The organism is Rhizorhabdus antheiae (assembly GCF_049889055.1).
In the GTDB taxonomy this organism is placed as follows: domain Bacteria; phylum Pseudomonadota; class Alphaproteobacteria; order Sphingomonadales; family Sphingomonadaceae; genus Rhizorhabdus.
In genome coordinates this window covers 1-84715 of the sequence record NZ_JBLTWO010000013.1, presented here as the reverse complement: position 1 = coordinate 84715, position 84715 = coordinate 1, and the positions used below count along the sequence as shown (strand labels likewise).

The 84715-nt window shown below is 65.2% G+C and carries 75 protein-coding genes and 1 tRNA gene; 31 read left to right on the top strand and 45 right to left on the bottom strand.

Annotated features, from left to right (window positions below):
• Positions 1 to 31: 31 nt before the first annotated feature.
• The 4 genes from ACNI3R_RS18920 to ACNI3R_RS18905 all read right to left on the bottom strand — a co-directional run bounded on the left by ACNI3R_RS18920 (position 32) and on the right by ACNI3R_RS18905 (position 4436).
• Positions 32 to 460, bottom strand: coding sequence for a nuclear transport factor 2 family protein (locus tag ACNI3R_RS18920; RefSeq protein WP_426186252.1), 429 nt, complete (start codon positions 458 to 460; stop codon positions 32 to 34).
• Positions 461 to 463: 3 nt separating this feature from the next.
• Positions 464 to 1783: an aromatic ring-hydroxylating oxygenase subunit alpha gene (locus tag ACNI3R_RS18915; protein ID WP_426186249.1), complete on the bottom strand. Its 1320-nt coding sequence runs from the start codon at positions 1781 to 1783 to the stop codon at positions 464 to 466.
• 161 nt (positions 1784 to 1944) lie between these two features.
• On the bottom strand, positions 1945 to 3147 hold the full coding sequence (locus ACNI3R_RS18910; RefSeq protein ID WP_426186246.1) for a cytochrome P450: 1203 nt from the start codon (positions 3145 to 3147) through the stop codon (positions 1945 to 1947).
• Between the two features lie 110 nt (positions 3148 to 3257).
• Positions 3258 to 4436 (bottom strand): aromatic ring-hydroxylating oxygenase subunit alpha, encoded by a 1179-nt coding sequence (locus tag ACNI3R_RS18905; RefSeq protein ID WP_426186243.1) that lies wholly within the window; start codon positions 4434 to 4436, stop codon positions 3258 to 3260.
• A gap of 146 nt (positions 4437 to 4582) precedes the next feature.
• Between ACNI3R_RS18905 and ACNI3R_RS18900 the strand changes: the two genes are divergently transcribed.
• Positions 4583 to 6199: an AMP-binding protein gene (locus tag ACNI3R_RS18900; protein WP_426186240.1), complete on the top strand. Its 1617-nt coding sequence runs from the start codon at positions 4583 to 4585 to the stop codon at positions 6197 to 6199.
• Between the two features lie 25 nt (positions 6200 to 6224).
• Here the strand turns inward: ACNI3R_RS18900 and ACNI3R_RS18895 are convergent, their stop codons facing one another.
• Complete coding sequence (locus tag ACNI3R_RS18895) at positions 6225 to 7031, bottom strand: SDR family NAD(P)-dependent oxidoreductase (RefSeq protein ID WP_426186237.1); 807 nt, start codon at positions 7029 to 7031, stop codon at positions 6225 to 6227.
• Between the two features lie 140 nt (positions 7032 to 7171).
• Between ACNI3R_RS18895 and ACNI3R_RS18890 the strand changes: the two genes are divergently transcribed.
• Positions 7172 to 7933, top strand: a complete 762-nt coding sequence (locus tag ACNI3R_RS18890) for an SDR family NAD(P)-dependent oxidoreductase (RefSeq protein WP_426186234.1) — start codon at positions 7172 to 7174, stop codon at positions 7931 to 7933.
• 36 nt (positions 7934 to 7969) lie between these two features.
• Here ACNI3R_RS18890 and ACNI3R_RS18885 read toward each other — a convergent pair whose 3' ends face one another.
• Both ACNI3R_RS18885 and ACNI3R_RS18880 read right to left on the bottom strand, forming a co-directional pair.
• Positions 7970 to 8686 carry an SDR family NAD(P)-dependent oxidoreductase gene (locus ACNI3R_RS18885; RefSeq protein WP_426186231.1) on the bottom strand — a complete coding sequence of 239 codons (717 nt, stop codon included), beginning with the start codon at positions 8684 to 8686 and terminating at the stop codon, positions 7970 to 7972.
• Positions 8683 to 9696 (bottom strand): NADP-dependent oxidoreductase, encoded by a 1014-nt coding sequence (locus ACNI3R_RS18880; protein WP_426186228.1) that lies wholly within the window; start codon positions 9694 to 9696, stop codon positions 8683 to 8685. Before ACNI3R_RS18880 ends, ACNI3R_RS18885 begins: the two co-directional genes overlap by 4 nt.
• Positions 9697 to 9864: 168 nt before the next feature.
• Here ACNI3R_RS18880 and ACNI3R_RS18875 point away from each other — a divergent pair, with 168 nt between their 5' ends.
• Together ACNI3R_RS18875 and ACNI3R_RS18870 are read left to right on the top strand one after the other, a co-directional pair.
• On the top strand, positions 9865 to 12120 hold the full coding sequence (locus tag ACNI3R_RS18875; protein ID WP_426186225.1) for a TonB-dependent receptor: 2256 nt from the start codon (positions 9865 to 9867) through the stop codon (positions 12118 to 12120).
• A gap of 84 nt (positions 12121 to 12204) precedes the next feature.
• Positions 12205 to 12969: an SDR family NAD(P)-dependent oxidoreductase gene (locus tag ACNI3R_RS18870; protein ID WP_426186258.1), complete on the top strand. Its 765-nt coding sequence runs from the start codon at positions 12205 to 12207 to the stop codon at positions 12967 to 12969.
• A gap of 24 nt (positions 12970 to 12993) precedes the next feature.
• Here the strand turns inward: ACNI3R_RS18870 and ACNI3R_RS18865 are convergent, their stop codons facing one another.
• The 6 genes from ACNI3R_RS18865 to ACNI3R_RS18840 all read right to left on the bottom strand — a co-directional run bounded on the left by ACNI3R_RS18865 (position 12994) and on the right by ACNI3R_RS18840 (position 17462).
• A complete protein-coding gene (locus tag ACNI3R_RS18865) occupies positions 12994 to 13800 on the bottom strand; it encodes a ThuA domain-containing protein (protein ID WP_426186222.1) in 807 nt (268 codons plus the stop codon).
• Complete coding sequence (locus ACNI3R_RS18860) at positions 13800 to 14813, bottom strand: NADP-dependent oxidoreductase (RefSeq protein ID WP_426186219.1); 1014 nt, start codon at positions 14811 to 14813, stop codon at positions 13800 to 13802. Before ACNI3R_RS18860 ends, ACNI3R_RS18865 begins: the two co-directional genes overlap by 1 nt.
• Positions 14814 to 14819: 6 nt before the next feature.
• Positions 14820 to 15248: a nuclear transport factor 2 family protein gene (locus tag ACNI3R_RS18855; protein WP_426186216.1), complete on the bottom strand. Its 429-nt coding sequence runs from the start codon at positions 15246 to 15248 to the stop codon at positions 14820 to 14822.
• A gap of 82 nt (positions 15249 to 15330) precedes the next feature.
• Positions 15331 to 15681, bottom strand: coding sequence for a Rieske (2Fe-2S) protein (locus ACNI3R_RS18850; RefSeq protein WP_426186213.1), 351 nt, complete (start codon positions 15679 to 15681; stop codon positions 15331 to 15333).
• 12 nt (positions 15682 to 15693) lie between these two features.
• Positions 15694 to 16440: an SDR family oxidoreductase gene (locus tag ACNI3R_RS18845; RefSeq protein WP_426186210.1), complete on the bottom strand. Its 747-nt coding sequence runs from the start codon at positions 16438 to 16440 to the stop codon at positions 15694 to 15696.
• Between the two features lie 14 nt (positions 16441 to 16454).
• Positions 16455 to 17462, bottom strand: a complete 1008-nt coding sequence (locus ACNI3R_RS18840; protein WP_426186207.1) for an NADP-dependent oxidoreductase — start codon at positions 17460 to 17462, stop codon at positions 16455 to 16457.
• Between the two features lie 115 nt (positions 17463 to 17577).
• Here ACNI3R_RS18840 and ACNI3R_RS18835 point away from each other — a divergent pair, with 115 nt between their 5' ends.
• Entirely contained in the window at positions 17578 to 17991 is a 414-nt protein-coding gene (locus ACNI3R_RS18835; RefSeq protein ID WP_426186204.1) for a nuclear transport factor 2 family protein, read from the top strand.
• 51 nt (positions 17992 to 18042) lie between these two features.
• Here the strand turns inward: ACNI3R_RS18835 and ACNI3R_RS18830 are convergent, their stop codons facing one another.
• From ACNI3R_RS18830 to ACNI3R_RS18800, 7 genes are read right to left on the bottom strand one after another with little or no spacing between them, the layout of a single operon-like run.
• Positions 18043 to 18579, bottom strand: a complete 537-nt coding sequence (locus ACNI3R_RS18830; RefSeq protein ID WP_426186201.1) for a VOC family protein — start codon at positions 18577 to 18579, stop codon at positions 18043 to 18045.
• Positions 18580 to 18595: 16 nt separating this feature from the next.
• Positions 18596 to 20035, bottom strand: a complete 1440-nt coding sequence (locus tag ACNI3R_RS18825) for a 2-oxo acid dehydrogenase subunit E2 (protein ID WP_426186199.1) — start codon at positions 20033 to 20035, stop codon at positions 18596 to 18598.
• 11 nt (positions 20036 to 20046) lie between these two features.
• Positions 20047 to 21060 carry an alpha-ketoacid dehydrogenase subunit beta gene (locus ACNI3R_RS18820; RefSeq protein ID WP_296624155.1) on the bottom strand — a complete coding sequence of 338 codons (1014 nt, stop codon included), beginning with the start codon at positions 21058 to 21060 and terminating at the stop codon, positions 20047 to 20049.
• Positions 21061 to 21075: 15 nt separating this feature from the next.
• Positions 21076 to 22047 carry a thiamine pyrophosphate-dependent dehydrogenase E1 component subunit alpha gene (locus tag ACNI3R_RS18815; RefSeq protein WP_426186197.1) on the bottom strand — a complete coding sequence of 324 codons (972 nt, stop codon included), beginning with the start codon at positions 22045 to 22047 and terminating at the stop codon, positions 21076 to 21078.
• Between the two features lie 34 nt (positions 22048 to 22081).
• Positions 22082 to 23290, bottom strand: coding sequence for an acyl-CoA dehydrogenase family protein (locus ACNI3R_RS18810; protein ID WP_426186195.1), 1209 nt, complete (start codon positions 23288 to 23290; stop codon positions 22082 to 22084).
• Positions 23290 to 24435: a thiolase family protein gene (locus ACNI3R_RS18805; protein WP_426186193.1), complete on the bottom strand. Its 1146-nt coding sequence runs from the start codon at positions 24433 to 24435 to the stop codon at positions 23290 to 23292. Before ACNI3R_RS18805 ends, ACNI3R_RS18810 begins: the two co-directional genes overlap by 1 nt.
• Entirely contained in the window at positions 24432 to 24827 is a 396-nt protein-coding gene (locus ACNI3R_RS18800) for a Zn-ribbon domain-containing OB-fold protein (RefSeq protein WP_426186191.1), read from the bottom strand. Before ACNI3R_RS18800 ends, ACNI3R_RS18805 begins: the two co-directional genes overlap by 4 nt.
• A gap of 129 nt (positions 24828 to 24956) precedes the next feature.
• Here ACNI3R_RS18800 and ACNI3R_RS18795 point away from each other — a divergent pair, with 129 nt between their 5' ends.
• Positions 24957 to 26576: a GMC family oxidoreductase gene (locus ACNI3R_RS18795; protein ID WP_426186189.1), complete on the top strand. Its 1620-nt coding sequence runs from the start codon at positions 24957 to 24959 to the stop codon at positions 26574 to 26576.
• A 21-nt stretch (positions 26577 to 26597) separates the two neighbouring features.
• Here ACNI3R_RS18795 and ACNI3R_RS18790 read toward each other — a convergent pair whose 3' ends face one another.
• Positions 26598 to 27263 (bottom strand): helix-turn-helix transcriptional regulator, encoded by a 666-nt coding sequence (locus ACNI3R_RS18790; RefSeq protein ID WP_426186187.1) that lies wholly within the window; start codon positions 27261 to 27263, stop codon positions 26598 to 26600.
• A gap of 256 nt (positions 27264 to 27519) precedes the next feature.
• Between ACNI3R_RS18790 and ACNI3R_RS18785 the strand changes: the two genes are divergently transcribed.
• A complete protein-coding gene (locus ACNI3R_RS18785) occupies positions 27520 to 28635 on the top strand; it encodes an acyl-CoA dehydrogenase family protein (RefSeq protein WP_426186185.1) in 1116 nt (371 codons plus the stop codon).
• A gap of 128 nt (positions 28636 to 28763) precedes the next feature.
• On the opposite strand, the gene ACNI3R_RS18780 is transcribed toward ACNI3R_RS18785, so the two are convergent.
• Both ACNI3R_RS18780 and ACNI3R_RS18775 read right to left on the bottom strand, forming a co-directional pair.
• On the bottom strand, positions 28764 to 29534 hold the full coding sequence (locus tag ACNI3R_RS18780; RefSeq protein WP_426186183.1) for a ThuA domain-containing protein: 771 nt from the start codon (positions 29532 to 29534) through the stop codon (positions 28764 to 28766).
• Positions 29531 to 30949 carry an aromatic ring-hydroxylating oxygenase subunit alpha gene (locus ACNI3R_RS18775; RefSeq protein WP_426186181.1) on the bottom strand — a complete coding sequence of 473 codons (1419 nt, stop codon included), beginning with the start codon at positions 30947 to 30949 and terminating at the stop codon, positions 29531 to 29533. Before ACNI3R_RS18775 ends, ACNI3R_RS18780 begins: the two co-directional genes overlap by 4 nt.
• Positions 30950 to 31103: 154 nt before the next feature.
• On the opposite strand from ACNI3R_RS18775, the gene ACNI3R_RS18770 reads away from it, so the two are divergent.
• The 3 genes from ACNI3R_RS18770 to ACNI3R_RS18760 are packed head-to-tail and all read left to right on the top strand — an operon-like array spanning position 31104 to position 33477.
• Complete coding sequence (locus ACNI3R_RS18770) at positions 31104 to 31886, top strand: SDR family NAD(P)-dependent oxidoreductase (protein ID WP_426186179.1); 783 nt, start codon at positions 31104 to 31106, stop codon at positions 31884 to 31886.
• Positions 31883 to 32701: an SDR family NAD(P)-dependent oxidoreductase gene (locus tag ACNI3R_RS18765; protein ID WP_426186177.1), complete on the top strand. Its 819-nt coding sequence runs from the start codon at positions 31883 to 31885 to the stop codon at positions 32699 to 32701. The genes ACNI3R_RS18770 and ACNI3R_RS18765 overlap by 4 nt, the downstream gene beginning before the upstream one ends.
• Positions 32698 to 33477: an SDR family NAD(P)-dependent oxidoreductase gene (locus tag ACNI3R_RS18760; RefSeq protein ID WP_426186175.1), complete on the top strand. Its 780-nt coding sequence runs from the start codon at positions 32698 to 32700 to the stop codon at positions 33475 to 33477. The genes ACNI3R_RS18765 and ACNI3R_RS18760 overlap by 4 nt, the downstream gene beginning before the upstream one ends.
• A gap of 60 nt (positions 33478 to 33537) precedes the next feature.
• On the opposite strand, the gene ACNI3R_RS18755 is transcribed toward ACNI3R_RS18760, so the two are convergent.
• The 6 genes from ACNI3R_RS18755 to ACNI3R_RS18730 all read right to left on the bottom strand — a co-directional run bounded on the left by ACNI3R_RS18755 (position 33538) and on the right by ACNI3R_RS18730 (position 42338).
• Positions 33538 to 35778, bottom strand: coding sequence for a TonB-dependent receptor (locus tag ACNI3R_RS18755; protein WP_426186173.1), 2241 nt, complete (start codon positions 35776 to 35778; stop codon positions 33538 to 33540).
• A 145-nt stretch (positions 35779 to 35923) separates the two neighbouring features.
• Entirely contained in the window at positions 35924 to 36712 is a 789-nt protein-coding gene (locus ACNI3R_RS18750) for an enoyl-CoA hydratase-related protein (protein ID WP_426186171.1), read from the bottom strand.
• A 221-nt stretch (positions 36713 to 36933) separates the two neighbouring features.
• Positions 36934 to 37866, bottom strand: a complete 933-nt coding sequence (locus tag ACNI3R_RS18745) for a LysR family transcriptional regulator (protein WP_426186169.1) — start codon at positions 37864 to 37866, stop codon at positions 36934 to 36936.
• A 62-nt stretch (positions 37867 to 37928) separates the two neighbouring features.
• Positions 37929 to 39443, bottom strand: a complete 1515-nt coding sequence (locus tag ACNI3R_RS18740; RefSeq protein WP_426186167.1) for an acetyl-CoA acetyltransferase — start codon at positions 39441 to 39443, stop codon at positions 37929 to 37931.
• Between the two features lie 56 nt (positions 39444 to 39499).
• Positions 39500 to 41884 carry a CaiB/BaiF CoA-transferase family protein gene (locus tag ACNI3R_RS18735; RefSeq protein WP_426186165.1) on the bottom strand — a complete coding sequence of 795 codons (2385 nt, stop codon included), beginning with the start codon at positions 41882 to 41884 and terminating at the stop codon, positions 39500 to 39502.
• 184 nt (positions 41885 to 42068) lie between these two features.
• Entirely contained in the window at positions 42069 to 42338 is a 270-nt protein-coding gene (locus tag ACNI3R_RS18730; RefSeq protein WP_426186163.1) for a hypothetical protein, read from the bottom strand.
• 256 nt (positions 42339 to 42594) lie between these two features.
• Between ACNI3R_RS18730 and ACNI3R_RS18725 the strand changes: the two genes are divergently transcribed.
• Positions 42595 to 42771, top strand: a complete 177-nt coding sequence (locus ACNI3R_RS18725; RefSeq protein WP_426186161.1) for a hypothetical protein — start codon at positions 42595 to 42597, stop codon at positions 42769 to 42771.
• Between the two features lie 32 nt (positions 42772 to 42803).
• Here ACNI3R_RS18725 and ACNI3R_RS18720 read toward each other — a convergent pair whose 3' ends face one another.
• Positions 42804 to 43544 carry an SIMPL domain-containing protein gene (locus ACNI3R_RS18720; protein WP_426186159.1) on the bottom strand — a complete coding sequence of 247 codons (741 nt, stop codon included), beginning with the start codon at positions 43542 to 43544 and terminating at the stop codon, positions 42804 to 42806.
• A 213-nt stretch (positions 43545 to 43757) separates the two neighbouring features.
• Between ACNI3R_RS18720 and ACNI3R_RS18715 the strand changes: the two genes are divergently transcribed.
• The 10 genes from ACNI3R_RS18715 (at position 43758) to ACNI3R_RS18670 (ending at position 57236) form a co-directional block, all read left to right on the top strand.
• Complete coding sequence (locus tag ACNI3R_RS18715; RefSeq protein WP_426186157.1) at positions 43758 to 44930, top strand: efflux RND transporter periplasmic adaptor subunit; 1173 nt, start codon at positions 43758 to 43760, stop codon at positions 44928 to 44930.
• A 14-nt stretch (positions 44931 to 44944) separates the two neighbouring features.
• Positions 44945 to 48031 carry an efflux RND transporter permease subunit gene (locus ACNI3R_RS18710; protein WP_426186155.1) on the top strand — a complete coding sequence of 1029 codons (3087 nt, stop codon included), beginning with the start codon at positions 44945 to 44947 and terminating at the stop codon, positions 48029 to 48031.
• Between the two features lie 94 nt (positions 48032 to 48125).
• Positions 48126 to 49397 carry a DUF445 domain-containing protein gene (locus tag ACNI3R_RS18705; RefSeq protein WP_426186153.1) on the top strand — a complete coding sequence of 424 codons (1272 nt, stop codon included), beginning with the start codon at positions 48126 to 48128 and terminating at the stop codon, positions 49395 to 49397.
• Positions 49398 to 49762: 365 nt separating this feature from the next.
• On the top strand, positions 49763 to 50500 hold the full coding sequence (locus ACNI3R_RS18700; RefSeq protein ID WP_426186151.1) for a response regulator transcription factor: 738 nt from the start codon (positions 49763 to 49765) through the stop codon (positions 50498 to 50500).
• Between the two features lie 10 nt (positions 50501 to 50510).
• Entirely contained in the window at positions 50511 to 51677 is a 1167-nt protein-coding gene (locus ACNI3R_RS18695) for a FecR family protein (protein ID WP_426186149.1), read from the top strand.
• A complete protein-coding gene (locus ACNI3R_RS18690; RefSeq protein ID WP_426186147.1) occupies positions 51628 to 53895 on the top strand; it encodes a CHASE2 domain-containing protein in 2268 nt (755 codons plus the stop codon). Before ACNI3R_RS18695 ends, ACNI3R_RS18690 begins: the two co-directional genes overlap by 50 nt.
• Positions 53896 to 53976: 81 nt before the next feature.
• Positions 53977 to 54462, top strand: a complete 486-nt coding sequence (locus ACNI3R_RS18685; protein WP_426186145.1) for a pyridoxamine 5'-phosphate oxidase family protein — start codon at positions 53977 to 53979, stop codon at positions 54460 to 54462.
• A gap of 57 nt (positions 54463 to 54519) precedes the next feature.
• A complete protein-coding gene (locus ACNI3R_RS18680; RefSeq protein WP_426186143.1) occupies positions 54520 to 56346 on the top strand; it encodes an AsmA family protein in 1827 nt (608 codons plus the stop codon).
• Positions 56347 to 56418: 72 nt separating this feature from the next.
• Entirely contained in the window at positions 56419 to 56724 is a 306-nt protein-coding gene (locus ACNI3R_RS18675; protein ID WP_426186141.1) for a type II toxin-antitoxin system TacA family antitoxin, read from the top strand.
• Positions 56725 to 56780: 56 nt separating this feature from the next.
• The gene (locus ACNI3R_RS18670; protein ID WP_426186139.1) at positions 56781 to 57236 is read left to right on the top strand and encodes a GNAT family N-acetyltransferase; all 456 of its coding nucleotides are present in this window, start codon (positions 56781 to 56783) and stop codon (positions 57234 to 57236) included.
• 67 nt (positions 57237 to 57303) lie between these two features.
• On the opposite strand, the gene ACNI3R_RS18665 is transcribed toward ACNI3R_RS18670, so the two are convergent.
• The 4 genes from ACNI3R_RS18665 to ACNI3R_RS18650 all read right to left on the bottom strand — a co-directional run bounded on the left by ACNI3R_RS18665 (position 57304) and on the right by ACNI3R_RS18650 (position 61678).
• Positions 57304 to 57379, bottom strand: a tRNA-Glu gene (locus tag ACNI3R_RS18665).
• 76 nt (positions 57380 to 57455) lie between these two features.
• Positions 57456 to 59222 (bottom strand): single-stranded-DNA-specific exonuclease RecJ, encoded by a 1767-nt coding sequence (recJ, locus tag ACNI3R_RS18660; protein ID WP_426186137.1) that lies wholly within the window; start codon positions 59220 to 59222, stop codon positions 57456 to 57458.
• 91 nt (positions 59223 to 59313) lie between these two features.
• A complete protein-coding gene (gene glpX / locus ACNI3R_RS18655) occupies positions 59314 to 60288 on the bottom strand; it encodes a class II fructose-bisphosphatase (RefSeq protein ID WP_426186135.1) in 975 nt (324 codons plus the stop codon).
• A 97-nt stretch (positions 60289 to 60385) separates the two neighbouring features.
• Entirely contained in the window at positions 60386 to 61678 is a 1293-nt protein-coding gene (locus ACNI3R_RS18650) for a homoserine dehydrogenase (RefSeq protein ID WP_426186133.1), read from the bottom strand.
• Positions 61679 to 61874: 196 nt separating this feature from the next.
• On the opposite strand from ACNI3R_RS18650, the gene ACNI3R_RS18645 reads away from it, so the two are divergent.
• Complete coding sequence (locus ACNI3R_RS18645; RefSeq protein ID WP_426186131.1) at positions 61875 to 62090, top strand: hypothetical protein; 216 nt, start codon at positions 61875 to 61877, stop codon at positions 62088 to 62090.
• A gap of 98 nt (positions 62091 to 62188) precedes the next feature.
• Here ACNI3R_RS18645 and ACNI3R_RS18640 read toward each other — a convergent pair whose 3' ends face one another.
• Entirely contained in the window at positions 62189 to 62614 is a 426-nt protein-coding gene (locus ACNI3R_RS18640; protein WP_426186129.1) for an OsmC family protein, read from the bottom strand.
• Between the two features lie 101 nt (positions 62615 to 62715).
• Between ACNI3R_RS18640 and ACNI3R_RS18635 the strand changes: the two genes are divergently transcribed.
• Complete coding sequence (locus ACNI3R_RS18635; RefSeq protein ID WP_426186127.1) at positions 62716 to 63582, top strand: alpha/beta hydrolase; 867 nt, start codon at positions 62716 to 62718, stop codon at positions 63580 to 63582.
• A gap of 93 nt (positions 63583 to 63675) precedes the next feature.
• Here ACNI3R_RS18635 and ACNI3R_RS18630 read toward each other — a convergent pair whose 3' ends face one another.
• Together ACNI3R_RS18630 and ACNI3R_RS18625 are read right to left on the bottom strand one after the other, a co-directional pair.
• Positions 63676 to 65502 (bottom strand): alpha/beta fold hydrolase, encoded by a 1827-nt coding sequence (locus ACNI3R_RS18630; protein WP_426186125.1) that lies wholly within the window; start codon positions 65500 to 65502, stop codon positions 63676 to 63678.
• Between the two features lie 222 nt (positions 65503 to 65724).
• Positions 65725 to 67287 (bottom strand): hypothetical protein, encoded by a 1563-nt coding sequence (locus tag ACNI3R_RS18625; protein WP_426186123.1) that lies wholly within the window; start codon positions 67285 to 67287, stop codon positions 65725 to 65727.
• A 155-nt stretch (positions 67288 to 67442) separates the two neighbouring features.
• Here ACNI3R_RS18625 and recN point away from each other — a divergent pair, with 155 nt between their 5' ends.
• The gene (gene recN / locus ACNI3R_RS18620; protein ID WP_426186121.1) at positions 67443 to 69104 is read left to right on the top strand and encodes a DNA repair protein RecN; all 1662 of its coding nucleotides are present in this window, start codon (positions 67443 to 67445) and stop codon (positions 69102 to 69104) included.
• A gap of 6 nt (positions 69105 to 69110) precedes the next feature.
• On the opposite strand, the gene ACNI3R_RS18615 is transcribed toward recN, so the two are convergent.
• Entirely contained in the window at positions 69111 to 69515 is a 405-nt protein-coding gene (locus tag ACNI3R_RS18615) for an FKBP-type peptidyl-prolyl cis-trans isomerase (RefSeq protein ID WP_426186119.1), read from the bottom strand.
• Between the two features lie 150 nt (positions 69516 to 69665).
• Here ACNI3R_RS18615 and ligA point away from each other — a divergent pair, with 150 nt between their 5' ends.
• Genes ligA through ACNI3R_RS18600 form a run of 3 tightly spaced genes read left to right on the top strand, consistent with a single transcriptional unit; the run spans position 69666 to position 74877 of the window.
• Entirely contained in the window at positions 69666 to 71777 is a 2112-nt protein-coding gene (gene ligA, locus ACNI3R_RS18610) for an NAD-dependent DNA ligase LigA (RefSeq protein WP_426186117.1), read from the top strand.
• Between the two features lie 50 nt (positions 71778 to 71827).
• Positions 71828 to 73708, top strand: a complete 1881-nt coding sequence (locus ACNI3R_RS18605; protein WP_426186115.1) for a CHASE3 domain-containing protein — start codon at positions 71828 to 71830, stop codon at positions 73706 to 73708.
• A 5-nt stretch (positions 73709 to 73713) separates the two neighbouring features.
• Positions 73714 to 74877: an aminotransferase gene (locus ACNI3R_RS18600; protein WP_426186113.1), complete on the top strand. Its 1164-nt coding sequence runs from the start codon at positions 73714 to 73716 to the stop codon at positions 74875 to 74877.
• Between the two features lie 44 nt (positions 74878 to 74921).
• On the opposite strand, the gene ACNI3R_RS18595 is transcribed toward ACNI3R_RS18600, so the two are convergent.
• On the bottom strand, positions 74922 to 76289 hold the full coding sequence (locus ACNI3R_RS18595) for a DEAD/DEAH box helicase (RefSeq protein ID WP_426186255.1): 1368 nt from the start codon (positions 76287 to 76289) through the stop codon (positions 74922 to 74924).
• Between the two features lie 194 nt (positions 76290 to 76483).
• Here ACNI3R_RS18595 and ACNI3R_RS18590 point away from each other — a divergent pair, with 194 nt between their 5' ends.
• Positions 76484 to 77809 carry a M20/M25/M40 family metallo-hydrolase gene (locus tag ACNI3R_RS18590; protein WP_426186111.1) on the top strand — a complete coding sequence of 442 codons (1326 nt, stop codon included), beginning with the start codon at positions 76484 to 76486 and terminating at the stop codon, positions 77807 to 77809.
• A 188-nt stretch (positions 77810 to 77997) separates the two neighbouring features.
• On the opposite strand, the gene ACNI3R_RS18585 is transcribed toward ACNI3R_RS18590, so the two are convergent.
• The 6 genes from ACNI3R_RS18585 to ACNI3R_RS18560 form a co-directional block, all read right to left on the bottom strand.
• On the bottom strand, positions 77998 to 78273 hold the full coding sequence (locus ACNI3R_RS18585; RefSeq protein WP_426186109.1) for a hypothetical protein: 276 nt from the start codon (positions 78271 to 78273) through the stop codon (positions 77998 to 78000).
• 250 nt (positions 78274 to 78523) lie between these two features.
• Positions 78524 to 78991: a hypothetical protein gene (locus tag ACNI3R_RS18580; protein ID WP_426186107.1), complete on the bottom strand. Its 468-nt coding sequence runs from the start codon at positions 78989 to 78991 to the stop codon at positions 78524 to 78526.
• Between the two features lie 93 nt (positions 78992 to 79084).
• A complete protein-coding gene (locus ACNI3R_RS18575) occupies positions 79085 to 79462 on the bottom strand; it encodes a hypothetical protein (RefSeq protein ID WP_426186105.1) in 378 nt (125 codons plus the stop codon).
• A gap of 116 nt (positions 79463 to 79578) precedes the next feature.
• Positions 79579 to 80250, bottom strand: a complete 672-nt coding sequence (locus tag ACNI3R_RS18570) for a glutathione S-transferase family protein (protein WP_165321881.1) — start codon at positions 80248 to 80250, stop codon at positions 79579 to 79581.
• Positions 80251 to 80360: 110 nt separating this feature from the next.
• Positions 80361 to 81191, bottom strand: a complete 831-nt coding sequence (locus tag ACNI3R_RS18565; protein ID WP_426186103.1) for a 23S rRNA (adenine(2030)-N(6))-methyltransferase RlmJ — start codon at positions 81189 to 81191, stop codon at positions 80361 to 80363.
• Positions 81192 to 81333: 142 nt separating this feature from the next.
• A complete protein-coding gene (locus tag ACNI3R_RS18560; protein WP_426186101.1) occupies positions 81334 to 81915 on the bottom strand; it encodes a pseudouridine synthase in 582 nt (193 codons plus the stop codon).
• Between the two features lie 116 nt (positions 81916 to 82031).
• On the opposite strand from ACNI3R_RS18560, the gene ACNI3R_RS18555 reads away from it, so the two are divergent.
• From ACNI3R_RS18555 to ACNI3R_RS18545, 3 genes are all read left to right on the top strand, one after another.
• Positions 82032 to 82352: a hypothetical protein gene (locus ACNI3R_RS18555; RefSeq protein ID WP_296623660.1), complete on the top strand. Its 321-nt coding sequence runs from the start codon at positions 82032 to 82034 to the stop codon at positions 82350 to 82352.
• Positions 82353 to 82728: 376 nt separating this feature from the next.
• The gene (locus ACNI3R_RS18550; RefSeq protein ID WP_426186099.1) at positions 82729 to 83145 is read left to right on the top strand and encodes a hypothetical protein; all 417 of its coding nucleotides are present in this window, start codon (positions 82729 to 82731) and stop codon (positions 83143 to 83145) included.
• Entirely contained in the window at positions 83135 to 84661 is a 1527-nt protein-coding gene (locus ACNI3R_RS18545) for an ImmA/IrrE family metallo-endopeptidase (protein WP_426186097.1), read from the top strand. Before ACNI3R_RS18550 ends, ACNI3R_RS18545 begins: the two co-directional genes overlap by 11 nt.
• The last annotated feature ends 54 nt before the right edge of the window (positions 84662 to 84715 follow it).

Here is an 84715-nt window from a genome sequence, read left to right as displayed (position 1 = left end):
CAGGTCATATGCGTCTGCCATGGAAATTGCCTCAGCTGGCTGGGGGAAGAAGAAGGCGGATGGAGAGCCCAGAAATCTTCCATCCGGCGTCGTCGAGCGCGAAGGCGAAGCGATAACAGGCCTTCACGTCGATCATCGACCCGTCGACATTGCGGGCGAAAGCATGGACATAGCCTTCGGCCTCCGCCGAGGACCCGTCGAAGGCGAGCACGGCGAAATTGCTCACATAATGCGCCGCGTGCGTCATGGTCGGGAAAGCGGCTTCGAAGAAGCCGCGAATTCCCTCATGACCGGCGAACTCGCCCATACCGATCCCGGACAGGTCATAGACCGCGTCCGAGGCGAAGAGGGCGAGAACGCCATCGATGTCGCCGATGCGGTCGACCGCCCTGCAATAGGCGATCGCGACCGCTTCGAGCGCGCCCCGCTGCTCGACCGAGCAGGGTGTCGAAACGGTCATCGTTCAGTCCTTCAGCACATAATCGTTGAGCAGCTCGTGGAAGCGCTGGACGCGCTTTTCCTGGTTCGGAAGCAGACAGCCCTTGAACCCGCGCGAGTTCAGCCCCTGCTGCTGTGTCGTGCCGATCGACAGGTCCTGATCGGCGACATAACCGACCGAGACGCCGTCGCCATAGACGCTGTGCCGCGCGATCGCATCATGCTGCAGCGGCGCGGTGCCGACCGGGGTTTCGACCTCCTTCATGCCGGGAACCGGCGGATAGAGGCACCAATGCTGGAACACGCATTTCTCCGGATCGGTCGGATGCGGCTCGGTGCGCAGGATCTGGCACTGCTCCGGCGACATGGTGATCGTCAGATTGGGGAACAGCGTGCAGTGGAAATAGTCGACCAGTTGCTGGTCCGACATGTCCGCATAATTGGTGTAGCCGCGCTCGGCGCCCAGCTTGCGCTTGGCCTCGATCACCGCCTGACGGATCTCCGAGGTGCGGCCTTTATAGTCGGCCGGATCGATACCCCAGGCCTGCGCCACCGCGTCGAGCGGCGTAGGCACCTCACCCGAGGCATAATCCTTGCGCGTCGTCGCCTGATGCCCCTTCATCCACATCGAATTGTGACCCGAGGGATACATCTCGAACAGCGTGTCGGGCAGGCCGTCGTTGATGAAGGTCGCCAGTTCCGGGTGGATGGTCGGGAGGTGATAGCTCTCGTTGAAATTGTCGCGGACGATCTTCCAGTTGAACTCGCACTCGGCCGAGACATTCAGGACACGAATCCAATTTTCCAGGCCATAGCCGGCGAGCCGCTCCGGAAAGGGCGCAAGCCATTCGTGCAGGGGGGCGACATCGTCGTCCATGCACCAGAAGACGAACGGGCCCCAGGTGTCGCAACGCAGTTCGGTCAGCTTGGTCTTGCCGCAGGGATTGCCCTGCGGGAAATCGTCGGGATCCTGCACGCTGACGAGCGTGCCGTCGGGATCGAACTGCCAGCCATGATAGCCGCAGGTGATGCGCGGCGCACTGGCGACATCGCCGAGGATGAGGCGGTTACCCCGGTGCGGACAGCTATTGTAGAACGCCTTGATCGACCCGTCTTCCTGACGGATCATGATCACCGATTCCTTGGCGAAATTGTGCCGGATGACATCGCCCGGCTCTTCCAGATCGGCCAGGACCCCGCCCAGATGCCAGACCTTGGGCCAGAGATTCTTCATCTCCCGGTCCATCCAGTCCTTGGAGATATAGCGGTCGGCGGTGATCGTGTCGCCACGCACCGGGGGATCGAACTCCTTCGAGTAGCGCGACATCATCTGTTCGGCGGTCATTCCAGCATCCTTCAAATCATGGAGCGAGAGCCGGTCGCCCGGTCTGCGCGTGATTCTCCTCCACGACCGGACCTGCATGGCGATGCGGTACGGCCTCTATCCACAGAGCAAGCTAGGGATGCCCCTCCGTCCCTGCCACTCGCCATTTGCACAGGCCCGCTTCACCATTCGAGGACGACACGGTTGATCTGGCCGACGATGCCAGCCGAACAGCGCGGATCGGCGTCCTCGGCCAGCCGGAAATCAGGAATGCGCCGCAGCCATTCGGCGATGGTGATCGCGACTTCGGCGCGGGCGAGTTCCTGCCCCGGACACATATGCGGCCCACTGCCGAACGCGGAATGGCGGCAACCCTTGCGGGCCACGTCGACCTTGAGCGAGTCGGCGTTGACCGTCTCGTCGAGCCCATGGACCTGGGTCGGGATGCAGATCAGGTCGCCCGCTCTCAGCGAAGCGCCGTGAAATTCCATGTCGTGGCGCACGGTGCGGGCGATGGTGACCAGGCCGAAGCGACGGAACAGCTCGTTGGTGGCGGCGAGTACCTGCGGGAAATCGAGCCCCGCCAGTTCCTTGCGCAATTCGGGATTGCGGGCGAGGTGCAGCATGGTGAAGCCGAGGAAGTTCACCACCGTGTCGACGCCTGCGATCAAAACCTGCGTCGCCAGCGCCAGCGATTCGTCGACGCTCAGCTGGCGACCGTCGATGTCGGCAGTCACGATATGGCTGAGCAGATCCTCGCCCGGATTGGCGCGGCGTGCGTCGAGGATCGGGCCGAGATAATCGAAGAAGCCCTGTTTCGCCTCCTCGAACGGGATCGGCGGATTGGGCCGGGTCATGCATTCGGCGAGGTAGCGGATGCGGCCCGACTCGGCCATCGGCACACCGACCAGCGCCATGAAGATGCTGATCGGAAAGACCTGCGCATAGCAGGTGGTGAAGTCGCAGCGCCCCTGCTCGACGAACGGCTCGATCAGTTCGACCGCCGTCGCGCGGATAGCCTCGTGCAGCCCGCGCACCTTGGCCAGCGACATGCCCGAGTTGAGCAGCTTGCGATAAGGCCGATGCTCGGGCGGATCGATCGTCGTCGGGATCAACTGGTGGAGTTTACCGACCGATTTCGGGATCACGATGATCTGGTTGGAAAAGCGCTCATGGTCCGACTGAACCTCGGCCAGCACCGGCCCCGACAGGGCGATCCAGTGCCCCTCATTCTGAGGCGTCCAGACAACCGGCGGCGACGCCTGCTGCAGCGTCTTCCAGGCCTGGTGGAAATCATCAACCTGGCCAGGGACATGATAGATGTCGACATCGACCACCAGGCTGGGATCGATATGGTCGGGAATGTCGAGTGCGAGCGTCGCCATGATCAGTTCCTCTTTCTGACGCCTCCGCCGATCCTGTGCCGGCGCTGACGCGGATGCCGGTTCGGCACCGAAAAAAGGGCGCCCGGACCATCGGCCCGGACGCCACAGGATTACATCGTCGGTTCGGGACGGGTGGGATCGTCCTCAAGATACCAGTTCAGCCATTCGTGGAAATATTGGTTGCCGCGCTCGTTGCGGCCGAAGACGAGATCGTCATGCGCCCCGGCTTCGAGCCCGCGCTGGATTTCCAAGCCGATCAGATAATCTTCCTTATAGGTCACGTCGCGGAAGAAATCGATCATGGTCTCGACCTGTGCCCGGTCCTCTTCGTCGCGGATCGGCTCGCGGCGCAGATAGTTGAGCACGGTCCGGTTCTGCTCCGGCGTCGGCCCGGGGAAGAGCTGGGCGACCTGCGTGATCTCAGGCGCGATGAAGGTCGACACGTTGGGGAACATGATCCGGACGAAGTCGAAGCCGTTATTCTCCTGCGTTCCCCACTGATCGCGCGGCACGTCGCGCAGCGCTTCGGCGATCCGCTTCTGCGGAAAGCCGATGCGAATATTGGGGCCGAAGCCCTCATAATGGGTGCAGTTCGACGGGGTGCGCGGGAAGATCGTCTCCGGGTGGAGCGACGCGAAATGATAGCCTTCCAGATAGCCGTCGAAGGCGATCTTCCAGTTGGCGCCCTCGATCACACGCGATCCGAGATAGGTCCATTTGCCGAAATCGAGCGCTTCATAATCGTCGAGGAAGCCACGGAAATAGCGGTCCAGGTCCATCGGTGCGTTCGGCGTCAGGCAGACGAAGATCATCCCCGCCTTTTCCTCACACGGCAGACGACGCAGCCCCAGGCCGGCCTTGTCGACGTCGCCGAAGGTGCGCGACTCCGCCACGCCGATCAGGCGGCCGTCCTGTCCGAAGGTCCAGCCATGATATTTGCACACGAAGCGCGGGCAGTTGCCATGCCCTTCCGACGCAACCGGCGCCGAGCGATGCGAGCAGACGTTGAGGAAGGCACGGACCTTGCCCTCCTTGTCGCGGCTGATCAGGATCGGCAGGCCGACCGCCTCCATCGCCTTGTAATCTCCGGGGTTCGGCATCTCGGCGGTGAACGCCAGCATCAGCGGCACACGCTTGAAGATCAGTTCCATCTCGGCGCGCCACTGATCATGATCGGTGTAGCTGCGGGTCGGTACCCGCATCGTGTGATCCGCCTGATAGGTCTTCTTGTTCTCGACATAGTCGAGCATGATCTCGGCGACGTCGCCTATGCGCTGGATACGGTCCACTGTCAGGCTCCTGATTTATGGCTTTTGCCCGCTGTCTCGCGCAGCGCGCCCCGCCCGACAAGCTGGGACAGGTAACAGGTTCCTGATATTTTGAACAATTGGACGGCCATGCGGGGACGTGGCAGAGCCGGACCATGGAAGAGAGGATGGATCCGCCGTGGCGCTGGCTGCAAACGCCTGCCCCGCATCAGGCAATATGGGCAGAGGGGGATGTCTGGGATCGGCGCACGCTGTTCGACCTGGCCGTCGAGCGCGCTGAAGCGGCACCCGATTTCCCGGCTGTCGTTGAAGGCGAGCGACAGTTCACCCGCGCCGGCCTGATCGAGGATGCGACTTCGTTGTCGGCGGCTCTCCACGCCCGTGGGCTCCGGCCCGGCGATGTCGTGGCTTTCCAGATACCCAACTGGCACGAGGCCGTGATCATCAATCTGGCTGCTGCCCAGTCGGGCCTCGTGGTCAACCCGATCGTGCCCATTTACCGCGACCATGAAGTGTCGCTGATGCTGGGCGACTGTAACGCGGCTGCCTTCTTCGTCGCCAGCAGCTTTCGGAAATATGACTTCGCCGCGATGGCGGAGCGCATCCGGCCGTCGCTCCCCGCGCTGCGGCATGTCTTTACTGTTCGGGGCGAGGGATCGGACGACTTCGCGGCGCTCGTGGAAGAAGGACGTGGGCTGGCATTCGAGCGTCCCGCCGTCGATCCGCTGGGCGTCAAGATGGTGCTCTACACCTCGGGCACGACGGGGCGCCCCAAGGGCGTGCTCCACAGCCATGTGACCCTCCAGCATATCGTCCGCGAGAGCGGAGCCTTTTGGGGGCTCAAGGATGGTGAGGCGACTTTGATGCCGTCGCCGGTCACCCATGTCTCGGGCTATGCCAACGGGCTCGAAGCTCCGTTCATCTGCGGGATCAGCACGATCCTGATGGAGAGCTGGAACGCGGGCGAGGCGCTGGCGCTCATCGACCGTCACCAGGTCGTCGGCACGGTCGCGGCGACGCCCTTCCTCGTCGAACTGGCGGCCGCCGCGCGCACCGCCGGCAATCGACTGGAGAGCTTCCGCTTCTTCGCCTGTGGGGGCGCTGCGGTCCCGCCCGAGGTCATTCCCGCCGCCAACGCCGCCTTTGCCAACTGCCATGCCTTCCGCGTGTTCGGGGCATCCGAGGTGCCGCTCGTCAGCTTCGGCTGGCCCGATGACGAGCATCTCGCGGCGACCACCGACGGCTGCATCGTCGACTATCAGGTCCGGATCGTCGACGGCGACGACAATGATCTGCCCGATGGGCAGGAGGGGGAGATTCTCGCACGCGGGCCCGCCATGCTGCTGGCCTATGCCGACGAGCAACAGACCGCCGAGGCGATCACCACCGACGGCTATTTCCGCACAGGCGATCTCGGCGTCCGTTCGCCCGAAGGCGCGATCACGATCACGGGCCGCAAGAAGGACCTTATCATCCGTGGCGGAGAAAATATCTCTGCCAAGGAGATAGAGGATGTTCTTCACACGCATCCTGCGGTTCGCGAAGCGAGCGTCGTCGCGATGCCGCACGATCGGCTCGGCGAAGGTGTCTGCGCCTATGTGATCGCGCGGGACGCGGCGCCCAGCGCCGAGGAGCTGGGCCGCCATGTCGCCGATAGCGGCCTGGCCAAGCAGAAGATCCCCGAGCGTTTCGTGTTCGTGGAGGATTTCCCGCGCACCGCGTCGGGCAAGATCCGCAAGGACCAGCTACGCGCGGATATCAAGGAGCGACTGAAGGCGGCCTGAGCTTCAGGCCGCCGCACAGTCCGGTTCAGGCCGCGCCGGTCGCCTTCGCGATGCTGGCGGCGATATCGTCGTTGGTCGGGTTCCGACGCAGCGTCAGCCCGCCGTTCACCTGCAGATTTTCGCCGCTCATGAAACATTCGTCGCTGGCGAGCCACACGGCGGCAGCAGCGATATCGTCCGAGGTTCCGATCCGGCCGAGCGGATAGCCCGCGACGAACGCCTCGTGCAGGCCGGGCACCGACATCGCCTGCTCGGTCATCGGGCTTTCGGTGAGGCCCGGCGAGATGGAATTGGCGCGGATGCCCTCCTTGCCGAACTCGTGCGCGACGCAGCGGACGACATGGTCGGTCCCCGCCTTGGTGCCCATATAAGCAGCATGATCGTTGAGCATGATCGTGGCGGTTGCCGAGCTGATCTGGATGATCGAACCGCCCTGCCCGCCGCGGCTCCGCGCCATCTTGCGGATCATCGCCTGGAAGAAATGATAGGGACCGACGAACTGCAGCGCCGTCATGTCCATCAGTTCCTCATGCGTCGTCTCGAGGAAGGGCTTGAGCAGCCCCCACCCGGTCGAGTTGATCGCGATGTCGATACCACCCATTGCGGCCGTCGCCTGCTCAGCCAGTGTGTCGATGCTCTCCGGATCGGTCAGATCGCATGCGGCCCAACCGCAGCCTGTCTCGGCGGCGAACGCCTCCAGCACCTCGGCCTTGCGACCGGCGACGAAAACGGTAGCGCCCTCGGCGATGAAGCGGCGGGCCATATGCTGGCCCATATTGTCGGGGCTGCTCGCCCCCAGGATCAGGGCGCGTTTACCCGCCAGACGTCCCATGGCATCTCTCCTGTGCACGGTTCGACGCGGGCGTATCATGGCGCCGCGATGGTCCGGCCTGTTCAAAAAGGGAGTGGCCGCGCGCGCCGTCGCCCTCGCATGGAAGATCGAACACAGCCATAACGAAGGAGATTATAGCCATGGATCTTGGGCTGAAGGGCAAGAAAGTCATTCTCACCGGCGGCAGCCGCGGCATCGGACGCGCCACCGTGGAGCTGTTTGCAGCCGAAGGCGCCGACGTCGCCTTCTGTTCGCGCAACGCAGAACAGGTCGCCGAGACGATCGAGTCGCTGTCGAAGCATGGCGGCAAGATCGTTGGCGAGGCGTTCGACATGGAGTCGGGCCACGACGCCTATCGCGCCTGGCTGTCGTCTGCGGCTGAGAAGCTCGGTGGCTGCGACATCTTCGTGCCGATGATCTCGACCTCGGGCGCGGGCGCCACGGGCGATTGGGAGAAGTCGCTCAACTACGACATCATGGGTTCGGTGATCGGCGCGGAAGTGCTCGAAGCGCATCTCGCCAAGTCGGGCGAAGGCTCGATCGTGATCCTGGCGTCGACCGCCGGTCTGGAGACCTTCATCGTTCCGCAGGGCTATAACGCCATCAAGGGCGCGCTGATCGTCTATGCCGGCCAACTGAGCCAGGCGCTGGGCCCCAAGGGCATCCGGGTGAACACCGTTTCGCCCGGCCCGATCAAGTTCAAGGGCGGCAATTGGGAGTTCCTGCAGGGCGCCGCTCCCGAACTGCACGACGCGACCGAAAAGCAGTTCGCACTCGGCCGCTGGGGCGGTCCGGAGGAAGTCGCCAAGACGGTCGTCTTCCTCGCGAGCCCGGCCTCGTCCTACACGACCGGCACCAATGTGGTCGTCGACGGCGGCTTCACCAAGCGCGTCCAGTTCTGATCGCGCGATACTGATCCGGATGGCGGCGCCGACGCGTCACATGCGCGTCATGGCGCCGCCATCCACCAATATCCCCTGCCCCGTCACAAAGCGCGCATCCTCGCTGCAGAGGAAGGCGATGACATCGGCAATGTCCTCCGGCTGACCGAGCCGACCGAGGGCGGCCTTTGCCTCCCAGTGCGTCCGATATTCGGGCATGTCGGTGAAGGCCGGCGCGGTCATCGGCGTCTCGATCGCACCGGGCATCACGCAATTGACCGTGACCCCCGCTCCGCCGAGCTCGCCCGACATCGCGCGCGCCATGCCCAGCACGGCGTGCTTCGAGGCGGCATAGGCCACCAGCCCCGCATCGCCGAACGCCGACGCGACCGACCCGATCATCACGATCCGCCCGCGCCCGCTCGCCTTCAGATGCGGCAGCGCGTCGCGCACGAGGCGGAACACGGCAGTGACGTTCACCGCCATCGTCCGGTCGAAGGCGGCATCCTCATGCCCCTCCAGCGGCAGGAAGGCCGACACGCCCGCGCAAGGGACAATCGCATCGATACCGCCCAGTGCATCGGTGGCGGCTGCGACGATCGCCGCGTTAGCGCCATCGGCGGTGACGTCGACAGCCATGTCGACGTCACCGGCAAGATCGACCGTGAACAGTTGCGCCCCATCGGCGGCAAGGCGGCGGGCGGTGGCCGCCCCGATCCCCGATCCCGCGCCGGTGACGAGCGCGCGCAGTCCAGCCAGCCGGCCCGCGGTCATGCGATCTTCAACACGAGCTTGCCGGTGTTGGCGCCAGTGAACAGCCGCATGAACGCCGGATAAGCATTCTCCAGCCCGTCCTGGACATCCTCGTCGATTCGCAGGCGCCCTTCGGCCATCCAGGTCGCCATCTGCGCACCGCCCTCGCCGAAGCGCGGCACATAATCGGCGATCAGGAAGCCCTTGATGACGGCGCGCTGGACCAGCACCTGCCAGAGATTGCGAATGCCGATCTTCTGTTCGGCATTATACTCGCTGATGAGCCCGCAGAGCACGATGCGCGCACCCATCGCCAGATTCATCAGTTCGGCATCCATCACATCGCCGCCGACATTTTCGAAGATGACATCCGCCCCGTTCGGCGCGTGGCTGCGGATTTCCGCCGCGAGGGTCGCTACATCCTTGCCGCGATAGTCGATCGCGACGTCGAAGCCATAATCATCGAGCAGGCGTCGGCACTTGTCCGGACCGCCGGCGATACCGATCACCCGGCAACCGAGTATCTTGCCGATCTGCCCGACCGCCGATCCGACCGCACCCGCAGCACCGGACACGAGCAGCGTCTCGCCAGCCTTGGGCTGCCCCGCCTCGATCAGGCCGAAATAAGCGGTCAGGCCGACCGCGCCCATGGCGGAAAGATATTTGGACGGGCTGTCGACGATCGATACGTCGATCTTGCTGGTGAAGCCACCGGGCTGGACAACGCTGTAATCCTCAAGCGCGTTGAGGCCCAGCACCCAGTCACCCGGCTGGAAATCGGGGTTGGCCGATGCATGGACGACACCGACCGTCGAAGCGCGAACCGGCGCGCCGAGCGGGATCGGCGGCATGTAGCTGGGGGCATCGTCCATCCATCCACGTTGCGCCGGATCGAGCGATGCGAAGTGGTTGCGAACGATCAGACCGCCCTGCTCCGGCTCCGGAATCGTCTCCTCGACCAGCGAGAAGTCCTCGGGAACGGGGGTACCATGCGGGCGACGAACCAAGAGAAAACGGCGGTTTCCTGTCATTTTGACCTCTCCAATGTTGCGCTCTTCGTCCCCCGCACTGCGGATTGACGCACCTGTGACATTTGGCAGTTAAGTGGCTCATGCCGTTCGGTGCATAGACGCCTCAAGAACAAGATCAGTCAAACGGGCTGTTTTTTTACCGGGAGGAGATGCACCGTGGGTGTTCCCATGAATCGTTATTTTACCATTGCGCTGCTGGCGACGACTGCCGCTGCCGGCTTCAGCACGCCTGCCTTTGCCGGACAGGCCGCGCCCGCCGCCGAGAATGAGGTGGTCGGGGTCGAAGAGATCATCGTCGAGGCCCGCCGCCGCAACGAGTCTCTTCAGGAAACCCCGGTCGCGATCACTGCGGTCAACGCCGCCATGCTCGAGAGCAAGGCGTCGATGAACATCGGCGACCTTCAGGGCGCCGCGCCGAACCTGCTGATCACCCAGCAGAACTCGGGCGCGCAAGCGGCCAACCTCTCGATCCGCGGCCTGACCTATGCCGACATCGAAAAGTCGCAGGAGCCGACCGTCGGCGTCGTCATCGACGGCGTGTTCGTCGGTACCAACACCGGCCAGCTGCTCGACACGTTCGACATCGGCCAGATCGAGGTGCTGCGCGGTCCGCAGGGCACGCTGTTCGGCCGCAACACGATCGGCGGCGTGATCAACATCCGTCGCACCCGGCCCACGATGGAGTTTGGCGGCAAGGCCGAAATCTCCTACTCCAAGTGGAATACCTGGCAGGCGCGCGGTGTCCTCAACGTCGGCAACGGCGAGAGCATCGGCCTGAAGACCTGGTATTTCCACAATCAAAGCGACGGCTATTATCGTAACGCGACCACCGGCAAGCGCGCCGGCGGATCGAACAACGACAATTTCGGCGCCGCCCTTTTGCTGAAGCCGGTCGACAGCAACTTCGAGGCGCTGCTCACGGTCGAGAAGCTCGATCAGCAGTTCCAGCCAGTCAACAGCAGCATCTCGAACAGCACCGACCTGATCTGCGCCTTCGCGCCGGCCAGCCAGTGCAACCGCAATACGACGAGCGACCTCTACACGGTCTTCGTCAGCCCGGCGACCAGCACCTACAAGGCGCCCGCCGCGACGCTCGAGATGAACTATGACGCGGGTGCGGTGAAGATCACCTCGATCACCGGCTGGCGCAAGGGCAAGGAGTTCCAGACCCAGGACTTCGACGCCACATCGGCTGACTTTTATTATGTTCTCCGTCGTCAGAACTACCGCCAGTGGAGCCAGGAACTCCGCTTCTCGGGTGATCTGGGCGAGAATTTCGATTATGTCGTCGGCGGTTTCTACTTCAACTCGCGCTACAACCTGACGCAGTTCTCGCGCGTGGGCGCGTTCAATCCGAGCATCAGCCCGGATGTGTTCGATACCAACCCGCAGAACGTCATCGGCAAGACCGAATCCTATGCAGCCTTCGGCGACTTCAACTGGGCCTTCGCGGATCGCTGGCGCCTGTCCTTCGGCGGTCGCTGGACGCGTGACCAGAAGGAGCTGACCAACAGCTTCCGTCAGGCGGGCGTGATCGGTACCGGCGACGGCACCTTCAAGAAGTTCACCCCGAAGGTCGGTGTCGACTTCCGTCCCAACCGCGACACCATGCTCTACGCCAGCTGGTCGCGCGGCTATCGCTCGGGCGGCTTCAGCCCGCGCGCGGCAACCGCTGCAACGGCCGGCACCCCCTATCAGCCGGAGACGGTCGACAGCTACGAAATCGGCGGCAAGTTCGACCTGTTCGATCGCAAGCTGACGTTCAACGCGGCAGGCTTCGTGTCGAAGTACAAGGACCTGCAGCAGAATACGACGATCCCGGGTGGTCCGACCGGCAACCAGACGATCACCTCGAACGTGGGCTCCGCGACGATCAAGGGTATCGAGGCGGACCTGACCGCGCGTCCGACTGACGGCCTGCGCCTGACGGCCACCGTCGGCATCCTGGACTCGAAGTTCAAGAACTTCGTCGTCGGCAACGTCTCGCCGGTCAGCGGCCTGCCGATCCCGTTCGACTATTCGCGCAACAACCTGATCTACGCGCCGAAATTCTCGGGCTCGCTCGGGGCGGAATATACCCTGCCGACCAGCTTCGGTAAGGTGGTCAGCAATGTCGGCCTGCGTCATATCAGCCCCTATGACCAGCAGATCTCGCTGGGTGCCGTTTCGGGCAATCTGACGACCGGTCCGGTGATCGTTAACGGCAACGATCCGCGCGTGCGGGTGAAGACGCAGAACCTGCTCGATGCGGCGGTCACGGCGAACTTCTCCCTCGCCGGCAAGGACGCCTATCTGACGGTCTTCGGCCGCAACATCCTTGACCAGAGGCGGACCAACGCCGCCTTCACCGTCGCGGGTCTGTTCAGCTTCGCTTCCGCCATCGAGCCCGCCAATTATGGCGCGACCCTCGGCGTGAAGTTCTGAGTTCTACTCTCCTTGGTAGAACACTGGGCGCGGTCAGAGATGGCCGCGCCCGATTTTTTTAAGGCGCATTTCTAGGAGGTTATGGTGGGAAGGCTTGAAGGCAAGATCGCACTGGTCACGGGCGGCGCATCGGTTCCGGGTCTCGGCAGTTCGACTGCGCAGCGCTTCGCCGAGGAAGGGGCGTTCGTCTACGTCACCGACCGCGACGGACCGGGCGCAGAGGCCGTGGCGGAATCGATCCGCCAGGCCGGTGGACAGGCTGCCGCAATGGCGCATGACGTCACCAGCGAGGAGGATTGGGACAAGGTCTTCGCCCGGATCGAAGCCGACCACGGACGCCTGAACGTCCTCGTCAACAATGCCGGCATCGCGGTTCTCCGCATGATCGGCGACCTCAGCTTCGCCGACTGGAAACTGCAGAACGCCGTCTGCCTCGACAGCGTCTATCATGGCACCCACCGCGCGGTCGCACTGATGCGCAAGACGAAGTCGACCGGTTCGATCATCAACATCTCGTCAGTGGCGGGCCTGGTCGGCGTTCCGGCCTGCTCGGCCTATGCTGCTGCCAAGGGCGGCGTTCGGCTCTTCTCCAAGACGGTGGCGGTCGAATGCGCGCGTGAGAATATCCGCGTCAACTCGGTCCATCCAGGCATGATCGCGACCAACATGATGGGCGTGGCGCAGACCGACAATGCCGACAATTACGACTCGGTCGAAGGCGGCATTCCGATGGGTCGCCTGGGCGATCCGCTCGACATCGCCAATGTGAACCTGTTCCTGGCGTCCGACGAAGCAAAATATGTCACAGGCGCCGAGTTCGTCGTCGATGGCGGCATGACCGCCCTGTAACCGAAACTGGACCAGGTGGCGCGCTCAATCGGGGCGCGCCGCCGTCCACCGTATCGCGTTGCCGACCAGCTGGCGGTAATGCAGATCGTCAAAGACGGAAGGCCCATCGCCCGGCTGCAGATAGACCAGCCGGCTTGCCAGAACCTCCTTGGCCCAACCGACCAGGTTCGATCCTTTCGGATGGGACCAGCCTTCCGCGCTGTGCATATGGCCCCGCACCGCGAGATCGGCCGACCAATAGGCTCCATCGTCGAACCGTGCATCGGAGCGCAGCAGCGGCGTCACATCCTCCTCGAACACCGAAGCGAGATAGAGTTCGTCGGTGAGGGTGAAGCTGGCCGGCAGCCCGGCTGTTACCGGATGCGCCGGGTCGACGACGGACAATATGTGGGTGACCTCGTGCCGATAGCCGCTGTCGGGCATGGCCTGCCCCCGCACCTTACCCGGATGATAGAGGAACTGGCCGCCGAGCCAGTCATGATAGTCGGCCCAGAGCGGCCAGCCCGCCAGCGCATGGTGAAGCGCGACGACACCCGTTCCCTGCTCCAGCAATGCCCGAAAGCCTTCTTTCACGCCGGGCTCGGGATCGAGATAAGCCGGTGCCCCCTCCCCCGCCTCGAAGTCGAGGCCGGGCATGTCGTAAAGCACAAGGACATCGAACCCGCGCATGCCGTCAGGGTTCATCAGCCGGGCGGCGGCGGGCTGGTCGACCATCGTTGCGGAGACGCCGTCGAGCGACTGGAAGATCGCGTCGAAGGCCGTCCGGTCGAACGGATGGCCGCGCACCGCGACGAGGCAGTTGATCGGCGCATGATGATGGATGATCGGCATCAGTCGAACAGCTTGACCAGAACCTTGCCGATATTGCCGCCGCTCAGCATGTGCGCGTAGGCGCTCAGGACGTTGTCCAGACCCTGGCCCTCGTCGAAGCGGACGGTGAGCTTGCCCGCGTCGTGCCACGCCCGCAGCTGGGGCAGAAACTCGGCTCCACGATGGAGGAAGTCGGGGATGAAGAAACCCTCGATCCGCAGCCGGCGCATCAACACCTGCTCGAACTGCGCCGGTCCCGGCGAAGCGCGGTCATTGTCATAGGCCGATACCAGCCCGCAGATCGCGACCCGGCCATAATGCGTCATGTTCGGCAGGACGGCATCGAGAATCGGACCGCCGACATTGTCGAAATAGGCGTTGATGCCGCCCTCGACCTGCGCCAGCGCCGCCGCGACATCCTCGGAGCGATAGTCGATCGCTCTCTCGACCCCGAGGTGCTCGGTCAGATAGCGACACTTTTCCGCGCCGCCGGCAATCCCGACCACGCGCGCGCCCAGATTGCGGCCGACCTGACAGGCAAGGCTCCCCGTCGCGCCGGCCGCCGCCGAGACGACCAGAACCTCGCCCGGCTGCACCTTCGCGACTTCCTGCACGCCGACCAGCGCGGTCCAGGCGTTCATGCCCAGTGCGCCGAAATGTTCGCGGACGTCTGGAATGCTATCGTCGACAATCTCGAGGCCCGACAGAGCCGGCACCATGTCGGAATAGTCCGCCCAGGTGCCAAAGCCCCGGACCAGCGCACCGACCGGGAAGGCGGCGTCCCGGCTCTCCGAAACGCGACCGAGCACGAGCCCGACCATCCGCGCGCCGAGCGGCAGCGGCGGCTGATAGCCGTCGGTGCGGCCGTTCATCCACATGCGCGTACCGGCGTCGAGCGACAGCCACTGCGCCCGGACGCGCACCTGCCCTTCGCCAAGCGCCGCCATCTCCTCCTGCTGGAGGCTCAGCGCCGAGTCGAAGTCGGTGCCGACCGGATGCGCGTCGAGCCGCCAGAAGCGGTTGGAAATCCCCATGCCGCCTCAGACCCCCTTGGGGCCGTGCTGGCGATGGATGTTGCGGAAGGACCGGCTCTTGAACAGCCAGCGGCCATCGACCTTCACGCAGACATCTTGATAGACGCCGCGATCGCGCATCGTGACCTCGCCCTGATCATAGACCTCGGCGGTGTAACTGCGGACGGTTGCGCGATTGCCGTCGATCTCGATCGAGCCCGGCCAGGCTTCGAACATGATGCCCGGATAGGATTTCATCGCTTCGGTCCACATCGCAACGATGGCCTGACGGCCCTTTGTGGTTCCGAGTTCGGGATAATCGGGCAGCGACCATTCGCCATCTTCGGCCCAGGTCGCGCCCCAGGCGACCGCATCATGGCGGGTCACCGCATCGGCATAGGTTTCGAGCAGCTCGCGAATGGCCAGACGGTCTTCGGCAGGGCCTGTAAAGGGCATCGATCTTCTCCCAGCATGTTGTTGCCGGAGACCCTAAGGCGCATTGCCCTGCCGCAAACCTGTCGCTTGTGCGAGGGGCGGATCAGACGGCGATCGGGCGCTCTTCCATCGACGGCTCCTCATCGGGAACCGAAACCTCGATCCGACCGCCCTCGACCCGGACGGCGAAGGTGCGCAGATCCTTGTAGGCACCACCCATGCAGCGGCCTGTCGCCAGCTCGAAGCGGGCGCCGTGTAGCGGACACATCACCGCGCCGCGCCGGATCTTGCCGCCCGACAGCAGCGCGGCCTGATGCGTGCAACGGTCGTTGACCGCGCGAAAGCCGTCGTCGGTCTTTGCCACCAGAATATGCCAGCCCGCCAGCTTGGCTGCCAGCTTGCCTTCTTCGGGAAAGGACGTTTCGTCAGTCAGGAAATGCCAGGTATCGCTCATTCTTGGTCCCGTTCAGATCGTGCTGCCGCCGTCGATACGGAACTCCGCGCCGGTGGCAAAGGCAGATTCGTCGCTGCCCAGATAGATGCAGATTGCGGCAATCTCCTCCGGCTTGCCGAGGCGACCGATCGGGTGGGACTTGACGAAGAATTTGTACAGCGCCTCGGGGTCCTCGGATTGTGCCAGCACCTTGTCGATGATCGGCGTGTGGATCGCGCCCGGATGGACCGAGTTGCAGCGAATGCCATAGCCCTTCTCGCAGAACAAAGCCGCGCAGGACTTGGTCAGGTGCGTCACCGCCGCCTTGGCCGCATTATAGGCGGCCAGATTGGCCTGGGCGCGCACCCCAGCCATCGAACTCATGTTGATGATCGACCCACCGCCGGGCAGCATCTTCGGAATGACCAGCTTGGTGCCCAGGAAGACGCCGACCACGTCGATGTTGAACTCGTGGACGAACTGCTCGAGCGTCACCTCCTCGATGCTGCCCAGCGTGGTGATCCCGGCATTGTTCACGACGATGTCGAGGCCATCGATGTCCGTCAGCATCGCCTCCCAGCTCGCCTGCGACGAGACGTCGAGTGGAGCAAAGCGGTTAGCGCCGCCGAGTTCGTTCGCCAGCGCGGTGCCCGCCGCTGCGTCGATATCGGCGATGACCACCTCGGCGCCCTCTGCAACATAGCTGCGAACGATCGCCTCGCCGAGCCCCGAGGCGCCGCCGGTCACCAGCGCGCGCTTTGCCTGAAGTCGTCCTGCCATGGCCGATCCCCCTGTCAGATCCGAACGATCGTCTTGCCGACCGTCCGCCCTTCCATCAGATCGATGAAGGCCTCGGGCAGCTTCTCGAAGCCGTCGCGGACATTGGCGAGCGGCGTGAGCTTGCCCTCAAGCACCCACTGGTCGAGTTCGCGCTGGGCCTGGTCGAGCCGATCGGCATAATCATAGGTGATGAAGCCCTGCATCTTCAGCCGGTTCACGACCATCTGCCAGAGCGTCTTCACGCCGGGAGGGTTGTCGGCGTCATTATATTGCGAGATCATTCCGCACACGGCGATGCGGCCGTGAAGGCGCATGAGCGGCAGGATCGCCTCGAGCGTCTCGCCGCCGACATTGTCGAAATAGACGTCGACACCTTCGGGTGCGGCCTTGGCGATTTCGGCGGCGATATCCGGCGTCGCGCGATAATCGATCACCGCATCGGCACCGAGACCCAGGACCACCTCGACCTTCTCCGGGCTTCCGACGAGCGCAACCACCTTGCAGCCGCGCGCCTTGGCGATCTGCACGACGGTCGATCCGGTCGCACCGGCGGCCGCGCTTACGACCACAGTCTCGCCCGGCTTTGCCTCGCCCACCGCAAACAGGCCGACCCAGGCGGTCAGGCCTACGGGTCCGAGCGCGCCCATATAATGATGGAGGTCGACGCCTTCGGCGGGGCGGACGATCTCCAGCCCCAGCGCGTCGGCGCCGATGACATAATGGTCGCACCAGGTCGCGAAGGCGCGCACGATCGAGCCGACCGGATAATCGGGGTTGTTCGACTGGACCACCTCGCCCAGCGACATGCCGTTGATCGGGGCACCGATCGCGACCGGCGGCATATAGCTCTTCCGGTCGTCGAGGAAGCCGCGGATGGCGGGGTCGACCGAGCCGACGCGCATCCTGACGAGGATTTCGCCGGGGCCCGGCGTGGGCATGGGCGCTTCCTTGAGCTGGAAGTCTGCCGGAACGGGTGCGCCCACGGGACGGCGGGCGAGCGTGATTTGCCTGATCTTCTCCATGCCTCCGCTTTAGCGCCCGCTGCGGCGACTTATGGCTAGCCATTACGCTAGGTTCCGTCATCCCGCCGCTGCGGGACAATGTGCCGAAATAATCGTCAGGAGGATGACCGTGAGCATGACCCCGCAAGAAATCGAAGCCTATGTCGACGACCTCTACGCCGCCTGCGGCGCAGGCGACTGGGACCGTGTCGCCGACATGGTGACCGACGATTTCGTCGTGACCGAAGCCGACACGCTGCCCATGGCCGGGACCTATCGCGGCAAGAACGGGCTCAAGGAGCTTTTCACGACGGTCTTCGGGCTGGTCGATGCGGGCGGCCTCGATCGCGTCCAGACCACGGTCGGCGGCGACTATGCCGTCACGATCCTGTCGATCCGCTTCGCCGACCCGTCGATCCCGCCCGCCGAAATCTGCGAGCTGTTCCGTTTCCGTGACGGCAAGTGCTGCGAGATCAAGCCCTATTATTTCGATCCGGCCAGCTTCAACGCGGCGGCCGCAGCCAAGAAAAAGGCGGCCGCGGCCGCCTGATCCCATCGGTTAGGATGAAGGTCGGTCCGGTAGCCGAACCGACCTTCTCCATCATCCCAGCTTGCGGAGCGGCTCGCTGCCGTCCCAGTTGCGCGCGGCGTCGCGCATCATGTCGAACAGCCCTTCGGATCCGCCCATCGGCTGCAGCAGCTCGATGACCGTGCCGGGACCACCGCCGGCATCGACATAAATCACCTCGCCATCCTCGCCGACCTTGCCCTCGACCAGGATCTCGGCCCCGACCTCGGCGCAGGCGGCTCGCGCCTCCTCGATCGATTTCACGAAGATGCAGATATGGTGCATCCGATCAGTGACGGCATAGTCGCCATTGTAGATCGACGGCGCGTCATTTTCCGGACGGATCAGCTCGATCTGGATGTCGCCCCAATAGCCGATCGCAATCGAGAAGACCGAATCTGTCGGCTGGCCGCGATATTTCATCTCGCCGAGCCGGACATTCTCCATCAGGAAGAAGGGCCCGACCCCGACCGTTTCCGTCCAATATTTCAGGGCGGCGTCGAAGTCCTCGGGAAGATAGGCCATCTGGACGACATCGCCCAACGCCTTGATCTTGGAAACCTTGGTCATTGCTCGTTTCTCCGGATCAGGCGAACAGGGTTTCGGGATCCTCGATCAGCCCCTTGAGCGTCGCGAGGAAGGACGCACCGGCAGCGCCGTCGATTGCACGATGGTCGACCGACAGCGTCAGCGCGATCCGGCTGGCGAAGGAGATCGAACCGTCCTCTTCCTCCTGCGCCTGACGGGTCACCCCACCGACCGCCAGGATCGCGGCCTGCGGCGGATTGATGATCGCGGAGAATTCCTCGATCCCCATCATGCCCAGGTTGGAGACCGAGAAGGTCCCGCCGTCCATATCCTCGAAGCCGAGCCGCCCGGCCTGCGCCTTGTCGATCAGGCGCCGCGTCTCGGCCGCGATCTGGTCGATCCGCATCCGGTCCGCCTGGCGCACGATCGGCGTGACCAGCCCCTTGGGGCTCGCGACCGCGATCGCGACGTCGGCATGGGCGAAGCGATGCACGCTCTCGCCATGGACCTGCACATTGACGTCGGGATGCCGCGCCAGCGCCTTGGCGCTCGCCCACACGATGTAATCATTGACCGACGCCTTGACGCCCAGCACCAGATTGGCGGTCTTGCGCAGCGCCAGCAACGCGTCGGCGGCCGCGCTGACCTTCAGGTAGAAGTGCGGAATCTCGCGCTTCGCCTCGCCCAGGCGCTGGGCCACGATCCGGCGGACCTTGTCGAACGGCACCACCTGCGGCGTGTTGGCGACGGGCACGAAGGGTGACCCGATCAGCGCAGGACCGGCAGCAGGCGCCGGTGCCGGCACCTTGGCCAGCACGTCCGCCTTGGAAATACGACCACGGGCCCCTGTTCCGGTCAGCCCAGCGAGGTCGATGCCGTGCAACGCGGCCAGACGACGCGCGAGCGGCGATGCGAAGATCCTGTCGCTCTCGTCATAGACCGTCGCCGGCCCCTTCAGCGCCGGACGCGCGTCAGGCTGGATCGCCTGATAGACGTCCTGGAAGGTGATCCGGCCGTTGCGTCCGGAGCCCTCGATCGGAGCCAGATCGACACCATGCTGCTCGGCCAGCTTCAGCGCTTCCGGGCTGATCGGCCGATTGGTTTCGATCTTCTTCGGAGCCGCCGCCGGTGCGGCCGGCGCCGGAGCCGGCTCGGGCGCAGCCGGCGCTGCGTCGCCGCGCTTGGCGGCGACCTGCGTGTCGGCGGGCTTGAACGACGCGATGAAGGCGTCGATCTCGGCATCGGTCGCGGCCGCATCGGCGAACACGGCGAGCAGCGCGCCCACCGGATGCGCCTCGTCGCCCGCACCGATCAGGATGCGGCGGGCAACCGCATCATATTCGGCCTCGACCTCGTTGGTGATCTTGTCGGTTTCGATCAGGCAGATGGTCTGGCCCTTGGTGAAGGCCTCGCCCTCCTTGACCATCCACTCGGCGATGTTGCCCTCGGTCATCTCGATGCCCCATTTGGGCATGCAGAAGGGACGGATGTCAGCCATGTCGTCCCCTCTCAGCGCCAGGACAGCGTCTTGCGCACCGCGGCTTCGATCTTGTCGGCCGAGGGCAGATAGGCGCTCTCCAGTTCGCGGGCGAACGGGATAGGCGTGTGCGGCGGGGTGACCGCCTCGGGCGGCGCCTTGAGGCTGGCAAAGGCCTTGTTGGCCACCAGCGCGCAGATGTCGCCGGCCAGGCCGCAACGCGGCGGCGCCTCGTCGACCACGACCAGGCGACCGGTCACCTCGACCGAGTCGAGGATGCTTTCCTCGTCGAGCGGGCTGGTGCAGCGCAGGTCGATCACGTCACAACCGATGCCTTCGGCCGCCAGCTTGTCCGCCACCGCCTCGCAGAAGCCAAGCAGCAGGCCAGACGACACGATCGTGACGTCCTGGCCGGCGCGCGAGAGCCGCGCATGACCATAAGGAATGGTGAAGTCGGGATCGTCGGGAACCTCGCCCTTCATCCCGTAGAGCGCCTTGTGCTCGAGGAAGATGACGGGATCGTCGTCGCGGATCGCGGTGCGCAGCAGGCCCTTCACGTCGGCCGGGGTCGACGGCATCACGACCTTGAGGCCGGGCATGCCGGTCAGGATCTGGTGGACCGACTGGCTGTGCTGCGCGGCCGCGTTGTAACCGGCGCCATAGGCCATGCGGATGACCGCCGGGCAGCGGCTCTTGCCGCCGAACATGTAGCGGAACTTCGCCAGCTGGTTCCAGATCTGGTCCAAGCTGACGCCGATGAAGTCGGCAAACATCAGCTCGGCGATCGGGCGCTTTCCCGACAGCGCCAGACCGGCGGCCGCACCGATGATCGCGCTCTCGGAGATCGGCGTGTCGATCACGCGGTCTGCGCCGAACTTGCCGAACAGGCCGGTCGAGGTCGACCAGATGCCGCCGATCGCTTCGGGGCCGCCGGGCGTGCCCATGCCGCCGACGATATCCTCGCCCAGCATTACGACGCTGGGATCACGTTCCATTTCCTCTGCGATCGTCGAAACGACGGCATCGCGATACATCATTCTTGCCATAGTTCGCGCTCCGCCTCAGTAGGAAATATAGACGTCGCTCAGGACGTCCTGCGGCGTGGGCCGGTCGGCGGCGCGCGCCGCCTCGACGGCAGCCTCGATCGTGTCCATCACCTCGGCGTCGATCGCGTCGATGTCGGCATCGGTCAGCAGCTTGGCACCGGTGACGCTCTGGCGGAAACGCTTCAGGCAGTCGCGCGTCTCGCGGATGCGCTCAAGCTCGCCCTTGCCGCGATAGCGCTGCGGATCGCCCTCGAAATGTCCGAAGAAACGCTCGGTGTCGAACTCGACCGCCGCCGGACCATTGCCGGCACGGACATAATCGAGCACCTCGCGCATCGTCTCATAGACCGAGAAGAAGTCGGTGCCGTCGCCGCGCCACACCTTCATGCCGAAGGCCTCGGCGCGGCTGGCGATGTCCTTCGCCGTGCCGACCGAATATTCGAAGCCGGTATGTTCGGAATAATGGTTGTTTTCGAACACGAAGATGCACGGCGCCTTGGTGACGACGGCCATGTTCATCGCCTCGAAGGTCGTGCCCTGGTTGCAGGCGCCGTCGCCGGAGAAGGTGATCGCCACCTTGCCCTGCCCGTCGATCTTCAAGCTGATCGCCGCGCCGACCGCGATCGGCGCGCCCGCGCCGACGATGCCGTTCGCGCCGAGCATGCCCTGGTCGAGGTCGGCGATGTGCATCGATCCGCCCTTGCCCTTGCAGAGCCCTTCGCGGCTGCCCCAGATCTCCTTCATCATCCCGTTCACGTCACAGCCCTTGGCGAGGCAGTGGCCGTGGCCGCGATGGGTGGAGACGATCTTGTCCTCGACCGAAAGATGATCGCACACCCCGACCGCGACCGCTTCCTGGCCGCAATAGAGGTGGGTGAAGCCCGCGATCTCACCGGTCTGGATCTCGACGTGAAGGCGTTCCTCGAACTCGCGGATCACCTTCATCCTGCGATAGGCGCCCAGTAAGGCTTCCCTGCTCAGCTGCATTCCCGCTCCTCGCTCTCTTATTCCGGTTTCCGCATCAAAGCCCGAGCACCGACCGGGCGATGATGTTGGCCTGCACCTCGTTGGTGCCGCCGAAGATAGTCCATGCGCGACTGTTCAGATAGCGCGGCGATGCCAGCTGCGCCGCGCGCGATAGCAGCGGATCGGGCGCGTTGTCGCCATAGAGCGGCCGCGCGAGCTCCAGCTGCAGTCCGGCGGGGCCGAACAGGTCCACCGCCAGCAGGTCGATGTCCTGGCGCAGGTTCGACGCCAGCAGCTTCGTGAGCGACGTCTGCGGTCCGGGGGCCCGGCCCTTGGCGATCTCCGAGATGATCTTGAGCTCGATCATCTCGAGCGACTGCACGCCAAGGCGGAGCTTGGCCAGCCTGCGCCGCCAGTCGCGGTCATCGCTCAGCACGCCGCCGCGCCCATCGGGCTGCTGCTTGGCCTGTGCTTCGATCTGGTCGAGATCATAGGACAGCTTCGGCGCATGGCACGAGCCGCCGCGCTCATTCTCGAGCAGGAATTTGGCGATCGCCCAGCCCTGCCCCTCTTCGCCGACGAGATCCGAAACAGGTACCGAGACGTCCTCGAGAAAGACCTGGTTGACCTCATGATCGCCACCGAGCGTCAGGATCGGACGCACCGATATGCCCGGCTGGTTCATGTCGATCAGCAGGAAGCTGATACCCGCCTGCTTGCGGCCCGTGGCATCGGTGCGGACCAGGCAGAACATCTTGTTCGCGTGATGCGCATGGGTCGTCCAGATCTTCGATCCGTTGACGATATAGCGATCGCCGTCGAGCACCGCGCGGCACTGGAGCGAGGCCAGATCCGATCCGCTGCCGGGCTCGGAAAAGCCCTGGCACCAATAATCCTCGCCCGACAGGATACGGGGCAGATAAAGTTGCTTCTGGTCTTCGCGACCGAAGGTCCAGATCACCGGTGCGACGAGCTTCAGGCCGAGGACGGTCAGGTTCGGCGCACCCGCGAGCGCGCATTCCTTCTCGAACAGATAGCGCTGCAGCGGCGTCCAGCCGGTGCCGCCATATTCCTTCGGCCATTGATAGCCGAGCCAGCCCTTTTCCTGCAGGACCGCGTTCCACACCTGACCGATTTCCGGCTCGACGAAGACCGACGGCGTCGCGGCACTGCCTTCATGCACCGCTTTCGGGAGTTTCTCGGCCAGAAAGGCCCGAACCTCGTCACGAAAGGCCGCATCGGCGGGGGACAGTTCGATATCCATCAACGCTCCAATATCGTTACCGCGGAAACGCCAGGCGCCCCATAGACATGGCTATAGGCCGTCTTCGGGTCGTTCGGCACTTGCCGCCCGCCCCCGTCGCCGCGCAACTGCACAACATTCTCGTAAACCTGCCGCAGGCCCGATGCGCCGATCGGCTCGCCGCAGGCGAGACAGCCGCCATCGGTGTTCACCGGCAGCGCGCCACCGATCTCAGTGCGCCCTTCGGCCAGCCAGGCTTCCTGCTCGCCATCGGCGCAGAAGCCGTTCTCGGCCATATGCATGATCTCGGCGCCCGCCTCGGTGTCCTGCAACTGCGCGACCGCAATGTCCTTGGGTCCCAGCCCGGCCGCCTCGAAGGCGGCGGCAGATGCAAGGTTGGTCGCCGAACCGCCCCGCTCGATATCGATGCACGGCGCGAACACTTCGAACGAGCCCGGCGGACGGGTCCGCATGGTCGCTGCCTTGAGCTTGATCAGCGGGCGGCCCAGCTCGCGCGCCTTCTTCTCGCTCGCGAGGATCAGCGCGACGCCGCCTTCGGCGGGCGAGCAGAACATATATTTGGTGTAAGGGTCGCTCACCAGCGGGGCGTTCATGATCTCGTCGAGCGGCACCTCGGCCCGGCGCCAGGCATGCGGCGCATGGACGGCATTGCGGAAGGCCTTCTCGGCCACGCGGCCGAGCGAGGTCGCCGAAATGCCATGCTCGTGCATGTAGCGGGTGATCTTGTTCGCGAAGAACTGGGTCGTGATCATATAACCCGCCTCGCCATACCAGTCGGGCAGATTATACTCGGCGGGCATCGCGTTGAACGCGCCGCGCGGATGCTTGTCGAAGCCGACCGCGAGGCCGAGATCGAACTCGCCCGACTTGATCGCCATCTGCGCCGAGAACAGCGCCGATCCGCCCGCCGCGCAGCCGTTGCGGACGTTGATGAACTGCATGCCGGTCAGGCCAAGGCGTTCCACCATCGTGTCCGGATTGCCGGCTGCATCCGAGCCGCCATAGGCGAACTGAAGCTGCGGCCAGTCGAGCCCCGCATCGGACAGCGCCTGGCGCACCGCATGGACGCCCTGATCGAGGCCCGACAGGCCATCGGTCCGGCCGAACGGGTGGATACCGATGCCGACGATATAGACGTCGCTCATGCGGACGCTCCCTTGGGCTGAAAGGCGTGGATCATGACCGGCTCGGCGGCGTCGGGATCGAGCGGAACGAACGTCAGCTCGAGCTCCATGCCGATCTGCACCTCGTCGAAGCCGATATTGACCACGCGGGACTCGACGATCACCTCGCCCGGCAGCTCGACATAACCGACGATCCAGGGGCGAAAGGCCTCCGGGCCGGCATAGGGCGGCGATTTGGGACGATAGCGCTGCACCGTGAACGACCACAGCCTGCCCTCGCGGGCGAGCGGCCAGGGCTCGAACTCCGCACCCGGCGGGCAGGGAAAGACGATGCGGCCCGAGTTGCGATTCCGGCCGCCGATCAGGCGGGGGCTCGCTTCGTCGGTAAAAAGGCCTTCAGCTATGACGTGCATCTCGCTCCCGATCCGGTATCGATTCCGGTCTTGGTGCTTTACGCCCCGGCGCCCCCTAATTCCGACTCCTCAAAACGCTAGGGTGGTCGAGCGCGCCCGCTGTGACACCTGTCCCGCCAGGAGAGCGATATGTCGGAAGCGTGGGATTATGTCATCGTCGGCGCCGGCTCTGCCGGTTGTGTCATGGCCGAGCGCCTGAGTGCGGACGGCCGTTCGACGGTACTCGTGCTCGAAGCGGGCGGCGAGAATGACAGCTTCTGGGTCACCCTGCCCAAGGGAGTCGCCAAGCTGGTGACCAATCCGGCCCATGTCTGGGCCTATCCCGTCACCCAGCCGCGCGAAGGCAACGGCCCCGCCAATGAGGTCTGGATCCGTGGCAAGGGCCTCGGCGGCTCATCCGCCGTCAACGGCATGATCTGGAGCCGAGGCGAGCCGGCCGACTATGACGACTGGGAAGCTGCCGGCGCGACGGGCTGGAACGGCGCCACGATGACCGAGGCCTTTCTGGCCCTGGAAGATCATGCCGCCGGGCCCGGCCCGATGCGCGGCAGTGGCGGCAGGGTCCATGTCGATCCGTCCATCTACAGCTACCCTCTGACCGACAGCATGATCGAAAGCGGCGAGTCTCTCGGCCTGCGCCGGGTCGACGACCTCAACGGCACGACCGGTCCGCGCGTGGGCCTGTACAGCCACAATATCCGCAAAGGGCGACGCCAGAGCGCCGCGCACACCTATCTCGCCCCGGCCAGGAAGCGTCCAAACGTCAAGGTCGTGACCGGCGCGATGACCGAGCGGATCCTGTTCGATGGTCGGCGCGCCATAGGAGTCGAGGCGATCGTCGGCGGACAGGTGCAGCATTTCGCCTGCCGTGGCGAGGTGATCGTCTCGGCCGGGGCGATGGAAAGCCCCTTTCTGCTGCAACGCTCGGGCATCGGTCATGGCGACCGCCTGCGCGCCGCGGGCGTCGAGGCCCTGGCCCATTCGCCCGATGTAGGCGAACGCATGATCGAGCATCTGTCGATGTCGACGCCCTATCGGCTGCTCAAGGGCTCGGGCAGCCATCGCAATTTCTTCGGCATCGGCCTGGTCGCTGCGATGGCCCGCTACATGCTGCGGCGGGACGGCGTGATGGCGACCGGGCCATTCGAGGTCGGGGCCTTCTGCAATGTGGCGCATCCCGACGGCCGGACCGATGCCCAATTCTATCTGGGCGGCTACACTTTCGCGGTCGGCGACGACAATAATCCGGTACCGCTGGACAAGATCGACCGGCGCCCCGGCGTCACAATCTATGGCCAGTTGCTGCGCCTGATGAGCGAGGGCTCATTGCGGATCACCGGCCCCCGGAGCACCGACACGCCGGAGATCCGCCCGAACTGGCTGAGCACCGATCATGACCGGGCCTCGGCGATCGGCCTCATGCGCAAGATGCGCGCCTTCATGGCGCAACCGCCGCTGGGCGACATGGTGGGCGAGGAAATCATCCCCGGTCCCGCCGTCCAGTCCGACGAGCAGCTTCTCTCGGCCTTCCGGCGGCTGTCGAGTTGCGGGCTGCATGGGATCAGGTCCTGCCGCATGGGCAGCGATGCCGATGCTGTGGTCGACGCGCGCTTGCGGGTGAACGGCGTGGAAGGCGTCCGGGTCGCCGATTGCTCGGTGATGCCCTGGCATGTCACCGGCAACACCAATGCGCCGGCGATGGCGGTGGGCCTGCGCGGTGCGGCCATGATCCTCGAGGACCGGCCCTGAAGGCGGGCCGTGTGCCCGCGCCTATTCGTTGAGCGAAATATAGCCCAGCTGGGCGGCCTTGAAGACGGTCTGGCTGCGGTTGACCGCGTTCAGCTTCAACGACGCGTTGTGGATATGGAAGCGGATCGTCGCACGGCTGCGCGACATGATCATGCTGATCTCGAGGTCCGTCTTGCCGATCGCCGCCCAGCGCAGGCATTCGACCTCGCGCTTCGACAGACGCGTCTCGGGCGGCAGCGCCTGGGTCGACCCCATCACATGGACATAGGTGCCGATGAAGGTGCGCGCATAGATGCCGAAGGCGTCGCCATAAGCGAGAAACTCCTCCGACAGGTCGAGCTTGGTCTTGTCGAGCGGGTTGAAGCTCACCGCGCCGATCTGACCGAACGGCAAGTGCACCGGCACGACGATGGCCGCTCGGGTCATCGCCCGATGCTCGAAATTGGTCAGGTCGATCGAGTCGAGATAGGCGTTTGGCTGACGGGTAAAGAAGCCCTCGGCGCTGACCCAGAAGGGCTCGCTCTCGAACCGACAGGCGCTGGTCAGCGGCGAATCCAGCGCGATCCGCGTGCTGCGCCACCAGACCTTCTCACCCGACCAGCCGAACACGTCCTCGGCGAGGATCTTGCCCTCGGCATCGACCGGTGTGCGCCGTCCCGCGATGTCGTGCGCCGGCGCAACGCGCATCCCGCATTCCATGGCGATATTGTGCAGCGCCTCGGCCGCGCGGCGAATGTCCTGCTGGCTGGAAACCCGGACAGCGTCTATGCGCGCCTGCGTAAGCAGAATCCATCTCCTCTGGTCGGCTTGCGGCTTTCCGGCGGGCACCCTAGCCAAGCCGGAGCGCTTAGACAATCGCCACCCCCCTCCCGCAACCTGATACTTTGCCCAGCACGGTTGATGACAGCTTGATGATAGGAAGGCTGCCAGAAGGGGATGTCAGGTGAACTTCGATCTTTCCGAAGACGAGGAAATGCTGAAGGCCTTGGCCGAACGTTTCGTCGTCGACCATTATGATTTGGACAGCCGCCGCGCCTATCTGAACGAGGCGCACGGCTTCTCGCCCGCCAACTGGGCGCTGCTTGGCGAACTGGGGCTCCTCGCAGCGCCTTTCGACGCCGAACTGGGCGGCCTGTCGCTCGACGCGACCGGTATCGCGACGATCTTCGAAGCGCTCGGACGCGGCCTTGTCGTCGAACCGCTCGTGGAAAATATCCTCCAGGCCGGTCGCCTGTTCGCCGCTACCGCTCCTGAAGCGCTGCGCGACGCCTGGCTCCCCGGTGTGCTCGACGGATCGAAGCGGATCGCTTTCGCACATGCCGAGCTCGGTTCGCGGGGGAATGCCCTGTGGCTGGAAACCCGTGCGACCATCTCGGATGGCGGCATCAGCCTTAGCGGCAGCAAGCCTTTCGTCCCGGCCGGATCGGGCGTCGACGCCTATATCGTCAGCGCACGTACGGGCGGCGCGGCCCATTCGCTGGACGAGGTAGCCTTCTATCTCGTCCCCGCCGGCAGCCCCGGCCTGACCTATCGCAGCTGGCGCATGGCCGACGGATCGATGGCGGTTGCGCTCGATCTGCGGGACGTGGTCGTCGACGCGGGCAACAGGCTCGACGGCGGCATGGCGGCGCTGGCCGAGATCGACGATCTGGTCAGCCTCGCCCGTTCGGCGGAAGCGCTCGGCATCATGGAACGCCTGTTCGCCGAAACGCAGGAATATCTGCGGACGCGTGAGCAGTTCGGCGCCAAGCTCGCCAGCTTCCAGGCGATCCAGCATCGCATGGTTGCGCAATATACCGCGATCGAACAGTCGCGGGCGCTGCTCAATCTCGCGCTCGTTTCGTGGGGCGAGCCGGATTTCCATCAGGCGGTCCTGGGCCTGCGTGCGTTCGTCTCCCCCGCCTCGATCGAGCTGGGCCATGAGATGATGCAGTTCCACGGGGGCATGGGCGTCAGCGACGAGTTGATCATCGGTCATGGCCACAAGCGCCTGCTGGTCCTGTCACGCTGGCCGGACGATCCCCAAACGGCACTCGATCGGTATGCGGGCAACGCCTGATCAGGCCATCGGCCACTGAAACAGAAATGCCGTGACCGGAAGGTCACGGCATTTTCCGTAGCGCTTCATCTATGCTGCGGCGAGCGCGTCGACCGAAATCGCGCTCGATCGGACAACAGCTGCCTGCCTCAGGCGGTCTCGCGCTGCTTGATCCAGCCGATGCCGCGACGCAGAAGGTCGTAGAAGACCGGCAAATCCCAGGCGCACCGGTCGACCGAGGGCCACCAGTCGAGCATAGGCTGCAAGTCATAATGCCCGCGGCAATGGCCCAGGGTCAGGTAAAGCACCGCGCCCTTTCCGTGCTGCTTGATGTAGAAGACGGGCTGGGTGCCCAGCGCGTCTGCGGCCTCGACGAAGCCGGTGCCCGGCTCGGTGCACTCGGTTTCCAGCAGCACGTGCAGATCACCATGGGTTTCCAGATGGTAGAGCTCGTCGGTCGTATCGAAGGGTTCGACGCCGCGAACCAGCTCATGTTCGGGATCGGCGACCGTCACACGATAAGGCGCGATCGGCGGATGCGAGATGAACTGGCTTCCAAGCATGTCCATCATCAGCGGCGCCCAGCGCGGCGCGTCCCACAGGCCGTTTTCGAGCAGACGCAACACCGAATTGGTGCCGTGTAGCGCATACCAGCGCCCGCCCTTGGCAAGCCAGTCGCGCAGTGCCTCCTGCGCCTTGAGCGACGGCGTCACGTCGCAGGTATAGGTGATGATGATGTCGGCGGCGGCGATCGCCTCGATATTCTCATAATCCTCGAACACCCGCGTGCGCACGCTCTGGTCCTCGGCCAGAAGCTTGAGCAGCTCCAGACGAGCGAAGTCCATGTCGTGCCACACGCCACCACAGATCAGCACACAGTCGATGCGCGGCGGGCGCGCTTCGCTACCCGCCTCGCTCATTTGCGCGCGCCCAGTTCGCCGTTGATGTACTTCTCCATCGTCTGGTGGAACTGGCGGATGCGGATTTCCTGATAATCGGCCAGCTGGACCTTTCCGGTCTTCGAGCAGTGGAGCCCTTCCTGAACGAAGGGCAGATTTTCCATGTCCTGCTCGAACACCGGGCCGAGGCCACCGAGCTCGGCCGCTGCGGTCCAGGGCTCATCGGGCCCGAGCATGTGCAGTTCGCAGCTGCGCGGGATCGGCTCGCCCTTCTTCACGCGGGACAGGATGCGCACCTCCATGATGCAGGTGTCGGGCGTCTTGCCCGGCTTCCAGCGATAGACGATGTTGGGCATATAGCCGCCCCACGGGGCGAAGTTCGGGAAGACATTGTAGACGAGCGCGTCTAGCAGCTCGGCGTCGGTCGCTTCCGAATGGTCGTAGCCGGTCTGCTCCTCATAGCTCTTGCGCATCGCAGCACCCAGCGCCTCGCGCGCCGTCTGCCCTTCGGGAACGGTAACCGCATAGGGATCGCCCGACGGGTCGTAATTGTCGGCAGAGCGACCATTATATTTGATGAACTCGTCTACGATCCACTGCTGGCTCTTGCCGTCAGGATCGAGGTGCGGGCTGAGCACGCCGAAGGGCACGAGATTGACGTTCACATTGTCGCCCCAGAACCAATAGGCGCTATTCGCGTCGCCCGAGAAGGGCAGCAGCTGCGGGTGGGTGACGACGGTGTGCCAGGCTTCCATGAAGGCCTCGGCGGTCACCTTCCAGTTGGCCGGCACTTCCTTGGCCACCCAGATGACCGTCGTGCATTCCTCATGCCGCCAGCGCTTGAAATGCTCGGGCAGCGGCGCGAGGAATTCCTCGAGCGTCGGGCCGCCCGGCTCCTCGCGCAGGAAGATATAACCGCCCCAGCGGCCGACCTCGGCCTCCGGCAGCGTCAGCTCCTTCGGGTCGAGATGTTTGAAGTCCCACTGGCAGGGCATGTGGGAAAAGCTGCCGTCCTTCTTCCAGGTGAAGCCGTGGAACGGACACTGGAAGGTGTCGGCGCTGCCGTCGTCGGTCCGCAGCTTGCGGCCGCGATGGAGACAGACATTGTGAAAGGCGCGGACCGAACCGTCGTCCTGACGGCTGATCAGGAAGGACCGGCCGGCATTTTCATAGACGACGAAATCGCCGGGCTCGGGCAAATCTTCTTCGCGGGCGGCGAACTGCCAGACATAGGGCCACATCCGCTCACGCTCGAGCTGGGCAAAGGCCTCGCTCGTGTAGCGCTCCGCAGGGATCGGATCCGAGCCGAGATATTCGTAGCTTTCCTGGGTCAGGATCGCCGGAGCGGCGCGGGAGTCCTGAGCCATCAGGTCTTCCCAGCTGGTTCCGGGGCACCGCTCGAAGCCGCCGCCCTGCTTCGGATCACGTTCGGCCATGGTCGAATCCTTCATCCTAAAGATTATGCGTTTTGCCGGTTGTGCCCCGCAGGCGTCGGCGCCGTCACCTTATCGAAAGCATAGGTTGCGCGGTCGGCCAAATCCGCGAAACAGATAGTCCGGTTCTGCAGACATATATGGTTGGGAGAGTGCCGTGAGCAAACGGCTTGAAGGAAAGGTGGCGCTGGTCACCGGAGGTACCTCTGGCATCGGCGCCGGTGCCGTTCGCCGGTTCGTCGAGGATGGCGCCAAGGTCGTCTTCACCGGCTCCAACGCCGCCGCCGCCGAAGAACTTTGCGCCGAGACCGGCGCGACCTTCGAGACGCACCGGGTCGAGGAGGCGGCCGCATGGCCCACCCTGATGGAGCGCATCCTGTCGACCCATGGCCGGCTCGACATCGCCTTCGCCAATGCCGGCACGGAACAGGGCGACACCAATATCGAGGACGTCTCGATCGAGGCCTGGAACAAGGTGATCGGCGTCAACCAGACCGGGGTGATGCTGACCGTGCAGCATGCGATCCGCACGATGCGCGACAATCCCGGCGGCCCGACCGGGTCGATCATCATCAATTCGTCGATGAACGCGCACCGCGCGCTCGGCAATTATGTCAGCTATTCGGTATCGAAGTCGGCGGTGATCGCGCTGGCGAAGTCGGCCGCGCTCCATTGCGGCGCCAAGGGCTACAAGATCCGCGTCAACGCGGTCCTGCCGGGCGTCGTCGAGACCGCGCTGATCAAACAGATCATCGCCAAGTCGGGCGACGAGGCCGGAGCGCGCGCCGCCTATGAGGGCATGTCCCCGCTCCGCCGCATGGCGACAGTCGAGGAAGTCTGCGGCCTCGTGTCATGGCTGGGATCGGACGAGGCGGCTTTTGTTTCGGGTGCCGAATATGTGATCGACGGTGCCAGCACTGCCGGGATGATGGGCGTATGAGCAATAGCGGAGCACGGCGCCTCGAAGGGCGCGTCGCCTTCATATCGGGTGGTCTGCGCGGCATCGGCCTCGCGGTCGTCGAGCGCTATCTGTCGGAGGGCGCCGAAGTCGTCCTGTCCGACCTCGATGCGGCGGATAGCGATGTCGTGAAGGAAACCATGGCGAAGCTGGGGCAGGCTGCGAGCTATGTCTCTGCCAATGTCACCAAGGAAGAGGATTGGGCCGCGGCGCTCGACCATGTGAAGAAGCAGCATGGCCGGCTGCACATCCTGGTGAACAATGCCGGCACCGACCTGACCGGACCGGTCGAGACGCTGACCATGGACGCCTGGCGGCGGATCATGGCCGTCAATGTCGACGGCGTCTTCCTCGGCACGCGCACCTTCACGCCGATGCTCGCCGAGAGCGGCGCCGGCATCAAGGGCGGGTCGAGCATCATCAACATCAGCTCGATCATGGGCCTCGTCGGCTATAGCGAGGTTTCGGCCTATAATGCGACCAAGGGCGCCGTCCGCCTGTTCACCAAGGGCATCGCGATCGAGTTCGCGCAGAAGCGCACCCCGATCCGCGCCAATTCGGTCCATCCGGGCTTCGTGCTCACCCCGCTGCTCAACGCCGGTTTCCAGCGCTGGGTCGATCAGGGCGTCGCCGAAAAGCCGCAGGACCTGATCGACACGATGGCCGCGACGACGCCGAGCGGCCGGCTCGCCGATCCGTCGGAAATCGCCGGCGCCTGCTATTTCCTCGCCAGCGAGGACAGCAGCTATGTGACCGGCGCCGAGCTGGTCGTGGACGGAGGATGGACGGCACAATGACGATCGCTCTCGACAATGTGGTGGCGGTCGTCACCGGCGCCGCCGGCGGTATCGGCCGGGAAATCGTCAAGGCGATGAAGGCCGCGAATGCGACCGTGATCGCGACCGATCTCAACGAGCCCCCCGCCGATATCGGCGCCGATGCAGTGATGCGCCACGACGTGACCAAGGCCGAGGACTGGGCCGCGCTCGCCGCGATGATCGAGCGCGACTATGGCCGCCTCGACGCGCTGGTGAACAATGCCGGCCTGTCGATCGTCGGCAAGATGGAGGACACCCCCCTCGCCGAATGGCACCGCGTCAACGCGATCAACGTCGATTCTGTCGTGATCGGCACGCAGGCGCTGCTGCCACTGCTCAAGGAGGGCGGCAAGGCCCGCAAGGGCGGTGCCTCGATCGTCAATTTCTCCAGCGTCGGCGGCCTGCGCGGCGCGGCGTTCAACGCGGCCTATTGCACCAGCAAGGCGGCGGTGAAGATGCTGTCCAAGTGCCTTGGCGCAGAGTTTGCCGCGCTCGGCTACAACATCCGGGTGAACAGCGTCCATCCGGGCGGGGTCGACACCGGTATGCTCGGGTCGATCATCGACCGCTATATCGAACTGGGCGCCGTGCCCTCGCGGGAGGTGTCGGAAGCCGCGATCAAGGCGCGCCATCCGATCGGTCGTCTCGGTCGGCCCGACGAAATGGGCGGCGGCGTGGTCTTCCTCTGCTCGGAAGCCGCCAGCTTCGTGACCTGCGCCGAATTCCTGATCGACGGCGGCTTCAGCCAGGTCTGATACCATAATGGAGGTGCCTCGCAGGCGGAGACCGAAAGTTCCCGCCTGCGACACCCCCTTTTAGTATGAGAGGCCCAGCGTCAGGCCCCAGGTCCGCGCGACTTCGCGGCTGGCGAAGGCGAAGGGCCCGGTGATGACCTTGCGATAGAGCCGTCCGTTGCTGTGGAAGGCGTTCTGCACGAAGGCCGACAGCGTCACATTCTTGCGGTCGTCCAGTTCGTGGCGATAGCCGATCGACGCATCGACCGTCGCATAGGCATCGATGAAGTCGCGGTTCAGACCCGTCGTATCGCGGATGACCGACGTCGCGAACTTGTCGGTCCATTTGTAATTCGCGTTGATCAATATCTCGCCGCCCGTCGCTTCGACCGGAATGGTCGCATCACCGCCGAAGCTGACCGACCATTTCGGCGCATAGCGCAGGTTGCGCAGATTACGGATGTCGGCCCCGGCGGACAGGAAGGCGTCGTATTTCCCATCGATATAGCCGAACGCAGCGCGCAGGTTCAGCCAGCGGGTCGGCGCCAGCTGGAACTCGCCCTCGACACCCTGTAACGTGGCCGAAGCCGCGTTCTGCACCTGGGTCTGGGTGATCAGCGGGTTGATCGGCGACGCAGTGATCACCTCTTCCTGCTTGTTCTTATACTTCGCGCGGAAGACCGTGACATTGGCACGGGCGCGGTTGTTCCAGAAGGTCGTGCGCAGCCCCGCTTCATAGCTGTCGACCGTCTCGGGCTCATAGGGGCCGATCGCTGTGGTGACGGTAGCGCGGCTGTTCCAGCCACCCGAGCGATAGCCGCGCGACCAACCCGCATAGACCATGATGTCGGGCGTGAAGCGATAGTCGACCGTCACCCGCGGGGTGAACTTGCTGAAGGTCACCGCCGGATCGGCGCAGGGCGCATAGGCCGAAGACGCATCGGGGCACTGGCCGGTAACCGCGCCGCTCGTCGGATTGCGGAAGCGGATGTAGAATTTCTTCTTCTCGTGGGTGTAGCGACCACCGACCGTGAGCCGCAGCTTGTCGATCGGCTCGACATAGGCCTCGGCATAGGCGGCATAGGCGTTGAGGTCCTGCCCGGCGTCGAAGAATTGCGAGCGGTTGCCGGTGACGATCGCCTGCTGCACGAGGTCGAACTCGGACTTCATATAATAGACGCCGGCGACGAAATCGAACGCCCCGCCCAGATCGCTGACCGCGCGCACTTCCTGGCTGAACTGGTTGGCGGTCTGGTCGCGCAGCGACACGAAGATATGTGCGCCGTTCGCCAGCGGTGCACCACCGGTGTTCTCGACGTTCAGCGCGTCCTTCTGCTTGGTGTAGTTGGTGATCGATTCGAGCGAGACGCCGTCGATCACGTCCAGCTTGGCGTTCAGCGTCACCGCAGTGTGCTTCAGCTTGGCCTGGAACGGATAGTCGTCGAGCGCGAGCTTATAGCCGCTGTCCTTGATCCGCTCGCCCTGCGTCCCGATGCAGGCGCCGAAAGCGACGCAGAAGGTCTGGCCGGGGGCCGACAATGGCACCAGGCTGGGATATTTGGATTTGTCGTTGATATGGTCGATCGACAGCGTCGCGTCGAACGCCGAACTGGGGTTGAAGCGCAGCGCGCCGAACAGCGAATAGCGATTGATGCCGTCCTCGCGCTTGCCGTCGCTGGCACGGCGCGTGAAGCTGTCGCTACGCTCGCGATAGCCACCAATCTTCAGGCCGAGCACATCCCCGACGATCGGCGCATTGGCGACGACCTTATATTCGCGCACGCCATAGCTGCCGACCGTGACCTGGCCCTTCAGGCCCCAGTCCATCGTCGGCTTGGTGCGCTTGATGCTGATCACGCCGCCGATGGTGTTGCGACCGAACAACGTGCCTTGCGGACCGCGCAGCACCTCGATCGCGTCGATGTCGAACGTGTCCATCATCGCGCCCGTGTTGGACGCGAGGAAAACGCCGTCGACCGAGACGGCGACCGCCGGCTCGAACGAGCGGTCGAGATCGCCAAAGCTGATGCCGCGGATCGAGGCGGACATGCCGCCGCCGGTGAAGGGATGCCGGCCGAGTTCGACATTGGGCATGAAGCGTTCGATCGAGTCGACGTCAGGAATGAAAGTGCGCTCGATCATGGCACCGTCCATCGCGGCGACGGCAACCGGCACCGACTGCAGCGATTCCGAACGTTGGCGGGCGGTAACGATGATGTCCTCGATCCCGCCGGCATCGGTCGACTGCGGCGCCGTCTGCGCCCAGGCCGGCCCAGCGGCGAGCGCCAATGCGGTGGTGGCGAGCAAAACCCTGTTTCTCATGTCAGACCATCCCCTTACCTGTCTTGATTATCGAAAGCCGGCTCCAACCGGCGACGCGCACACTCCTCCGGTGAGCGCCAGCACAGCCGACGCCCCGTCTTGCCTGTCCTGCCAAGGGCTCGATCGGACCGCGCCGAATGCGCGATCAGCGGCCCGTCCAGCGGGGGGCGCGCTTCTCGACGAATGCGCGCGGACCTTCCGCGAAATCCTCGCTCACCACCAGCCGGTCGAAGGCCTTTCGCGTGGCCGCGATCGAAACATCCTCGGGCACCTCGGCCGCGAGCCGGGCCACCTGGAGGCTTTCGCGCACGGCGATCGGGGCGTTGGCGCAGATCGCCTTGGCCAGGCCCAGCGCCGTCTCCACGACCTGCTCCGCCGCAACGACGCGGTTGACGAGGCCGAGCGCCTCGGCGCGGGCAGCGCCGATCGGCTCACCGGTCGCGATCATCTCGAGCGCGATCGCGCGGGGCAGCTGACGAGGCAGGCGATAGATGCCACCGGCCCCGGCGATCAGTCCGCGCTTGACCTCGGGCAGGCCGACGATCGTCTCGGTCGACACGACACGCAGGTCGCAGGCGAGCGAGATTTCCAGGCCGCCGCCGAGCGCGCTGCCCTTGACCGCCGCGATCCAGGGCTTGACCCGCCTGGCTTCGACGAATCCGGCGAAACCGCCGTCGGGGGTGCTGAGTTCGTCGGCACGGCCGGCCGCGACTTCTGCGAGATCGGCCCCTGCGCAGAAAGTCGGTCCCTCGGCGGAAGTTATGACCACCGCCCAGATGTCCGGGTCCGCTTCTGTCTTCTTGACGATCGCGTCGAGCGTGCGTGCAACCGCGCCGTTGACCGCATTGCGCTTGGCCGGGCGGTTCAGCGTCACGAGGCCGATATGCTGCTCGACGACTTCGTAAAGCACCACATCGTCTTCGGTATCAGCCATATTTCTCTCCAGACCAGAACAAGCGCAAAAGCCCCTTGGTGGGCGATCCATCGATGTCGGAAGAGCGGCCTTAGCCTTGCGCCTCCAGTCGGAGCCGCATTTTGCCCGATGCGCGCCATGGCGCGCGAAGGACATCCTCTTCCATCACATGCCGGCGTCTTTTCGGGCGTCCGGCTTAGGTTGAGAGGCTATGTAGCGAGGTCCATCGCGTCTAATATGTATCAGACCGTGGTTGAGACGAAATTGCTATCAACCTTGGCTTGCGCGACTTCGCTCGCCAGCCTCCAAAGCGCGCGCACCGCGGAACGGTCGTCATTCTCGCGCCTGACGAGATGCAGCGCCACGGTGAAGTCTGTTTCAGAGAAGGGCAATATCGTCAGATCGGGTCCGAGATTCGATGCCGCGTGCCATTCGCTCATCAGGACGGGCACATGCGATCGCATCGCATGCTGCCGAATGCCTGCGAGTGATGACTCGGGCAGCGGAAGAACCTCGATCCCGTGTGCAGACAGACGGCCCGCGATGCTGTCGTAGAAGATCGGATTGATGTTGCGCCGGAAGCTGGCGATCTGCTGCCCCCGCAGTGATTCCAGCGAGATGTCCGGCCCCAGAGCATCAGCCCTCTCCCGGTCCACGAGCAGCGCCCAGCGGAAATGGGCGAGGTCCAGCACCTCGCATCCTTCGCGCTCGAACGGTCCGACGGTGAATGCCAGGTCGATCTCGTGCCGCATCAGCGCATCGACCAGCTGCGACGACCAGGCGTTGACGATCTCGATCTCGATCCGGGGATGGCGGCGGAGGAACAGGTCGAGCAGAGCTTCGCGCGCGGGAATTTCCGCAGAAAAGTCCGGAGCGCCCAGCCGCAGCGACTGGGCCTGGTTCGCGCGCATGTCGCGCGCGACCTCGGCGACCATATTGGCGGCTTCGACATAGCTGCGCGCGGGCTTGAGAAAGGCGTGGCCCTGTTCGGTCAATAGCACGCCCCGGTTGCGGTTACGCAGGAACAGCTGGAAACCGATCTGTTCCTCGAGCTTGCGAATCTGGACCGACAGCCAGGGTTGCGCGACGTGGAGCGTTTCGGCCGCCCGCGTGAACGACAAGGTGTCGGCGACCGCCACGAACATGCGGATCTGCCGGATATCGATGGGCGTCACCTCTGTCCTCCCCGTCCGCGGGGCGCCGTTGGCCGGCGCCCTCCCGTCCGGTTATGGTCAGATCAGCCGGACATCGTCCAGATTGCCAGACCTTCGGTCCGTTCCGAAACTATTCCTTTCGCGCCTATGGATTGTTTGTCCTCAGCCATCAGCATCCCGATCGTCGCGGTATCGGTCTCGGGCACGCGCGCGACGAACCGTGCGCCATCGGGCGTGCGGCCGATGATGGTGGCGTGGCGCGGCTGGCCGTGGCGGTCGAACGGGATGGTGTAGGTTTCGATCTCGCCCGGTCCCGCATAGCTCTCGAGCAATTCGGGGACCTTGCCGCGCTTGGCTTCGGCCAGAGCTTGCACGTCATAGTCCTGCGGAAAAGTTCCGGCGGGAACGGGTTCACGGCTGAACAGCATCGAATGGCTGTGCGTCGCATAGCCGCCATTGGCGACGATGAGACCGTGGCGACCGCCTTCGCGCAGCTTCGCGACCATCCGCGCGGCGGCATGCATCATGCAATTGCCGATCGGACCGCCGCCGAAGGTCAGCCCGCCATAGACCGAACAGGGCCGATCGAGCGGCCAATTCAGCGCACGGCGCGCCAGCTTCGGCACGATCGGGAAGCAGGAATAGAGCTCGACATGGTCGACATCGCCCGCCGCGACGCCATTGCGATCGAGCGCGGCGTGGACGGTCGTCTCGAGGCTTGCAGCACGCGCATAGCTGTCGCGGCGCAGAAAATCCTCATCCTCATGGGCTGCCGCGCCGGCGCCGATATAGACGATGCGGCTTTCGTCGACGCCAAGCTCGCGCGCCTTGGCGAGGCTCGCAACGATCACCGCCGCGCCCATGTTGACGCTCGAATTGGCGACCATCAGCTTGGTATAGGGGAAGCTGACCATGCGGTTGTCGGGCGTCGGCGTCGCGATCGTCTCGGCATCGACCGGCTTGCGGATCCAGGCATAGGGATTGGCGGCGGCGACCGCCGCAAAGCCTTCGCCGATCCTGCCGCTTTCGGCCTGCCCCTCGGCCAGCGACTGGCCCCAGGCCGCACGGGCGGCATTTTCATATAGTGGGTAGACGTCGATCGGCGTGAACAGGCCATGCTTGCGCGCCAGCGGCTTGGCATTGGCGAGAGCGACCTCCGCGATCGAACTCTTCGGCGGCTCGCGACCTGCGGCGATATCGGCCTGCGCGCGTTTGGCGGCGGTGCGCAACGCCTCGGCCCCGACGGCGGCTGCCAGTGAAATCTCGCCGCGTCCGATCAGATTGGCGGCGTCGTTGATCAGCTTGATCGGCCCATCGCCGCTCGCCTCATGCGTCTTCAGCAGATGCGTGGGCCTGCGCCCCATCAGCGCCGCCACCCGCTCCTGCGGCGCTGGATCGGGGAAGGAAATCTCGTCCTCGACCCCCAGCCAGTCGAGCGCGTCGAGGATATCGACACCGCTGTCGGCCTCGGCCTCTTCGAGCGCTGCCAGCATCAGCTCGAAGGCGTCCATGCCCTCAAGGTCGTTAGCCGGCCGATCGAGCACCTCGCCGATGCCGATGATCACGGGAATGCGGCTTTCGTCGACGCTCGAATTCATGCCTGTCTCCTCAATCTCTGGTCTTCTATCTGTCCATGGTCCGCAGCGCGGAAGCCCTAGGCGGGCGATCTTTCGCCGCGACCGAGCCCGGCAGCGAGCATCTGTTCGATCTTCGGGTCGACACCCTGCAAGGCGCCGGAGGCAAAGAGGCCGTCGATCTCGCCTTCGGGCATTGCCAGCCAGTCGCGCACGACCTCGGCGCTCTGCTGCCCCATCAACGGCGCAGGCATGGCAGGCAGCGCACGGACCGCTTCGGAGCGCGCGTGGAAGCGCTCTGCGATCACGTCCTCCTCCAGATGCGGATGGCGGTCGACACGGAACAGGCCGCGCTCGCGATAATAAGGGAAGTCGGGAAGGTCGGCGATGCGCAGCATCCGCGCAGCAGGGACACCAGCCGCCTGCAACGTCTGCATCGCTGCATCGGCGCCCTGCGCGATCATCCAGGCCGAAACCGCCGCCTCGATCTCCCCCCGCCGCACAAGCCGGCCGGCCCTTTCGGCCAAGGCGTGGTCGGACAGCCAGTCCGCCCGTCCCATCACCTGGGCGAGCGCTCTCCAGTCCTCGTCGTCCCGGACGGTGACGACGCACCAATTATCGTCGCCCGATGCTCGAAACACGCCCCACGGCGCATCAAGGGGCGCGTTCCAGTCTGCGATCCCGGCTGCTTTGCCGGCAATCTCTGCCGAGAAATGATCGAGCATCACGTCGAGCTGGGAGATCGACGCCGTGCCCCCGCGCCCGGTCGCGGCGCGGCGATGGAGCAACGCCAGCGTAGCGATGACCCCATAACGCGCTGCCGAATGGTCGGGGTAGATGGTGACGGCATCGCTGTGCGCCGCCGGATCGTCGGGATAGCACCATTTGCTGGTCAGGCCCGACGCCGCACGGACGAGCGGCCCATAGCCCATCCGGTCCGCCCAGGGGCCATCCGCCCCGAAAGCGCTGCTGTCGACCATGATGATGCCCGGATTGACTGCGGCGATCGTGGCGTAGTCGAAGCCGAGCGATTCCATCGTGCCAGGCTTGAAGTTGGACAGGATCACGTCGGCTTCCGCCGCGAGGCGCAGGAACAGCGCCTTGCCCTCCGGGTGCCGCAAGTCGAGCCCCAGGCTGCGCTTGTTGCGATGCCCGGCGGCAAAGCCGACCGACAGGCCCGTAGGCAGATAGCTGTGCCGGGTCCCATCCGGAAAGGCCGCGCTCTCGACTTTGACGACATCCGCTCCGAGATCGGCAAGCAGCCGCCCCTGCTCCCCCCCGACCACGATCACGCCGAGGTCGAGGACCTTGAGGCCGGTCAGAGGAAGCGCGGTCGTCGGCATCTCACGGGTGCGCTTCGCAGCAGCCTTTGTCGACGCTCCCACGCTGTCCCCGAACCGGATCGGGCTGTCGGGAATCCACACCCGTCTGCCGTCGGCCAGCAGCGTCTCGGCCAGCACGCCGCGCGCTTCGACATGATCGGTCGCGAGACATTCCTCCAGTGTCAGCACCGCAGAAATCGGAACGCCCTGCAACGCACCTTCGGCGACGAGATCGGCCTTGCTCCGCTTGGCGAAGAAGGCCGCAATCGCCTCCTGCAGCGGCAACGACGCCTGCCGGACGTCGAGCCGGTTGAATTCAGGCCCCGCAAAGGCCGGCGGCGACCCCATCCAGCGGAACATGTTCTGCCACTGGCGCGGTGCCAGCACGCAGATCCGGACCTTCCCATCGGCACAGGCGTGGATCGGGTACAAAGTCCCAGCGGCCGGGCGTCCGGGCGGCAGCGCCGCCGCCGAGCGTCCGAGTGTGGCGCTGCCGGCGATACCGAAGCCCGGGTCCAGCGCCTGTACGGCCCCATCGAGCAGCGAGAAGTCGATCCGGTCGCCCTGCCCCGTCCGCTGCGCGGCGTGGAGTGCGGCCATCGCCACGAAGGCACCCTGCGACATCGCGCATTCGAGCGCCAGCTGGCCCGGCGGCAGCAGGGGGGGGCGCCCGGCGATACCCGATCGCGACAGTTCGCTCGACAGGGCGTGCAGCACCGGATCGGTCGCCTGCCAATCGCTAAACGCATTGCCCAGGCCGAATCCGCTGACCGTCATCCGCACCGCGCGGGATTTCAGAACCGCGTCGAAGGCGGCGGCGGGGACGCCATAGTCCTCAGCCAAAGGATAAGGCAGCAGCAGAAGATCAGCGTCACGGGCGAGATCGCGCAGCTGGCGCGCGCGTTCCTCGATCGAACCGGACAGGACAAGCCTTTCCTTTCCCGCATCTGCGACCGCAGCCGTCAGAGCCGCCTTGCCCGTGATTGCGGGGTGGTCGACCCAACAGAGGCGCGGCATGAACACCTTCGCGCCGAGATCCGCGAAGATGTGCCCGATCTTGCCCAACTCGCCACCCAGCAGATCGACGACCAGATGGCCCGCCAATGGCGCCGACGCCGCGTCCTGATCCCTGCGACGAGTCATCGCTCGTCCCGACAGCTATGGCTGCGCTGCATCCCACTTCCCGACATCTATGCTTTTCTGGCGGAAAATGTCCGGGAAGAGACCGGGGCTGTCCAATACGCAATATGGTGGATTTGATAGCGATTCCTTATGAACGCCTGTCCAGAACCCTTGGTCTTTGGCCTATGTCCGTTTGCACGCGACGCTACGCTATGCCATCCTGCGCGGACGGTCCGCCGCTAATGGGCGGCATCGCCTGAGCCTGGTCAAGAGAGAGGACGACCAGCGGCGGATCGGCGCTGAAATCGAAGATCGGGCCGATCTCGGCCGACACCCGAGCGGCCACCACGCTGCCAGTCGGTATGCCGCGCCCCGCTGCGGAGCTGACGAAGATGACCTCCGAGCCTGCCGCCGGAACGCACGTCACTTCCGCTTCGAAGAGGCATTCGCCTCCGACCGAAAAGCGCACCAGCATATCTCCTCCCCGCACCCGCATCCCCACCCAACACATGCTGTCATCGCGCCTGATCATTATCAGCGGGAGGAAAGTTCGTTGCGTGCAGGGGATGCCACGCCTGACGCAGACGCGGCAGCCGTGATTGATCCGGTTTCGTATCACGAGTATATGGTGGTGATCGGGGATGGCTCGATCGCTGGGAGCGATCGGGAGCAGCGAGGCGTAGCCGGTTCAGCTTTGCCTGCCTTGTCAGCCATTCGCCGGAGCAACCACCATGGAAAGCGCGCTCATCCGATGGTTCATCGCGGGAGTCTTTCTCGCCTTCCTCGCCAGCGTCGTCATTGCCGACATCGTCGGCCGCATCCGCCGTTCCTCATCGCGCCGACGATCCCAAACAGGCTTTAGACCGCCGCAAAGGCAAAGCGGATGGAAGGCCGGCGGGCGGCGGTGACGCCACGCTGCGCGCGCGTCACCGCCGGACCATCATTCGAGTTCGAACGTCACAGAAATACTGACCGACATCTTCTGCTCGCCGGCTTCGATCATCGTGTCGGCAGCGGCCTCCTTGCGCACCATCGCCATCGCAGCCATCGGGCGATAGATCGGCATGGGTTCGGTCGAGCCTTCGCTGATCGCGAGGATACGCTTGACGCGCATGCCGGCTGCGCGGGCATAGAGATCGGCGCGCTGCTTCGCCGTGGCCACGGCCTTCTCGCGCGCCTTGTCGAGCAGGGGCTCGGGCTTGTCGATCGACAGCGACGGGCCATCGATCTGGTTGGCGCCCGCAGCAACCAGCGCGTCGAGCACGGGGCCTGCCGCCTTGATATCGCGGAACTGCACGCTCACACGCGAAGACGCCTGATAACCGGTGATCACCGGCGGCTGGTTGTCGGCATAACGGTATTGCGGGCTGAGCGAGACCGAGGTGGTCTGGATGTCGCGATCCGCCACGCCAGCCTTGCGGATCGCCGCGACGGTCGCCGCCGTGCGCCGGGCATTATCCTTCATCGCCTCGGCGGCGGTGGGTGCCTGCGTTACGACCCCTGCCCCGACGGTGGCGATGTCCGGAATGGCGGTGACTTCGCCGGACGCGACGATGTCGAGCCGCGTGCCGATCACCGGCGGATGGCCCGGCGGAAGCATCGGCTGCTGCGCCATCAGCGGCGCTGCCGCAGCTGCGGCCAGAAGCGCCGCGCCACCGAACCGGGAAAAACTAACTGCCATATTGGTCTTGCTCCTGCTTTGCCGCAACTCCCCGTGCGTGCTATCCGCACTTTGGTGGATCCTCGCTGCACGCGGCATGAACGCCTTTCGGGACCGTTATGATCCCTGCGGCTTTCGTCTCGAGCGCTGCCCCTTGAGCGGGGTGATGTATTAATATAATACAGCTGGATCGAAGCGAAGGGGGCCCGCGCGGCCGATTACGGGATTATGGGGATGAACGTCGAATCCGGCATCCAGACGGACTACAGGGCTTATGACTTCGACGAGGAGCAGGCCCGCCGCCGCCGCTGGACCATCATCGGGGCCGCTGTTGCGGGCCTGATCGCGCTTGGCGTGATCGGATATGTCCTGTTCGGTGGCGACAAGGCCAAGCCCGCCGCCCCGCCGGCACCCGGCGTGACCGTGATCATCCCCGGCAGCACCGATGTCGTCACCACCGTCTCCGCAACCGGCACGCTCGCTGCGAAGCGTGAGATGCCGGTCGGCATCGCCGGCGAAGGCGGGATGGTCCAGGCGGTGCTCGTCGAACCGGGCACCTGGGTCAAGGCGGGCCAGACATTGGCGGTGATCGAGCGATCGGTCCAGACGCAGCAGGCCGCCTCGCTGGCCGCCGGTGTCCGCGTCGCGCGCGCCGATGCACAGCTGGCGCAGGCCGAGCTCGACCGCGCCAAGGCGCTGGTCGCCCGTGGCTTCATCTCCAAGGCCGATATCGACCGCCGCACCGCCACCCGCGACGCGGCAGTCGCCCGCGTGGCCGTGGCCGAAGCGCAGCTCGGCGAAAGCCGCGCCCAGATCGGCCGGCTCAGCATTCGCTCGCCCGCCTCCGGCCTCGTCCTGACCCGCGCGGTCGAGCCGGGCCAGGTGGTCGGCGCAGGTGCCGGCGCGCTGTTCCGCGTCGCGAAGGACGGCGAGATCGAAATCCGCGCCCAGCTCGCCGAACAGGACATCGCCCGGCTGAAGGTCGGCGATACCGCGCAGGTCACCCCGATCGGCGGCAGTCGCGCCTTTACGGGGACGGTGTGGCAGATCTCCCCGGTCATCGATCCGCAGACGCGCCAGGGCACGGCGCGCATCCAGCTGCGCTATGACCCGGCGCTTCGCCCGGGCGGTTTTGCCAGCGCGGCGATCCGCAGCGGTACCGTCAAGGCGCCGCAGTTGCCCGAGTCGGCCGTGCTGCACGACGACAAGGGTTCTTTCGTCTTTGTTGTCGGTCCCGACGACAAGGTGATCCGTCGCGAGGTTAAGACGGGCGACGTGTCCGATGCCGGCGTCGTGGTGCTTTCGGGCCTGCAGGGCAACGAGAAGGTCGTCCTGTCCGCAGGTGCCTTCCTCAACCCCGGCGACAAGGTCACACCGCAGCTGTCCAACCGCCCCGCCGCCCGCTGAGCGAGGAAAGCGCGATGAACAACATCTCCGCCTGGGCGATCCGGAACCCCATTCCACCGATCGTGCTGTTTCTCGGCCTGACGCTGGCGGGGCTGATCAGCTTCGCGCGCCTCGACATCAACCAGATGCCGGACATCAGCTTCCCCGGCGTCAGTGTCGAAATCCTGCAGCCCGGCGCCGCGCCGACAGAAATGGAGACGCAGATCACCCGGCGCGTCGAGGCGGCGGTGTCGTCGATCGGCAATGTGAAGTCGATCACCTCTTATGTCAGCGAGGGCCTGTCCGGCACGAATATCGAGTTCCAGCTCGGGACGCCGGTCGACCGCGCGGTCAACGACGTGCGCGACGCGGTGTCCAAGATCCGGTCCGAACTGCCCGAAGGCATTTTGGAGCCGGTGACCAAGCGCATCGACGTCGATGGCGGGCCGATCGCCTATTATTCGGTCGAAGGTCTCGACATGACCCTCGAGCAGCTCAGCTGGTACACCGACAATACGGTCATCAAGCGGTTGCAGGCGATCGAAGGCATTGCAGGCGCCTTTCGCGGCGGCGGCGTCTCGCGCGAGATCCGCGTCATTCTCGATCCTGCGCGGATGCAGGCGCAGGGCGTGACTGCGGTGCAGGTCAACAACATCCTGCGCACAACCAACCTCAACGCCGCTGGCGGGCGTGCCGAACTGGCCGGCGCCGAACAGTCGGTCCGCGTGCTGGGCAACGCCACATCGGCCTATGAGCTCGGCCAGACCCAGATTTCAGTCGGCGACGGGCGCACCGTAAGACTGGCCGATATCGCCACCGTGCGCGACTCCTTCGGGGAGCAGCGCCAGATTTCCAAGATGAACGACCGTCAGGTGCTATCGGTCGGCATCCAGAAGGCCAAGGGCGCTTCGGACGTCGAGGTCTATGACAATGTCGTCAAGGTCCTCGACGAGCTGCGCAAGGAGAACCCCAAGGTCGAGTATAAGGAGCTCTACACGAGCGTCCCCTACACCAAGGAGCAATATCACTCGGCCATCGATGCGATGATCGAAGGTTCGGTGCTCGCGGTCGTAGTGGTGTTCTTCTTCCTGCGCGACTGGCGCGCGACCTTGATCTCGGCGATCGCGATCCCGCTCTCGGCGATCCCGACCTTCTGGTTCATGAGCCTGATGGGCTTTACGCTGAACACGATCAGCCTGCTCGCGCTCAGCCTGGTGGCAGGCATCCTCGTCGACGACGCCATCGTCGAGATCGAGAATATCGTCCGGCACATGCGCATGGGCAAGAGCGCCTATCAGGCCGCCATGGACGCGGCCGACGAGATCGGCCTTGCCGTCGTCGCCACGACGATGTCGATCGTGGCGGTGTTTCTGCCGGTGTCGTTCATGCCCGGCATCCCCGGTCAGTTCTTCAAGCAGTTCGGCCTTACCGTTGCTGTCGCCGTGATGATGAGCTTGCTGGTCGCGCGCCTGATCACGCCGATGGCGGCAGCCTATTTCCTCAAGGCCGAGGGTGTGAAGCAGCATGGCGGCGGCCCGATGATGGATCGCTATATCGGCGTGCTGCAATGGTCGCTGCGGAACCGCTGGAAGACGATCGGGCTGGGCGTCGTCTCCTTCATTCTCACGATCATCTTGTTTGCGACGACCCCGAGCGAGTTCCAGCCGCCACTCGACATCGATTACAGCTCGGTCAAGATCGAGCTCACGCCGGGCGCGCGGGTTGCGGAGGATACGCAGCGCGTGGCCGACCAGGCGACCGAGATCCTGCGCAGCCAGCCCGAGGTGCTCAACGCCTTCGCCGATATCGGCGATAATGGCGACACCCGCTTCGCGACGATCTACGTCACGCTGAAACCCGCCAACGAGCGCAAGCGCTCGAGCATCGAGTTCGAGCGCGAGACGGCCCCGCTGCTGGCGAAGATCCCCGATGCGCGGGTAAACTTCCAGTCGCAGAGCGGCGGGTTCGGCCGCGACATCACGGTCATGCTGGCCGGCGACGATCCGATCATCCTTCAGCAGACCGCGAACACCCTGATCGGACAGATGCGCAAGAGCCCGCTGATGCGCGACCCGCGCATCGACGGCGACATCCAGCGCCCCGAGCTGATCATCAAGCCGCGTCTCGACCTTGCCGCCGATCTGGGGGTTACGACCGCCGCGCTGAGCAATGCGATCCGTATCGCGACTTTGGGCGACATCGAGCAGAATATGGCGAAATTCTCGCTGAGCGATCGCCAGATCCCGATCCGCGTTTCGTTGAGCGAGGACTCGCGTCGCGATCTCGCGGCGATCGAGAATCTGCCGGTGCAGACCAGCTTCGGCACATCGGTCCCGCTCAAGGTCGTCGCCGACATCTCGTTCGGCGCGGGGCCGTCAAAGATCCGTCGCTATAATCAGGTTCGCCGTCTCGTGGTCGGTGCCGACCTGGCCCCGGGGGTCATCAGCAGCGAAGCCTATGGTTATATGGACAAATCGACGATCCTGAAGGCGCTGCCGCTCGGGGTCCGCCAGGTCAAGTTCGGCGAGCAGGAGTTGCAGGGCGATCTGATCGCCGGCTTCGTCATCGCGGTGACCGCCGGCGTGCTGCTCGTCTTCGCGGTGCTGGTGCTGCTCTACAAGCGGGTGTTGCCGCCCTTCGTCAACATGGGCTCGCTGTTGCTGGCCCCCCTGGGCGGGATCGTCTTCCTGAAGATCTGGGGCATGTCGGTCTCGATGCCGGTCTATATCGGCCTGCTGATGCTGCTGGGCATCGTGGCGAAGAACTCGATCCTGCTCGTCGATTTCGCGATCGAGGAGATGCGTCGCGGTGTCGACCGCACGGAAGCGATCCTCGAGGCCGCCCACAAGCGCGCCCAGCCGATCATCATGACCTCGGTCGCGATGATCGCGGGGATGTTGCCGATCGTGCTCGGTCTCTCGGGCGACAGCAGCTGGCGTGCGCCGATGGCGGTCTGCGTGATTGGCGGGATCACCATGTCGACGCTCTTGACGCTCGTTATCGTGCCGGCGGGCTTCACCCTGGCGGACGATCTGGAGAAATGGATCGGCCCCAAGCTGGGCAAGTTCCTGATCACGCCGGCGGACCATGAGACGAAGGGCACGCCGCACGCCGCCGAATGAGGGACCGACCATGCCGCCCCCCGCGTCCCGCCCGAAAGGCTGGGGCGGCTCTCCTTTTGGTTGAACTATCCCGCCCAACGGCCATTTAGATCGCATGAACATCTTCCAGGCGACCGGGCTCGACCGCTTCAATCCCGCGCAGGGCGGTGTGCGCGGCATGCGCGTCGTCGCATCGGGCCTGCTCGTCGTGATGGCGGGCCTCTACATCCTCGCCCGATCGCACGAGGCGCCCGGCGAATCTGCCGCATGGGGCTATCTCCGCGCCTTCGCAGAGGCGGCGATGGTCGGCGGCCTTGCCGACTGGTTTGCGGTGACGGCGCTGTTCCGTCACCCGCTCGGCCTGCCCATCCCGCACACTGCGATCATCCCGCGCAACAAGGACCGGATCGGCGACAATCTCGCCGCCTTTCTGCGGGTCAACTTTCTCACAGCCTCGGTCGTCGCCCGGCGGATGCAGAAGGTCGATGTGGCTGCCGCGATCGGCCGGCTTCTCGCCCAGCCTCCGGCGCCCGGCCGCGCGCGCGGCGGCATCGGTCGTGCGTTGGCAACCATCCTCGAATCGCTCGGCGACGATCGGCTGGGCGCGATGGTGAAGGGCGCGCTGGCGAGCCGGCTTAAGGCGTTCGACATCGCCCCCCTGATCGGCCGCACGCTCGACGCGGCGATCGTGGAGAACCGCCATGCCGAGATGCTCGACGGACTGATCGGCTGGGCGGGCCGCATCCTGCTCCACAACGAGACAATGATCCATGACATGGTCCAGTCGCGAACAGGCAAGTTCATGCGCTGGACCGGCCTCGACGAGAAATTGTCGACCGCGATCGTCGAGGGGCTGCACAAGCTGCTCGACGACATGGCGACCGACCCCGATCATCCGCTGCGCAGCAAGGCGCAGGAGGGGCTGGAACAGCTTGCCGACCGGCTGCAGAACGATCCCGTGATGCGCGAACGGGTCGCTGCGATGAAGGCGGAGATCATCGCCAGCCCCGCAGTCGCCGCCTGGCTCGACACGCTGTGGCAGAATGCGCGGGTGAAGCTGATCGAGAGCGCGCGCAATCCCGATGCAGCGATCGGCGGACAATTCGGCGCAGCGCTCCGCCAGCTGGGAGAGACGCTGCAGACGGACGCGCAGCTGCGCCTGACGATCAACCGCTTCGCCCGTCGTATCACCGTCGGGCTGGTCGCCGATTATGGCGACGGTATCGTCAAGCTGGTGTCCGAGACGATTCGCAGCTGGGATGCCCGCACGGTGACGTCGCAGCTGGAAAATGCGGTGGGACGCGACCTGCAATATATCCGCGTCAACGGCACCATCGTCGGCGGACTTATCGGGGTCGGCCTCCACATCCTGTCCGGCCTGCTCTGAAAACGGGACGTCCGCCGGTCGTGGCGGATGCGAATCGATCTGGGCGATGTCGGGAGGTTGGCAATGCCGACGGCCGCGATCCTGAGCCCGTCAGGGCGAGACAGGCCGGCCGGCATGGAGGGGGAGCAACCCTTCCACCCGGCACCCCCGATCATCGAGCCGCCGGCATCACCGCCGCTGGTCATAAGCCGGTTAACCACCGATGTGCCTGTAAACAATTGTAACTTTGGAAATACAATCATTTGCGCCCGGTTCGCTTCGGCTAAAGCCATGTCGTCCCGAAGGGCGAAAGGGAGGCATGAAGATGGGTGGAGCAAAACCCGGCACACTTGGAATCGCGGCGGCGCATAGGCATGAAGGCTGGGATGCCGACCAACGATCCAACCAAGACATCGAGCGATAGCATGCGGATCGCCGTATTGGACGACGAGCCCGCCGCGCGCGCCTATGTCACGCAGACGCTGATCGAGGCCGGTCACTTCGCCTATGAATTCCCCAATGCCCGCACGCTGATCACGAAGCTGCGGCAGGATACGTTCGATCTGGTGATCCTCGACTGGAACATGCCCGACAAGAGCGGCCCCGAGATCATCAGCTGGATGCGGGAGAATATGGACAAGCCAATCCCGTCGCTGCTGCTGACCAACCGCAACAGCGACGAGGACATTGTCGCGGGCCTCAATGCGGGCGCCGACGATTATGTGATCAAGCCCGTCCAGCCCCCGGTGCTGCTGGCGCGCATCGCTGCGGTCCACCGCCGCACCGGTCCGCGCGAGGCAGCCGCCGCAAATGAGAGCTATGGCCCGTACACGCTGCACCCGGCGCGCCAGACGATCAGCGTGGAGGACGAGAATATCGTGCTCACCGCCAAGGAGTTCGAACTGGCGGCGACGCTGTTCCGCAACATGCACCGGCCGCTGTCCCGCTCCTATCTGCTGGAAATCGTGTGGGGCCGTAACCCCGACCTGCCGACCCGCACGCTCGACGCGCATATCTCGCGCATCCGGGCGAAGCTCGGCCTGCGTCCGGAGCGTGGCTTTCGCCTGATCCCGGTGTACAGCTATGGTTACAGGCTCGAAGCGCTCGAGCCCGAGACGGAGTAAGGCGGCAATCGTGCGGAACAAGCTTCTCCTGGCATTGGCGACGGCGCTGACGGTCTGGGCCGCCGCCCCGGTCGCCGCGCAGGCCCCTGCGGCGGAGCAATATTTCCGTTATACGGTGCGCCCCGGAGATACGCTGTCCGCGCTGGCACGCGACTATCTGGTGAGCGACGACTATGTCTCGATCCAGAAGATCAACGCCGTCGCCGATCCACGCCGCCTGCCGATCGGATCGACCTTGCTGATCCCGCAACCGCTGCTGCGGATCGAGACGATCACCGGCGTCATCACATCCTTTAGGGGTGCGGCGACGATCGACGGCCAGCAGGTCGAGGTCGGCACCCAGGTGCGCCAGGGCCAGAAGCTGGAGACAGGCCCCAACGCCTTCGTCACCGTCACCCTGCCCGATGGCAGCGCCATCTCGCTGCCCTCGCAGAGCCGCATCCACGTCTCGCGTCTGCGCCGCATCCTGCTGACCGGCAGCATCGAACGGCGCTTCCGCCTCGAAGCCGGCCGCAGCCGGGCGACGGTGACGCCGATCCGCGACCCCAATAGCGACTTCCAGGTGACGACCCCGCTGTCGGTGTCTGCGGTTCGCGGGACCGACTTCCGCGTCGCGCTAGACGAAAGCGGCGAAAAGGCGCTGACCGAGGTCGTCGGCGGCGCGGTCGAGGTCGGCAAGGATGCCGAGGACGAAGAGGGCGTTCAGGTGCCGCGCGGCTATGGCGTCGTCGCGACCCCCGCCGGCGTCGAGCAGCCCGTCGCCCTGCTGTCCCCGCCCGGCCTCGACAGCGTAGCGCAGACACCGACCGGTGGCGTGCTGATCACCGCCAAGCCGGTCGACGGCGCGCGCAAATATCGCTTTCAGCTGGCGACCGACATCGGCTTCCAGGCGGTTTTCGCGGATTCGACCGCCGACGCGCCGACGATCAGCTTCGAAAATCTCGCCAGCACGCAATTCTTCATCCGGTTGTCGGCGATCGCCGAGAATGGGCTGGAAGGCCTGCCGGCGACCTATGCGCTGGGCCAGCGCGTCGGTGCGCTCGACCTGCCCTGGTCCCGAGTGGACGAAGAGCGGCACGCCCATGCCGATCCCTCGCGTGAGAGTTCCCCCGCATCCATGAGCCGTAATGCCCAGCCGATCAGCGCAAACGGCACCGCCACCACGCCTCTACGCTGAGTGGCTCGCCGTCGCGCTGTTGGCGACCGCACTGGTGGTAGCACTGGTGCTGGGACGACTGACCGAGCGGCTCGACCATATCATCTATGACAATGTTCTGACGGCAGCGAGCCGGCCGCCCCCCGACGACATCGTCATCGTGGCGATCGACAATCGAAGCCTGCAGGCGCTCGGCCGCTGGCCCTGGCCGCGCAGCCTGCATGCGGCGGCGTTGAACCGGCTGGCCGATGCGAAGGTCCGTGCCATCGGCTATGACGTGCTGTTCGTCGAGCCGACTGCCGAGGATGATCTGCTGGCGGCCGCCGTCCGCCGCTCGCCCACCTATCTGCCGATGGTCATCGACGTGCCCGGCGCCAATGGCGCGCCCTATGCGATCGCCCGCCCCGCCGGTCCGCTCGCCGGCGCCTCGGCCGGCATCGCTCAGGTAAACCTGCATTTCGAGGGCGACCGCGTGATCCGGCGCGCCTATCTGGAGGAGGGCGGAGAAGGTCGCTCCTGGCTGCAGCTCGCCGCGCTCATGGCCGGGCTGAAGCCTCAGGGCACCGCCCCCGGCGAGCAGGGTCTGTGGCAGGCGCGCCCCGTGCTTATCCCTTATGGCGGCGCGGCGGGCCATGTTCGGACCATTTCCTTCATCGACCTGATCGAAGGCCGGGTCCCCGCCGAGATTCTGGAGGGCCGCTTCGTTCTGATTGGTGCGACCGCCGACGGCATGGGCGACAGCTATCCCACGCCCACCTCGGGCACCACCAGTCAGATGCCCGGCGTGGAAATTCAGGCGCAACTGCTGGACGCCCTGTTGCGCGGCGAGGCGGTCACTCCCGCCTCGCAGACGGCGGTGCTGGTCGCCAGCCTGATCTCCTTGTGGATCATGCTGCTCGCCTTCCTGCGGCTCAGTCCGCGCGACAATGCCAATCTGGCGGTAGCGTTGCTGGTCGCTCTGCCGCTGCTCTGCCTCGGCCTGTTCGCCTTCCTTCACATCTGGTTGCCCCCCTCTGCCGCGCTGATTGGGCTGCTGTTCGTCTATCCGGTCTGGGGCTGGCGGCGCTTGAACGCGATCAGCGGCTATATGACGGCAGAACTGCGCATGCTGGAAGCGGAGAGCGATGCCCTCCCCCGCCAGCGCCGATCGGGCGTGCAACGCGAGATCACGCTCCAGACCGGCCTGCTGCGCAGCGCGATCGACCGGCTCCGCGATCTTCGGCGCTTCCTGTCGGACGCCATCGGCCGCCTGCCCGACGCGGTCTACGTCACCGGGCTCGACGGCACGCTGGCGCTGTCCAATATCGAGGGACGCCGCCTCGCCCGCCGCCTGGGCCTGCGCGCCGAACCGGGCGGCGATGCGCGCGCGCTGATGGAGCGTTTCCGCTCGGCCGACACGGGCAGCATCTCTCCCTTCGTGCCCGAGGCGCCGCCGACAGGCGCGGGCGAAGCGGTGACCGAGGATGGCGGCAGCTTCGAGATCCGCTATGTCGAACAGCGCGACGCGACCGACACGCAAGTCGGCTGGATCATCCGCGTGGTCGACATCAGCCCGCTGAAACAGGCCGAGCGCCACCGCGAGGAGGCCCTGCAGCTGCTGAGTCACGATATGCGCGCGCCACAGTCGGCCATATTGTCGCTGCTGCGTGGGCCGGAGACGGGCGTCCCCAAATCGATCGCGACGCGCATCGAGAATCTTGCCACTCACACGCTGCAGCTCGCCGAGGACTTCGTCCAGCTGGCCCGCGCCGAAGCCAAGCCGCTGTCGCTGGAGCCGATCGACCTGAACGACGTCACCATCGACGCCGCCGATGCGCTGTGGCCCACCGCGCGCGCGCGCGGCATCAAGGTAGTGGTCGAAGGCGCGGACGAGATGCCGCACATGGTCGATGGCGATCGCCAGCTGCTGACCCGCGCGGTGATGAATCTGGTCGGCAATGCGATCAAATATAGCGACGAGGGCATGGTCGTCCGCTGCGTGCTGGAGGAACGCGACGAGCGCATCATCCTGGCGATCGTCGATCAGGGCATCGGCATGACCGAGGAAGAGCGGTCGCGTCTGTTCGAGCGCTTCCAGCAGGGATCGCGCGAGGGTATCGGTCTGGGTCTGGCCTTCGTCCGGACCGTCATCGGCCGGCATCGCGGGCGCATTTCCTGCGACAGCAAACCGCGGCAGGGCACCACCTTCACCATCGATCTGCGCAAGAGTGATTTCGACCCCTTCGCCGACGAAGAATAGAATGGCGCCTCGCTGCTCTTCCCGGTGACGCAACCATGATCCGGTCTCTTCGTTCTCCCTCCGACATAGGAGGAGAATGACATGACCGACGTTGCCGAGCTCAAGGAAACGCTCTGGAAGAAGATGAGCGATGGCCCCTTCGTGATGGCAGGTCTGACCGGTGAGCATCAGCATTCCGAGCCGCTGACGGTGATGCTCGACAAGGATCAGGTCGACCGCCTCTATTTCTTTATCGGCCGCAACAATCGTCTCGCAAAGGGCGGCCCGGCAATGGTGCAGTTCGTGTCCAAGGGGCAGGATTATTTCGCCTGCCTGTGCGGAACCGCGACCGTCGACAATGATCCGGCTATGATCGAAAAGCTCTGGTCCAAGCCGGTCGAAAGCTGGTTTCCCGGCGGAAAGACCGATCCCAACCTCGCCCTGCTGCGCTTCGACATCGCCGATGCAGAACTGTGGGAAGCCGACATGTCGCTGACCGGCAAGATCAAGATGCTGTTCGGCGCCAAGGTCGATCCGAGTGAAGAGGGCAGCCACGCCCGCGTCTCGACCACGGCCGTCAACAGCTGATACAGCATAGCGCGCGATGATCGAACCGTTCGCCCGCCCCGCACGCCGGGGTGTAGCTTGAAGCCGGCGGTTCGCACCGCGCTCATCGGCACGGCAGCACTATCGGCCTTTGCGGCGATCGGGCTCGCGGCCTTCCCCTGGGGCATGCTCCGGGGGGAGGCCGAACGCCGTCTGTCGGACCAATATGGCCGCGCGGTCAAACTCGCCGCGCTCGAACGGGTCGACGTCTTCTCGTTCAGCCCGCGCCTGCGGATCCGTGGCCTTACCATCCCGCAGGCCAGTTGGGCCGGGTCCGGGTCGACCGTTGCCATTCGGCAGGCCGAGTTCGACCTGTCCTTGCCCGCCCTGCTGACCGGATCGACGCAGCTGCGTGACGTGCGGGTTGACGGCCTGCGTCTCGATTTCGTTCGCGCAGCCGACGGCCGCGAAAGCTGGAAAGGGACGAAGACAAAGACATCGGCGGGCGGCAGGGGCCCGGTGATCGACGGGCTGCGCATCACCGATGGTCGCCTCCTCTATCGCGACGCCAAGCGCGACCGCACCCTTAACGCCGCGCTGACCGTGGGCCCCGGCGGCCTGAAGCTCGACGGCCATGGCACCGTGCTCGGCGCGCCGGTGCGGATGACCGCCTCCGGTCCCTCCGCCACGGGCAGCGCTGCCTGGCCGTTCCGGGCGGATATTGCCGGTGAAGCGCTGACGATGCACGCGCAGGGGACGATGGACCGACCACTCGACATCCGCCACATGGCGCTGACCGTCACAGCGCGCGCGGCCAACCTCTCCTATGTCGATGCGATCATCGAGGCGGGCCTGCCCAGAACGCAGCCTGTGCGCCTGTCGGCCCGTGCCCGCCGCGAGGGCAGCGACTGGACCGTGACCGGGCTGAACGGCAGCATCGGCCGCTCACACATCGAAGGCAGCGCCACGATCCGCAAGCGCGACGGACGCAGCCTGATCGACGGCCACGTCCATTCGCGCCAGCTCGACTTCGACGACCTGTCCGACGCGCGCGGCCGGTCCATCGCCGCCGCCAAGCGCGCCAAGGCCGGCCCGCGCGTCTTCCCCGACACCGCGATCGATCTTCACAATGTCGCACGCACCGATGGACGCCTGACGCTGAAGGCCGACCGGCTGCTCTGGCCCGGCCCCTCCCCCTTCCGCTCGCTCAGCGGCACGCTCGACCTCCAGCACAGCCTGCTCCGCATCGACGACCTGAGGCTCGGTCTGACCCATGGCACGATGCAGGGCAGCTTCCGCGTCGACCAGCGCAGCGGCCGCCCGGTGATGACGATGGCGCTGGAGCTCCGTGACGGCCGGCTGATCGACTTCGCCCCCGACACGCAGGTCCACGGGCGGCTCGACGGCCGATTGCGCCTGACCGGCACCGGCCGCACGATCCGCGCCGCCGTCGCCCGCTCGGACGGCCCTGTCGCGATCGTCGCCCGCGACGGCGCCCTCCCCGCCCGCACCGCCGCACTGCTGGGCCAGGACCTGCTCAAGGGGTTGACGCTCGACAAGGCCAAGCAGGCGAGCCTGCGCTGCGCGATTGTGCGCCTGGACGTGCGTGGAGGCATGGGCAGCGCCAACCCGATCCTGATCGACACGACCCGCGCCCGCACCGACATCAGCGGTCGCGTGAACCTCGACGGCGAACGCATGATGCTGGCCATGCGCGGCACCGCCAAACAGGACAGCGCGCTGAAGCTGCAAGGACCGATCACGATCGCCGGAACGCTGAAACAGCCCCAGATCGCGCTGCCCGAAGGCGGGCCTGTCGGCAACATCCTCAAAAGCATCGGCAGGGCGATGGACGGGAAGAGGGAGCCGGTTGCGGCAGATGCTGCGTGCGGGGTGCTGGCCAAGCGAGCGATGGCGGTTGGGTAAACGGGGACAAGGCAGTATTGGCGTATTGACAACGTAGATACGACATATCAGATTATCGACATGGCAAAAGCTATGTCCACTTCGACCCCTGTCCCGGAGCGTTCCGACGCTTCGGATGCGAAGGCCAGCATCAATCTTCGGATCGAGGCGCAGACCCGGCGGATGATCGACGATGCCGCCGCCATTCTCGGCAAGACACGTACAGAATTCATGGTCGAAAGTGCCCGGTCGCGCGCCACGGACGTCCTGCTGGATCAGCGTCTCTTTGTGCTCGACGATGCTCGCTACGACGCCTTCGTCGACGCTCTCGACAATCCGCCCGCCCCCGGCCCCAAGCTGCGCACCCTGTTGCGGCGCACCCCGGCCTGGGACGCCTGAACGACATTAAGACTTTAATGGGCCTGTCGGCACCAGTCCCGCTGACAGCGGCTCATATGCTGGAGGGATTCGACTGCGGCAACGCGGCGCTCAATGACTGGCTCACGAAACGGGCTCTCAAAAACGAAAGCCGATTCTCGCGCACATATGTCGTCTGTGACGATGGCGAGGTGGTTGGCTTTTTCTGCATTTCGGCCGGAGCAATCGAGCGCTCCGCCGCTCCAGGCCGACTCCGTCGTAATGCGCCAGATTCGATACCCGTCTCCGTGATCGGTCGGCTGGCAGTCAGCAAGAGCCACGCGGGCCGAGGCCTCGGCGCCGATCTCCTCGCTGACGCCCTGCGACGGATAGCAGTGGCATCGCAAAGCATCGGTATCGGCGCGGTCATGGTGCACGCAAAGGACGAGCGAGCAAAACGCTTCTACCTCGCCTGCGCCGAATTCATCGAGTATCCGGCAAACAGCCATATGCTGTTCCTGCCGATCGATACGGTGGTTGAAGCCTTCGGCTAGCTAGCAGTTGATGAGCAGGAAAGTCGCTGAACGGCTATTGCCGACATCCGGGCTTCCGAATGAGCAATGGTGACCCCAACGGGACTCGAACCCGTGTTTTCGCCGTGAAAGGGCGACGTCCTAGACCGCTAGACGATGGGGCCGTGCAGCGTGTGGCGGGCCGATTAGGGCAGGTGCCGGAGATGGTCAAGGGCGGTTCGTCGATATTGTGCAAATAACTCAGTCGGCCCAGGCCGCATCCTCGACATGAAGCTCGGCGGCGGGGCGGTTGCCCCAGTCGTCGATCTTCGGGCGGCCGGCGATCCACAGCGTCCGGTCGGGGCCCGCGCCCAGCAGGGACTGGCCAAGCGCATTGTCGGCAGCGCGGAAGGCGATCGTCTTGATCGAGCGGCCGTCTCGGCCCGACACCACCGCGCGGACATGGCCGTTGCCCACCACATCGGCGCGGATGACGCGCACCGCGCCCGCTGCGATGCGCGGAGAAGGCCAGCCCGCGCCATAGGGGCCGCCGGCCTCCAGCGCCTCCACCAGTGACGGAGTGACCCCTCCAGGCGCCACGACAGCGTCGAGCAGCAGCGCGCGGTCGTCGCGGGCGCGGGACACGTCGGCAGCCAGACGGTCGTCGAGGAAGTCGGCGAGCGCGTCGACGGCGCCCGGCGCCACGGTGACGCCCGCCGCCATCGCATGGCCGCCGCCTGCGACCAGCAGGCCCATGTCCTTCGCCGCAAGGATGGCCGCACCCAGGTCGACGCCCGAGATCGAGCGGCCCGAGCCCTTGCCGATCCCGGCCTCGTCGAGCGCGATGACGATCGCGGGACGGCCAAGCTTCTCCTTGAGCCGACCCGCGACGATACCAATGACGCCGGGATGCCAGCCTGTGCCCGCCACGACGGGCACCGATCGATTCGCCAGCCGGTCGGCCATTTCCTCGGCCTGATCCTGCACCAGCTTCTCGATCGCGCGCCGTTCCTCGTTGAGACGGTCGAGCTCGGCCGCGATCGTCCGCGCCTCGTCCCGATCCTCGGTCGTCAACAGGCGCACGCCCAGATCGGACTTGCCGACCCGCCCGCCGGCGTTGATGCGCGGGCCGAGCGCGAAGCCCAGATCGGTGCAGGTCGGCGCGCGTTCCAGCCGCGACGCCTCGATCAGCGCGGCGAGGCCGATATTGCGCCGGCCGGCCATCACCTTGATCCCCTGCGCCACGAACGCCCGGTTGAGCCCGCGCAGCGAGGCGACATCGGCGACCGTGCCCAGCGCCACGATGTCGAGCAGATCCATCAGCCGGGGTTCGGCGCGGGTCGCGAACCAGCCGCGCTGGCGCAGCACGCGGATCAGCGCGGCGCCCAGCAGGAAGGCGACCCCGACCGCCGCCAGATGGCCATGGGCGGCGCCCTCCTCCTCGTCGAGGCGGTTCGGATTGACCAGCGCATAGGCGCGCGGGAGCGCGGCGGCACATTTATGGTGATCGACGACGATCACCTCCAGCCCCGCATCGCTCGCCAGCTGGAGCGCCTCGAACGCCTGCGCGCCGCAGTCCACGGTTACGATCAGGCGCGAGCCCCCCTGCCCGATCCGCAGCAGCGCCTCGCCCGAGGGGCCATAGCCCTCCATCAGCCGGTCGGGGATATAGGCCCCCGCCTCGAGCCCGAGCATCCGCAGCAGCCGGATCAGCAGCGCAGCCGAGGTCGCCCCGTCGACGTCATAATCGCCGAAGATCGTGACCTTCTCGCCCGCCTGCACCGCGTCGGCGAGGCGCTCGGCGGCCTTGTCCATGTCGCGGAAGATCGAGGGATCAGGCATGAAGGCGCGGATCGTCGGCGCGCGGTGCGCCTCTATGCCGTCACGCGGGCAGCCGCGCGCGAGGAGCAGCTGGGCGACGAGGTCATCGGGCTCGAAATTGGCGTCGATGCCGTCGACCGTGCCCCCACGCCAATGCCAGGGCTGGCCAAGGATCGAACGGGTGATGTTGAGGACGGGTGATCGCATGGCGCTGCCTTAGCGCCTTGCTGCCCCCAAAGGAAAGGGCGCCCCCCGCGTGGTGGACGCCCCTTGTTCCTTACCGCTTGTCCGGAACGGATCAGCGGGTCTTGCGGTGCTCGCCCTTGACCCAGCGGACCGTGCCGGAGGAGGCGCGCATCACGACGCTCTCGGTGGTCATCAGGCCATTGGCACGGCGCTTGACACCTTCGAGCAGCGAGCCGTCGGTGACGCCCGTTGCAGCGAAGATGGCATCGCCCTTCACCAGATCGTCGAGCTTGTAGATCCGGTCGAAATCGGTGACGCCCCAGCGGCGGGCGCGCGACTTCTCGTCCTCGTTACGGAACAGCAGCCGGCCCTCGAACTGGCCACCGACGCACTTCAGCGCCGCCGCCGCGAGCACGCCTTCCGGCGCGCCGCCCGAGCCCATATAGATGTCGATCGTCGTGTCGGGATTGGTCACCGCGATCACGCCGGCGACGTCGCCGTCGGGAATGAGGACGATGCCGCAGCCGAGCGAGCGCAGCTCGGCGATCAGCTTTTCGTGGCGCGGACGATCGAGCACGCAGGCGATGATCTCGTCGGGCTCGACGCCTTTGGCCTTGGCCAGCGCCTTGACATTCTCGGTCGGGCTGCGGTCGAGGCCGACGATCCCGTCTGCATAGCCCGGCCCGATCGCCAGCTTGTCCATGTAGACGTCGGGTGCGTTGAGCAGGCCGCCTTCTTCGGCGATCGCCAGCACGGCCAGCGCGTTGGGGCCGGCCTTGGCGGTGATGGTGGTGCCTTCGAGCGGATCGAGAGCAATGTCGATCTTCGGGCCGGTGCCGATGCCCGATCCGACCTTCTCGCCGATGTAGAGCATCGGGGCTTCGTCGCGCTCGCCCTCGCCTATCACGACGGTGCCGTCGAACTCGAGGCCGTTGAAAGCCTCGCGCATCGCTTCGACTGCGGCATGGTCGGCCGCCTTCTCGTCACCCCGGCCGATCAGCTTCGACGCGGCGATCGCCGCAGCCTCGGTAACGCGCACCATCTCCAGAACGAGGACCCGGTCGAGGGCCTTGCTTGCCTTCACCATCAAGGAATGCCTTTTCTGCTTTTCGTTCGGCCGAAGCGCTTAGGCGAGGCCGGTTACAATGTCGAGAAGCCCGGCGCGGCCGGGCCCGCGATTGCGATCAGTCGTCGAGAATGTGCATGAGCATCGGCTTGCCGGCAAGGCTCTGGGAGCCTTCGAGCCGGTCGAGCGCATCGACCACGGCGCGTTCCGGGCCGACATGGGTGACCATCGCGATCAGCACATTGCCATCGTCCGACGCGCCGCGCTGGATCAGGCTTTCGATCGAGACGCCCGCGTCGCGCATCGCCGCGGTCAGCTCTGCCAGGACGCCGGGGCGGTCGGCGACGGTGAAGCGCAGATAGGCGCGACCGCGACGATCCCCCGCCTTCGCCGGCGCAGGCGTGGCAAGGGCGGCGACGGGCATGGCAAAGGCCGGCCCGGTTTCGCCGCGCGCAATGTCGATCAGGTCGGCGACCACAGCGGAAGCGGTCGGCCCCTCGCCCGCGCCGCGCCCCTGAAAGAACAGCTGGCCGACGAAATTGCCATGCGCCACGACCGCGTTGAGCGAGCCCGAGACATGGGCGAGCGGATGGCTGAGCGGGACGAGGCAGGGGTGGACCCGCTGGAACAGCCCCTTGTCGCTCGCCTCGCCATGGCCGACCAGCCGGACGCGGAAGCCCAGAGCGGCAGCCTCGGCAATATCGGCCGCGATGACGTGGCGGATACCGGTGATCGCGATCGATGCGAAGTCGACCGCCGTGCCGAAGGCCAGGCTGGAGAGGATCGACAGCTTGTGCGCGGCGTCGACGCCGTCGATGTCGAAGCTGGGATCGGCCTCGGCATAGCCCAGCCGCTGCGCCTCGGCGAGGACATCGGCGAAGCTGGCGCCCTTCTCCTCCATCTCGGTCAGGATATAGTTGCAGGTGCCGTTCAGGATGCCGAAAACATGGCTGATGACATTGGCGGCGGCGCCCTCGCGCAGCCCCTTGATCACCGGAATGCCGCCTGCGACGGCGGCTTCGTATTTCAGCGCGACGCCCTGTTTTTCGGCGATGGTCGCCAGTTCGATGCCATGATGCGCGATCATCGCCTTGTTGGCGGTCACGAAGGGCTTGCCGGCGGCAAGCGTCTCGCGCGCCAGCGTGAGCGCCGGGCCATCGGCACCGCCGACGAGTTCGACCACGACGTCCACATCATGCGCCGCGGCCAGCGTGGTCGCATCGTCGACCCAGGCGAAGCGGGCGAGATCGACACCGCGATCACGCGACCGGTCGCGCGCTGAAACCGCGACGACCTCGATCGGACGACCGGCACGACGCTCGATCAGCGTGCGGTTCTCGTCGATCAACTTGACGACCCCGGCCCCGACCGTACCCAGTCCCGCGAGCGCCACCCTCAACGGTTGCGACATAGCTATCCCCTGACTCAATGACGCCCGCGTCCTAGGGGCCAAGCCGCCGCTTCGCAACGCCTGCAATGCGGCGCGCATCGTTTCGCAGGCACAATATCGCATTTTCAAACACTTGGGCGAATGGCCAGGAACGAAGGTCATTGCCGGTCTGTTCTACCCGCATCCCGCTTCCGGGACGATCACAGGAGATGATGCCATGAGCGAGAATCGCCAGGGCGGCAACGACCGCAATCAGCAGATGGACCAGGGCCGCGGCTCGCAGAGCCAGCAGGATCAGCAGCGCGACGGCCAGCTGGAGCAACAGCGCCAGGACCAGCGCCGCGAGCAGGACGGCAAGTCCTCGGGCGGACAGGCCGATCGCGAGGAAGCCGATCGGCAGGATCGCCTTCCCGATCGCGACCAGCAGCGCTGACCACGGCCGGGGCAGCGTCCAACGCTCCCTTTCCTACCGTTCACCAACTGATCGAGGCTCCGGCGTGTTCCGTCGGAGCCTCTTTCGCATCCGAACGATCAGACCAGCTTGCGGTCCAGCGTGATCTCCGCGTTGAGCAGTTTCGAGATCGGGCAATTGGCCTTGGCCTCGTCGGCGATACGCCCGAACTCCGTCTCGTCGATGCCATCGACCTGCGCTTCCAGCGTCAGCGCCGAGCGGGTCACCTTGAAGCCGGCGCCGTCCTTGTCGAGCGATACCTTCGCCTCGGTCTTCAACTCGCCGGCCGTATAGCCGGCGCCCGCCAGCGCAAAGCTCAGCGCCATGGTGAAGCAGGAGGCGTGGGCGGCGGCGATCAGTTCCTCGGGGTTGGTGCCCTTGCCGTCCTCAAAGCGTGTGTTGAAACCATAAGGCTGGTCGGACAGCACGCCCGACTGGGTCGAGACATGGCCCTTCCCATCCTTGCCGAGGCCCGAATAGCTGGCCGATCCGCTGCGAACGATCATCGATATGTCCTTTCGTGCTGAGGTTCTGCGCGACAACGCATGACGCAACCGAAACGGCCCGACTGGCGTAGTGCCTGATATCCGATATGTGCGGAGGGATGATGACGAGACTGACGGTGGCGGGGCTTGCCCTGGTCCTTGGCGGGGCACTGGCGATCGCTGCCTGTTCGCCGCTGCGAACCTTCGACGCGGTGATGCCGAAGGACGGCAGCAGCCGGAAGGTCGCGGGCGACATTGCTTATGGCGAAGGCCCGCGCCGGATGCTCGACGTCTACGCTCCGGTCGCGCGCGACGGCGCGAAACTTCCGATGATCGTCTTCTTCTATGGCGGCTCCTGGGCCGACGGCACCCGCGAGGGCTATCATTTCGCCGGCCGCGCACTCGCGGGACAGGGCTTCGTCACGGTCGTGCCCGACTATCGACTGGTGCCCGAGGTCCGCTTTCCCGGCTTCCTCGAGGATTGCGCTGCCGCCGTCCGCTGGGCGCGTGCCCATGCCGCGCAATATGGCGGCGATCCCGATCGGATCGTCCTCGTCGGCCACTCGGCGGGGGCTTATAATGCCGCGATGCTGGCGCTCGACCCGCAATGGCTGGGCGCCGATCGCGCCGCCGTGCGGGGCTTTGCGGGGCTGGCAGGGCCCTATGATTTCCTGCCGCTGAAGGGGGCGGTGGTGGAGAAGACCTTCGGCGCCTGGCCGCGTGCTGACGAGACCCAGCCGATCCACTATGCCTCTGCCGGGTCACCCCCGACCCTGCTGCTCCATGGCGGCGAGGACGGCACCGTCTGGCCGAAGAACTCGATCAACCTGTCCCGTCGCCTGCGTGCCGCCGGTGCGGATTCGGAACTGAAAATATATCCGAAGACCGGCCATGTCGGCATCGTCACCGGTCTCGCCAAACCGTTTCGGGGCGACGTGCCCGTGCTCAAGGACGTCGCGGCCTTCGCCCATGAAGTGACGGCGAACTAGGCCACTCCGTTCGCGAGCGGGAGAAGGTTCGCTGCCCGATTATCAGCGTGGCAGTTTTGCCAGGACTACGCCGCTACGAAGTGGTCTTTCGGCTCAACCAAGGGTCACCACCACTTTGCCAAAGGCGCCCTGACTGGCCCTTGTATAAGCGGCTTCCGCCTGATCGAAGGGATAGCTGCTGTCGATTACGGGTTTCAGCCCTTTGCCGGCCATGAATTCTGCGAGGTCCTCATGGTCCTTGCGCGAGCCGACCATTACGGCACTCAAGCGGAGGGCCGAGAAGATCAATGGCAAGGCGTCGATCGTTCCGCCAAATCCATCGAGCGCCCCAATGAGTGCCAAATGACCGTTTAGCCCCAATGCAGACAATGAGTTCTGCAAAGTTCCCGCGCCCCCGAGCTCGATCACATGATCGACCCCGGCGCTATTGGTCCGCTTGCGCAACTCACCGCCCCATTCCGGGCACTCACGGTAATTGATGGCATCCACAGCACCGAGCGATCTTGCCTTCGCGATCTTGTCCTCGCTGGAAGACAGGACGATCGGCCGTGCGCCCATTGCCGCTGCAAGCTGAATGGCAAACAGCGCCACGCCGCCGGTTCCGATCACCGCTACGCTGTCGCCAGGCTGGACATTGCCGAGAGGGCGTAGCGCAGACCATGCGGTCACGCCGGCGCAGGGCAAACAAGCGGCCTCCTCGTAACTCCAGCCTTCCGGGATTGCGACGAGCCCGTTCTCGGAAAGAATGACGTAATCGGCAAAGACGCCCGGTCCCCCAGCCCCCAGCGCAGACAGAACGCCAGGCAGGGTAAGGCGGCCCGCTGGCTGGTTCTGCAGAAAGGCCGAAGCCACCCGGTCGCCCGCCTTCCACTGCGTTACGCCTGCACCCACTGCCACGATCTCGCCCGCTGCATCGGAAAGGGGAGTAAAATGGTCCGCACCGTTCACCGGATAGGATAGATCTCGGACGCCTATGTCGCGCCGATTGATCGACACAGCGTGGACCCGAACCAGGATCTCACCAGCACCAGGTTCGGGAATGGATCCATCGCTCCTGACCAGGTCATAGCCGGCGGTGGACCGGACGAGATGGTAGCGTCGATTGTTCATGGATTCCCTATCTTTTGTCTGACGCAGGACCGAACGAGCGAACGCGCCGCTTTGCCGTTCAGGTGTCGCGAGGAAAGCGGGGCCGGTTAAATCGACTGGCACGCTCGGAAATTGTTGCCGTACCCTGCTCAACATTCCGTTGAGGGTGAAGGGATCGTCGCTCGCCTGCACCACTCGCACGGCGGTGCGGCCCGCTTCCAGGATCGTGGCGAGGACCGCACCAAAGTCCTGAGCGAAAATCGCGTCGAAGGCCAGGTCGCGTCCAGGTCCGGCAACGATCGCCCCCAGCGTCTCGGCATGGACGAGTTCGGTCACCGGATCGAGAAACAGCGAACGCATCAGCGCGAATGTTTCGGCCAGATAGGTGCCATCGAGGTCGATCGGTGGCACGGTCGCCATGTTCTTCCGGGTCGAAGCGCGCTCATCCTGGTCGGCCATCATGACCCCGGATAGCGTTAGCGACAGGCAGCGTTCGGGCGCCATAGCGGCTATCTCGGCAGCAAAGTGCGTACCGGTATGATGTCCCGCGAGATGGAAGCGATCGATGTCGAGGGCGTCGATCGCGGCAAGCAACCAAGCCCCGTAATCCCGTGCAGTCGGCGCGCCATGGGGTTGGAAGCTCTGACCGAAACCGGGCGTGTCCAACGCGATGGAAGCCTGTCCGGAACGTGCCAGATACTCCATCACGAGAGTGAAGCTTGCCGATGAAACCGGTGTTCGGTGCAAGAGGATCACCGGTGTTTCGCCAGTCCCTACCCTGCGTCCGTGGATCTGTCCGCCATCTACGGACACATAGAATCTGCCACCCATCAACGCACATCCTTGCAGCGCCCACAGGCCGAGTTACTTGCCTCGCAACGTCTTAAGGGAGGAACAGAGCAAAAAGTCCGACAGGCGGATCATGCCTGCCGCTGGCGGACGCGGTGTCTGACTAGATCGACCGGAACAGGAGAAATGGCAGCCATGCTAGCCGATAGACGCCTGTTGGGCGAGTTCTGACGAGTGCCAGCTTGAACGGTACCGCTTCCCCGTTCAGCGCGGGAGTTCGCCGATCGCGTCGAGGAGGGCCTTGCGCTTCGGAGTCTCCGACAGCGGCTGACCGCTACGCTCGGCCATGCCGAAATGCATCGTCGTGCCGATCGGGCTGGTCGAATGGTAGAGCATCAGCAGGTCGCCGAACTCGCGGTCCCAGCCGGTGAGAAAGCGGCGATAGGCGTCGCCCATGCGAGGATCGCGGTTGAGCCGCTCCATCAGCGTCTTGTCCGGGCCATTATAAGTGGCGTGCTGCCCGCCCTCATAACCGATGTAGCGCAGGCCCCTGGCATCGGCCATCTGCTTGAACTGCCGCGCGGTCTTGAACGTCTCCGGAATAGACGCATCGATCGCAGCGAAGATCGGGCCGAGATCGGCGGTCGGCGTCTTGGGATCGGCCAATACGGTCTGCGCGAAATAAAGCGCGCTCGACAGCGCATCGATATGCTTGACCATATCCTTGTAGTTCAGCGCATATTCGACGAGGCCGGGCCAGGCATTCTGCCCCGACAGGATCCGGACGACGCCCTTCGGCCGGTCGGCATAGACCTGTTCCCAGATGGTGAAGACCTCGATCGACCGCTGCGCATAGCGACGCATGCGCGCCTCATTCTCGTCGGCCGACAGGCGCAGCTTCATCCCCTCGTCGCGCGCCTGCCGCGCGGCGGGGAAGTCGAGATTCCAGATTTCGTTGCCGACCTCTATATAAGCGGTGCGCTTGGGATCGAGATGCTCGTGCACATAGCGCGCGAAGCTGGCGACATAGACGGCATCGGCCTTCCACGGCAGCGTGAACCAGGGATCGACGCCCGCCTGATTGGCCAGCGCCACCATATGCTCGACCGCAACGCCCTGCCGCGACTGCTGGATGAAGGCGTCGGCCGGCGTGCGGCGCGACCAGTCCCCCGCCTCGTTCAGATTGGCCAGCGACCAGTCCATGAAGCGGACCGCTTTGTAGGCCGAAAGCTCCTTGACGAAGGCAGGATCGAACAGCGCGCGGGGATCGGCGTCGGCCTCGCGGCAGTCGATCGCGCGGACCGGATCGGCAGGATCGGTTTCCTCGATCTTGAAATAGGCGGTGCGGACATCGGGCCGCCAGGTGAAGTCGATCCGCCCCGGGCTGGCGCGGAGATTGAAGGTCGCGACCCCCGCGACCTTGCCCTGCCCCTTATAGGTGCAACGGATAGCGAGATCGGCATCGTAGCTGCGCGGCGGGCGGGTCAGCGCCAGCGCCGCCTGTTCGCCGGGACGCAGCGACAGGACGGTCCCGCGCTGGTCGAGGCGATTGGCCGGCATTTCCGACCAGCCGCCCATGATCGAACTCCAGCCGCCCCCGGCCGCCAGGTTCATGAAGGAGCGCTCGGCGGTCCAATAGGCGACGGTGGACAGGTTGATCCCGAATGCGGTCTTCTGTTTGGGCAGAGGCGCGGCGGCAGTTGCCGGCGCAGCGATGACATTGTCGCCGAAAGACGATCCCGGCGCGGACGTCTTGTCATAGCGGGTGACGGCGACCAGCGCGGCGCAGGCCGCGCCCGCGATGCCGAGAACGGCGAGACGCCTCATGAACAACCGCACATCTGCCCCCGCATTGTCGCTCCTTTCTCCGCTATAGGGTCGGGCCGGGGTCTGCGAAAGCCCCTGCCCCCAAAGCGCACGTCACTGCGGTCTCGGCGACATCCGCCCTTGGCGCTTTATTGCGGCTGTTCTACACATGTCCCATGCTGACCACGCTGGCGATCCGGGATGTCGTGCTGATCGAGGCGCTCGATCTGGAGTTCGGCCCCGGTCTGGGGACACTGACCGGCGAGACCGGCGCGGGCAAGTCGATCCTGCTCGATTCGCTGGGTCTTGCGCTCGGCGCACGCGCCGATAGCGGCCTCGTCCGCACCGGTGCCGCACAAGCGATGGTATCGGCGGGCTTCGACCTGCCCGCGAACCATCCCGCCTTCGCCCTGCTAGCGGCAAATGGATATGAAGCGGAGCCCGGTGAGGCGCTGGTGATCCGCCGCGTCGTCAAGGCAGACGGCGGCAGCCGCGCTTATGTCAACGACCAGCCAGCCTCGGCGGCGACGCTGCGCGAACTGGGCGCAATGCTGGTCGAGATCCACGGCCAGCACGACGATCGCGGTCTCATAAACCCGCGCGGTCACCGTCTCCTGTTGGACAGTTTCGGTCGGCTCGACGTTGCCCGCATTGCGTCTCTCCATGCCGCCTGGCGTCAGGCCGAGGACGCACTGGAGGCGGCGCGGACCGATCTCGACAATGCCGCACGCGACCGCGAATGGCTCGAACATGCGGTCGACGAACTCAGCCGCTTTGCGGCCGAGCCCGGCGAAGAAGCGCTGCTCGCCGCAGAGCGCGCCGACATGCAGAAGGGTGCGCGTCTCGCCGACGATCTGGGCGCCGTAAATGCCCATCTCGAAGGCTCCGACGGCGGGCTCGCGGCGCTGCGCCAGGCCGCGCGGCGGCTCGACCGGATCGCCCCCGAACATCCCCTGCTCACCGAGGCGCTCGAAGCGCTCGACAGGGCGGTGATCGAAGCGAGCGAAGCCGAGGACAAGCTCGCCGCCGCCGCCGATGCGATGCGCTTCGATCCTGCGCGCCTCGAGACGGTCGAGACGCGTCTTTTCGATCTGCGCGCCCTCGCCCGCAAGCATCGCGTCGAACCGGACGGGCTCGCGGCGCTGCGCGACGAACTGGCGGGCCGGCTCGATCGGATCGAGGCGGGTGACGCCGGGCTCGCGGCGCTGGAGACCGCCGCACGCAAGGCGCGTGTCGCCTATGTCGAAGCGGCGGAAAGGCTGAGCGAGGCACGGAGCGAGGCCGCCGGTCGGCTCGACGCAGCTGTCGCCGCCGAACTGGCGCCGCTCAAGCTCGACGCCGCCCGTTTCCGCACGGTCGTCGAGACGCTGCCCGAAAGCGGCTGGACCGCTGCGGGCCGCGACCGGGTCGAATTCGAGATCGCGACCAACCCCGGCGCCCCCTTCGCGCCGCTGATGAAGATCGCGAGCGGCGGTGAGCTTTCGCGCTTCATCCTCGCGCTCAAGGTTGCACTGGCCGAGCAAGGCTCGGCGACGACGATGATCTTCGACGAAATCGACCGGGGCGTCGGCGGTGCGGTTGCCAGCGCGATCGGCGAGCGGCTCCAGCGGCTGTCGCGTGGCGCACAGTTGCTGGTTGTCACCCACAGCCCGCAGGTTGCGGCGCGCGGCGCGCATCACTGGCTGATCGCCAAGAGCCATGACGGCTTCGTCACGCGCACCGGGGTGCGACCGCTCGACGAAGCCGAGCGTCAGGAAGAGATCGCCCGGATGCTCTCGGGCGCCGAGATCACCGCCGAGGCGCGCGCGCAGGCGATGCGGCTGCTGGAAGCCGCCTGACCGGTCTCAGTCGACCTTGAGCAACTGGATGTCGAAGATCAGCCAGCTGTTCGGCGGAATGGTGTCGTCCCCCTCCGACCCATAAGCCATGGCGGGCGGCAGGATCAGCGTGCGCTTGCCGCCGACCTTCATGCCCACAACACCATCGTCCCAGCCCTTGATGACCTCGCCAGCACCGAGCAGGAAGGTGAAGGGCTCGCTGCCGACAGAGCTGTCGAACTTCTTGGTGCGCTTGCCGGCCTGGTAGAGCCAGCCGGTATAATGGACCGTCACCGAGCGGCCGGGCGTCGCCTCCTGCCCCTTGCCGACGACCACATCCTCGACCTGAGTACCGCCGGCGAGGGTCTGCGCCGCTATCGACACATCCGTCGATGCACCGATGATTGCCAGTGCTATCAGATGCTTGGCCATCCGCATTGTCATTCATCCTCAACCAGCGGCGCCCAGCGGAACGCCTGTGGACGATATCGATAGGCAGGTGGCGAGTCCCTGCCAAGCCCTTTGCCCGAGGAGCTGTCCGAAGCGCTTGGCCCGTCTCGCCGGCCCGCCTAGAAGAGCAATATGACGACCGAATCCGAAGCCGCCGAACGGCTCGCCATCCTTGCGGCGGAGATCGCCCGGCACAACGCGCTCTATCATGGCGAGGACGCGCCCGAGATCAGCGACGCCGATTATGACGCGCTGATGCGGGAAAATGCCGCGCTCGAAGCCGCCTTCCCCCAGCTCGTCCGCAGCGACTCCCCGTCGAAACTGGTCGGGGCAGCGCCGTCGTCGCACCTCGCCAAGGTGCCGCATGCAGTTGCGATGCTCAGCCTCGATAACGCCTTTGCGGACGAGGATGTCGAGGATTTCGTCGGCCGCGTCCGCCGCTATCTCAGCCTCTCGGCGGACGAAGCCGTCGCTCTGACGGCCGAGCCCAAGATCGACGGCCTGTCCTGTTCGCTGCGCTATGAGAAGGGCCGGCTGGTGCTGGCCGCCACGCGCGGCGACGGGCAGACCGGTGAGGACGTCACCGCCAATGTGCGGACGATCGCCGACATTCCCCAGATGCTGAACGGCGCCGTACCCGACATCTTCGAGGTACGCGGCGAGGTTTATATGGCGAAGGACGACTTCACCGCGCTCAACGCCCGCCTCCTGGCCGACGCGGAGGATCCGGAAAAGGCCCGCCAGTTCGCCAATCCGCGCAACGCCGCCGCCGGGTCGCTGCGGCAGAAGGACCCGACGGTCACCGCCGCCCGGCCGCTGCGCTTCCTGGCCCATGGCTGGGGCGAGGCGTCCGCCCTGCCCGCCGACACGCAAAAGGGCGTGATGGACGCCATCGCCGGCTGGGGCCTGCCCGTTTCGGACGATCTGATCCGTGTCGATGGCGCGGCGCAGGCACTGTCGCATTATCGCGGGATCGAGGCGCGCCGCGCCGACCTGCCCTTCGATATCGACGGGGTCGTATACAAGGTCGACCGGCTCGACTGGCAGAAGCGCCTCGGCTTCGTCGCGCGCGCGCCCCGCTGGGCCATCGCGCACAAATTCCCCGCGGAAAAGGCTCAGACGCTGCTGCGCGCGATCGACATCCAGGTCGGGCGCACCGGCAAGCTGACACCGGTCGCGCGGCTGGAGCCGGTCACGGTCGGCGGGGTCGTGGTCACCAACGCAACCCTCCACAATGCCGACGAAATCGGCCGCCTGAACGTCTGGCCTGGCGACCGTGTCGTGCTGCAGCGGGCCGGCGACGTCATCCCGCAGATCGTCGCCAATCTGTCACGCGACGAAGCGCGGGGCAGTTGGCCCTTCCCCACCACCTGCCCCGAATGCGGATCGGCCGCCGAGCGCGAGCCGGGCGAGGTCGATTATCGCTGCACCGGTGGCCTGATCTGCCCCGCCCAGCGCGTCGAACGCCTCCGCCATTTCGTGTCGCGCCACGCGCTCGACATCGAGGGCCTCGGCCTGACGCATATCGAAAGCTTCTTCCGCGATGGGCTGGTCCAGACGCCCGCTGACATCTTTCGCCTGACCAGGGACCAACTGGCGACGCGCGAGCGCTGGGCCGAAACGTCGGCGTCGAACCTCGTCGCCGCAATCGACGCCAAGCGCGCGCCGCCGCTAGACCGCTTCCTGTTCGCACTGGGCATCCGCCATGTCGGCGAGGTCACCGCGCGCGACCTCGCCCGGCGCTATCGCAGCTGGGACGCCCTCATTGGGATGATCGGTCGCGCCGTCGCGGCGCGTGACGAAGCCGTGCAGGCCGTCGGCGAACCCGACGAGAAATTCGCGGCGCGGGTCGCCAAGGAACTCGCGGCCATCGTCGAGACGCCGGGCGTCGGCCCAGAGGTGGCGCTGGCTCTCGTCGACTTCTTCGCCCAACCGCACAATCGCGAAGCGGTCGACGATCTGCTGAGCCAGCTCGCACCTGCGGACCTGGTTCATGAGACCCGGCAATCCGCCGTCAGCGGGAAGACGGTGGTGTTCACCGGCACGCTCGAAACCATGTCGCGCGACGAGGCGAAGGCGCAGGCCGAAGCACTGGGCGCGAAGGTGTCGGGGTCGGTGTCGGCCAAGACGCATCTGGTCGTCGCGGGGCCAGGCGCGGGTTCCAAGCTGAAGAAGGCATCCGAACTCGGCATCGAGGTGACCGACGAGGCCGGCTGGGCACAGATCGTCGCCGAGGCCGGCTGACGCAGGGGATTATCGCTTGCAGGCCGAATGCCCGGCTTTACAAGGCGGGCATGGCCCATTCCCCCCGCCGCCTGCCTTATCTGCTGCTCGGAGGGCTGATCGTCGCGATCATCGCGGCGGCCAGTGCCATTTACCTGACCCGGGCGCAGAGCCGCGCAGGCGGATGGGCGGCGCATTCGCTGCGGGTCGAGGTGATGCTGACCGGCATGGCCGACCGGATGCGCGCGATCGAGTCCGAACATCGGGGCTACCTGCTGGTGGGGGCCCCCGCTCTGCGCGAGCGCGTTGCCGAACTGTCGACGCGGATCGAGCCCGCTCTGGACCAGATCGAACGAGAGATCAGCGACAACCCCCGACAGCTCGGCAACGTCACTGAATTGCGGGCGGCGGTACGCTCCAAGATGGCCTTCGCACAGGACGGCATCCGTGCCGCAGATGCCGGTCGACGCCGCCAGGCCATTGCCGAACTGGCATCCGGCGAAGGCCATGTCCGCATCCAGCGGGTTATCGACATCATCAACAAGATGCTCGCCGAGGAAGAGCGCCTGCTGGCCGAACGGCGGGCCCAGACCGAGCAATTGGTGATGAGCCTTGGGCTCGTCCTGGTTGCGACGGTGATCCTCGTTCTCGTCGTAGCCGCAGCGTTGATCCGCGACAGCGCAGAGCGTGAACGCGAACTGCTCACCGAACGCGACCGGGCCCTCGCCGCCGAACATGCGATGCGGGTGCAGATCGAGGCCCGCGAAAAGGCCGAGGCGCAGATGCTGCACATGCAGAAGCTCGAATCGATCGGCCAGTTGACCGGCGGCATCGCGCACGACTTCAACAATATGCTGGCGATCGTCATCGGGAGCCTCGACCTCGCGAAGCGCCGGATCGGCGGCGATACCGACAAGCTGCTGCGCTACATCGCCAACGCCCATGAAGGCGCGCAGCGGGCCGCCAGCCTGACCTCGCGCCTGCTCGCCTTCTCGCGCCAGCAGCCGCTCGCGCCGCTCACCCTCGACACCAACCGGCTGGTCGCCGGCATGTCGGAGATGCTGAAGCGGACGATCGGCGAACAATATATGATCGAAACGGTGCTCGCCGGAGGGCTGTGGCGCTGTCTTGCCGATCCCGGCCAGCTCGAAAATGCGATCGTCAACCTCGTCGTCAACGCCCGCGACGCGATGGCCGAGGGCGGCAAGGTGACGATCGAGACCGCCAACGCCTATCTCGACGACGAATATGCGCGCATCCATCCCGAGGTCCGCCCCGGCCAATATGTGATGGTCGGCGTCACCGACACCGGCACCGGCATGACGCCCGAGGTGCTGCAGCGCGCCTTCGATCCCTTCTTCACGACCAAGCCGGTCGGCAAGGGAACGGGCCTCGGCCTCAGCCAGATCTTCGGCTTCATGAAGCAGACCGGCGGGCATGCGGCGATCTATTCCGAGCCGGGCCAGGGGACGACCGTCCGCCTCTATCTGCCGCGCAGCCAGGATCCCCTGCAGGATGCCGATGGCCGCTATATCCTCGACACCGACGAGGCGCCGCGGGCCAAGGCGGGCGAGACCATATTGGTGGTCGAGGACGAACAGCGCGTGCGCCATTTCTCGGTCGATGCGCTGCGCGACCTCGGCTATTCGGTCATCTCGGCGGCCGGCGCCGCCGAAGCGATGCGGACGCTCGAGCAGCAGCCGGTGGTCGACATGCTGTTCACCGACATCGTGATGCCGGAGATGAACGGCCGCGAACTGGCCGAGCGGGTGCTGAAGATGCGGCCGGACATCAAGATCCTCTACACCACCGGCTATACCCGCAACGCGGTGGTCCATAACGGCATGCTCGACGCCGGGGTCGCTTTCCTGTCGAAGCCCTTCACCCTGCTCCAGCTGGCGATGAAGGTCAGACAGGTGCTCGACGGTGGCGGTTTCAACCGGCCCGTCTGACGCGCATGAACCCTGTCTATGCCGCCCTGCCGACGACGATCTTCGAGACGATGTCGGCGCTCGCCCGCGAAACCGGCGCGATCAATCTGGGTCAGGGCTTTCCCGATGCCCCCGGCCCCGAGGATGTCCGCCGCGTAGCCGCAGAGGCGCTGGTCGACGGCTATAACCAATATCCGCCGATGCCCGGCCTGCCCGACCTGCGCCAGGCGATCGCCGGCCATTATCGCGAGCATCAGGGCCTCGACCTCGACTGGCAGAGCGAGGTGATCGTCACGTCGGGCGCGACCGAGGCGATCGCTGCCGGCATATTGGCGCTGGTCTCGCCGGGCGACGAGGTGGTGCTGTTCCAGCCGCTCTACGACGCCTATGTGCCGACGGTGCGGCGCGCGGGCGGCATTCCCCGCATGGTCGATCTCGATCCGGCCGACTGGTCGCTCGACCCCGCCGCGCTCGATGCGGCGTTCGGCGAGCGCACCCGGCTGGTGGTGATCAACAACCCGATCAATCCCAGCGGAACGATGCTGGGCCGGGACGTCCTGTCGATGATCGCCGAGCGCTGCGTGCGCTTCGATGCCTATGCGCTGTGCGACGAGGTGTGGGAGCATGTCCGCTTTGGCGGCGAGCATGTGCCGATGATCGCCCTGCCCGGCATGCGCGAACGGACGGTCAAGATCGGTTCTGCGGGCAAGATCTTCGCGCTCACCGGCTGGAAGGTCGGCTGGATGATCGCCGCCCCCGCGCTCGCCCGACAGCTCGCCAAGGCGCACCAGTTCCTGACCTTCACCACCCCGCCCAATTTGCAGACGGCAGTGGCGCATGGCCTGCGCAAGCCGCGCAGCTGGTTCGAGGACATGCGCGCCGGCTTTGAGCGCTCACGAGAGCGGCTTGTCGAGGGGCTCGAAGGTGCCGGCTACCGCGTGCTGCCGAGCGAGGCGACCTGGTTCGTGTCGGTCGATCTGCCCGCATCGGGCATCGACCTGGACGACGTGACCTTCGCCGAGCGCATGGCGCGCGAGAGCGGCGTCGTCACCATCCCGGTGTCCGCTTTTTACGAAGAGCGGCCCGTGCGGCACATCGTGCGGCTGTGCTATTGCAAGGACGACGCCACGCTGGACGCTGCGATCGAGCGGCTGGCGGCCTTTCGACAGCGGCTGATCGCTGAAACATAAAGGGGCGGCCGAAGCCGCCCCTCATTGGCTTTGTCAGGCTGGCCTCAGCGGCTGCCGAACTTCTTGACCGCCGAGCGATGCGCGCCGGGCGCACCCTTGGGGCGGCTGAACCGACGCTTGGCCGGCTGCGGCTGCCCTGCCCGCTCGCCGCCTTCGCGACGGCGCGGACCGCGGTCGCCGCTGTTCGCGGGAGCCGCAGGCGCCGCGACCGGCTTCGGCAGCTTCGCCTTCTCGGCCAGGAAATTCTCAGGCAGCGGCTCGATCTCGAGCTTGATCCGGGTCAGCTTCTCGATCGCCTTCAGATAGGGCCGCTCGTCATCCGCCACGAAGGCGATGGCGACGCCCGCTGCGCCGGCGCGCGCCGTGCGGCCGATGCGGTGGACATATTGCTCGGCCACGTTCGGCAGCTCGAAGTTGAACACATGGCTGACGCCGCCGACGTCGATGCCGCGCGCGGCGATGTCGGTCGCGACCAGGATGCGGACCTCGCCCGTGCGGAACATACCCAGCGCGCGCTCACGCTGCGGCTGGCTCTTGTTGCCGTGGATCGCCTCGGCGGGGATGCCGGCGGCGCGCAGGTTGCGCACGACGCGGTCGGCGCCATGCTTGGTGCGGGTGAAGACCAGCGCGCGGTCGATCGGCTCGGCCTTGATCCGCATGGTCAGCAGCGCCTGCTTTTCCTGCGCGTTGCAGAAGGTCGCGAACTGGTCGACCCGCTCTGCGGTGGTCGCCGCCGGGGCGACCGAGACCTTGACCGGGTTGTTCAGGAAGCGGTCGCCCAGCTCGGCGATCGCCTTGGGCATGGTCGCCGAGAAGAACAGCGACTGGCGCTTCTTCGGCAGCAACTGGTCGATCCGCTTGAGCGCGTGGATGAAGCCCAGGTCGAGCATCTGGTCGGCCTCGTCGAGGACGAAGATCTCGACGAACTTCAGGTTCAGCGCGCGCTGGTCGATCAGGTCGAGCAGACGGCCGGGCGTGGCGACGAGGATGTCGACGCCGCGCTGCAGCTGCCGGATCTGGCGGTTGATGGGCACGCCGCCGAAGACGGTGGCGACGCTCAGGCGCAGATTCTTGCCGTACTGGACGAAGCTCTCGGCGATCTGGCTGGCCAGTTCGCGCGTCGGCGACAGGACGAGCATGCGGCAGCCCTGCGGCGGCGTATGCTTCAGATTTTCGGTGAGCAGGTGGAGCGAGGGCAGCGCGAAGGCTGCAGTCTTGCCGGTACCGGTCTGCGCGATGCCGCACAGGTCGCGGCCCTCGAGCAGCGGCGGGATCGCCTGGGCCTGGATCGGCGTGGGCACGTCATAGCCCTTGGCGGCAAGCGCGCGGTACAGCGGCTCGATGAGGCCCAGATCGGAAAATTTGGTCACAAATGCACTTTCAAATGGTGCGGGCGCACGGACGGAGTCCATGCGACAGCGGGTTCGCATGACGACCCGCGTGAATAGGGAAGCCTGAGCTGATATGCGTGCCTGAGGGCCGAGCCGGCCTGCCCTTGTAAGAGGGCAGGAGTTCACGCTGCTACGGTCCCGACACCGCAAAACGGCATCGACGCGGTGCGGCATATGCTCCATGATCGTGGCAAATGCAAGGCGAGGTGTTTTCGATGGCGCGTATCGGTCGGTTTTTCGGGCTTTCCCTGCTGATGGCGACCGCCGCCCTGCCCGCCCAGGCGGCGCTGACCCCGGCCGAAAAGGCCATGACCCGCACCGTCGAGGCAGAGAACGCCGCCACCGTCGCGCTGCTCGAACAGCTGGTCAATGTGAACTCGGGCTCGCGCAACCTGCCCGGCGTGACGAAGGTCGGCGAGATGATGAAGGCGCAGCTCGCCCCGCTCGGCTTCGACGTCCGCTGGGTGCCGATGGAGGCCGCCGGTCGCGCCGGGCACATCATCGCCACCCACAAGGGCAATGGGCGTGGTAAGCGCCTGCTGCTGATCGGCCATCTCGACACGGTGTTCGAGCCCGACAGCCCCTTCCAGCGCTTCGCCCTGAAGGACGGCGGCAAGGCCGAGGGTCCCGGCGTCGGCGACGACAAGGGCGGCATGGTCGTGATGCTCGCGGCGCTGCGCGCGATGAAGGCGGCGGGCACGCTGGCAAAGGCCGATATCGAGATCGTCCTGACCGGCGACGAGGAGGATGTCGGCGACCCGGTGGAGATCGCCCGCGCCGACCTGATCGCTGCCGGCAAGCGCGCCGACGTCGCGCTCGATTTCGAAGGGCTGGTGCGCGACAATGGCCGCGACATGGGATCGATCGCGCGCCGATCGTCGAACAGCTGGACGGTCAGGGCGACCGGCAATAGCGGCCATTCGAGCGGCATCTTCAGCGAGAAGGTGGGCTATGGCGCGGTCTATGAGCTGGTCCGCATCCTCGACGCCTTCCGCCGCGACCTGCCCGAAACCAACCTGACTTATAATGTCGGCCTGATCGCGGGCGGATCGACCCAGTCGACCGACGCCGAGGGCATCCGCATGACCGCGACCGGCAAGGGCAATATCATCGCCCCCGTCGCCGAGGCGCGCGGCGACCTGCGCACCCTGTCGCAGGAGCAGACCGAGCGGGTGAAGGCGAAGATGGCGGCGATCGTCGCACAGCACCTGCCCGGCACCTCGGCCGAGATCGCGTTCGAGAAAGGCGGCTATCCCGCAATGGCCCCGACCGACGGCAACCGCGCGATCCTGACGGCGCTCAACGGCGTGAACGCCGATCTCGGCCTGCCCGAAATGCCCCCGCTCGACCCGCTCAAGCGCGGCGCGGGCGACGTCAGCTTCGTCGCCAGCGACGTCGACAGCTTCGCCGGCATGGGCCCCTACTCCACCGGCGACCATGCGCCGGGCGAGACGGTCGACCTGACCTCGATCCCCCTCCAGGCAAAGCGCGCGGCGATCCTGATGTCGCGACTGGCGGCGGAGCCGCGTGTGAGGCGGTGACAGGTGAATGTCTGGTCCGATGCGTCTGCTTTCAAGCGAACGTTCCGACCGGCTGCACGACCGAAATGGGGTGGATATCCGAACCGCAGCTTCCAAAAGATAACGGGCGATATTTTCCATTTCCGAAAAGGGCCATAAAATGGGAAACCCTCTTGGCTTGACCAGCAAGCCGTCGGGAGCAGCAACAGCTATTTCAATCGTGTGACCTCGGTCAGCGACGATGAAGCACGAGACCGTTCCCATATGCTTTGGGCGGAAGCACGGATTGGATCGCTTCGAAAACCGGCTAACGATCCAGCATCTGGAAAGTAAAGCAGGTGGACTTCGGTTCGACCATCGGTGGAGCGCAATCGATCCTCAAGCCGCGCACCATATTTTTCCAATAACGCCAGCACCGCACTTTCATACTCATCGAATAGAGCGAGATCGGCGTTGGAAAGGTCGATTTGGGCAAGCATCAACATGGGCATCGATAATGTCGGCTATCAGACAAAGGTCAACTGACCACTTCCTATAAACGAAGGTACAGCGGGAAAGCGATGGCGCGACGGCGATCTCATCATCTTCAAACCGCACGTGAAGCGGTGAGGTGTGAGCGTTGGTAATTCAGCCCGATGTGCCGGCTCTCAAGCGGAGAATTGAGCTACGACATCACCGTAATGCGGTTGGGAGCGACCTGCCCCTTGCGAACACGAACAAGACGATCGCAGCCATTCACTCGATGTAAAGGTCGATCATTACGCGCCGCTTTTCTGTATCAGTTAGTATCGTAAGGCTGCCGCCGTGGGGTGCGTCGCGTGGCGTCGCAATATAGGTCGTGGCGATATCAAAATTATCACCAAGTTTCGGACCGCAGCAATAATCGTGTGCCGTTCCGGCATCAGCCGTATTGACGCAAAAGCCATTTTTTCCGACGTCACAGTTCTGATTCACCTGAAATTCATAGCCTGATAACAGTTTCGGAAAATCATCAGCGCTTATCTGGAATGAGCAGCGTTCAAGGACATCGGTCACGCCAAAGCTCGCACAATCGACTACGCTAATCGATTGTGGCAATTTCTCTACATTCAACATCGTTGCAATGTGGTGCCGCGTGTTCAAGTTCCAGCCAGACACAGCGGCCAACCCTCCGATACCGAGCAATATCAAACCTATGAGACTGCGGTGGGGTAGCGTCATCATTGGGCGGTAATGACGCCGATCAGACTGTGAATTGCAAGCCCATCTCGGCGAGATTTGGCGGCATAAAACGAACCCGTGCGCATCTGATTAATGTCAGCACGGCCCGTGCCAATAGACACCGTAAGCCAAATGCGACCAACAAGATGGATCCATCGTCAGGCCTCGCCTTTCATCAGCGAAGCCATATCCCCAACCGCCATCGAAATACGGCTTGATGGTAATATCGACCATGTAGCTCGTAACGACCACGGAATCTGGCCTGAGGCTGGCAATCGCCGGCGGCCACTTCTGCTTGGGCACCCGAACAGAATCTGTGCCGCGATTGATCGAGTGGTTTACCATGAGACTTCGCGCCTCACTCGCTACGGCTTTCAACGTTGCATCATCACGAATGGGTTGCGGGAAGGCGCAATAAATGCCGATCGCTATCAGAACGAGGATCGGAAGTGCGATGGGTATCCACCGTCTCACGTGGCGTTCCTCCCACATCTCCGCCTGAGCGTTACAAGCTCAGCCCAACTCAGATATCCGCAGCGCCCTCTTACCCGCCGGTCCTTTACGAGCCCGCCTCCACCCGCGCGAACCTCTCAAAAATCCGGCTTCTCATAATGTTCGGGCGGGCCGACCAGCTCCATCCGCTCGGCCAGCACGACGCGCAGCGAGCGGCGGGATTTCATGCCGGAATACCATTGTTTGGTCTCGTCATGCCCGCGCCAGTCGATCCCGCCCAGATAGTCGGCGACCGACAGATGCGCAGCGCAGGCGAGGTCGGCCAGGCTGAGCAGCGGGCCGCCGATCCAGCGGCGGCTGCCGACAAGATAGTCGATATAGTCGAGATGGTCGTTGACCGCCTTCATCGCCTGCCGCAGCACGCCGGCATCGGGCGAGGCGCGGTGGACGATCCGCTTCAGCGCGCGTTCGTGCAGCAGCGGGCCGACCACGTCGGCATAGAATTTCTCGTCGAAATAGGCGACCAGCCGCCGGATCTCGGCCCGCGCCGCCGACCCGCCGGGGATCATCGGCGCCGCCTCGACCGTCTCCTCGATATATTCGGAGATCGCGCAGCTGTGGATCAGCACCGTCCCGTTCGCCGGGTCGACCATCACCGGGGTCTGCCCGACCGGATTCAGGTCCAGAAACTCGTCGCGCCGCAGCCAGGGGGACTCGCGGACGAGATCATAGGCAACACCCTTCTCCTCCATCTGGAGCCGGACCTTGCGCGAGAAGGGACAGAGCGGGAATTGATAAAGCTGCCACATGGAGCCGCATGATTATCGGCATGGCGCGCATATGTCAGCAGCGGAGATGGGGGTGCGGGCGATTATTGAGGGCGGATCGGGGGGACGGGTGACGTCCGTCCGCGAGGAAATCACTCGACCAGCCAGTCCGCCTTGATCATGCCCCTGTGCCCGTCCGGCGCCAGCGCGGCGCGCAGCGCCTCGAGCAGCGGCGGCAGCGCCTGGGTGAAGGCATAGGGCGGATTGACGATGAACAGCCCCGCGCCGTTATAGATGCCGGGCTGCTCGGCATCGTACAGCCAATGCTCGATCGACAGGAATTTCGGGATGCCGAGGTTGCGCAGGCTCCCCTTCCACCGCTGGTGCGTCACGCGGTCCTTCAGCGGAAACCAGATCACCGTCACGCCATGCGCCCATTTGCGGTGCGCCGCCGCGAGGGTGGCGGTGATGCGGGCGCGTTCGTCGGTCTGCTCATAGGGCGGATCGACCAGCACCACGCCGCGCCCGGTGCGGGTCGGGGTCATCGCCAGCCACAGCTCATAGGCGTCGCGCTCATGCACCGCCGCAAGCGTGCCGCGCATCGCGCTGCGCAGGGCGGCGGCGTCCTCGGGATGCTTCTCATTGAGGATCAGCACGTCCTGCGGGCGCAGCAGCTGCGCCAGGACCTGCGGCGATCCGGGGTAGAGCTGCGGCTCCGCCCCGACATTCACCGCCTGCACGGCGGCGCGATACTCGTCGAGCAACGGATTAGCATCGGCAAAAGCCCGCACGACGCCCTGCGCCGCTTCGCCGGTGCGCTGGGCCTGCTCGCCGCCAAGATCGTACAGCCCGCACCCCGCATGGGTGTCGATAAGGGTCAGCGCGCCCTCTTTCTGCTGCAAGGCCCGGACAAGCGCGATCAGCAGGCTGTGCTTCACGACATCGGCGCTGTTGCCGGCATGGAAGGAGTGGCGATAATTCATGGCGATCCGATACCCTGCCGACATGGCTTCATAGGAGGTGCGTGGCGCTTGAGCCCCAGTGCGCGACGCCTCAAATCAGCTTTCGCGCTCTGCGGCAACCGGCAGCAGATGGAGCGGTGGTCGGCAACCCCGCCGAACCGCGTCATCGGCCCTGCGCGCCGCCGCCGATCTCGGCCGGGCCGGAGAGTTCCTCATACGCCCCCTGCGCGATCCCGGCGACCGACCAGTCGCCGATCGACCAGCGGACCAGCCGCAGCGTGGGCAAGCCGACCGCCGCCGTCATCCGCCGCACCTGCCGATTTCGACCTTCGCGGATGGTGATCCGCAGCCAGCTGTCGGGGATGGCCTTGCGCTGGCGGATCGGCGGATCGCGCTGCCACAGCTCGGGCGGGTCGATCCGCGCGACCTCGGCCGGCAAGGTCATGCCATCGTTGAGCAGCACGCCCTTCCGCAGGCGCTCCAGTTCCGCTTCCTGCGGATCGCCTTCGACCTGCACGAAATAGGTCTTGGGCATCTTGAAGCGCGGATCGGCGATGCGCGCCTGCAGCCGCCCGTCATCGCACAGCAGCAGCAGCCCCTCGCTGTCGCGGTCGAGCCGCCCGGCGGGATAGACGCCCTTCACCGCGATGAAGTCCGACAAGGTCGATCGGACCGTCGGCGATCCGCGATCGGTGAATTGCGACAGGACCCCATAGGGTTTGTTGAACAGGAGCAGCCGGGCCATGGGGCGCTCATATCGTCCGGTGGCGGCGATGTCTTGCGCCGCATGCGCGCGCCCGATCGGATGCGCCGCCAGTCCGGCTAGGCCTCGGCAGGTCGGTCATGCTAAGGGGCGCGGCCATGTCAAAGTCTCAAAGCACGGGCGGCGCCGTCCAGGTCGACGGCGTCCTCTACGATTGGAACCTCCACCGCGAACCGCATCTGTCCGATGACGAGGGCTGGAAGGGCATGACCATATCCCTGCAGGAGCGCGACGCCCGCCGCGAGGCCCTCGTCGAATTCCCCCCACCCAAGCGCCTCCTGAAAGGCCTGCCCCGCGGCCGCCTCCAACTCGACGACGCCACCATCGCCCGCTGCGTCCGCGCCGCCCTGTCCGCCGGCTGGGACCCGATGACGCGCGGCAAGCCGGTGACGTTCGTGGTGGACTCCGAGGGGAATTGAGGGGGGTTGAGGAGGTTAACGGCGCTTCCGACGCGTGGGCAATGAATAGGTGCGATGCTACCGAACCCCGACATCCGGGCTTCGGACGACCAAAGGCCGCTCACAACCGGTCCCCGTCGTTCGCTGTCCAGAAGATTAATATCTCCTCGCGACCAAAATCGGTCGTTCCCATCTGCAATCACGGACGTCGCTCCTCGCAGACACTGCCGATGGGACCGCTTTGAGCGGGTTACCAGTTCCCCTCTCATATTTGACCATTCATCAGGCTGCGCGCTAATCTTGAAAGCTCCCGTTCGTTTAGAGAGGACTAAACGTTTGCAGTTCGTCTATGCTCAATCCTCTCGACTGCGGATAATCTTGGCGATAACTCGTAACTATGAAAGACGTCTACCGAGGCTCTCTCAAGCACAAAAACCGTTCGGCGAACGGCCGAAAGGGGACGATCTGCCCAGAATGGACGCACACCAGAGACGACAACGGCAACAAAATGGGGTTAGACCCTGCTAATCCTAATTTTAACTGGAAGCATACGCCGGCTGGTAAACTGTTCATGGGCGCGACCGTAGAGGCTGGCACAGGTCGCCGGTTCGCAACAGATCAAGGGATTGCCTTCGAAGCGAAACCAACCGGAGACGGTTCCTGGCACGGCTACCCAATACCGTGGGATGATGTGCCCGCAGTCGTCAAAGACGCCTTGGTTGATCAAGGGGGAGTGAGAAACAAGGAGCTTCGGCGCTATGCCTCGTTTAGCGAATCGGCTATCTACTGGGCGTTAGAAACAGATGAAGCCTGAATTCACCTCGTTCGGTGACCCAAACCGGTTCGAAATCGCTATGCGCTGGCGTAAAGATGCGGAGCCGCGTCACCGGCGACCTGCGGAATACGGTTGGTCGATCGGCGATTTGCGCCTGACTGTTGGCGGTACCATACTGACTGGGAACGCGATCGGCGAAAGTCCGCGAGAGTTCGTCAGCTGGTATCTATTGCCCATTGCGCAGTGGTTCGCCGACAATTGGACCGATCTGCTTCATCAGGCTGACTTCCCCTGGCATGAATTTAGTGCCGCACCCGCGGTCGCAGTAGTCGGGCGTAAGCTGCGGAGCCTAATTGACGCTCGCGATGGGCCTGGGAGAGAAGAGTATCGCAAGGCACAAGCTTGGCGGAACGCTCATGCGCTAAATTCTGCGTCGAATGGCGGGCTTCTGCCAGATCTCTACTTGAGAAGATACCTAGATACCGTTGAATTATCTTGGACGGCAGCTACGCCATTGTTCGCGCCAGATCAGTTTCGGTTCACCAGCGGGCGCGGGCTGGCGTATTTGGCAGTGAAGGACGTTGCAGCGCCCCTCTGGAATGCGCTGCAGTGGGTGGCTGATAGCGGCGAGGAGTACACGCTGGAGATTGACGAGCGAGAAGCGCTGAGCCGGCTGAAGGATCGACTTGCGGATCTGTCAAAGATATCCGTGATCGAGCTGACGGCGCACAGGATTGGTGAGCGAGTATTCAACTCGGCAATGAACTCACTGCGACAGCGTGGCCTCGAAACGGCTTTTGTCAACGACAACGACAAGATTGATGGTGTTCCTGCTATTGCCCGCTTCTCGGCGGCCGTTGCAATGTATGGAGGCCTTTCTCCAAGCCTCACAGCAGGTGATGTCAGCAAACTGACAGAGATAATTGCATCGGCAAGCAAAACCGAGCTAGCAGCTACGCAACTCGATGAGCTGGTCGCCGCCGATGGTGGCCCGCCCATGGGCGTACCTTATTCAGAAGGTTATGAATGGGCTGTTGACCTGCTAGAGGAAGAGCGCGCCTCAGAATTCATCACCGAGTATGTCGACATCGAGGGATTGCTTGTAAGTCTCGGCATAACCGTCACAGACGGTGCGCTAGAGACGGAGACCATCCGTGGCGTCGCGTTGGCAGGGGATGGATTGGCCGCGACGATATTTGTTAACACCACCAGCCTGTTCAATGTCACGTCGGAAGGGCGTAGGTTCACGCTAGCGCATGAGCTCGCTCATCTACTTTACGACCGGACGATGGCGAAGAGTGTAGGAATCTCAAGCGGACCGTGGGCACCGGCTGGCGTTGAGAAAAGAGCGAACGCGTTCGCCGCGATGCTATTGATGCCGCGTGACCTGGTTCTTAAGGCATTCGGTCAAAATCGACAGTTTAGCGTATCTGAGGAAATAGCAGCTGCCGCAAGAACGCTTCGCGTCCGACCAGCGGCTCTGATCGAACACCTCTTTAATTTGAATTTGATTGACGAATTTGACAGGGAACGACTTCGCCTCGTTCCAAGGTGAGTGCGCACGCTACCTACATCGACGGCTCGGCGACTTGCTCCCGTTCGTTGGCTG

Excerpts from the sequence above, each read along its gene's own strand:
- ACNI3R_RS18920 (WP_426186252.1), bottom strand. The coding sequence starts at position 460 with ATGACCGTTTCGACACCCTGCTCGGTCGAGCAGCGGGGCGCGCTCGAA.
- ACNI3R_RS18915 (WP_426186249.1), bottom strand. The coding sequence starts at position 1,783 with ATGACCGCCGAACAGATGATGTCGCGCTACTCGAAGGAGTTCGATCCC.
- ACNI3R_RS18910 (WP_426186246.1), bottom strand. The coding sequence starts at position 3,147 with ATGGCGACGCTCGCACTCGACATTCCCGACCATATCGATCCCAGCCTG.
- ACNI3R_RS18900 (WP_426186240.1), top strand. The coding sequence starts at position 4,583 with ATGGATCCGCCGTGGCGCTGGCTGCAAACGCCTGCCCCGCATCAGGCA.
- ACNI3R_RS18895 (WP_426186237.1), bottom strand. The coding sequence starts at position 7,031 with ATGGGACGTCTGGCGGGTAAACGCGCCCTGATCCTGGGGGCGAGCAGC.
- ACNI3R_RS18890 (WP_426186234.1), top strand. The coding sequence starts at position 7,172 with ATGGATCTTGGGCTGAAGGGCAAGAAAGTCATTCTCACCGGCGGCAGC.
- ACNI3R_RS18885 (WP_426186231.1), bottom strand. The coding sequence starts at position 8,686 with ATGACCGCGGGCCGGCTGGCTGGACTGCGCGCGCTCGTCACCGGCGCG.
- ACNI3R_RS18880 (WP_426186228.1), bottom strand. The coding sequence starts at position 9,696 with ATGACAGGAAACCGCCGTTTTCTCTTGGTTCGTCGCCCGCATGGTACC.
- ACNI3R_RS18875 (WP_426186225.1), top strand. The coding sequence starts at position 9,865 with ATGAATCGTTATTTTACCATTGCGCTGCTGGCGACGACTGCCGCTGCC.
- ACNI3R_RS18865 (WP_426186222.1), bottom strand. The coding sequence starts at position 13,800 with ATGCCGATCATCCATCATCATGCGCCGATCAACTGCCTCGTCGCGGTG.
- ACNI3R_RS18860 (WP_426186219.1), bottom strand. The coding sequence starts at position 14,813 with ATGGGGATTTCCAACCGCTTCTGGCGGCTCGACGCGCATCCGGTCGGC.
- ACNI3R_RS18855 (WP_426186216.1), bottom strand. The coding sequence starts at position 15,248 with ATGCCCTTTACAGGCCCTGCCGAAGACCGTCTGGCCATTCGCGAGCTG.
- ACNI3R_RS18850 (WP_426186213.1), bottom strand. The coding sequence starts at position 15,681 with ATGAGCGATACCTGGCATTTCCTGACTGACGAAACGTCCTTTCCCGAA.
- ACNI3R_RS18845 (WP_426186210.1), bottom strand. The coding sequence starts at position 16,440 with ATGGCAGGACGACTTCAGGCAAAGCGCGCGCTGGTGACCGGCGGCGCC.
- ACNI3R_RS18840 (WP_426186207.1), bottom strand. The coding sequence starts at position 17,462 with ATGGAGAAGATCAGGCAAATCACGCTCGCCCGCCGTCCCGTGGGCGCA.
- ACNI3R_RS18835 (WP_426186204.1), top strand. The coding sequence starts at position 17,578 with ATGACCCCGCAAGAAATCGAAGCCTATGTCGACGACCTCTACGCCGCC.
- ACNI3R_RS18830 (WP_426186201.1), bottom strand. The coding sequence starts at position 18,579 with ATGACCAAGGTTTCCAAGATCAAGGCGTTGGGCGATGTCGTCCAGATG.
- ACNI3R_RS18825 (WP_426186199.1), bottom strand. The coding sequence starts at position 20,035 with ATGGCTGACATCCGTCCCTTCTGCATGCCCAAATGGGGCATCGAGATG.
- ACNI3R_RS18820 (WP_296624155.1), bottom strand. The coding sequence starts at position 21,060 with ATGGCAAGAATGATGTATCGCGATGCCGTCGTTTCGACGATCGCAGAG.
- ACNI3R_RS18815 (WP_426186197.1), bottom strand. The coding sequence starts at position 22,047 with ATGCAGCTGAGCAGGGAAGCCTTACTGGGCGCCTATCGCAGGATGAAG.
- ACNI3R_RS18810 (WP_426186195.1), bottom strand. The coding sequence starts at position 23,290 with ATGGATATCGAACTGTCCCCCGCCGATGCGGCCTTTCGTGACGAGGTT.
- ACNI3R_RS18805 (WP_426186193.1), bottom strand. The coding sequence starts at position 24,435 with ATGAGCGACGTCTATATCGTCGGCATCGGTATCCACCCGTTCGGCCGG.
- ACNI3R_RS18800 (WP_426186191.1), bottom strand. The coding sequence starts at position 24,827 with ATGCACGTCATAGCTGAAGGCCTTTTTACCGACGAAGCGAGCCCCCGC.
- ACNI3R_RS18795 (WP_426186189.1), top strand. The coding sequence starts at position 24,957 with ATGTCGGAAGCGTGGGATTATGTCATCGTCGGCGCCGGCTCTGCCGGT.
- ACNI3R_RS18790 (WP_426186187.1), bottom strand. The coding sequence starts at position 27,263 with ATGCGCGTTGCGCCGGCGCACGACATCGCGGGACGGCGCACACCGGTC.
- ACNI3R_RS18780 (WP_426186183.1), bottom strand. The coding sequence starts at position 29,534 with ATGAGCGAGGCGGGTAGCGAAGCGCGCCCGCCGCGCATCGACTGTGTG.
- ACNI3R_RS18775 (WP_426186181.1), bottom strand. The coding sequence starts at position 30,949 with ATGGCCGAACGTGATCCGAAGCAGGGCGGCGGCTTCGAGCGGTGCCCC.
- ACNI3R_RS18765 (WP_426186177.1), top strand. The coding sequence starts at position 31,883 with ATGAGCAATAGCGGAGCACGGCGCCTCGAAGGGCGCGTCGCCTTCATA.
- ACNI3R_RS18760 (WP_426186175.1), top strand. The coding sequence starts at position 32,698 with ATGACGATCGCTCTCGACAATGTGGTGGCGGTCGTCACCGGCGCCGCC.
- ACNI3R_RS18755 (WP_426186173.1), bottom strand. The coding sequence starts at position 35,778 with ATGAGAAACAGGGTTTTGCTCGCCACCACCGCATTGGCGCTCGCCGCT.
- ACNI3R_RS18750 (WP_426186171.1), bottom strand. The coding sequence starts at position 36,712 with ATGGCTGATACCGAAGACGATGTGGTGCTTTACGAAGTCGTCGAGCAG.
- ACNI3R_RS18740 (WP_426186167.1), bottom strand. The coding sequence starts at position 39,443 with ATGAATTCGAGCGTCGACGAAAGCCGCATTCCCGTGATCATCGGCATC.
- ACNI3R_RS18735 (WP_426186165.1), bottom strand. The coding sequence starts at position 41,884 with ATGACTCGTCGCAGGGATCAGGACGCGGCGTCGGCGCCATTGGCGGGC.
- ACNI3R_RS18730 (WP_426186163.1), bottom strand. The coding sequence starts at position 42,338 with ATGCTGGTGCGCTTTTCGGTCGGAGGCGAATGCCTCTTCGAAGCGGAA.
- ACNI3R_RS18725 (WP_426186161.1), top strand. The coding sequence starts at position 42,595 with ATGGAAAGCGCGCTCATCCGATGGTTCATCGCGGGAGTCTTTCTCGCC.
- ACNI3R_RS18720 (WP_426186159.1), bottom strand. The coding sequence starts at position 43,544 with ATGGCAGTTAGTTTTTCCCGGTTCGGTGGCGCGGCGCTTCTGGCCGCA.
- ACNI3R_RS18715 (WP_426186157.1), top strand. The coding sequence starts at position 43,758 with ATGAACGTCGAATCCGGCATCCAGACGGACTACAGGGCTTATGACTTC.
- ACNI3R_RS18710 (WP_426186155.1), top strand. The coding sequence starts at position 44,945 with ATGAACAACATCTCCGCCTGGGCGATCCGGAACCCCATTCCACCGATC.
- ACNI3R_RS18705 (WP_426186153.1), top strand. The coding sequence starts at position 48,126 with ATGAACATCTTCCAGGCGACCGGGCTCGACCGCTTCAATCCCGCGCAG.
- ACNI3R_RS18700 (WP_426186151.1), top strand. The coding sequence starts at position 49,763 with ATGCCGACCAACGATCCAACCAAGACATCGAGCGATAGCATGCGGATC.
- ACNI3R_RS18690 (WP_426186147.1), top strand. The coding sequence starts at position 51,628 with ATGCCCAGCCGATCAGCGCAAACGGCACCGCCACCACGCCTCTACGCT.
- ACNI3R_RS18685 (WP_426186145.1), top strand. The coding sequence starts at position 53,977 with ATGACCGACGTTGCCGAGCTCAAGGAAACGCTCTGGAAGAAGATGAGC.
- ACNI3R_RS18675 (WP_426186141.1), top strand. The coding sequence starts at position 56,419 with ATGTCCACTTCGACCCCTGTCCCGGAGCGTTCCGACGCTTCGGATGCG.
- ACNI3R_RS18670 (WP_426186139.1), top strand. The coding sequence starts at position 56,781 with ATGCTGGAGGGATTCGACTGCGGCAACGCGGCGCTCAATGACTGGCTC.
- recJ (WP_426186137.1), bottom strand. The coding sequence starts at position 59,222 with ATGCGATCACCCGTCCTCAACATCACCCGTTCGATCCTTGGCCAGCCC.
- glpX (WP_426186135.1), bottom strand. The coding sequence starts at position 60,288 with ATGGTGAAGGCAAGCAAGGCCCTCGACCGGGTCCTCGTTCTGGAGATG.
- ACNI3R_RS18650 (WP_426186133.1), bottom strand. The coding sequence starts at position 61,678 with ATGTCGCAACCGTTGAGGGTGGCGCTCGCGGGACTGGGTACGGTCGGG.
- ACNI3R_RS18645 (WP_426186131.1), top strand. The coding sequence starts at position 61,875 with ATGAGCGAGAATCGCCAGGGCGGCAACGACCGCAATCAGCAGATGGAC.
- ACNI3R_RS18640 (WP_426186129.1), bottom strand. The coding sequence starts at position 62,614 with ATGATCGTTCGCAGCGGATCGGCCAGCTATTCGGGCCTCGGCAAGGAT.
- ACNI3R_RS18635 (WP_426186127.1), top strand. The coding sequence starts at position 62,716 with ATGACGAGACTGACGGTGGCGGGGCTTGCCCTGGTCCTTGGCGGGGCA.
- ACNI3R_RS18630 (WP_426186125.1), bottom strand. The coding sequence starts at position 65,502 with ATGGGTGGCAGATTCTATGTGTCCGTAGATGGCGGACAGATCCACGGA.
- ACNI3R_RS18625 (WP_426186123.1), bottom strand. The coding sequence starts at position 67,287 with ATGAGGCGTCTCGCCGTTCTCGGCATCGCGGGCGCGGCCTGCGCCGCG.
- recN (WP_426186121.1), top strand. The coding sequence starts at position 67,443 with ATGCTGACCACGCTGGCGATCCGGGATGTCGTGCTGATCGAGGCGCTC.
- ACNI3R_RS18615 (WP_426186119.1), bottom strand. The coding sequence starts at position 69,515 with ATGGCCAAGCATCTGATAGCACTGGCAATCATCGGTGCATCGACGGAT.
- ligA (WP_426186117.1), top strand. The coding sequence starts at position 69,666 with ATGACGACCGAATCCGAAGCCGCCGAACGGCTCGCCATCCTTGCGGCG.
- ACNI3R_RS18605 (WP_426186115.1), top strand. The coding sequence starts at position 71,828 with ATGGCCCATTCCCCCCGCCGCCTGCCTTATCTGCTGCTCGGAGGGCTG.
- ACNI3R_RS18600 (WP_426186113.1), top strand. The coding sequence starts at position 73,714 with ATGAACCCTGTCTATGCCGCCCTGCCGACGACGATCTTCGAGACGATG.
- ACNI3R_RS18595 (WP_426186255.1), bottom strand. The coding sequence starts at position 76,289 with ATGGACTCCGTCCGTGCGCCCGCACCATTTGAAAGTGCATTTGTGACC.
- ACNI3R_RS18590 (WP_426186111.1), top strand. The coding sequence starts at position 76,484 with ATGGCGCGTATCGGTCGGTTTTTCGGGCTTTCCCTGCTGATGGCGACC.
- ACNI3R_RS18585 (WP_426186109.1), bottom strand. The coding sequence starts at position 78,273 with ATGTTGATGCTTGCCCAAATCGACCTTTCCAACGCCGATCTCGCTCTA.
- ACNI3R_RS18580 (WP_426186107.1), bottom strand. The coding sequence starts at position 78,991 with ATGATGACGCTACCCCACCGCAGTCTCATAGGTTTGATATTGCTCGGT.
- ACNI3R_RS18570 (WP_165321881.1), bottom strand. The coding sequence starts at position 80,250 with ATGTGGCAGCTTTATCAATTCCCGCTCTGTCCCTTCTCGCGCAAGGTC.
- ACNI3R_RS18565 (WP_426186103.1), bottom strand. The coding sequence starts at position 81,191 with ATGAATTATCGCCACTCCTTCCATGCCGGCAACAGCGCCGATGTCGTG.
- ACNI3R_RS18560 (WP_426186101.1), bottom strand. The coding sequence starts at position 81,915 with ATGGCCCGGCTGCTCCTGTTCAACAAACCCTATGGGGTCCTGTCGCAA.
- ACNI3R_RS18555 (WP_296623660.1), top strand. The coding sequence starts at position 82,032 with ATGTCAAAGTCTCAAAGCACGGGCGGCGCCGTCCAGGTCGACGGCGTC.
- ACNI3R_RS18550 (WP_426186099.1), top strand. The coding sequence starts at position 82,729 with ATGAAAGACGTCTACCGAGGCTCTCTCAAGCACAAAAACCGTTCGGCG.
- ACNI3R_RS18545 (WP_426186097.1), top strand. The coding sequence starts at position 83,135 with ATGAAGCCTGAATTCACCTCGTTCGGTGACCCAAACCGGTTCGAAATC.